We start from the raw sequence: 115,343 nt of genomic DNA, 5'->3' as shown, positions 1-115,343 counted from the left end.
GATTTATAGCAGTGTATTGGGAATTGATGCTGGAACAATCAGTATTCACGATGATTTCTTCAGATTAGGAGGGGATAGTATTATCAGTATTCAGCTGGTAGGAAGAATCAGACAACAGCTTGATGTAAAAGTAAGTGTGAAAGAGATTTTTACATCCAGAACACCGGCTGCATTGTCCTTACTTATTGAAGAAAATAAAAAGAACGAACAAACACAAATTGTAACGGAACAAGGACTCCTTACAGGAGAAGTTTCCTTACTTCCTGTTCAGGAATGGTTCTTTAGCCAGAAAGAACAGGGATATCTTGCAGACTTCAACCATTGGAATCAGGCTTTCCTTGTGAATGTTCCTGAACTTGATAAAGAATTACTGGAAGAATCTATCAGACATTTGATAGAAAGACATGATGCATTCAGATTAAAATTTGAAAAAAGCAATATGGGGTATATTCAATCGTATGGAAATACTCAAATCTTCGCGTCTATCAAACAATTAGATGCTTCCGCTCTGAATAAAGAAGAACTATCAAAAATACTTACAGAATGGCAATCCGGGTTTGATATTGAGCAAGGCCCATTGTATCAGATAGGGTATATCTATGGATATAATGATGGAAGTGCCAGACTTTATTTTGCTTTTCATCATTTGATTATTGATGCAGTAAGCTGGAGGATTATTACAGAAGATATAAAGAATATTTATCAGGCCCTTGAAAAAGGAGATAGAGAAACAATTCTTTCCCACACAAAAGGAAGCAGCTACCGTCAATGGGTGAATGCTGTAAAAAATTATTGTTCTGAGTATGCAGAATCCAGAGCCCAGGAATTATTGTACTGGACTACATGTGCAGATACTACAGAAGTTCAGAATAAAGCTTTGGATCAGTTCATCATAAAAGATTCTTACCGCAGTAGTCTGATTTTAAATAAAGAAATAACTGAAGCTTTAATCCGAAATACTCATCATATTTACCAGACTCAGATTAATGATCTGCTATTGTCTGCTTTGTCAGTTTCTCTTTCAAAGTTAACAGGTGAAGATTCCCATGCTGTTCTTTTAGAAAGTCATGGCCGTGAAGAAGTATTCCAACAGCTTGATATCACGGAAACGATGGGATGGTTTACCACGATGTTCCCTTTACTTCTGAAAAACGGAAAAGGACTGGCAGATACCATCATTTTGACCAAAGAATCTTTAAGAAGAGTTCCTCATAACGGAATTGGTTATGGAAGTTTGGTAGGATATACAGAACGCGATCTTCCAAAAATAAGTTTCAACTATTTAGGACAACTAGATCAGGAAACAGAAGAGAAAAGCTGGTTTATTGCAGCAGAAGATGCCGGATCAGGAATAAGAAAAAACAACCGAAACAGCCAATATATCAGCATGAACGGAGCTGTTGTGGATGGACAATTACGTTTTGAAATTGAAGGATATCTACCCGATGAACAGATTAAACTATTTACAGAAGATTTTAAAACCAGTATTGAAACCATTGTAGAAACTCTTTCTCAGGAAACACAAAGTTATCTTACTCCATCCGATGTAGACTACGTGGTAGACTTTGAGCAGCTTACAGAGATCCAAAAGACAGCAGAAATAGAAGGTGTATACCTTGCGAACAGTTTGCAGGAAGGATTTGTGTACCATGCCTTGAATCAGGGAGAAAAAGACGATGCTTACAGAGTACAGCTATTATGGGATTATCATACAGCTCTTGATATTGAGAGCCTTAAGAAAGGCTGGAGTCTTACCCAAGCTGCTTATCCTTCATTGAGGATGAGGTTCGATTGGAATGGCGAGATTGTTCAGGTCATCAATAAAAATGGAAATGTAGACTGGCGTTATCAGGACATCAGTGAGATACCTGATTCTGCTCAGGAAACATTCATTAAAGAAATTACGACAAAAGACCGTTTTGAAGGATATGATCTTTCTAAAGGCGATCTTTTCAGAGTATACCTGTTTAAACGTTCAAAAGATCATTATACTTGCCTGTTCAGTAACCATCATGCTATTTTGGATGGATGGAGCATCCCAGTAGTTCTTAACAGTATTCATACCCACTATCTGAACCTTACTAAAGGGAAGGATATTACTGTTGTACAGGACCAAGCCTATACAGAAACTCAGAAATATCTTCGGGATCATAAAGAAACAGGCAGAAAGTTCTGGGATACTTATATGAAGTCTCTGGAAGATCAGGAAGATTTAAGTGGATTAATTAAAGAATCTCAGAGATCTATTGATTTGGCTACCTATCGCCATATCCAGGATCATCAACAGGTAAAAATGATGATAACAGGAGATCAATATGATCTGCTTAAAGCCTTTATAAAATCTCATGGATTAACCGTAAATGCCATATTACAATACTTGTGGCATCAACAGCTGAGGATTTATAGCGGGTTGAGTACAACAGTTGTAGGAACAACAGTATCAGGACGAAGCTTGCCGGTAGAGGGAATAGAATCATCAGCAGGACTCTACATCAACACACTACCATTGATTGTTACTCATGAAGAAGAAAGAGTGGTAGATCATATCAAAGAAATTCAGAACAGAATTAGTGATATTAATACGCATAGTGACATTAATCTGGCAGAACTTCACCATGATGGACGCAGGATTTTCAGCAGCTTATTTGTATTTGAAAATTACCCTGTAACGGAAGGACAAGATCAAAATGAACTTGGTTTTGTATTCAAGGATTCAGTGGAGAAACTGGATTATCCACTAGGTATTGTCGCTTTTGAAAGAGGAAACGAGGTCTCATTAACCCTAAACTACGAAGGCTATCTGTTTGATAATGAAATGATGGCTCAAGTGATTGAAGGAATGCAGGTTTCACTTAATCAGGTTCTTGAAAATGAAAACATTACATCATCCGGATTACAGCTACTTGCCCAAGAAAAGTATAAAAAGATAACAGAAGATTGGAATAATACCTGGTATGATTTCCCATCTGAGAAAACCATCCATGAACTTTTTGAAAAACAGGTTGCAAAAACTCCAGATCATATAGCCCTGATATTTCAGGATAGAAAACTCTTATATAGTGAGCTGAATGCGCGCTCAAACCGTCTGGCTCATTATCTTATCAGTACATATAATCTTCAGCCTGACGAATTAGTACCCTTATGTTTAGAACGTTCGGAGAATATGATCATTGCTATTTTGGCAGTATGGAAAGCAGGAGCAGCTTATGTTCCTATGGATCCTTCCTATCCTGCTGATAGAATAAAACATATTCTGACAGATACAGGTGCAAGGGTAGTCCTTGCCCAGGAAAGCACAGAGAATCAGGTGCAAGTGGTTGAAAATGTAAATATTGTATCTCTTGATAATATTCTATTTAAAGATGCTATTGAGGGAATGCCTGCGGTAAATCCTACTATCAATATAAACTCGGGCAATCTTGCCTATGCCATTTATACGAGTGGAACAACAGGGCTTCCAAAAGGGGTAATGGTAGAGCATAAAAATGTAGTGAACCTTGTCTCTGACCTGTATTCCCGTTATGGTCTGGATGATCAGGATGTTATTCTTCAATTTGCCAACTATGTATTTGACCCATCCGTAGAGCAGATGTTATTGGCTCTTCTGAATGGAAATAGTATGCTTCTTAGTGAAGAGAAAAGCTATTTAAATGAAGAAGCATTCATAAAAATGCTTAATGATCATAAAGTTTCCTATATCAATCTTACTCCTTCGGTGTTGCAGAATATTGATATCACACAAGTGAAAACAATGCGTAAACTGGCTTCAGGAGGAGAAGCTTTGACTGTAGATCTTTATAATAAATTAAAAGGGGAACATTTCAACTTTCTTAATTGTTATGGTCCCACTGAAGTTACCGTTACCTCAATTGTTAATAATAATAGAAGAGCAAACAGTATAGGACGCCCTATTGGTAATACAAGCGTTTATGTATTAGATGCTCAGTTCCGTCCTGTACCTGTTGGAGCCGCAGGAGAACTTTATATTGGAGGATCAGGGGTTTCCAGAGGGTATCTGAACAGACCTGATCTTACAGATGAGCGTTTTATTTTCAACCCTTTTCAAACTGCAGCGCAAAATAATAAAAACGGGAAATTATATAAAACCGGAGATCTTGTTCGTTGGCTTCCGGACGGAAATATAGAATATATCGGAAGAAACGATTTCCAGGTAAAAATCCGGGGTTATCGTATTGAACTGGAAGAAATAGAAAACAGGTTGCTTCAACATCCGGAAATCCGTCAGGTGGCCGTTTTAGCTAAAGAAAATAATGCAGGGATGAAATATCTTGCAGGATATTATGTGGCAGACTCAGCCATTGATTCACATCTGCTTTCAGAATTTTTATCAGAGACTTTACCTGAATACATGATTCCCGCAGCATTTGTACATCTTATTGAACTTCCGATTTCTATCAATGGTAAGCTCGATAGAAAGCAGCTGCCTGAACCTACATTTATAGGGATGGAGACCTATACTGCTCCAGTCAATGAACTCCAGCAGAAACTCGCTGAAGTCTATGCAGAAGTTTTAGGATTGGATAGCAGCCGAATCAGTATTCATGACGATTTCTTCAGATTAGGAGGAAATAGTATTATGGCCATCAAACTGATCAGTAAAATTAAGCAAGTATTGGAGGTAAGGGTAGAAGTGGCAACCATTTTCAGTCATAAAACAGTGGCTTCTTTGTCTGAAGTTGTAAGCAACGAAACACACACTGAAGAGCAGACTGTCATTACTCCTGCAAAAGTAAATTCTCCGGAAGAACAAAGATTATCATTTGCCCAGGAAAGACTTTGGTTTATTGAAACCTACGAAGGTGGAAGCAGTGCCTACAATATCCCAATGGCAGCAATTCTGGATGAAAAAACAGATATTTCAGTATTGCAGAAAGCATTTGAAAAAGTAATTAAACGTCATGAAATCCTTCGTTCCGTGATTAAAACAACAGAAGATGGAGTCGGTTATCAGCAGGTTACAGATCATCTGCCTGAATGGAATATGACGGAAGTAAGCACAAGAGAAGATTTAGATGAAGCGCTTAACAAATGTGCTAATAAAATCTTCCGACTTGAGGTAGAAATTCCTATTGCAACTAATATTTTCAAGTTTGAAAACAGACATTATCTGTCAGCAGTAATTCATCACATTGCTTTTGACGGGTGGTCTACCGATATATTCCTGAAAGAAATCCAGACGATCTATAAAGCACTTCTTAATAACGAAAAAGCGGAAGAACTTTCTGACGTACAGATTCAGTACAAAGACTATGCTTTATGGCAGCGTGAATATCTTTCAGGACAACGTCTTGAACAGCAGATCAATTATTGGAAAGATCAGCTTGAGGATTTCCAAAACCTGGATCTTCCGACCGATTTCAGAAGACCTTCTCAAATTTCTTACGAAGGAGAAAATCTATATTTCAGCTTGGATGAAGAACAAAGTGAAAAGCTGAGAGCTTTATCCAAAAATCTTGGAATAAGCCTGTATTCTGTAATGCTGGGCGGATATTATCTGATGCTTTCAGCATATTCAGGGCAGGATGATATTGTGGTAGGAAGCCCTATCGCCAACCGTCATCATGCAGGACTGGAAGATATTATCGGATTTTTTGTCAACACATTGGCATTGAGAGAGAAACTGGATGCTAAGCAAAATCTTAAAGACTTCCTTCTTCAGGTTTCAAAATCAGTGACCGATGCTCAATCTCATCAGGACCTGCCGTTTGAAAAATTAGTAGAAGAACTTGGAGTAGAACAGGATACCTCGAGACATCCGGTTTTCCAGGTGATGTTTGGGCTTCAGAACTTCGGTGGTGATGCTTTATCTCAAAATAACCAGGACAGACTGTTTTATCCTTTTGATGGAGAAATAGATTATCAAGTGGCTAAATTCGATCTGACGACAATGATTGATGATGGCGGAGATGAGATTAAAGGAATGTTCAACTATGCTAAAGCCATTTTCTCTAAAGAAACGGTGGGGAATATGATCCGTTCCTATGAATTTTTACTGGAGCAAATGACAAAAGATGAAGATCAAAGAGAAATTACTCTTTCTGATTTAAACCTTGTTACTCATGATCAGTATAAAAAATTAACAGAAGATTGGAATGCAACCTATACAACATATCCATCAGAAATAACAATACACCATCTTTTTGAAAATCAGGTGAAAAATACTCCTGATCAGACAGCATTGGTATATCAGAATATCATCTTGTCTTATCAGGAATTAAATCAAAAGGCCAATCAGCTGGCTCATTATCTGATCGAAAACTATGGACTTCAACCAGATGATTTGGTTCCGGTATGCCTTGAAAGGTCAGAAAATATATTGATCGCTATTCTTGCTATCTTAAAATCTGGAGCAGCCTATGTTCCGATGGATCCTTCCTATCCTTCAGACAGAATACAGCATATTTTGAATGATACTGAGGCAAAACTGGTGATCGGACAGGAAAGTACAGCAGAAAAACTGGAAAATGCATCTGTTGAGGTTCTTGCTTTAGATGATATCAGTCTTAAAGCAGAACTTGAAATAACATCAACTGAAAATCCTGTTGTACAGGTTAATGCAGATAATCTTGCTTATGTGATCTACACCAGTGGAACCACAGGATTGCCAAAAGGAGTAATGATTGAACATTCAGGAGTGATAAACCTCATTGAATCAATGATAAAAGCTCACCGACTTCAAGAATATCAGGAGGTCGGATGCTACTCAAACTATGTATTTGATGCCTTTGTGTATGAAGCATTTCCGGTACTCTGTAATGGAAATACGTTGTGGCTGTACAGCAATGATCTCAGAACATCCGTAGGAGAACTTAATGATTATATTAAAAATAATAATATTGAAGTTTCATTTATTCCACCTGTTCTGCTAAGAGAAGTTGTAGAACATGGAACGAGTCTGAAACTCATATTTGCCGGCGGAGAAAGCTTCCCTGCTTTAGATAAAAATATTGACGATATTATCTTTGTAAATGAATATGGTCCTACAGAAGGAACAGTCTGTGCAACACTGCATTATTATAAAGAAGATAGAAATCCATTGAACATCGAGTGGCCCGATTGAAAACACCTATGTATATGTTCTTGATGAGCAAAATCGCCTGGCTCCTGTAGGGGCTGTAGGGGAACTGTATATTGGAGGAGCTGGGATCGCAAGAGGATATCTGAACCGTCCTGAATTAACCGAAGAACGATTCGTCTCAAATCCTTTCCAAACAATTATTCAGAAAGAAAGAGGAGAAAACGGACGTTTATACAAAACCGGAGATTTGGTACGCTGGTTACCGAATGGAGAACTGGAATATGCAGGTAGAAATGACTTCCAGGTGAAAATCCGTGGCCATCGTATTGAATTAGGGGAAATTGAAAATACCTTATTAGAATATTCCGATATTCGTCAGGGGGTTGTATTGGCGAAAGAAAATAAATCCGGGCTGAAATACCTGGCCGCTTATTATGTTTCTGATTCAGTTATAGATTCAGAATTGCTTATAGAATATCTATCAGTGTCTCTTCCTGAATACATGGTTCCCGGTGCTTTTGTGCATTTAACAGCTTTACCGGTAACAATCAACGGAAAATTAGACCGAAAAGCTTTGCCCGAACCTGATTTTACAGGCAGCAAAGAATACACAGCTCCGGAAACAGGCCTTCAAAAGCAGCTTTGCCAGATTTATGGGGATGTTCTCGGAGTAGATGCAGACACGATCAGTATTCATGATGACTTCTTCAGGTTGGGCGGAAACAGTATTATGGCCATCAAGCTTATCAGTAAGATTAAACAGGTTTTACAGATACAGGTAGAAGTTTCCAAAATATTCAATTACAAGACCATTGCTTTATTATCAGTGGTGTTATCAGAAGATACCCATGGCAGTGAGCAGGTGATGATTACCCCTGTCAAAGTAAATTCTCCTAAAGAACAGAGTTTATCTTTTGCTCAGGAAAGACTTTGGTTTATTGAAAATTATGAAGGCGGAACCAGTGCTTATAATATTCCAATGGTCTTTCTTCTGGATGAAAAAACAGATATTACGGTCCTTTGTAAATCATTGGATGCCATTGTGATACGTCACGAAGTTCTTCGTTCAGTCATTCGTATTACGGAGGAAGGAAAAGGCTGGCAGTTGGTTATGGATGATATTCCTGCGATTCATCAATATGAGGTGAAAACGATGCAGGAACTGGAAGAAAAAGTAAGCCGTGCCGCCAATAAAATCTTCCGTTTGGAAGAAGAATTGCCAATTGATATCAGCATCTTTACGCTTGAAGAAAATCGTTATTTATCGGTAGTCATTCACCATATTGCATTTGACGGATGGTCCACAGATATCTTCTTAAAAGAATTAATCAGTATTTATGATGCCATTAAAGAGGAACAACCGCATGAGCTACCTGCCTTAAAAATTCAATATAAAGACTTTGCATTGTGGCAGCGTAATTATCTTACCGGAGAAAGACTTGACCAACAAATCGGTTACTGGAAAAATAAGCTTAGCGGATTCCAAAATCTTGACCTGGCAACAGATTTCAAGAGACCGGCTCAGATATCCTATGAAGGTGAAAATATCTATTTCGGCCTTGATGCAGACCAAACCCAAAAACTGAAAAACCTGTCAAAAGACCTTGGAGTAAGTTTGTACAGTATTTTGTTAGGAGGATATTACCTGACTCTTTCCGCCTATTCCGGACAGGACGACATTATTGTGGGAAGCCCGATTGCGAACCGTCATCATGCTGGTCTTGAAGACATGATCGGATTCTTTGTCAATACACTGGCACTCAGAGAAAATATTGATCCAAATCAGCAGATAAAAGACTTTATTTTACAGGTCGCTCAATCAGTAACAGAAGCCCAGTCCTATCAGGATCTTCCTTTTGAAAAATTAGTGGAAGAACTTGGAGTAGAGAAAGATACTTCCCGACATCCGGTATTCCAGGTAATGTTTGGTCTTCAGAGCTTTGGGGAAGAAGTTTCTCAACCGGAAAACAAAACAACATTATTGTATCCTTTCAATGGAAATGTCGATTACCAGGTCGCTAAGTTTGATCTGACGACGATGATTAACGATATTGGTCATAGTCTACAGGGAATGTTCAACTATGCGAAATCTGTTTTCTCAAAAGAAACAGTTCAGAATATGCTGAATACCTATCTTTTTCTGCTTGATCAGATCGCAGAAATTAATGATAAGAAAGGTTTTGCGATATCAGAACTGAATCTTATTCCTGATGAACAGCATGAAACGGTTTCCAAACTGTGGTCTTCGGGAATTCATTATCCAAGTGATACAACTATTCATAAGTTGTTTGAAAATCAGGTTGAAAGAACCCCTGATCATACGGCAATCGTCTATCAGGACGTTAGATTATCTTACCGTGAGCTTAATGAACGCTCCAATCGTTTGGCAAATTATCTTATTGAAACGTATGATATTCAGCCTGATGACCTCATTCCTTTGTGTTTGGAACGTTCCGAAGAAATGCTTGTGGCTATTTTAGCCGTGTTAAAATCCGGTGGAGCTTATGTTCCGATGGACCCATCATATCCTGCTGACAGAATCAAACACATTCTAACCGATACAGGGGCAAAAATTGTGATTACTCAAAAAGGGTCTGAGCTGAATGTCCTTGAAGCTTGCGGAGATACAACTTCGATGCTTCTTTTAAACGATTCAGAACTGGAAAAGGTTCTGGAAAACAGCAGTATTGAAAATCCAATTACTTCCGTTGCTTCTAATCATTTGGCGTATGTAATCTACACCAGTGGAACAACCGGAATGCCGAAAGGAGTACTACAGGAACATCGTAATGTGGCCCGTTTGTTCAGTGCCACCGATCATTGGTATCAGTTCAATGACAAAGATGTCTGGAGTTTATTCCACTCCTATGTATTTGACTTTAGTGTATGGGAAATCTGGGGGGCTTTATTCTATGGCGGAAAGCTCTTAGTTCCATCCTCTGAACAGACCAAAGACACGAATTTATTCTTCAGCCTATGTTTAGAAGAAGGATTAACGGTACTCAACCAAACCCCAACGGCATTCTATCAGTTTATTGATACGGCTCTTCAAAGAGAAGAGGATTTAACAGACCTTCGCTATGTGATCTTCGGAGGAGAAGCCTTAAACCTGGCCTCTTTAAAACCTTGGTATGATCGTTATTCTGAATCACCAACGCTGATTAACATGTATGGAATTACCGAAACAACCGTCCATGTAACCTACAAGAAACTGAGTGCAGAAGATTTGGATAAAGCTTCATTAATCGGGGAGAATATTCCGGATCAGGGTATGTATATATTAGATAAACATCTTCGGGCAGTTCCGGTAGGCGCTGTAGGAGAATTGTATGTAGGTGGAGCGGGAATTGCCAGAGGCTATCTGAATCGTGAAGAACTCACTGCAGAACGTTTTATCAGCAATCCTTTCCAGACCTTGGAAGAAAAGAAGCAAGGAACTAATGATATTTTGTACAAAACCGGAGACTTGGTACGTTACCTTGCTGACGGAGAATTAGAATACATTGGAAGAAATGACTTCCAGGTGAAGATCCGTGGTTACAGAATTGAGCTAGGAGAGATTGAAAACAGACTTCAGGAATATCCTGAAGTAAAACAAGCTGTTGTTTTGGCCAAAGAAAACAAAGCCGGGCTGAAATATCTGGTTGGCTATTATGTATCTGAAAAAGCACATGAAGTAAGTGCTCTTACGGTATTTTTATCAGAAGTATTACCAGAATATATGGTTCCGGCAGCTTTTGTTCATTTAACCTCATTGCCACTGACCATCAATGGTAAATTAGACAGAAGAGCCTTACCAGAACCTGAATTTACAGGAGGCAGAGAATACACCGCCCCGGAAACCGAATTACAGGAGAAATTATGCCAGATTTATGGCGAAGTGTTAGGTTTGGATGCTTCGGGCATCGGTATCCATGATGATTTCTTTAGACTAGGGGGAGACAGTATTATCAGTATTCAGCTTGTCAGCAGAATCAGACAAAGGCTTGACATAAGAGTAAGCGTTAAAGATATTTTTACTTCCAGATCAGTCCTGAAACTTTCTGAATTAATGGAAAGCAAGGCCAAAGAAGAGCAAACTCAGATTCTGACGGAACAAGGTCAGCTTACCGGAAGTTTATCATTCCTTCCTATCCAGGAATGGTTCTTTAATTTGGTGGAAGACGGATATGTAGGAGATCTTAATCATTGGAATCAATCCTTCCTGATTACAGTTCCTGAGCTTAATACAGAACTATTAAAGCAAAGTATAAAGCTGCTTATTCAAAAGCATGATGCTTTCAGAATGTTTTATCCAAAAGAAAATAATACCTATACTCAACAGTACGGAATAGAATATATTCCGGAAATTAAAGATCTTGATATTTCAGGAATGTCATCAGAAGAGCTTTCCCAAGTATTTACAGAATGGCAGTCTCATTTCGATATAGAAAAAGGACCTTTATTCCAGATAGGTTATGTTCATGGATATGAAGATGGTAGTGCCAGAATATTCTTTGCATTACACCACTTAATTATTGATGCTGTAAGCTGGAGAATCATTACAGAGGATCTGAAAAATATATATCAAACACTGGAAAAAGGAAAGCAGCCTGAAGCCTATATAAAAGGAAGCAGCTACCGTCAGTGGACTGAAGCTGTAAAAGGATATCTTCTTGATCAACCGGAAGAGAGAGCCACAGAATTGACATATTGGACTCATACAGCCGAAAACATTACGAAAAGCAATGATATTTTGAGGGAAATATCCTCTCAGGACTACCATTTTGCGAATCTTAGTCTGGAAGAAAGCTATACGGAAAAACTGATCAGAGAGATTCATCATGTATACCATACACAAATCAATGACATTCTGTTATCTGCACTTGCTTCTGCACTTTCGGACCTTACCGGGACATCAGGACATGCCGTTCTTCTGGAAGGTCACGGCCGTGAAGAAGTGTTCAATAATCTGGATATTACAGAAACAGTAGGGTGGTTTACCTCCATGTATCCATTACTGCTGCAAACCGGAAAAGACGTAAAAGACACTGTTGTTGTAACCAAAGAATCGCTGAGAAGCATTCCAAATAACGGAATTGGGTATGGCAGTCTTGTAGGATATACTGAACAGGCCCTTCCGAAAATCAGTTTCAACTATCTTGGGCAGCTTGACCAGGAAGAAAGTACCGGTGAAAAAATCTGGTATATCTCAGGTGAAAATAGTGGGAACTCCATGGGGGATAAAAACCGGGACAGTTATATCATTAGTGTCAACGGAGCCATTGCTGATGGGCAGCTTCGCTTTGGAATCTCAGGATACCTTTCACAGGATCAGGTGAACCTGCTTACTCAAAAATTTGAAGAGTATATAAAACAGACTGTTGATGAATTAACAGCAGAACAGAGAACCTGGTTAACACCTTCAGATACAGAGAATATCGTTGGTAAAGATCAGCTGATGTATATTCAGGAATCTGGAGCGGTAGAAGGTGTATACCTTGCCAACAGCTTACAGGAAGGATTTGTATATCATGCATTGAACCAGGGGGATACAGATGATGCTTATCGTGTACAATTGGTATGGGATTATCGCTCAGAAATGAATCTTGAGCAATTGAAAAAAGCATGGATATATACTCAAAATCAACTTCCTACGCTAAGATTAAGATTTGACTGGAGTGAAGAAATTGTTCAGATTATTGATCAAAAAGGAACCCTTGACTGGCGTTATCACGATTTGAGTGAAATGAACAAGGATCAACAGGAAGAACTGATTTCCGAAATGACTCATAAAGACCGTTTCGAAGTATATGATCTTGCTAAAGGAAGCCTTTTCAGAATATATCTGTTTAAACTTTCAGAGCAGCATTATACCTGTCTTTTCAGTAATCATCATGCCATTCTTGATGGATGGAGTATGCCGATATTCCTGACGCTTATTCATGAGGCTTATTTAAAATTAATTAAAAATCAGGAACTTTCTCCGGCACCGGATGCAGCCTACGCAGAAGCACAAAAGTATTTACAAAACCATAAAGATTCAAATGCCGGCTTCTGGAAAGACTACATGGGACTTCTTGAAGACCGTGAAGACATAAGTGGCTGGATCAAAGAATCTAAGAAAAATATTGACCTTTCCGAATACAAACAGATTGTAGATCACCGCTCGATAAAAATGTCGATCGTTGGAGAACAATACCAGCAGTTGAAGAAATTTACAGCCAAGAATGGATTTACCATTAATGCCGTCCTTCAATATCTGTGGCATAAACAATTGGCGGTTTATAGTGGAACGCAGTCTACGGTAGTGGGAACTACAGTTTCAGGAAGAAGTATTCCGGTAGATGGGATTGAGTCATCAGTTGGTTTGTATATCAATACTTTACCATTAATTGTTAGTCATACAGAGGGTAAAGTAGCAGATATGATCTCAGAAATTCAGAACAGAATCAGTGAGCTCAATACGCACAGTAGTGTAAATCTGGCGAGTCTTCAGCATGACGGACGCAGAATTTTCAGCAGCTTGTTTGTGTATGAAAACTATCCGGCTCCAAAAGGAGATGAAGATAATGAACTGTCATTTGTCTTCAAAGGTTCAGTAGAACGTCTGGATTATCCATTAGGAATTGTGGCGTATGAAGCGGGTGATGAAGTATGGTTAAATATCAGCTATGAAGGCTTTCTGTTTGAGAAAGCGATGATACAGCAGTTAATCAGTGGAATGAACACTGTTTTGAATCAGATTCTCGAAAACTCAGAGATCTCATCCGATCAACTTTCTTATCTGACTCAGCAAGAATATAAAACGGTTTCCAAACTGTGGTCTTCGGGAGTTCATTATCCAAGTGATACAACTATTCATAAGTTGTTTGAAAATCAGGTTGAAAGAACCCCTGATCATACGGCAATCGTCTATCAGGACGTTAGATTATCTTACCGTGAGCTTAATGAACGCTCCAATCGTTTGGCAAATTATCTTATTGAAACGTATGATATTCAGCCTGATGATCTCATTCCTTTGTGTTTGGAACGTTCCGAAGAAATGCTTGTAGCTATTTTAGCTGTGTTAAAATCCGGAGGGGCTTATGTTCCGATGGACCCATCATATCCTGCTGACAGAATCAAACACATTCTAACCGATACAGGGGCAAAAATTGTGATTACACAGAAAGGTTCTGAACAGAACGTTTTCGAAGCTTGCGAAGAGACAACTTCAATGCTTATGTTGAACAGTTCTGAGTTGGAAACAGTTCTGAAAAGCAGCAGTATTGAAAACCCTGTTACGTCTGTGACTTCTAATCATTTGGCGTATGTAATCTACACCAGTGGAACAACCGGAATGCCGAAAGGAGTACTACAGGAACATCGTAATGTCGCCCGTTTGTTCAGTGCCACCGATCATTGGTATCAGTTCAATGACAAAGATGTCTGGAGTTTATTCCATTCCTATGTATTTGACTTTAGTGTCTGGGAAATCTGGGGGGCTTTATTCTATGGTGGAAAGCTATTAGTTCCATCATCTGAACAAACCAAAGACACGAATTTATTCTTCAGCTTATGTTTAGAAGAAGGGTTAACGGTACTCAACCAAACCCCAACGGCGTTCTATCAGTTTATTGATACGGCACTTCAGAGAGAAGAACAGTTAACAGACCTTCGTTATGTGGTCTTCGGAGGAGAAGCCTTAAATCTGGCCTCTTTAAAACCTTGGTATGATCGTTATTCTGAATCACCAACGCTGATTAACATGTATGGAATTACCGAAACAACGGTCCATGTAACCTACAAGAAGTTGAGTGCAGCCGATTTGGATAAAGCTTCATTAATCGGGGAGAATATTCCGGATCAGGGGATGTATATCCTTGATAAACATCTTCGTGCTGTACCTGTAGGAGCTGTAGGAGAATTGTATGTAGGAGGAGCCGGGATTGCCAGAGGCTATCTGAATCGTGAAGAACTCACTGCAGAACGTTTTATCAGCAATCCTTTCCAGACCTTGGAAGAAAAGAACCAGGGAAGTAATGGAATCCTGTACAAAACCGGAGACCTGGTACGTTACCTTGCTGACGGAGAATTAGAATACATTGGAAGAAATGACTTCCAGGTGAAGATCCGTGGTTACAGAATTGAGCTAGGAGAGATTGAAAACAGACTTCAGGAATATCCTGAAGTAAAACAAGCTGTTGTTTTGGCCAAAGAAAACAAAGCTGGGCTGAAATATCTGGTTGGCTATTATGTCTCAGAAAAAGCAAATGAAGTAATTGACCTTACTGCATTCTTATCAGAGGTACTACCAGAATATATGGTTCCTGCAGCATTTGTCCACTTAACCTCATTACCGCTGACCATCAATGGTAAACTAGACAGAAGAGCCTTACCAGAACCTGAATTTACAGGAGGCAGAGAATACACCGCCCCGGAAACCGAATTACAGGAGAAATTATGCCAGATTTATGGTGAAGTGTTAGGATTGGATGCTTCGGGCATCGGTATCCATGATGATTTCTTTAGTCTTGGAGGAAACAGTATTATGGCCATCAAATTAATCAGCTCCATCAAACGAACTCTGGATATGCAGGTTGGGGTAGCTGTGATATTTGGGCATAAAACAGTAGGCTCACTTTCAGAAGCATTAAATGATCAAAATAATATTGATGAAGAGGTTACCATTATACCAATAAAAGTAAACACTCCTGAAGAGCAAAGATTATCCTTTGCTCAGGAAAGACTTTGGTTTATTGAAACCTATGAAGGAGGAAGCAGTGCCTATAACGTCCCTATGACGGTCCGTCTGAATGAAAAAACAGATATTTCAGTAATAGGGAAGGCACTCGAAAAAATCGTAATGCGACATGAAGTATTACGAACCATTATCCGTTCAACAGACGAAGGAAAAGGATATCAGTTGATTCTTGACCAGGTTCCGACAATCCATTTACACGAAGTAAATACAAAAGAGGAGCTGGATAAAGAAATCAATAAAGTATCCAATAAAATCTTCCGTCTGGATGAAGAACTTCCTATAGAAATTAGCATTTTTAGGTTAGGAGACCACCATCATTTGTCAGTTGTGATTCATCACATTGCATTTGATGGTTGGTCAACGGATATTTTCTTAAAAGAAATACAAACAATTTACAATGCCCTTATCAATGGGGAAGAACCTCAACTTCCTGAAGTTAAGGTACAATATAAAGACTTTGCATTGTGGCAGAGAAATTATCTTTCCGGAGAAAGACTTGATCGTCAGGTAGACTATTGGAAAACAAAACTGGATGATTTCCAGACCTTGAACTTACCTGCAGATTACAAGAGACCCAACCAGGTTTCTTATGAAGGGGAAACGATTCATTTTGTATTGTCTCCTAAAGTAGCTCAAGGATTGAGAAAAACATCTAAAGAACTGGGTGTAAGTGTATACAGTGTAATGCTGGGAGGGTATTATCTGATGTTATCAGCATATTCCGGTCAGGATGATATTGTAGTAGGAAGTCCTATTGCCAACAGACATCATGCAGGTCTTGAAGATATGATCGGTTTCTTTGTGAATACATTGGCTCTGAGAGAAACAATAGATGCAGAACAAAACCTTAAAGAATTTATTCTTCAGATATCCCAATCCGTAATGGAAGCACAGTCTCATCAGGATCTTCCGTTTGAAAAATTGGTGGAAGAGCTTGGAGTAGAGCAGGATATGTCCCGCCATCCGGTATTCCAGGTGATGTTTGGGCTTCAGAGTTTCGGAAGAAGCGATGATGATGCAGAAATGCTATTCCACCCTTATGAAGGAGATACAGATTATGATGTGGCTAAATTTGATCTGACCACTATGATCGATGATGGAGGAGAAACCATTCAGGGAATGTTCAATTATGCCAAGGCAATTTTTGCAAGAGAAACAGTGAGTAATATGATTTATTCTTATCTGTATATTCTTGAACAGGCCTTTGGTAAAGAGATCAACCTCGAAACAACCCAACTGAATCATCTTCGTTTGATATCTGAGGACACCGGTAAAAAAATAACAGAAGAATGGAATGCTACAGAAGTATTTTACCCATCTGATACAACCATTCATGGATTATTCGAAAAACAGGTAGCAAAAACACCGAATAATATCGCAGCAGTGTATCAGGACATAAGATTGTCCTACCGTGAGCTTAATGAACGTGCCAACCGTTTGGCAAATCATCTTATTGAAACTTACGGTCTTCAGCCTGATGATATTGTTCCGTTATGCCTGAACCGCTCTGAGCAAATGATTATAGCAATCCTTGCGGTATTAAAATCCGGTGCAGCCTATGTTCCGATGGATCCTTCCTATCCTTCCGACAGAATAGAGCATATTCTTAAGGATACTAAAGCAAAAATTATTCTGGCAGACGAAAATACCGCTGAAAAACTGAATAATGCATCCGCAAAGGTTCTTTCATTGGAAACAGTGATCTTCCAGGCCATTCTGGAAACGATGTCTTCAGCAAATCCTGTAACAGAAGTACAACCGGATAATCTGGCGTATGTCATTTATACCAGTGGTACTACAGGACTTCCAAAAGGAGTAATGATTGAACATAAAAGTGTCACCAACTTAATAGAGCAGGAAGCCAAAGAATTTGGGCTGAAATCAGAATCCGTTCATAAAAACTGCCTGTGGTACGCCAATTATGTATTCGATGCGCATGTTTGGGAATTGTATCCATCTATTACGCATGGCCACAGTATTTACATCCTGGAAAAAGACAAACAGACAGATCTTGCTGCTTTACAACAGTATATCCAGGAAAATAACATCAGTATTGCAACAATACCACCAGTACTTCTTACAAAAGATTATGTTCTTCCGTTAGAAAAAATGGTGGTGGCAGGAGATGTTACCAATCCTCAGGTGATGAAGCTGTATAAAGAACAGGGAGTAGATCTTATCAATGCTTACGGGCCTACAGAAAGTACAGTATGTGCCACTTTACACCATTACAATGAAGATGGTAACCCGGTGAATATCGGAGGTGCAATTGGTAATATGACGGTGTATGTTCTGGATAATCATCAACGTCCTGTTCCTGTAGGAGCTGCAGGTGAACTTTATATTGGGGGTGCTGGTATTGCCAGAGGCTATCTGAACCGTCCTGAGCTTACAGAAGAACGTTTTATATCCAATCCTTTCCAAACCCCTGAGCAAGAAGGAAAAGGAGAGAATGGGAGATTATATAGAACAGGAGATTTAGTGCGTTGGCTGCCTAACGGGCAACTGGAATATATCGGAAGAAACGACTTCCAGGTGAAAATCCGTGGCTATCGTATTGAATTAGGCGAGATTGAAAATGCCTTACTGAGCTATCCTGGCATTCGTCAGGTTGCTGTAGTAGCAAAAGAAAATAAATCAGGAATTAAGTACCTCGCAGGTTATTATGTTTCTGATACACTGGTCGACTCAGCATTGCTTTCAGAGCATTTGTCTGAGACGCTTCCAGAGTATATGGTTCCCGGAGCTTTTGTTCACTTAGAAGCTTTACCGTTAACTATTAATGGAAAATTAGATAAAAGAGGCTTACCGGAACCTGATTTTACAGGGAATAAAGAATATTTTGCACCTGAAACGGTACTTCAGAAAAGTCTCGTAGAAATTTATGGAGAAGTACTGGGGATCAACGCCGAAAATATCAGTATTCATGATGATTTCTTCAGACTAGGAGGGGATAGTATCATCAGTATTCAGCTGGTAGGAAAAATAAAACAACGCCTGGAAGTAAGATTGAGTGTAAAAGAAATATTCTCCTCAAGAACAGCAGCAGCAATTGCTATTCTGATGGAAAATAAAAAATCTGAAACACAAATTGAAATCCTAACAGAGCAAGGAATTCTTACCGGGGAAGTTGCACTTTTACCAGTTCAGGAATGGTTCTTTAGCGAGAAAGAGAAGGGATACCTAGCGGATTCGAACCATTGGAATCAGGCATTCTTGATTAATGTTCCTGAGCTTGATACCTATATTTTAGAAAAAAGTATTGAGCTTTTGATTGAAAAACATGATGTCTTCAGATTGTATTATCCTTTTGAAAACGGAAATTACAGTCAATATTATGGAGATCAGAATACAGGGGTAAAAATCAATTATCTTGATGTTTCCAAAATGAGTCAGAAAGAAATTCCTGAAATATTCACCACATGGCAGGAGCAGTTTGATATTGAAAAAGGACCACTATACAATATCGGTTACATCACAGGATACAAGGATAAAACGGCAAGGGTTTTCTTTGCTTTCCATCACCTTATTATTGATACGGTGAGCTGGAGAATTATTCTTGATGACCTCAGAAACATCTATCAGGCTCTTGAAAAAGGAGAAAATATAGCAACCCCTCAAAAAGGAAGCAGTTACCGTCAATGGGTCCAGGCAATTAAAAACTATAAGTCTGAAAATGCAGAATCCAGAGACAAAGAATTAGCTTACTGGAATGGAATAGCCTCTCAGGTGGATAGAAGCAATAAGGTTCTTGAGGAAATTTCAGGTGCGGAATACCATCATGATATCCTTCTTTTAGACCAAAACATTACAGAAAAACTGATCAGAGGAAGTCATCACGTATATCATACCGAAATCAATGACCTATTATTGGCTGCATTAGCATCTGCGCTTACAGATTTCACTGGCGAATCCAGACATGCAATTGTATTGGAAGGCCATGGCCGTGAAGATGTATTCAACAATCTTGATATTACAGAAACAGTAGGTTGGTTTACTTCCATGTATCCGTTATTGCTGGAAGCAGGAATTAGTGCGAGTGATACTGTAATATTGACTAAAGAAGCCCTAAGAGAAATTCCGGATCACGGTATTGGTTATGGAGGTCTTGTAGGATACACCAATTATGACCTTCCAAAGATTGGATTTAATTATCTTGGACAGCTAGATCAGGAAGACCATTCCGGCGAAAAAAACATGGTTTATAGCCGCCGAAGACACAGGTCTTTCAATAGGGAAAGGGAACAGAGACAGTCATATGATCAGTATTAATGGTGGTGTATTGAATGGGCAACTTCGTTTCAGTATTTCAGCCTATCTTACCCAACAAGAGGTAGAACAGCTTACTCAATTGTTTAAAGAACATATTATCCATTTGGTGGAAGAGCTTTCTCAAAGTAACCACAGCTTCTTGACCCGCTCTGATGTTGATTATATTATTGATGATAAACAACTCTCATCCGTTCAGGAATCCGGAGAAGTGGAAAAAATATATCTGGCAAACAGTCTTCAGGAAGGATTTGTATATCATGCATTGAACCAGGGAGATACAGATGATGCTTATCGAGTACAATTGGTATGGGATTATCTTTCTGACATGAATATTGAGACTCTTAAAGAGGCATGGTCTTATACCCAGCAACAGTTTCCGGCACTACGACTTAGATTTGACTGGAATGGAGAAATCATCCAGATTATTGATAAAAAAGGAAGTTTAGACTGGCGTTATCTGGATCTGAGTGCCATGAATGAGGAGATGCAGGAAGAATTGATCCGGGAAGCTACTCAAAAAGACAGATTTGAAGTATATGATTTATCAAAAGGGGGTTTATTCAGAGTATATCTGTTTAAACGTTCCGAAAAGCATTATACCTGTCTTTTCAGTAACCACCATGCGGTGCTGGATGGCTGGAGTATGCCTATCATATTAACGAGTATTCATGATATTTATCTGAAGCTTATCAAAAAACAGGATCTGAATATTACTACAGATCATGCCTATATCAAAACCCAGGAATACCTTCAGCAGCACAAAGAGGGCAGCCGAAGCTTCTGGAATGCTTATATGAACCTTCTCGAAGACCGTGAAGACCTTAGCAGCCTGATCAAAGAATCCCAAAAACATATCGATTTGGGAACCTATCGTCAGATTAAAGATCATCAGGCTGTAAAAATGACGATTATTGAGGAAGAGTATCAGCAACTGAAAAAATTTACTGCCAAAAACGGATTTACCATTAATGCAGTTCTTCAATATCTATGGCATAGCCAGCTGAGTGTATACGGAGGTGTTGAAACAACGGTGGTAGGAACTACTGTATCCGGACGAAGCCTTCCTGTGGATGATATTGAATCTTCAGCAGGTCTTTTCATCAATACACTTCCATTAATTGTACAGCATACTCAGGGTAAAGTGGTGGATATTATCTCCGATATTCAGCAGAGAATCAGTGAGCTTAATACCCATAGTGATGTAAACCTTGCAGAACTTCATCAGGATGCAAGACGTATTTTCAGCAGTTTATTTGTCTATGAAAACTATCCTGTACCACAAGGAGGAGATGATAACAATGAGCTAGGATTTGTCTTCCGGAATTCTGTTGAAAAACTGGATTATCCATTAGGAATTATGGCGTTTGAACAAGGGGAAAGTGTAACCTTGAAGATTAACTATGAAGGCGTTCTTTTTGAACAGCAGATGATGGAACAGTTGATTGATGGAATGAAAGCCGTTTTAGCTCAGATACTTGAAAATGATCAAATCACTTCCGATAAATTTTTACATGTTTCAGATAATCAATTGAAACAAATGCAGCTATGGAATGCCGTGGAATCTGATTATCCTTCTGATAAAACCATTCATCAGCTGTTTGAAGAACAGGTACAGAAAACTCCGGAAAACATAGCATTAGTCTATCAGGAAAGGGTATTGACATATAAAGAACTGAATGAAAAATCAAACCGTCTAGCCAATTATTTGATAGATACTCATGATCTTCAGCCGGATGAATTAGTTCCATTGTGTTTAGACCGTTCCGAAAATATGCTGATTGCAATGTTAGCTGTATTAAAATCCGGGGCAGCCTATGTGCCGATGGACCCTTCTTATCCTGTGGAAAGAATAGAGCACATCCTTCAGGATACCAGAGCAAGACTGGCTTTAGGTCAGGAAAGTACGGTAGAAAAGCTGGAAAATATAAGTGCAGAGGTGATCTCATTAGATGAGGTAACCTTTAAAGCAATACTTGAAACGTATGATGGTAACAATCCTGTTACTTATACAAAATCAAAGCATTTAGCTTACGTTATTTTCACCAGTGGAACCACCGGATTGCCTAAAGGAGTTATGGTTGAACACAGAAATGTGGCCAACCTAATTCATCAGGAAGCTAAAGAATTCGGACTGCTTGGAACTGATACTCAAAAGAACTGTTTATGGTATGCGAATTATGTATTTGATGCCCATGTTTGGGAATTATATCCATCCATCACTCATGGACATGCAATCTATATTTTAGAAAAAGACCTTCAAACCGATCTGTCTGCTTTAAGTGCTTATATCGAAAAGAATACCATCAGTATTGCAACTATTCCGCCTGTACTTTTAACAAGGGAATATATTTTACCATTGGAAATCCTTGTCGTAGCCGGAGACGTTACCAATCCACAGGTGATGGCCATGTATAAAGAGCATGGAGTAGACCTGATCAATGCTTACGGACCAACAGAAACCACAGTATGTGCTACTCTGCATCATTATAACGAAGATGAAAATCCAGTGAATATAGGAGGTCCAATCGGAAATATGACCGTTTATGTATTGGATAACAATCACCGTATTGTTCCGGCAGGAGCTGTAGGAGAACTATACATAGGCGGAGCAGGAATTGCAAGAGGCTATCTGAACAGAACAGATCTTACAGAAGAACGCTTTATTATTAATCCTTTCCAGACTGAAGATCAGAAAAAGAAAGGTGAAAACGGACGTTTATACAAAACCGGAGATTTGGTTCGCTGGTTATCCAATGGCGAGCTTGAATACATCGGAAGAAATGATTTCCAGGTGAAGATCCGTGGGTACAGAATCGAACTTGGTGAGATTGAAAATAGATTACTTGGATATCCCGGAATTAACCAGGTTGCTGTTTTAGCTAAAGAAAATAATACAGACTTAAAATATCTTGCCGGTTATTATGTTTCTGAAAATGAAATAGAATCATCCTTACTATCAGAATATCTGTCAGAATCACTACCGGAATATATGATTCCCGGAATCTACATTCATTTGACCTCTTTACCGTTGACAATCAATGGTAAGCTGGATAAAAAGCATTACCTGAACCTGAATTTACAGGAAGTAAAAATTATATAGCCCCCGAAAACGAATTACAGGAACAATTATGCAAGGTTTACGGGGAGGTCTTGGGAATCAATCCGGGAAGCATTAGTATTCATGATGATATCTTTAGATTGGGTGGAAACAGTATCATGGCTGTTAAATTAATCAGTAAAATCAGACAGGATCTGGATCTACAGGTTAATGTAGGAATGGTATTTAATCATAAAACCGTGGCCTCTCTTGCCAATGCTTTATCTCTTGCCAATCATGATGAGAAACAAATAGGTATTGCTCCGGTGGAGATCAATTCCCCTGAAGAACAAAGATTGTCTTTTGCTCAGGAAAGACTTTGGTTTATAGAATCTTATGAAGGCGGAAGCAGTGCCTATAACATTCCTGTCGTTACAAGGTTGGATGACAGCATTCAGCTCAGTCTTTTTGAGAAATCTTTGAGAACTGTGGTTATGCGACACGATATACTCCGTTCCATGATCCATACTACTGAAAACGGAATAGTCTATCAGATGGTTACGGATCTTATTCCTGAAATTAAAGTTTCAGAAGTGGGGAATGAAACAGAACTAGAAAATTCAATCAATAAATGTGTAAATAAAATCTTCAGACTGGATGAGGAACTTCCCGTAGAGATCAATATCTTTACACTGAAAGGGCAGGCTTATCTGTCGATTGTGATACATCACATTGCTTTTGACGGATGGTCTACCGATGTTTTCCTAAAAGAAGTAGCTTCTATTTATTATGCTCTTATTGAAGGAAAAGAAGCCGAATTGTCCCCTGTAAAAGTTCAGTACAAAGACTTTGCATTGTGGCAGCGTAATTATCTTTCAGGAGAACGCCTTGATCATCAGATTGGATATTGGAAAAATAAACTGGATGATTTCCAGAATCTTGAATTGCCTTCAGACTTCAAAAGACCGGCGCAAATATCTTATGAAGGAGAAAACCTGTATTTCCACCTGAATGCAGAACAAGGACAAAAGCTTAGAGCGCTTTCCCAAAAGTTAGGTGTAAGTCTTTACAGCCTTATGTTAGGAGGGTATTATCTGATGTTGTCTGCTTATTCAGGCCAGGATGATATTGTGGTGGGAAGCCCGATTGCTAACCGTCACCATGCAGGTCTTGAAGATATCATCGGTTTCTTTGTTAATACCTTGGCATTAAGAGAAAAAATAGATCCTGCACAGACTATCAGTGATTTTATTCTTCAGGTATCACAATCAGTCAATGAAGCCCAATCCCATCAGGATCTTCCGTTTGAAAAACTGGTAGATGAGCTTGGCGTAGAGCAGGATACCTCAAGACACCCTGTTTTCCAGATTATGTTCGGGCTTCAAAGCGTTGATGAAGAGGTGAAAGCAAGCGAAGAAAAGATACTATTCCATCCTTTTGCAGGTGAAGTAGATTATAAGGCGGCTAAATTCGATCTGACCACAATGATTGATGATGATGGAGAAAATATGCGCATCATGTTCAATTATGCGAAAGCTTTGTTTAAAGAAGAAACCATTACCCGAATGGCAGACTCTTATCAACTTCTTTTAGATCAGATGATGGAAGTCAATCCGGATCATACGCCAATCCGTAACCTTTCATTGATATCAGAGAAAGAAACACAGCAGATCATTGCAGATTGGAATAAGACCTATGAAGATTATCCATCAGAAATGACCATTCACAAGTTATTTGAAGATCAGGCTGAAAAAAATCCTGATACTATAGCTTTGGTGTATAATGATGTAAAACTTTCATATTGTGAACTCAATGAACAGTCAAACCGTTTAGCGAATCATCTGATTCATCAGTACCAATTGAAACCGGATGATCTGGTACCGCTATGTCTTGAAAGATCTGAAAACATGTTGATCGCCATCCTGGCCGTATTAAAGGCAGGAGCTGCTTATGTACCAATGGATCCTTCATATCCAGTGGACAGAATAGGACATATTTTAGAAGATACCCAAGCAAAACTGGTCATTGCACAGGAAAGTACAAGAGAGAAATTACAGCATATAGAAGTTATTTCATTGGATGATGTTACCCTTAAAGCAACACTTGAGACGGAAGTGATTAACAACCCTGTTACAGAAGTTCATTCACGAAACCTGGCTTATGTTATTTACACCAGTGGAACTACAGGACTTCCTAAAGGAGTAATGATTGAACATGCAGGAGTTATAAACCTCATCATATCAATGATTAAGGCACACCGACTTGAAGAATATCAGGAGGTAGGATGCTATTCCAATTATGTATTTGATGCCTTTGTGTACGAAGCATTCCCTGTATTGTGTAATGGAAATACTTTATGGCTATACACCAATGAGCTTAGAACTTCAGTGAATGAGCTTAATGATTATATTAAAACAAACGCGATAGAAGTTTCCTTTATTCCACCAGTCTTATTGAGAGAGATTGTGGAGAACGGAACAAGCTTAAAACTGATCTTCGCGGGAGGGGAAAGCTTCCCGGCTTTAGATAAAAATATTGAAAACATTACCCTTGTCAACGAATATGGGCCAACAGAAGGAACCGTCTGTGTTACCCTCCATGAGTACAAAGACGATAAAAACCCATTAAATATTGGGGGAGCCATTGCAAATACAGCCTTATATGTTCTGGATGCTCACTATCGTCCTGTTCCTGTAGGAGGCGTAGGAGAATTGTTCATTGGTGGAGCAGGTATTGCCAGAGGGTATCTGAACAGACCTGAGCTTACAGAAGAACGTTTCATGGTAAACCCGTTCCAGACGAAAGATCAGAAGGATAGAGGTGAAAACAGCCGTTTATACAGAACCGGTGATTTAGTTCGCTGGCTGCCAAACGGAGAGCTTGAATACAGAGGAAGAAATGACTTCCAGGTGAAGATCCGTGGTCATAGAATTGAATTGGGAGAGATTGAAAATACCCTTCTTCAGTTTGAAGGTATTCGTCAGACAGCAGTGTTAGCAAGAGAAAATAAAGCAGGGTTAAAATACCTGGCAGCTTATTATGTCTCTGAGTTGTCAATAGATACCCATCTTCTTTCTGAATTCGTATCAGAATTCCTTCCGGAGTACATGGTTCCCGGTGCTTTTGTTCACTTAACTGAACTTCCACTTACCATTAACGGAAAATTAGACAGAAGAGCATTACCTGAACCTGACTTCACAGCAGGTAAAGATTATGTAGCTGCCGAAACAGAACTTCAGTCTGCACTTTGCCAGATCTATGGCGATGTACTTGGTCTTGATCCGGAGACCATCAGTATTCATGATGATTTCTTCAGATTGGGTGGGGACAGTATTATCAGCATTCAGTTGGTAGGAAAGATCCGCCAACAGTTAGAAGTAAGATTAAGTGTAAAAGAAGTCTTTACAGCGCGAACTGTAGCTTCATTATCTCAGCTTATAGAAGATAAAAAACATGGCAGTGAAGCCACTATCCTTACCGAACAGGGTATTCTTACAGGAGAAGTGCCGCTTCTTCCAGTGCAGGAATGGTTCTTCGAACAAAAAGAATCAGGTTATCTTACAGAATTCAATCATTGGAACCAGGCTTTCTTAATCAATGTTCCTGAACTTGACAAAGTTCTTTTTGAACAAGCTGTAGAGCAATTGTTAACGAAGCATGACGCTTTCAGATTAGGATATACAGGCCATACACAAGAGTATAAAACAGGTCAAAAAACTCCTGAAATTAAATATCTTGATGCTTCTGGCTTGAATCCTGAAGAATTAGCTGATATATTCACAGATTGGCAGTCTAATTTCGATATTGAAAAAGGACCATTATATCAGATCGGATATATCAATGGCTATCAGGATGGAAGTGCAAGAGTATTCTTTGCGTTCCATCACATTATTATTGATGCGGTGAGCTGGAGAATCCTTACCGAAGACCTGAAAAACATCTATCAAACCCTTGAAAAAGGAGAAAACTATCAGATTCAGAAAGGAAGCAGCTACCGTCAATGGGTAGAAGCCATAAGAAATTATAAAAAAGAAGACCCGGAATCCAGAGATCAGGAAACCACCTATTGGAATCATATCGCTGATACAGTTGAGGAAAGCAATTCAACGCTATCTCAACTGATTACTGAAGGTTATCACCATGGTCATCTTCAGTTGGATAAAGAATCTACAGGAAACCTGATTCGTGGAGTACATCACGTATATCACACCCAGATCAATGATTTGTTATTGTCTGCTTTAGCTTCAGCTCTTACTAAAGTTACTGGAGATCAGCGTCATGCTATTTTATTGGAAGGACACGGACGTGAAGAAGTATTCAGCCAGTTAGATATTACCGAAACAATGGGTTGGTTCACCACCATGTATCCGGTACAGCTGGAAACAGGAAAATCAGTAAAAGAGACTATTGTTCTAACCAAAGAATCTTTAAGGAGTATTCCAAATAATGGAATTGGTTATGGTAGCCTGGTAGGATATATAAACCGTGAATTACCAAAAATCAGCTTTAACTATCTGGGACAGCTTGATCAGGATGATGCATCTGGAGATAAAGCATGGTTCATTGCTGCTGAAAACAGTGGTGCCGGAGTTGGAGCATCCAATCGTGACAGCCATTTTGTAAGCATTAATGGAGCAGTGGTTGACGGACAGCTTAGATTTGGAATCTCAGGATACCTTTCTGATGAAAGAATTACGCTTTTAGCCGAAAGCTTCAAACAGAACCTTGAAGCTGTCATTAAGACCCTTTCAGAAGAAACCAGAAGCTATCTTACTGTATCGGATGTAGATGATGTAGTAGAAAAAATTCAGCTTTCAGCCATTCAGGAGAAAGGAGAAATAGAAGGCGTATATCTTGCGAACAGCTTGCAGGAAGGATTCGTATACCATGCCCTGAATCAGGGAGAAACAGATGATGCCTACAGAGTACAGCTGATGTGGGAGTATAGGGCTAAAATAAATCCGGAAAAGCTTAAAAACTCCTGGAAGTTAACCCAAGCACAGTATCCTTCTTTAAGAGTCAGATTCGATTGGAATGGAGAAATTGTACAGGTCATCGATAAAGAAGGACAATTAGACTGGCGATATGAAGATATCAGTGCGATGTCTGAAGAAGCTCAGGAAGAGTGGATTAAAGAGATCACTCATAACGATCGTTTTGAAGCATATGATCTTTCTGCAGGAAATCTGTTCAGAGTCTATCTTTTCAAACGAAGTGAAGAATATTACAGCTGCCTGTTCAGTAATCACCATGCTATTCTCGATGGCTGGAGTATGCCTGTCATTATGAATAGTGTTCATGATGCTTATCTGCACCAGCTTCACGGTCAGGAACCCACCTTATTGGCAGATCACGCGTATGCAGCGAGTCAGAAATATTTACAGGCCAATAAACAAGCAGGACGTAGCTTCTGGAATCAGTATATGACCCTTCTTGAAGATCAGGAAGACCTGAAAAGCCTTGTAAAAGAAAACCAGAGACATATTGATTTAGGAACTTATCGCCACATTCAAGATCATCAGAAAGTAACAATGCTGGTGAGCGGAAATAGATATGACAGCCTGAAAGACTTTACGAAAGCTCACGGATTAACAGTAAATGCCGTAATGCAATACTTATGGCACAGCCAGTTAAAACTGTATAGCGGATTGCAGACAACTGTGGTAGGAACAACTGTTTCGGGAAGAAACTTACCTGTTGATGGGATAGAATCCTCAGCCGGTTTGTATATCAACACTTTGCCATTAATTGTGAGTCATGAAGAAGGACGTGTGATAGATCGCATTATGGAAATCCAGAACAGAATCAGTGAACTAAATTCTCATAGCGATATTAGCCTTGCAGAACTTCATCATGATGGGCGTCGTATTTTCAGCAGTTTATTTGTGTATGAAAACTATCCTGTACCCAAAGGTGGTGGAAATAATGAACTAGGTTTTGCCTTTAGGGATTCCGTTGAAAAACTGGATTATCCGCTCAGCATAATGGCTTCAGAGCAGGGAGATCGTGTGACTCTTAAAATCAACTACGAAGGCTTTATTTTTGAATCGGAAACGATGAAACAGCTGGTAAAAGGAATGGAATTGATGTTAGATCAGATCGTAAAAGATCCTGATATGAATTCAAATAATATTTCATATGTTGCTGATAACCATGTTGATTTGTTGAACTCCTGGAATAATACAGCAGATATAAATACTTCATATTATGCAACTCTTCATCAGCGTTTTGAAGAGCAGGCAGCCAAAACACCGGATCATATTGCATTGGTGTACAAAGATATCCGTCTATCTTATAAAGAACTGAATGAAAGATCCAATCGTTTAGCAAATTATCTAATTCAAACCTTTGATATTCAGCCGGATGATCTTATTCCTTTATGTCTGGAACGTTCAGAAAATATGCTGATTGCTATTTTGGCAGTATTAAAGTCCGGAGCAGCCTATGTTCCGATGGATCCTTCATATCCAATAGAAAGAATAGAACATATTCTTACAGATACAAATGCAAGAATCATGATAAGCCAGAATAGTACAAAAGATAGAGTACAGATACTGGATAAAGCTGAGGTTATTTCTCTGGATGATGTTGATTTACAATTAACTGTCAATGAAATGGTATCAAAAGCACCCGTTACATCAGTAACTCCAGAAAATCTGGCATATGTGATCTACACCAGTGGAACAACGGGACTTCCGAAAGGAGTAATGATTGAGCATAGAAATGCAGTCAATGTGGTTGATCAGGTAAGGGAAGCTTATGGCTTCAGTGAAGGAAGAAAGATAACCGCTTATACCTCATATGTTTTTGACGTTTCCGTATCGGAATTTTTCAACACCCTGTTATTCGGAAACGAACTTCATTTATTGGACGAAGAAACGAAGAAAGATGCAGATTCAATAAGCAGATACCTGTTAACTCATAAAATTGATTATACTTATTTACCGCCTGTAATGCTTTCCGTACTGCCGCGTATAGAATACCCGGACCTTAAAGGATTACTGTATGCAGGAGAACCGTGTGATTATGAAACAGGTAAATACTGGTCAGAATATACCCAGCTTTATAACCTGTATGGTCCAACTGAAGCAACCATTTATGCAACCTATAAAAAAGTAGAGCATGGTGATGTACAGCTTATCGGTCGTCCTGTAGGGAATTCCACAGCTTATATTTTGGATGATTACGCCCGCCTACTTCCTGTAGGGGCTATTGGAGAACTTTATCTAGGGGGTGCGGGTATTGCCAGAGGCTATCTGAACAGAGAAGATCTTACAGAAGAAAGATTTGTTGATAATCCTTATCAGACTGAAGAGCAAAAGAAAACCGGTGAAAACTCACGCTTATACAAAACCGGAGATTTAGTTCGATACTTAGCGGATGGAAATATAGAATACATTGGCCGTAACGACTTCCAGGTGAAAATTCGAGGATATAGAATTGAACTGGGAGAAATAGAAAACAGACTTTCAGAATATTCACAAGTAAGACAATCTGTAGTTTTGGCTAAGGATAATGCAAATGGAATGAAATACCTTGCCGGGTACTATGTTTCAGATACCGCATTAGAGCTGGAAAAGCTTACCGCATTTTTATCAGAAACATTACCGGAATATATGATTCCTTCTGTCTTTATTCATTTAAAATCATTGCCATTAACCATCAATGGTAAGCTTGATAGAAAACAGTTACCTGAACCTGAATTTATAGGAGGAAATGAATATACAGCTCCGATCAATGATCTTCAGCAAAAGCTTTGTACTATTTATGGACAAGTACTGGGAATAAATCCAGAATATATCAGTATTCATGATGACTTCTTCAGATTAGGCGGAAACAGTATCATGGCTATTAAGCTTATTGGTAAAATCAAACAGGAACTAGGGCTACAAGCCAGTGTATCAATGGTATTCAACCATAAGACAGTTGCTTTATTAGAAGGCGCATTAGCAACCGAAGAGACTACTGCTGAAAGCATTGAGATAATTCCTGTTGAGGTTAGCTCACCAGAAGAGCAGCGCTTGTCTTTTGCTCAGGAAAGACTTTGGTTTATAGAGTCATATGAAGGCGGAAGCAGTGCTTATAATATTCCAATGACCGTTACTTTGAGTGCGAAAACTGATATTCCTGCTTTATGTAAGGCTTTAGAAACAGTAATTCAACGTCATGAAGTTCTTCGTACACTCATTCTGACCACAGAAAATGGAGTAGGCTACCAGATAGTGACTGATCTCCTTCCGAAAATCAGAACGATAGAAGCAGGAAATAGAGAAGGGTTAGAAGAATTAGTAAACAAAGCTGCTCATAAAGTATTTCGTTTGGAAGAAGAAACCCCTGTTGAAATCAACATTTTTAGATTAGATAATACCCATTATCTTTCAGTGGTTATTCATCACATTGCTTTTGATGGCTGGTCTACCGATATATTCCTGAAAGAAATAGCTGCTGCTTATTATGCTATTGCAGGAGGACAACAGCCTGAACTTCTTGAATTAACAATCCAATACAAGGATTTTGCATTATGGCAGCGAAATTATCTTACAGGAGAACGTCTTGATCGCCAAATTGACTACTGGAAAACAAAACTGGATGACCACCAGAGCTTAGATCTTCCGGTAGACTTCCACAGGCCGGCGGAAATTTCTTACGAAGGAGATACCATAGGATTCAATATCCTGGAAGAAACAGCACTTGGCTTGAAAGAAGTATCTAAAAAACTTGGAGTAAGCTTGTACAATGTGATGTTGAGTGGTTACTATCTTACCCTTTCTGCCTATTCAGGTAAGGATGATATTATAGTGGGAAGCCCGATTGCCAACCGTCACTATGCAGGCCTTGAAGACCTTATTGGATTCTTTGTCAATACATTGGCATTAAGAGAAAAAATTGATCCTAAACAAGATATCAGAGATTTCATCCTGCAGGTGTCAAAATCCGTAACAGAAGCACAGTCTCATCAGGATCTTCCTTTTGAAAAACTGGTGGAAGAGCTGGGAATAGAACAGGATACTTCAAGGCATCCTGTGTTCCAGGTGATGTTTGGGCTTCAGACCAGCAATGGAGGTGAAGCAGTAGCTCAGGGAGAAGACATTATTTTCCAGCCTTTTGATGGTGAGGTAGACTATCAGGCAGCAAAGTTTGATCTTACAACGATGATTAATGAAAATCCTGACGGGATTCAGATGACCTTCAACTACGCGACATCTTTATTTAAAAAAGAAACGATAAACCGTATAGCTGATACTTATCAATATCTGTTGAGCCAGATTGTACAATCCGGAGTCTCTGATAGTAAGAATTTGAAAATAGGAGAGTTATCCCTTCTGTCAGAAACAGAAAATAGACAGATCATTGAAGTATTGAATGATAACAGAAAAGAATATCAGGATAAAAATACTATTCACCAGCAGTTTGAAGCCCAGGTTATTAAAACCCCTGATGCTCCAGCTTTGGTATATCAGAATGTTAGATTATCTTATAAAGAGCTGAATGACAGAGCTAATCAGTTGGCTAATTACCTTATCAAAGAATACCAGCTTCAGCCGGATGATTTGGTTCCGCTATGCCTTGAACGTTCTGAAGAGATGTTGATAGCCATTCTTGCTGTATTAAAAGCTGGAGCAGGCTACGTTCCGATGGATCCTTCATATCCTGCAGAAAGAATCTCCCATATTTTAAAAGATACAGCAGCTGAGGTTATTCTTATTCATGAAGAAGTAAAGCATAAATTAAGAGAGATTTCTTTGGATATAAATATGGTTTCATTGAACAGCAGAGAAGTAGCTGATCAACTGATGGCAGCAGAGGATCATAATCCTGCGACTCATGTATCTTCAGACCATTTAGCTTATGTGATTTACACCAGTGGAACCACAGGACTTCCAAAAAGGAGTAATGATTGAGCATAAAGGAGTGATCAATCTGATGGATGCCATGACGAAAGTTCATCAGCTTGAAAAATATCAGAATGTAGGCGTGTACTCCAACTATGTATTTGATGCCTTTGTATATGAGATATTCCCGTCTTTATGTAACGGAAATACCCTTTGGCTGTATAGTAATGATTTGAGAACTTCAGTAAATGATCTTAATGCTTATATTAAAGAAAATACTGTAGAAGTTTCCTTTATTCCGCCAGTTCTGCTGAAAGAAATTGTGGATAATGGAACAAGCTTACAACTGATCCATGCCGGCGGAGAAAGCTTCCCTGCTCTGGAGAAAAATATAGAGAACATTACCTTGATCAATGAATATGGTCCAACAGAAGGAACTGTATGTGCCACGCTTCATCATTACAAGGAAGATAAAAATCCGCTGAACATTGGGAAAGCCATTGCGAATACAAGTTTATATATTCTTGATAACCAATATCGCCCTGTTCCAACAGGTGCGGTAGGAGAGCTATATATTGGTGGGGCTGGTATCGCCAGAGGTTACCTGAACAGACCTGAACTTACTGAGGAACGTTTTATGGCAAACCCATTCCAGACAGGAGATCAGAAAGAAAGAGGAGAAAACAGCCGTTTATACAAAACAGGAGATTTAGTACGAAGATTAGCGAGTGGAGATCTTGAATATATGGGAAGAAATGACTTCCAGGTGAAGATCCGGGGCCACCGAATTGAGCTGGGAGAAATAGAAAATACTGTACTCAACTATGAAGGGGTTCGCCAGGCTGCCGTATTGGTAAAAGAAAATAAAGGCGGAATAAAATATCTGGTTGGATATTATGTATCCGATCCTGTAATTGATCCACAGCAGCTTTCAGAATTTCTGATGGAGTCTCTTCCGGATTATATGATCCCGAATATTTTTGTTCATCTTGATAGGCTTCCTTTAACGATCAACGGTAAATTGGATAGAAGACAGCTTCCTGAACCTGAGTTTACAGGCATTTCAGAATATGCAGCTCCTGTGAATGAGCTTCAGAGACAATTGGCAGAGATTTATGCTGAAGTTTTAGAAATTGATTCTGAAAGGATAAGCATTCATGATGATTTCTTCAGATTAGGAGGAAATAGTATTATGGTCATCAAACTGATAAGCAGAATAAGAGCTTTATTGGATGTACAGATCAAAATCATTGATATTTTCAAAGAAAGAACCATTCATAAATTGTCAGTGATTCTTGGCAGCTATGGCAAAGAATATAAAACGGTTTCAACGCTGGGCGGGATTAATAACAAGCCTAATATTTTCCTTATTCATCCAGGAAATGGAGGAAGTGAAGTATATCAGTCTCTGGCAGAACAGCTTAAGTCAGATTATGATTGCTATGGGGTAGATTCTTACAACCTATACCATGAAGAGAAAATTGATAATCTCAGCAGGCTGGCCAATTATTATCTGGAACACATGAATATCATACAGGAGCAAACCCAACAGGAAGAATACATTTTGCTGGGCTGGTCTTTGGGTGGAAATATTGCATTAGAAATCGCTTCTGAACTGGAGAAAAGAGGACATCAGAAAATTAAAGTTTATTTGCTGGATACCATTTTGTATGCATCAGATCAGACATTAATAGACTTTCTTTCATTCCCTACAGATGAAGAATTAAGTAACAGGCTGGAGGTCCCGATTGGTGATGGTCATTTTATAGCCACCAAAAATTTCATGTCAGCAGAATTTATGATTGCTAAAGAACCTATTTCCAATAATCTGAACTTTACCCAGGTGGTATTACTGAAAGCAATGCAGAGTGGGGAGACATTCAATGAATCATTTAATAATCATATTAAAAATTCAATGTACAATAATATAGACTCGATTGTAGACAACAGAGATTTACTTTCTGTGTATCCTATTGAAGCTTCGCATCAGATGATACTTGAGAAAGAAGAGCAGATCCTGGATATCATTAATCAAACAGTTGGAAAATAAAAAAGACATGGGAGATTGCTGTCTCCCATGTTTTCCTGTAAAAACGAAAAAAAACCTATGAACAGAACCACATCATCAAAACCACAGATATTTTTATTACACTATGCAGGCGGAGACGGAAATTCCTTTCGCCCTTTAATAGAAGAATTACGATCGCAATTTCAGATAGAAACACCGGAGCTCCCGGGAAGAGGAAACCGAATGTCAGAACCTCCTTTAAAAGATAAAAAAGAAGCCGTCTCAGACATATTGGATCAAATAAAACGTACCCGACAGAAAGACGTTCCTTACTTGATCTACGGTCACAGCATGGGAGCCATATTAGGATTTGAAATTTGCCATGCAATGGAAAAAGAGGACGATGCCCCCGTACATTTTGTAGCGACAGGATATCCGGGACCAGGAATAAAAGATACTCCGCCTATTGCAGACCTTCCCAAAACAGAATTCTTTGCTGAAGTAAGAAAACTAGGAGGAATTTCTGATGAGGTAATGCAGTATGAAGAATTATTAGATTTCTTTGAACCTTTATTGAGAGGAGATTTCGGACTTTTGGAAAATAAAAATAACCAGACCCCTGATATAAAAATACAGACTCCAATCTATGCGGTAATGGGTAAAAGTGAAAAATATGCACTGAATATAAGAAATTGGGCCAATTATACAGAAGCAGCATGTGAATGTCAGATTGTGAATGGAAATCATTTCTTCATCAATCAGAATTTCAATTATCTGTCACAGGTGATCAAGAATCTAATGAGTGCAACAACGGCTAAATAGCTCTATTCACTACTAACGAACGAAATGTCATGGCTAAAGAAAAAAATTACGCATTAGTTTTTATTTACATTACTATTCTGATTGATATCATCGGAATAGGGATTGTTGCTCCCGTATTACCTACACTCATTTTAAAATTATCTAAAGGAGATTTAAGTGCAACAACACAATATATAGGGTGGTTTATATCCATATATGCTTTCATACAGTTTATATTTGCTCCTATTCTGGGAAGCCTTAGCGATCGATATGGCCGTCGTCCCTTGTTGCTATGGTCTCTGCTGGGACTTGGAATAGATTATATCATTCTTGCGATGGCTCCCAATCTCATTTGGCTTTTTGTAGGAAGAATAATTGCTGGAGTTATGGGCTCCAGTATAACTACAGCAACTGCATATGTAGCAGACGTCAGTACTCCTGAAAAAAAAGAGTCAGAATTTTGGAATGATAAGTGCTGTTGCGGGGCTGGGCTTAATTATTGGTCCTGTAATTGGAGGTGTATTGGGACAATATGGGGAAAGGATTCCTTTCTATGCTGCAGCAGGATTGAGTATTATCAATTTTATGTATGGCGTTTTTGTTTTACCTGAATCATTGAAAAAGAGCAACCGAAGACCATTCTCCTGGAAAACAGCCAATCCTATAGGAGCAATGAGAAGTATTAAAAAAGAAATACTGGCACCATCTCTGATCTTTGCATTTGTATTTATTGCTTTGGCAGGACATGCCATGCAGAGTACATGGAATGTATATGGAATGGAAAAATTTAATTGGAAGGCAGATATGATCGGGTATTCATTAGGTTTTTTTGGCATTTTAATGGTAATATCTCAGGGATTGCTCATTGGATTATTTATTAATAAACTGGGACAGAAGAAATCAATAATGATTTGCCTACTTATTTACTGTGTCAGTTTGTTTTTGTTTAGTCTCATCAATCAGTCATGGATGGCTTTTGTGGTTATGATTCCCTATGCATTGGGAGGAATGGCGACTCCTATACTTCAAAGTCTGATATCATCAAAAGTTCCTGATAACAAACAGGGATTATTACAGGGAGGTTTATCCAGTATTGGAAGCATTACCGCTGTTTTTGGGCCTTTATTGATGACCAATATATTTGCTTATTTTACATCAGGATATGCTCCTTTCATCTTCAGTGGGGCTCCGTTTGTTCTGGCTTCTGTTTTGGGCGTGATAGGGAGTGTGTTTGTATATGCAGCCCTAAAAAATGAGAAGGCCTGAAAATAGCAATATAAGACAACAGAAGTACGCTTAGGATCAATACCTTTGTGATTCTACACCTTTATTTTGGAAGAATACAAAAAACGGATTGTAAAAACCTTACAATATATAGAAACGAACCTTGACGCTGATCTCTCTCTGGAAAAACTGGCAGAGATCAGTGCCTATTCGCCTTTCCATTTTCACAGAATATTCAAACTGATTACAGGAGAAACCCTCCAGAATTATATTATCAGAAAAAAAATAGAAAAAAGTGCTTTTTTCCTGGCAGTAAAGAAGGATGTGGAAATTAAAGAAATCTATCTTGACCTTGGATTTTCAAATCACTCTGTTTTCAGCAAAACCTTTAAAAAATATTACGGATTACCCCCTTCCGAATTTCGCAGAGCAGCCCCAGAAGCATTTCACAAGATTTTACAAACCCAAAGCAAGAACGGACAAGTTGATACAGTTTTCAGCCAATACATTTGCACTATTGAAAACCTATTAAATTGGACAACAATGAATTTAAAAATTGAAGTAAAAGAAATGCCGAAAATGAATCTGGCGGCAGTAATGAGCCTTGGTATTGCTGGGGTAGAACCCTCTTATAATGTGCTCATAGACTGGGCGAAAAAGAAACATCTGTTTCCCCGTGAAAATGTAAAAATGATCTCTGTGTATCATGACAGTTTTAAAGTAACACCTCCGGATAAAGTCAGGATTCATGCCTGTATGGTATTGGATGAAAAGCTGGAAGACCCAGCAGGGGAAGTTTTTTCAGAAACGATAGAACCAGGGAAATTTATCGTAGGAAGCGGTGAAGTTACGCTTAACGATTTTGAGCAATGCTGGGTCTCATTGTTTTTATGGATGAACGAACATCACTATTCTACAAGAAGAACCTTCCCGTTTGAGATTTATCATTCCAACTTTAAAGAACATCCGGAAGGAAAAATGATCGTGGATTTCTGTATCCCGATTCAGTAATTAATTTTAGGCAGAAAGCTCAAAGCTGGAAGCAGGGAGATAGAAGAAGGAAGTCGTGAAGGTCATAATGAATAAGCATCTGCCTTTCAAAGGCAATTGATTTGAAAGTGAACATCAGTGGCTATAACTAAAAGTAACTTCCAGCCTCCTTCCTTCCAGCTTCTCGCTCTTTTTACCATTCAGTAACAAAAGAATGCCTTTCAGTAATAATTTTTTTACAAGAGGACATTTTCATATTACTTTTGATTCAGAAATTAATAATCATGAAAACACAAGGACATAAAATATTTTTTCTGATAGCATTGATTGCTTCCATAATGGGATATTCGCAGGTGAAGATCTCAGGAAAAGTTTCCTTTAAAAATAAAGGAGTAAGTGAAGTAAATGTCACGCTGAAAGATACCTATGACGGGACGACTACAGATGCCCAGGGTAATTTTTCTTTTGAAACTTCAGAAAAAGGAGAGCATACAATAACATTTACCCATCCGAAATATGAAGATATAGAAAGAATAGTTTCAATTGAAAATCAGAATGTTTCTTTGAATGTTGACCTTAAAGAGCAGATCAGCGAGATTGATGCAGTAGTAGTTTCTGCGGGGTCTATTGAAGCAAGTGATAAGAAAAGAGCAACAGCATTGCTTTCTCCTATAGATATTTACACCACAGCAGGAGCTGACGGGCAGATTTCTTCAGCTTTAACCTATCTTCCCGGAGTACAGAAGGTGGGCGGAACTGAAGGCCTTTTTATCAGAGGTGGTACAGGAACAGAGTCTAAAATTTTTATGGATGGAAGTCTTATTAATAATTATTTTTCTAATTCTGTTCCGGGAATTGCAGGAAGAGACCAGTTCAATACCTCACTTTTCAAAGGAAATATATTTTCAAGCGGCGGATATTCTGCATTGTACGGGCAGGCTCTTTCAGGAGTCTTGATGTTAGAAAGTGTGGATCTGCCGGATCAGAGTTCTTACAGTTTAGGCGTTTCACCTATTTTTCTGAGTGCTGGGTTTCAGAAGCTTGGAGATAATAAAAACTATTCCTACGGAGCTACAGCAGGATATTCTATTTTAAGCCTGATGCAGAAAGTTTTTAATTTTAATACAGATTTTGTTGAAGCACCGCAGGGACTTAACGGAGATCTGAATTTCAGATTTAAAACAAAATCAGGAGGTTTTTTCAAATATTATGGGATGTTCAACTCCAATAAAATGGGAGTAAGATCAGAAAGTCTTGAACCCGGATATGATTTCAGCCTGGTAAAGCTTAACGGTAAAAATACTTTTCATAATCTCTCTTTTAAACAGAAATTTGGAAAATATCTTTTGAATGTAGGAGGTTCTTACTCTTACAATACATCAGATCTTCATTTCTCTACAGAAACCAATGATGTTGAATCCAACAGAAGCCAGCTTCTTACAAACGGAAATTATTTGAATTTCAAAGCAGTTCTTGAAAGAAAAATCAATAGAATCAGCGCTCTTAGAGGAGGATTTGAGTTGAATAATACAGATGAAAACCTGAACTTTGAAGCAGTACAGAAACATTATAAAGATTTGATTTCTTCTGCCTTTCTTGAAACAGATCTGGGGTTCAGTAATGCACTGTCAGCAAAAATAGGAGTAAGAGCAGAGCACTCTTCTTTTTTAGGAAAGAATAATATTGCCCCACGTTTTGCCATTGCTTACCGTCTGGCAAAAGACTGGACGACTTCCTTTGCTTATGGTCTTTTTTATCAGAATCCGGAAAGTAAATATATCAATGGGCCTGCAGATCTTGGTTTCCAGAAGTCTCAGCATTATATTTTTCAGGTTCAGAGAGCTTCGGAAGGTAGAACACTGCGCTTTGAGGCATTTTATAAAAAATATGACCAGCTGATTAAAACATTTAATGGTAATCAGGATAAAGAGCAAAATCAGCAGATCCAGACTGCTTTAAACAACAGTGGATATGGATATGCAAAAGGGATAGAGTTTTTCTGGAGAGACAATAAAAAAACATTTGAAAATATTGATTATTGGATCAGCTACTCATACCTGGATTCCAAAAGAGACTTTCTTAATTATCCGGTAAGCCTGCAGCCAGGTTTTGCAGCAGAACACACCCTTTCTGCAGTGGCAAAAAGATTTATCCCGGAATGGAAGCTTGGGGTAAACTTATCGTATACCTACGCCAAAGGACGTCCTTATTATGATATTGCCTCAACATTTGAGAATGGGAACGCAATTAATTATACCAGAAATGAAGGAAGATTAAAAGATTATAATGCTTTGAATTTCAGCATTAATTATCTTCCGAATATAGGTAAAAAAGATGCAAAAGCCTTTCCGGTGTTCGTATTGAGTATCAGTAATATTTTAGGATCAAAGAATGTATACGGCTATAATTTCTCTACAGACGGATCCAGAAGTTCTGCAATCGTTCCGCCAGTCAATACCTTTGTGTTCATTGGAGCATTTATAAGTTTCGGAGTAGATAGAACAGATGATGCCATCAATAATAATTTATAAAAACATACCTTAGGGTAAACAAACATACTAACTTTTAATATTTAATATCATGAAAAAATACCTTTTAAGCTTTGCTTTAGCTTTGGTGAGTTTAACGGCTTTTGCTCAAGCTGATTACGAAAAAATAATGACTGAAAAAATTGCCAAAATAGAATCCTGCAAGACCCCGGAAGATTTTCAGAACTTATCTAATGATTTCCGAGAGAATAGGAAGTAAAGAAAGTACACAATGGCTTCCTCCATATTACGCAGCATTGTCCCAGATTCAAAAAGGAAGGGTGATGATGAGAAATGGAAATACGCAGGATCTGGATGGGGTTGCTGAACAGGCAGAAAAATATTTGGGAACAGCTCAGAGCCTTGCAGGAGCTGATAATGCTGAGATCCGGTTGTTGAAAAAAATGGCATATTCACTTAGAATGATGGTCAACCCGCAGCAACGTTTTATGACAGACGGCGCAAGAGCTTCCGAAGAATTGAGCAGAGCAGAAAAATTAGACCCTGCCAATCCTAGAATTGCTCTCATTAAAGCGGAAGACGTTTATTTTACCCCTGAGCAATACGGAGGAAGTAAAAGCAAAGGAATAGAAATGTTTAAAGATGCACTCGCAAAATTTAATGCTTATAAACCTAAAACAGCTTTAGACCCAAACTGGGGTAGAGGAGAAGCTGAGTATTTTATAAATTTACCGGCAGAAAGTAAAAAATAATCTCATTGAATTGATCTCAAAAGCAAAAAAATAAGTTTTGTCATTCAGGGATCATTCATCATCCTTACAACAAGAACTAACATTTAATCTAAAAAGGAAAAGTACCATCATCGTGGTACTTTTCCTTTTTTATATAAAAACTAAGCTTATTCACACAAATTTCAGTCTTTTAAACTAAAATTAGGGGTAATCGTTCGGGGTTAGCATGCAAAAACGGAGCATCTTCCAAACTGATTTCTGCACATATTCCAGCCACATCCATCATCCTCAAACGGGTCTTTTGGAAGTAAACCACCTCCAACTCTCTTTTGCTCGTCTCTTGTCAGTTTTTTTAACGCTTTGAACTTAATTTGTTTTTTCATTTTAGTTTGTTTTTTGATAGTTCCTACTCTTTAAGCTTTTCGGATAACGCTGTTTGTTATTTCCCTAAATTAGGATAAATATTGTAATTGGCAAAATTATTTTCATTAAAATGTTTGTTTTTTAATGAATAGTTTTTAAAATGTATTGTTTTAATGTTGAATTGTTAATTTTATATTAGCCCGCTAAAGGAAGTTTCATTCAATCTTATATCCCTATACCATTCAGTAATTAAAACTAACCCTTCGGTAAGAAATAATTTTTGATACCTTTAATAAAAACTATTTTTGAATCAAGAAAACCCGTCATGAAGCGTAAGGAAATTATAACCATGTTTTGGATCTCATTCATAGTCTCTATGTTTTTCTTTTTGCCTTTACAGGAGAGAAGAACCTGGAAAACTTTGTATTGACTATATTTATTTCTCTGCTATACACTTTTGTATTAGGAGGTGGAAACGGATTGCTGAACAGCTTTCTCAACAAAAAGTTTCCCTGGTCTGAAGAAACATCCAAAAGAGCAGTGATCAGTATTATCTCCGTTATTATTGTCAATATTATATTAGTCTACTTTTGTAATTATATCAATTTTGTATTGATTCAGAACGCGGCTACTACAGAAGAGTACTTTTCTGGGAAATACAACTTCGCCAACTGGTTTACCATCAATATTGCCCTGCTTGTTTCTGCTTTTCTTCATGCAAAGAATTTTATGCAGGAACTGAAGAAAACTTCCAGGAAAGAAGTGGTGGAGCAAAAGCTTATTGCAAAATCAGCCAATGCACAATTTGAAAGTTTAAAAAACCAGCTGGATCCTCATTTTCTTTTTAATTCTTTAAATGTTTTAAGCTCATTAATTGATGAAAACCCTAATCAGGCACAGAAGTTTACAGCCTCAATGTCAAAGATTTACCGATATGTACTTGAACAGAAAGATAAAGAGCTGGTGACAGTGGAAGATGAAATAGAATTTGCCAAAACCTATTGCGATCTTTTAAAAACAAGATTCGAAGACAGTGTTGATTTTATTTTTGATGTGAAGCAGGAAGACTACCGGAAGTATGTTGTGCCTTTGTCGCTGCAGCTTCTGTTGGAAAACTGTATCAAACACAATTTTGCTACATCATCAAAGCCTTTGGTCATCAGAATTTTTTCAGAAAATGATATCCTTTGCATTGAGAACAATTTACAGGTAAGAGAGCAGATTAAAGAAAGCTCAGGGATCGGATTGGCAAATATTGTACAGCGGTATTCGCTGCTTACAAAAAGGAATGTATTCATTGAAAAATCTGACGATTATTTTAAAGTAAAACTTCCGATGCTTATTAATAAGCCTAATATTGTCAGTGAAAAACCGGATGATGATCTTAAAGCTTATAAGAAAGCCCAGAAAAGGATGAAAGAGATCAAAGATTTCTATATGAATCTGATTTCTTACTGTATTGTAATTCCTTTTTTGATCTTTATTAACCTTTTCACCAAAAGTTCATTTCACTGGTTCTGGTTTCCGGTGTTTGGATGGGGAATTGGGCTGGCTACTCATGCCTTTCAGGTATTTGGAGTGGGGGAATCCTGGCAGGAAAAGAAAATTCGTGAAATTATGAACAATCAAAAAAATAATAACGATGGAAAGATTTGATGAAAATGATATTCAATATCAGAAAGCAAAAAGATATGTTGAGAAGTTGAGAGGCTTTTATGCGCATTTATTTGTGTATATCGCCATTAATGTGATGATTGTCTTTTACAATTATTCTCATCTAAAACCTGGAGAGAGCTATTTTGAATTTAAAAACTTCTTTACACTCACATTCTGGGGCATCGGACTATTAGCTCATGCCGCAACTGTTTTCTTGTCAAAAAGCGGTTATCTGCACAATTGGGAAGAAAAAAAAAATTCAGGAACTGATGAAAAAAGAGAAGAAAGATTTGTAGAAAAAGCATAAGCTCTCCTTATTTTTCCTTGAATTTTGAATTGAAAACCTTTTAAATAGTATCAAAATGAAAGCTTTACAAATTCTCTTCGTAATATCTATGATGGCGTGGTTTCTCAGTGAGTTTCTGTATAAAAATATGCTGAAATCCGGTAAAGATGATAAAAAAGGAAAGGATAGATCTACCCTTAATATTCTTTGGCTGGCCATTCCTTTTTCAATTGCAGCTGCAGTAACGATTTCCAACCTGTCAACACTCCCGATTACAACTGGGAGCTGGATGATGTACGTTGGAGAAGCATTTATTCTTATCGGAATTATTTTCAGATTTGTTATTATCAGGTCCTTGGGAAAATATTTTACGGTAGACGTTACCATTAAAGAAGATCATAAGATCAAGAAAGAAGGCTTTTATAAATATTTAAGACATCCATCATATGCCTTTTCCCTGCTGACCTCTTTGGGCCTTGGATTATACCTGAATAATTGGCTGTCTCTGATCTTAGCCTTTGTACCTCCGTTTTTAGCCTTTGCCTATAGAATCAAAATAGAAGAACAGGCTCTCATAGAACAATTTGGAGAAGAATATATTCGATACAGAAAAGGCACAAAGAAACTCATCCCGTTTATCTATTAACTTTATTAAAAATCCGGTTTACAATACCTATGTGGTTAAAAAAATAAACCACATAGATTTCTATGTTAATAAGCAAATATTCTAAGCATTTTTATTGATAAAAATTCTTCTTTTGGAAAAAAATGGCTGTTTTCGTTTGATTACAGCCACATAGCATATATGGTTCTTAAATAAGTGTTTGCTGATCAACTAATTTTTGATTTTCTGTAACCCATTCAATTTCATAAAATTCATTACTCCTTTATTTTTTACCATTCGGGAAGCATAATCTACCGCTCAGTCATATAAAATTGATTGGAGGGTCTTTTCCGCCATACCTTTGAATCAAGAAAAAGACAAATTAACCTTAAAAAATAAAAATATGGAAACTTTTAGTAAAGACACAACCGCTTATGAAAGAGCATCAAGAAGAGTAAAAGAATTAAAAGAATTCTACGGAAATCTTACCTCCTTTTGTATTGTCATCCCTTTTCTTGCCTTTTTAAATCTTATGACAGCTCCTGGTTATTTATGGTTTTTATGGCCAATGCTGGGATGGGGAATCGGTATCACGTTTCACGCTGTAAATGTATTTGGAATTGGGAAAAGTTGGGAAGAGAAGAAGATTAAAGAATTGATGGAAGAAGAGAAAGGAAAAACTAAAACATTATAATAACTTTAAAAATAATATATCATGGATTACAACAGAGCATACGAGAGAGTTAAGCAATTGAAAAAGTTTTATAAACACCTGATGTGGTTTGGAATTATATCAGTAATAATGATCGGAAATGATTGGTTTAATGATGAAATGCATTACCAAATATTTGGCGGACACCTGTTTTTAGGGGTTTGGGCATTAATTCTGGTGATGAAAGGCGTTTCTTTATTTATTTTTAATGATGAATGGGAAAAGGAAACTATCGAAAAAGAAGTGGGAAAAAATAAAAAAACTATAAATTATTAAATCTGATTATTTTACCTAATTTTATTTTCCAATTTTATAACTAAAACTATTAGCTTAATGATCAAGACCGTTATTATCGAAGACGAAAAGCCTGCTTCAAGGAAATTAGAAAGAATGTTAAGTGTTTTTCCTGATATTGAAGTAGTTGCTAAAATAGAATCTGTAGAGGAAGGTGTTGCCTGGTTTTCTGAAAATGAACATCCGCAGCTGATTTTTTCTGATATTGTTCTTGGAGACGGGCTGTCATTCGATATCTTTGAAAAAGCTCCTACCAAAGGGTTTATCATTTATACAACAGCGTTTGATCAGTATACCTTAAAAGCCTTTAAATTAAATAGTATAGACTACCTGTTGAAACCTATTCTTGAAGAAGATCTTGCAGGAGCTATTGAGAAATTCAAGTCTTTTCTTCCTTCCAATAATGACATTGGATCGCAGGATATTAAGCAGTTGATAAGAAAAGAAAAGTCTATTCTGTCAAGAATTTTAGTGAAAATTGGGTACAATTTGAAAATTGTTCAGACCCATGAAATAACTTGTTTTTTTAGTGAGAATAAGATTGTTTATCTTCAGACAGAAGAGCGTTCTTATCCATCAGATTTTACATTGGATGAACTGGATGATATATTGGATGACAAAAAATTTTTCCGTGTTAACAGGCAGTTTATTATCAATTCAGATTATATCAAAAACATTCATACCTCACCTTATTACAAAGTAGATCTCGAATTTCAGCCCCAGGAAGAAATTACCGTAAGCCGGGACCGTGTCAAAGACTTCAAAGACTGGCTTGTAAGCTAAAGTAATCGGATAGCAACCGAAATTTACCCCTCAAATCACCAAAAAACATAACTATGGATCTCATTCTTTTACTCTTCAGACTTCTCCTCTCCATTTTCTCATCCTGATGACTGAGAATAAAAATCACAGGCAGACTTTGTAAACTGATGAAAAGCTTCCGTTATTTCAGTCTTGTGTTTATGGGTTAATGGAAAAGGAACCATGTGGGAATAATCAAAAGGGAAATCCTTTATTTCTACCTCTACATTGATATTTCTATAGCCGCCTTGCAATGTATTTAAGGCTTCTATAGGAGGAGCTACAGTATCTTTTTCTAAGACATAAGCTTTTAGCTGGGACTGGATCTCTTGAATTCGTTCCTCCCTTTCTTTTTGGAAGTAATTATATCTAAGCATCTTTTTGAACCAGCTTTCTTGCGGATGAAGCTCATCATCCTGATAATGTTTCAGCCTATTGTCAAACTTAAAATCAGAGCTTAATAATTCTGTAAAAACAGACTGCATTTTAACCGTAGCCTGAGAATCCATAATGTATTTGGAGATAGGGAACATCCGGTCAATAGTCATTCCGCCACAAAAACAAAAAACTTTGGACTGGGAAAAAAAATGATGTGGATCAGCCATTTTAATAATCATGGAAAGAAATGAACCTATTGAATATCCAAACAGATCCAGGCTGGCATCCGGAGCAATGCTTTTAATCTTATCATCTTTAATTTCCTTTACTACCTCAATAATATCCGAATAGGTTTGTAATCCTGACCAGAAAACACGTTGCGGATGAGCTTCCAGTCTGGAACTTGTTGCAGCGTTTACATAAGAAAAATGAGTGTTTTCAGGATATCTTTCCTTTCTGAATTTCACGATTTCCGTCATTTCATGGCGGTCACTCCACATGGTTTCTGCACGATCCATGTGGAAAGCAATGGGGAACAATAAAACGGCTTTACGGCTTTTTTGAGCCAATTCATAGGCCCAGGGAAGATATTTATCCCATTTCTTTTCATTCAGTCCATGAAAAAGATAATGCAGCCATTGGCTGTTGTAACATCAGCCCTTTTGAGAATGTGATATTCAAATTTTTTATTGCATTCAATATCAAAATCTTTGCTATCTATGGAAGGGTGATTATAGTGCAGGTAGGCATTTTGATTGATCTTTAGAGGATGATGATGTTTAGGGCAATTCAGATTTTCAGAACCATACAGAAGGTCTGAAACCTTAGATTCAAAAGGAATAGATTCAATAGTTAGATTCAAATCTTTTACCTCCACAATCTCTTTTCTGGAATCAAAATGACTTTTCAAAACTTCATACAATTCATAATATTCCATAACAAGAGCATTGAGGATTCATATTTAGAACTATTAAATTATGGAATTATTGTGGTAAATAGCTGATATTTAAAGGGTAAAAGTATTCCAGGCATAAGGTCTGTAAAAATAAACCCGGAACAAAATTGCTCCGGATATATATGATGACAGATGGAGATGTTTATATTTTATTTTTCTCATCAGTTTTGGTTCCATATTTTTTGAACCATCACTGAAGTAAGGGCTGCCAGAATAATGCAAATAAAAAGATCTGATTTTTCCGGATGATAGATCGCCTGATAAATATTATAGCCTAAAAGCATTGATACGATAAAAATCAAAACACTGTTGGCTGAAGCATACTGATTGTTTGAAGTAGAGGTTTTCATAATCATATTTTTTATTGTTCTTTACTCAGTAAGTATGATAACTTAGCATACGTTACAGAAAAATTTGAAAAAATAAAAAATATCTTTTCTATATTCACTTTGAGCCCTAATTACCTATAATCAATCCTGTTAGACTCTGTATCCTCAAGCTGTTTAAGAATCGATTCCGGAATCTCATCACTGTCAATAGGAAAACTGATAGAGTCCGAAATAAAACTTTTTCGGTCTGCTTTCCGGAATATTTCAAATAAGGCAATAGGCTCCTGATTGAAGCTGATGCAGGTGCTGATGAAGTGAAGTTCATGCAGCTTGTAATCCGGATTTTTGAGTTTTTCCTTACTGTCTTTGATTCTGGATATAAAATGTCTTTGACGGATAAAAGTATTGCTGTTCATGATGATAAAAACGTAATCAGAATAAGCAGTTACCTTTCCGAAATACTTATGGTGATCGCCGCCGCTCCTTTCTATAAAATATTCTCCGGTGGTTTCAGCCTTATAGATTTCCATCGCAGAACGCCAGATTCTGTCTTCCCGGGCCTGTGTAGGATTCTCCGGAAGATTTCTGTTATAAGAATACCAACAGCCCACAAGACGGTCTAAAAGAGCTGTATTCTGGTTTACATTATTCATATCAATCTTAAGATCATTAAAGTTGAAGGCTTCCGTATTAGAATTGATAAAGTCAATATAATTGGAGTACCCTAAAACTTTGACAATCAAACTTAATTTAGCGAGATTGGGACGGCTTAAAACAGCATTTTCATTCTGATTGAATTTTTTCAGTTTGTTGATAATCAGATGCTCATAGAGATAGTTTGTTCCCAGGATTTCAGGATCCTTTTTGATTCCCTTTTCAGAATGTTCACTGAGGATAAGATCATTAAGTTCGGCACAGATATAAGACCATTCGGTTTTAGTAACATCTTCCCAATGATTTTTCTTTAGAAATTGCCTGCTTAGAAAATTCATTAATTTCTCAAGATGTAGAATATCTTCCTTTTTCATAGTATGGTTTTGTAAGACTAATTTAAGATTTTTATCAAACCAAATAAGATTTTTGAAAGACTTTTATATTGTAAAATCCATTGATATTTGAGTAGAAAAACAAAAGATAAAACAATGGAAACAAAAATGATCGTAAAAGACGAAACCCTTTGGGAAAGAATCCAAGGATTTTCATTAGATGCTTCCGATGCAGTTTTTCCTTTTTCGAAAAAACTGGCAAAAGAAGAGAACTGGAGCCTGGAGTTCACCAGAAAAGCCATCGAAGAATATAAAAAGTTTGTCTATCTCTGCTGCATCCTTCCCAAAGGAGCCTCACCAAGTGAAGTGGTAGATAAAGTCTGGCATATGCATTTGATCTATACTCAGAATTATTGGGAAGATTTCTGTCCGAATATTTTAAAAAGAGCCCTGCATCATCATCCTTCAAAAGGAGGTGGAAATGAAAAACTTAAACATCAGAATTGGTTTGCAGATACATTGAAAAGCTATAAAGATGTTTTCCAGTCTGAAGCCCCTCAGGAGATCTGGATCAAAGAGAATATTTTTGAAAATATAAAAAACAAATCACGAATATGGAGATGGATTCCATTTTTGGTATTAATCTTAATGTTAAGTTCCTGCCTTGGAGAAGTAATAACGACTATTGGTTCTATCTTCTTTTCTTTCTTGGGAATTATGATTTTTGGAGGTATCATTGCTGCTATTTCAAGTACTAAAGATAATAAGGGAGGAAAATCCAACTCAAGTAATGAGGGAAGCAGTTGCAGCGGTGGGAGTAGTTGTAGCGGTGGAGGAAGCAGTTGTGGAGGAGGCTGCGGCGGAGGATGTGGCGGTTGCGGAGGTTGTGGTGGATAAAATTTTTAAATAATAATGAACATGAAAAAGCTAATCATTCATTCTATACCGATTGTGATAAGTTTTGTATGGCTTATTGCGGAATGTCAGACATTGAACCCAATATCATTGAAAGGGCCGGACTTTTTAAAATTCTATCTGATCCTGGTTCTTGGATTTTACCTCTCTATTTTTATTTTAAAATCATTAGGAGAAACCATTTCAAATACCACTTTTTATATTTTAATGCTTATTGGAGTCTTGGGAATTTCCAAACTCATCCGGGGAATTATGCTGGGAAAACCTATTGGATTCTTAACTATAATCTTAATCTTAGAGTTGATTGTAATACTCTTGCTAATAACATTTAAGTCAAAGAAGGACATCAGTAAATAATTTCAAAAACAAACCCGAAACAAAAACTGCTTCGGGCTTTATAATATCATTAAGTCTTGCTATTAATTGTGTTCAATTTCCGGTGTAATGAATGGAAATTCCTGAATGCAGGGATTAGTATTCCGATTCTCGAACTCACTACGAAATCACCCCGCTTCCAATCAGTTCTTCATCAATATACCATGAAGCGAACTGTCCTTCGGCAATCGCAGACTGTGGTTCTTCAAATTCAATATAGAAAGCATTCTCAAACTGGTAAAGAGTTGCCTTTTGCAGAGGCTGTCTGTATCTGAATCTGGCCATTACTTCCATAGATTCTCCATTTTGGAGCTTCAGGTCTTCACGAACCCAGTGAAGTTCAGAGTTATCTATTTTTAAAGCTTTTTTATAGAGCCCGGGGAAATGATTTCCTTCTCCTACAAAAAGAATATTGTTTTCCATATCTCTGGAAACAATGAAACAGCTTTCTTTGTGTCCGCCAATTCCTAACCCTTTACTTTGTCCGATTGTGAAAAATTGAGCACCTTGGTGCTTTCCAATCACTTTTCCGTCAGCTTTTTTATAATTGATCTTTCTGGATAAGAAATTAAGTTCCTCTTCCTTCGTAGAAAATTCTGGAGTTTCTTCAGTAAATAAAGGAGAATCTTTGAAAATCTCTACGATTTCCCCTTCATTGGGTTTCAATTGCTGCTGCAAAAACTGAGGAAGGCTTACTTTTCCAATAAAACATAATCCCTGAGAATCCTTTTTATCGGCAGTTACTAATCCGATTTCCTTAGCAATTTCCCTTACCTGCGGTTTGGTAAGTTCACCAATAGGAAATAAAGCTTTTGACAGTTGATCCTGGCTTAGCTGGCAAAGAAAATAAGACTGGTCCTTATTATTATCCTTTCCTGCTAAAAGATGGAAAATTTCCTTTCCGTTTTCATCAATAGTAGAATCTACTCTGGCATAATGTCCTGTAGCTACCTTATCAGCACCTAAAGACATTGCGGTTTTCATAAAAACATCGAATTTTACTTCTCGGTTACACAAAACATCAGGATTGGGAGTTCTTCCTTTCTGATATTCATCGAACATATAATCAACGATGCGCTCCTTATAAAGTTCACTCATATCAATCACCTGGAAAGGTATTCCAAGTTTTTGAGCCACCATAAGGGCATCATTACTGTCCTCAATCCATGGACATTCATCTTCTAATGTTACCGAAGCATCATTCCAGTTTCTCATAAACAAAGCCACTACCTCATGACCCTGCTGTTGTAGCAAATGTGCTGTAACACTTGAATCTACACCTCCTGAGAGGCCTACTACTACTTTCATTGTATTTCAATTTTACGAAACTCTTAACGGGAGTTCTTAGTTTGACCCGGCAAAAATACAACTAAATAAATTCGTAAAAAAACCATAATTTTAAACATTGATAAAAACGATGTTAATATAAAACACCATTAATAAAGTTTTTGAATGATCAGCACAGATGAAAATGTGTTTAATTATACCTTAGAACAAAATAAAATATTTAAATATGAAAAAGTTTATTATTTCCATGATGTTGATGGTTTCAGGACTCTCATTTTCTCAGGTTTCAATAGGTACTCCGATGCAGGAAAGCAATAAATGGACCTTTGGTGGAGGAATAGGCCTTGGGTTTGGAAGCAACAGTTCATTCTATCTGCAGGCTTCTCCAAGAGTAGGATACCGTCTTACTGAAGACCTGGAAGCAGGAGCGGTGGGAAGTGTTTCCTGGCAGACTTCCGATTATTATAGATCTACTATGTTTGGAATAGGTCCCTTTGTCAACTATTATATTGCCCGCTCATTTTATTTAAGTGCCAACTTCCAGCATTATTTCATTAATTATAATGATAAATATTACGATTATAAGTACAATAGAGAAGAAAATGCCTTGTATTTAGGAGGAGGATACATGCAGAGAATCGGCAATAATTCTTTTATGCAGATCGGGTTGATGTACAACGTACTTTGGAAGGAGCGTTCAAGTGTATTCTCCAATGGCTTAGTCCCGAATATTGGATTTGTAGTAGGCCTTTAATATGTCATCCTTTGAAAAATGAAAAAGACTCAGCAGCATTCAATTTTATCGAAGATAAAAATCTTGCGCCTTAAAAACGTATCATATATAAGAACCTTTTGCGCCTTTGAGATTTCCAACAAAATATAATCTCGCAGATTTTTCAGATTGACGCAGATAATTTTAGACATTGCAATAGTAATATTCAATAGGGATGGGCTTTAGCCCATATAATAAGAACATTAAAATCACTTTGGCTTTAGCCAAAACCTATAAAAAGCAAAAAGCACCAGGAAAATTCCCGGTGCTTTTTTATTGAAATTAAATTATTTATTTAAGATTGAGAAGATTTCTCAGCAGCTGAAGACTTCTTAGACTTTGAAGTTTTTCCGCCTACTAAACCGTCTTTTGCTTCATTAAGCTCAAGAACTACAGTTTCACCTTCGTTCAGTTGTTTATTCACAAGCATTTCTGCCAATAAATCCTCAATATACTTCTGGATAGCTCTCTTCAGTGGTCTTGCCCCGAAGTCTTTATCCCATCCTTTTTCAGAAATAAAGTCTTTCGCTTCTTCAGTTAATTCTACTTTATAACCTAATTTTTCAAGTCTGCCATACAATTTGTTCAGTTCAATATCAATGATTTTTTTGATATCATCCTGTACAAGAGAGTTGAAGATCACAATATCATCAATTCTGTTTAAGAATTCTGGAGCAAATGCTTTTTTAAGTGCATTTTCAATCGTGCTTCTAGCTCTGGAGTCTGAAGTTGTTTTCTTAGCTGAAGTTCCAAATCCTACACCATCTCCGAAATCCTTAAGATCTCTTGTTCCGATGTTGGATGTAAGGATGATGATCGTATTTCTAAAGTCAATTTTTCTACCTAAGCTATCTGTAACATGTCCTTCATCAAGGATCTGTAATAGAATATTGAATACATCCGGGTGAGCTTTTTCAATCTCATCCAAAAGAACCACAGCATAAGGTTTTCTTCTTACTGCCTCGGTCAATTGACCTCCTTCTTCATATCCAACGTATCCTGGAGGCGCTCCAACCAATCTCGAAACGGCAAATTTCTCCATGTATTCACTCATATCAATTCGGATAAGAGACTCATCGGATTCAAAAAGTTCTCTAGCCATTACTTTAGCCAGCTCCGTTTTACCAACCCCGGTTGTACCAAGGAAGATAAAGGTCCCGATTGGGCGGTTTGGATCTTTAAGACCTGCTCTGTTTCTTTGAATAGCTTTCACTACCTTCTTCACAGCGTCTTCCTGTCCAATAACTTTTCCGTTCAGTTTCTCATCCATCTGAGCTAATTTATCAAGCTCATTTTTGCCCACTTTCGTTACAGGAACTCCACTCATCATAGAAACCACTTCTGCAACATTCTCTTCAGTTACGGTTTCTTTTTTCTCTTTTACATCCTTATCCCATTTTTCCTGAGCAGCATTCAGTTCCATCTGAAGACGTTCCTCTTCATCCTTAAGCTTTCTGGCTTCAAGATAATCCTGTGCTTTTACGGCTTTTTGTTTCAGTTCTTTAATATCTTCGATTTTCTTTTCAAAATCAATGATTTCAGTCGGAACTTTCATGTTCTTAATGTACACTCTTGATCCTGCTTCGTCCATCGCATCAATAGCTTTGTCTGGTAAGAAACGGTCTGTAATATATCTCGATGTCAGATTGACACACGCAGCAATCGCTTCAGGGGTATAAATTACATTGTGATGCTCTTCATACTTATCCTTAATCTGATTCAAGATCTGAATGGTTTCATCAATAGAAGTAGGTTCCACCATTACTTTCTGGAATCTTCTTTCTAAAGCTCCATCTTTTTCAATATACTGACGGTATTCATCCAGAGTAGTCGCTCCGATGCATTGAATTTCACCTCTTGCCAGCGCCGGTTTGAACATATTGGAGGCATCTAAACTTCCGGTAGAACTTCCTGCACCTACAATCGTATGAAGCTCATCAATAAATAAGATGACATCTCTGTTTTTCTCCAGTTCAGTCATGATGGCTTTCATTCTTTCTTCAAACTGGCCACGGTATTTAGTTCCCGCCACTAAGCTGGCAAGGTCTAATGTGATGACACGTTTTCCGTAAAGAACTCTTGATACTTTTTTCTGTTGAATTCTTAAAGCTAACCCTTCCGCAATTGCAGATTTACCCACACCCGGTTCTCCAATAAGAAGCGGATTGTTTTTCTTTCTGCGGGATAAGATCTGAGATACTCTCTCAATTTCTTTTTCACGTCCGATTACCGGGTCCAGTTTTCCATCTCTGGCCAAAGACGTTAAGTCTCTACCAAAGTTGTCCAATGTAGGGGTTTTGCTTTTTGCTGAGCCTAAGTTTCCTGTAGGCTTTCTCATTTGCTCGAATTCCTCTCTCTCATCATCGTCATCGTAAGCACTCATTTGTGGTGACTGCCCGGAATTTTTAAGCATAGTCTGGTACTCTCTTGAAACACCTTCATAATCGATGTCATAAGCTCCCAAAATATTTGAAGTAGGGTCCTCATATTTATATAGAATACCTAAAAGCAGGTGAACGGTATTAATTTCATTGCTTTTGTATTGTCGGCATTCCAGCTCTGCACGTTTAATAGCATGATCAGCCATTTTGGTGAAAGAAATATTGGTAACCTCCTCAGAAATAGGATTAAGACTTGCTGTATTTAGAGTTTCAATTTTTCTTCTGATTTGTGTTAAATCCGCATTGAGGTTTTGAAGGATTTCTTTAGCAGAGTTTTCCGTTTTTATAATACCTAAAAGTAGATGTTCTGTATTAAGAAATTCACTTTTCAGCCTCTTAGCTTCGCTTTTGCTTTGTTTGAACACTTGGCTCAAACCTTGTGAAAACTTATAATCCATAATATATCTCATTAGAATAAAGGCAACATTACCATTTATCCATTATCTAAATTACAAATATTTTACCAAAAATCAATTAATGACTTTATGTCATGAAAAATTTTATTATCTTATTGAAAATGATTAAGTTTGTTATCTTTAAAATTTCCCAATGAATCCTGAAATTATCACTTACGTCGGATACTCAGCCTCAGTTTTTATCGTATTGAGTTTCATATTGAAAGATGTAAGAAAAATCAGAATTGTTAATATGATCGGTTGTGCCTGTTTTGTCATTTATGGTTTCTTTAGCGGACCATTATGGCCGGTTATTATCCCGAACGGACTTATTTGTTTTATTCAGATCTATCATTTACTGCTTGGAAAAAAAGCGTAATGAAGAAAAAAATAATCACATCAGCCTTCAGTAATTTGTATACGGACCAACGTATTGAGAAAGTATGCCGTACCTTATATGAAAACGGATATGAGATTGAGCTGATAGGCAATGATTGGAACGGAGCAGAAGAAATGCAGCGTCCTTATCCCTTCTCAAGAATCCACTTAGCTTCAAAAAGTCTGAAAACAGCTTACTTTGAATTTAACTGGAAGCTGTACCATGAGCTTAAAAAAAGGCGGATCAAAATACAATTCTTCATGCCAACGATATCGATGCGTTGTACCCCAATTATCTTATTGCCCAAAAATTAAATATTCCATTGGTTTTTGATAGTCATGAAATTTTTTCAGAAATGCCTGCTGTGCAAGGCAAAATGTCACAAAAATTATGGCGTTATGTGGAAAAGACTGTCATTCCGAAGCTGACATGGATGATTACGGCGAGTGGAAGTTATGCCAAATGGTTTCAGAAAAAAATATGGAATAAGTGCTGTAGTAGTACAAAATGCACCCAGAAGGTTAGACTTTAGTGGTGAAATTCCTGAAAATGATCCTAAAATATTGCTGTACCAGGGCGCTATCAATCCATTCAGAGGAATTGATAAAGTGATTCTTGCCATGCATCATATGGATCATGTGAAATTGAAAATTGCTGGAGATGGTCCGAGAAAAAAGAATACGAAGAATTAGTAATGAAAGAAAAACTTCAGCATAAAGTTGAGTTTCTTGGAAAATTAAAGCCGGAAGATTTAAGAAAAATTACCATCGCTGCAGATTGTGGAATGAGTATTGAAGAAAACGGGGGAGACAGTTACCTATATTCCTTACCTAATAAAGTGTTAGACTGTATTCAGGGCCGAGTTCCTTTGATCTTGTCGAACCTTCCTGAACTTGAGAATATTAAAAATCAATTTGATATAGGGGAATTAATCGAAGATCACCAATCGGAAAATATAGCTGCTGCTGTAAAGAAAGTTTTAGCCAAAGGAAGAAAGAATTATCTGCCAGAGCTTGAAAAAGCATCCAAAATGCTTTGTTGGGAAAACGAAGAAATAAAGCTGCTGCAGGTTTTCCAGAACGCTTCTAATACATTAGGGTTTAAGCAATAGGCTATTCCTAATGGCATCATATTTCTACTATTAGCTTATGACTTACCAATTTAGGCCTAAAGCATAATTTACTATCTTTGCACAAAGAAATTGGATTTAAAATGACCATTAAAGAAAAACAGCAGGAAATAATCGACGAATTTGCATTTCTTGACGATTGGGAGCAGAAATATGAGTACATCATTGATCTTGGAAAAGAATTGAAAGGACTCCCGGAAGATAAGAAAACAGAAGACAATCTCATCAAAGGCTGTCAGAGTAAAGTTTGGATAGATGCTGAATTTAAGGAGGGTAAACTATTCTTTAATGCCGATTCTGATGGAATTTTACCCAAAGGTATTGTTTCTCTTTTGGTGAGCATTTACAGTGGCCATAGTACACAGGAAATCTTAGATTCTGATTTTGAATTTATCTCAGAGATCGGATTACAGGAATTTCTTTCACCATCCAGAGCTAATGGGTTGATGGCCATGACGAAACAGATCAAATTTTACGCAGTCGCTTACCAGCTGAAATCATAATTGTGACCAGAATTTTAGCATATCGTTTTTCTGCATTTGGAGATGTTGCGATGACAGTTCCTGTTTTTAAGGAATTTCTAGAGCAAAATCCAGATGTGGAGATTATCATGGTTTCCAGAAAGAATTTTGAAGCATTGTTTGCAGGCATTCCTAATGTTATATTTAAAGGAATAAATGTGGATGATTACAAAGGGTTATTTGGATTGAGAAGGCTGGGGAATGAATTGATTAAAGAATTCAAACCAGATTATATTGCCAACCTTCATGATGTGATCAGAACCAAAATTTTGGACAGAATCTACAGGAGAAAGGGCTTAAAAGTCTTTAAAATAAATAAAGGAAAAGAAGAAAAAGAACATCTTACTGATGTTTGGAATCTGGATAAAGTTCAATTGAAGAAAACAGTGGAACGTTATGCTGATGTTTTCCGGGAAATGGGTTTTAAAGTAGAGCTTTCCCATAAACTGAGACCTGTTTCAGCCCATAAGTCAGGAATTGGTTTTGCGCCTTTTGCCCAGCATAAAGGGAAGATGCTGCCATTGGAAAAGTCATTTGAGCTGGCCAGACTTTTGGCTCAGAAACATACCATATACTTTTTTGGTGGTGGGAAAAAGGAAACAGAAACCCTTGAATCCTGGGAAAGCCAGATTCCAAATACAAAAAGTCTTTCAGGAAAACTAAGCCTGACTGAAGAACTTCAGAAAATTTCTGAACTGGAAGTAATGATCTCTATGGACTCTGCCAACATGCATTTGGCAAGTCTTATGGGAACCCGATGTGTTTCCATATGGTGTGCAACACACCCTTACGCGGGATTTTTAGGATTTGGTCAGAGTGAAGATGATGTAGTACAGGTAAAAGACCTTTCCTGCAGGCCTTGTTCGGTTTTTGGAGATAAAGAGTGTTACAGGGGAGACTGGGCCTGCCTTGAAGAATTTAGTATTCAGAAAGTTGTTGAGAAAATCTGATATCATGAAACTTTCGGTATGCATTCCTGTCTATAATTTTGATGTCCGTGAATTGGTTTTTGATTTAAAAAAAGAAATTGATGACCAACATATTGATGTTGAAATTATATTGATAGATGACGCTTCGAAAGATGAATGTAAGCAGGTCAACAAGGAGATTCAGAATCTTGTACACCAATTTATTTTTCTTGAAAAAAATATCGGCCGTTCACGGATCCGTAATCTGTTTTTACAATATGCAGAGGGAGAGTATCTTTTGTTCCTTGATTGCGATGGGAAAATTGTAGGCAGGGATTTCTTAAAAAAATATATACAATTTATACAGAAGAATCCAGGCTCCCAGATTATGTATGGAGGTCGCAGGGTTTTAGAGGCAGCAGCAGATTCTGATCATTATTTACGATGGAAGTTTTCCGTTGAGAGAGAAAACCTTCCTGTAGAATTACGTAAAGAAAAACCCTATTTAAGTTTTCAGACCAATAATTTTGTAATTTGCAAAGAGGTACTCAATAAAGTCGGCTTCAATCCTGAATTCCAGAAATATGGATATGAAGATCTTCTTTTTGCCATGGATTTAAAAGCTGCAAATATAAAGATAGATCATATTGATAATCCTATTCTTAATAATGATTTGGAAAGCAACATTGTTTATCTGGAGAAAGTAGAAGAGTCTGTGGAAAGTTTGTCTAATATGCTTAAAGATGAGACGCTGAGTTCAAAATTAGCAGAAGTGAAACTCGTTAAATTATATACTGTACTTAAAAATACACCTTTTAAAGCTGTTTTTAACCTTTTATTCAACATAGGGGAGAGAAGTATCAAAAGAAAGCTCTCTGAAGGGAATGTGAATCTTCGTTATCTGGATATCTATAAGCTTGGACTCCTTTCCAGGAAGATGAATTAGAGAGTGATAGAATGTTTATTATTTGATTTATCTCACTGATTTTGTGAATGTATTATAAATAAAAAAATCTCTCAGAAATCTGAGAGATTTTTTGTGGGTCCTGAGGGATTCGAACCCCCGACCCTCTGGGTGTAAACCAGATGCTCTGAACCAACTGAGCTAAGAACCCGAATTTTTTTTAAAGGTTTCGTTTCCTTTCTGTGGGTCCTGAGGGATTCGAACCCCCGACCCTCTGGGTGTAAACCAGATGCTCTGAACCAACTGAGCTAAGAACCCGAATTTTTTTTAAAGGTTTCGTTTCCTTTTCTGTGGGTCCTGAGGGATTCGAACCCCCGACCCTCTGGGTGTAAACCAGATGCTCTGAACCAACTGAGCTAAGAACCCTCTAGACTTTTTTATTGTTTTCTCGTTTAGAGTGGTGCAAATATACAACTTATTCTTTAAACTCTAAATTTTTTTTCTAAAAAATCTCCAACAACAAAGTTGCTTCCACCAATAAAAATCATTTCTTCGTTTGTACATCGTTCTTTTGCAGATAGATACGCTTCCTGTACAGAATTGAAAATTTTATAAAAAATTTTCGCCTCCTTAAGTAAATATTCATAATCTTCGGGATGTCTTCCCCTATTGATGGATGGTTTGGCAAAATAAAACTCAGAATTTTCAGGAAGCAGATTCATTACTTCATCTATCTTTTTATCATTAACGAACCCCAAAATGATATGCTTGTGCTTGTCAATAGAATTTAATTGTGAAAAAACATGCTCCAGACCTGCCTGATTATGCCCGGTATCACAAATGGTAAGCGGCTCCTTAGAGAATTCAAACCAGCGGCCAATGAATCCTGTATTTTGATGAACATTCAATAGACCGTTCTCAAGGTCCTTATCGGGAATAGTAACCTGCAGTTTTCTTAATTCCTCAACAATGGCTAAAACGACACGGAGATTTTTTTGCTGATAATTTCCTTTCAGATCAGAAGTAAGGTCAGTATGGAGTAGAGTAGCATCTATAAATGGAGCTTCTTCTTTAATCGCTTTTTCTCTGATGATTGTTTTTACCATTTCATTCTCATCGCCTGAAATAATTGGAATATTCTTTTTGATAATCCCTGCTTTCTCACCGGCAATTTCTTCAATCGTATCTCCTAATATATTCTGATGATCAAGCTGGACATTGGTAATTGCAGAAACTAATGGCTTAATAATATTAGTAGAATCCAGTCTTCCGCCTAATCCAACTTCAATAATTGCGTAATCTACATGTTGCTGATAGAAATATTCAAAAGCCATAATAGTGGTAAACTCAAAAAATGAAGGCCGGATATCTTCCGGAATATTTCTAAGTTTCTGAATAAAATCAAAGACAAACTCTTTATTACAATTTTGGCCATTTACTTTAATACGTTCTGTAAAATCGATAAGATGGGGGGAATTATATAAACCTACTTTATAACCTGCTTCTTGAAGGATGGAGGCAAGCATATTGCTCGAAGATCCCTTTCCATTGGTTCCGCCAATGTGGATGCACTTTATTCTTTCCTGCGGATTTCCAAAGTAAGCACAAAGTTTGGTAATATTGTCAAGTCCTGGTTTATAAGCCTTTTGTCCATCTATCTGGTAGTTGGGCATTTGTACGAAAAGCCAGTCAATAGCTTCCTGATATTGTTCGTTTGTCATGATACAAAATTCTCAAAAGTTTTATTAAAATGAAACTATTTTTTTCAATCTGTAACTTTTTTATATTTACTTCGTCTAATAGGGAAAAATCTTCATATGAAATCGTCATGATTTGCTGGTACAAATACTGATGAAGATGATACGATTCCATATGACCATTAAAAACAAATAAACATCTACATAATATGAAAAAAGTTTGGATTATCGTTTTGGGATTAGGCTGTCTGAGTTTAAATGCTCAGAAGAAATGGTCCTTAAAAGAATGTGTAAGCTATGCAGTGGAGCATAATCTTCAGGTCATCCAAAATAAATATAACAAACAGTCTCAAGATGCCAATCTTAAAATTGCTAAGAAAGGATATTTACCTTCTGTTTCAGCAAGCATAGGAAATACTGTCAGTTTTGGACAAACCTCTTTTGGAACGGGAAGTTTAAGAAATGACAGATTCAGTAACAATGCAAGTGTTGGAGCAGACATCTTGGTATATAACAACGGCAGGCTAGAAAAAACAGTTAGAAAAACCGAGTTTGATCTGCAGGCAAGTTTGTATGATGTGGAAACCATTAAAAATGATATTTCATTACAAATTGCACAACAATATTTGACTACATTGTTGAACAAAGAAATTGTAAAAATCTCAGAAAGTGCTGTTGAGAATGCTAAGAAACAATATGACAGAGCTAAAATAACAACAACAGTAGGAACAACTGCACAAACTGTTTTAGCAGAAGCAGAAGCCGCATTGGCAAGAGAAAAGCAAAACCTGAAAACAGCGGAAGTCAATGTAGGACGAAGCTTATTTGCTATGGTACAGCTTTTACAACTGTCTGATTATAAAGATTTCGATGTGGAAGATGTTGCTGTTTCGGACCAGCTGTCTCCGGAACTTAAATCTGTAGATGATGTCTTGTCTATTGCCTATGAGTCTCAGCCTCAGATTAAAGCAGCAGAAAGCAGAATACATTCTGCAGAAGCTCAGACAGAGGTTTCTAAAACGGCTTATTGGCCTACTATAACAGCCAATGCTGGAATTGGAACTTTCTATAACAACCTTTTGAATACCGATAATATTGGTAACGCTCTTGTTTATGTTAAAGAAAAAGGTTTTTTCGAACAGTATAGTGATAACTTCGGACAGCAGGCCAGTCTTTCTGTAAATATTCCTATTTTTAATAAAGGGATTACAAAATTACAGGTAGAGCAGTCCAGAATTAATGAAAGTATTGCTAAAAATACCTTAGAACAACAGAAACAAACAGTAAGACAAAATGTACAGAAAGCTCAGTTTGATGCTGATGCCAACTATGAATCATACCTGGCAGCGGTAGAAGCAGCAAAGAGCTCCAAGCTGGCTCTTGATTTTGCAGATAAAAGTTATGCTGCGGGAAAAACAACCATTTACGACGTTAATGTTGCAAGAAATAATTATGCAAATGCACAGGGATCAGTAGCACAGGCGAAATATAATTATCTTTTCAGCCTTAAATTATTGAATTTCTATGCAGGAATTCCACTAAGTTTGTAAAATGTCTATCCAATCATTAGAAAAATATTTACCACAAAACACGCTTAAGTATCTAAGAATTTGGTTTTCGGATTATTATATTCATATAAAAGTCACAAGGAACAGAAATTCTAAACTGGGAGATTATAGAAAACTTCCGGATAATTCTCATGAAATTACGGTAAACTCTACGCTTACCCCACAACTTTTTTCTTTGTACTTACTCACGAGCTGGCACACCTTATCGCTTTTGAAAAATACGGAAGAAGAATCTCGCCTCATGGTAATGAATGGAAGGACACTTTCAAAAATATGCTGCTTGAAAGCCTTGAAATTTACGATGAAGACCTGAAGCCTATTATTGTAAAATTTTCAAAATCACCAAAGGCAAATTTTATGGCAAGCCCTGATCTTGTAAGATATTTTCACACTGAAAAACAGGATGATAGGCTCCACTTTATTGAACAGCTTCAAAAGGGAGAATTTTTTATATATCGTAACGAAAAGTATTTATTAGAAGGTCTGATTAAAAAAAACTATCTTTGTAAGAACCTGGCTACGGGAAGGAAGTATTCTTTCAAACCTTTGGCTAGGGTAGAAAAATGTAGCTAAGAATGTTAAAGTCAGATAGATACTGCGTGATAATGGCGGGAGGAATCGGGAGTAGATTCTGGCCTATGAGTACGCAGAAATTTCCAAAACAGTTTCAGGATATTTTAGGAACAGGGCGTACCATGATTCAGCAAACTTATGACAGAATCAGTAAAGTAATCCCTAAAGAACATATATTCGTTATTACCAATAAAGAATATGTAGCGCTTTCTCATCAGCAGCTTCCGGAAATTCCGGAAGAGAATATCGTAGGAGAACCTCTGATGAAAAATACAGCAGCCTGTAACCTTTACATGGCTAATAAAATTGCTGAAATTAACCCCAATGCGACTATGATCGTTCTTCCGGCAGATCATCTTATCCTGAAAGAAGATGTATTCCTGGAAAAAGTAATGCTGGCATTTGATGTTGCTGCCAAACATGATTATCTGGTGACATTAGGAATAACGCCTACAAGACCTGACACTGGATATGGCTATATACAGTTCGTAGAAAAGAAAAATTCAGAATATTTTAAAGTAAAAACATTTACTGAAAAACCAATTCTCGAGATCGCTCAAAGCTTTTTGGAGAGCGGGGATTTCCTTTGGAATGCTGGAATTTTTATTTGGAATATCAAAAGTATTCATCATGCCTTTGAGTTGTATCTTCCTGAAATGGCGCAGCATTTTATGGCCTGCGAATACAATTCTGAAAAAGAAAATAACTGTATAGAAATCATTTATCCAAAAGTTCAGAAAATTTCTATTGATAACGGGATTTTAGAGAAAGCCAAAAATGTATATGTGATACCGTCAGATCTTGGCTGGAGTGACCTTGGAACCTGGACGTCTGTCTATGAAAATACAGAAAAAGATAAGAATGGAAATGCGGTGAAAATGAAGCATTTACTTACTTATAACTCGAAAGGAAACATCATTCGTTTAAAAAATAATAATAAGGCAGTTATTATTGATGGTCTTGAAAACTATATTGTTGTAGATACAGATAAGGCGCTTCTTATTTGCCCTAGAGATAATGACCAATTAATCAAGGATTATGTCCTGGATCTGAAAAATTTCAAGAAAGGAGATAAATTTATGTAGTAATTGGTATCTTTTATGCTTATTTTTAGGCTATGATTAAATTTGCACTCCGATTTACAACTTTAGTACTTTTATTTTTTACGATTCTTGGCTATGCTCAGGAGAAGAAAAAATTCTCGAGTATTCCTAATGTATTGCAGAGAATTGAACCTGATGATAAGGTAGACTCCTGGATTTTAGTATACAATAGCTATGGAAAAGGTGAGGAAATTAAGGTTTCTGGTGGAAAAATAAATTATACTCCCCAGTTTTCCGGGTTTAATCTGTTTCCCAGCGAAGACAGCTTTTACTATATAATCTATTCTTCAGGAGGGAAAATTAATTATATTCTTGATACTGAAGCTTTAAAGAAATTTGTAGGAAAGATTGATAATGCTCAGGAAGCGGCTATCATATTAGCTTCCGATGGATATATCGTGGATGAGGAATTCAAAGATCTTGCAGGGAATTATCATGAAGATCAAAAGAATTATTATCTGGATCTTGGAAAACTAACCTCACAAGAGTGCCCTTATCAGAAAACACATTATACATTAACGGTAAGTAAATCAACCGGGCTTGTTTCGAATGTAAAAGATAACGGAACTTATATTGAGCTTTACAATAAAAAATGTGCTAATAACCCAAGACTTTTAAAGGTCGAGAAAAAAGAAGAACCCAAAAAAGATGAGCCTAAAAAAACATCCAAGCGCAGATAATACTTATGAAACTGAGCGATTAATACTTCGTCCGATGTCCGGTGAAGACAGAGATTTTATTTTTGAACTTTATAACAGACCTAAATTTGTTCAATACATCGGTAACCGAAATGTAAATAGTGTTGAAGATGCTGAAAACTATATTCTGAACAGATTTGCCCCGCAGATCCAAAGACTGGGATTCGGGAACTATCTTTTAATAACCAAAGAAACCAACGAAAAAATAGGTGCTGTAGGAATTTTTGAAAGAGAGGGACTTGATGTGGTTGATATAGGATATTCTTTACTTGAAGAATTTGAAGGAAAGGGGTATGCGTATGAAGCGGCACAAAAAGTGAAATCAATCGGGATGGACGAGTTTAAATTGTCAAAAATATCGGCAATCATTTCAAAAGACAACCTTTCATCACAAAAACTGATCGAAAAATTAGGACTGAAGTTTAAAAAACATGTTACTCTTCCAGGAGAAACTGAAGAGCTTAATTATTACGAAACAGAATAAGATCAAACATTACAATATAAAAAATCCACAAAAATTTTTGTGGATTTTCCTTTTATCAGTACTTGCGATTATCCTTCTAAGATCTGCTCAGCAGCAGTTTTTGAAGTTACTTTTTCAATAACTCTTGTACAAACTCCGTTTTCATCAAAAATAAATGTAGTTCTTACAATACCCATATACGTTTTCCCAAATGTCTTTTTTTCCTGCCAAACCCCGAATTTTTCAAGAATATCATGGCTTTCATCAGCGATAAGATCATAAGGGAAAGCAAATTTACTATGGAAGTTTTTCTGTTTCTTTACAGAGTCTCCGCTTACGCCCAATAGCTGGTATCCGGCTTTTTCAAGCTGGCTATAGTTATCACTCAGATTGCAGGCTTCAACAGTGCATGTTGGAGTACTCGCTTGTGGATAAAAGAAAACAATTAGCTTTTTTCCAATTAAGTTTGATGAAGATACAGCTTCTCCATCCTGATTTGTTCCTTCAAATTGAGGTAATTTATCTCCAACTTTCAGCATAATGATTTATTTTTGTTCAAATTTAAGGGTAAAATGACAAAAAAGCAAAGAGCTGAGCTCGTTCAGATAGAACTGGATAAATTGTATCCTACAACGCCTATTCCTTTGGATCATACCGATCCTTATACTTTAATGGTTGCTGTGGCGCTTTCTGCACAAACAACAGATAAAAAAGTAAATGAAGTTACCCCAAACCTTTTTGAGGTAGCCGGAACTCCACAGAGAATGGCAAGACTGGAAGAGTTTCAGATTAAGGAGCTAATTAAAGAAATAGGATTATCCAATACCAAAGCCAAGAACTTAAAGAGAATGGCTGAACTTTTACTGGAAAGACATGATGGTATTGTTCCGCAGACTTACGAAGAATTAGAAGCGCTTCCGGGTGTTGGTCATAAAACAGCTTCAGTAGTAATGAGCCAGGGCTTCGGGTTTCCTGCCTTTCCGGTAGATACCCATATTCACCGCCTGATGACACAGTGGAAACTTACTTCCGGTAAAAATGTGGTGGAAACAGAGAAAGATGCAAAAAAACTATTCCCGGAAGAAGTTTGGAATAAGCTTCACCTTCAGATTATTTTCTATGGTAGAGAGTATTCTCCGGCAAGAGGAAAAGGGGAGAAGGACTTTATTACCAAAATGATGTTTGAGAAGTAAAAATCCTGATGTTGTACGAAGCAAAATTCCCCTTCTTTGAAGGGGTGGATTTTTGAGCAGCGAAAAGACGGGGTAGTTTTTGACTACATATCCAATAATCGTCTATGATAATTAATCTGTCCTAAATGATAATCCAGATGCGAGAGAAGGTGAATCAGAAAATAACCGGTTGTCATCTTATCTTCAAAAACAATAAGTGGATATTCTTTTTCTATTTCAGTTTCCGGAAGTTGGCTTAAAACAGAATCAATCATAGCTGCTGTAGCTTCAATTTTCTCAATAAGTTCGGTTCTTGGAATATCTTTTAGCGAGAATTCAAGCTCACGATGTCTTATATAATTTGTATTTCCAAGATGTGTCCCAATGAAATGATTAAGGTTGCCTATCAGATGAAGACATAGATTTCCTGCGGAATTGGAAATATTCTTGTCTATCCTCCAAAGGTTTTCTTCATTTTGGTAAGCTTCAACTTCAGTTTTTAACTTGTTTAAATCTCTTTGATAAAGAGAACGTAAGGGTGTTGTGATCATTGTGGTTAGCTTTAAAATTAAAAAAGGGACAGCTAAGATGTCCCATTTATATTGTATATTATTTCTGCTTTTTAGCCCAAAGCTCCATCTTTCTGTTCAAAACATCCAATGGAAGACATCCCTGACTTAGTACTTCATCATGGAAGCTTGCCAGATTAAACTTATTACCAAGCTCTTTCTGATACTTTTCTCTCAATTCACGGATTCTTAAAGACCCGATTTTATATCCTAAAGCCTGTCCCGGCATAGCCATATATCTTTCCACTTCAGCTACAGCAGAGCCTTCATCATAAGAAATATTGCTCAGAAAATACTTAATAGCATCTTCTCTGCTCATTTTTCCCGTATGCAAACCTGTATCTACCACTAATCTTACCGCTCTCAGCATCTGATCGCTTAAATATCCCATTTTCTGATAAGGATCCGTATACAAGCCAAATTCAGGACCTAGAGTTTCACAATAATGTGCCCATCCTTCACCATAAGCGCCAAACCATCCGAATCTCATGAATTTTGGAAGCTTTGTGTTTTCCTGTTGAAGAGAAACCTGGTAATGGTGCCCCGGGATTGCTTCATGTAAGAATAAAGATTCCATCCCTGAAGTTACATTGAATTTGGTAGGATCAGGAAGCGGAACGTAGAAAATTCCGGCTCTTTTTCCATCAGGAGTTCCCGGAATATATTCAGCACTTGCGCTTGCTTCCCTGAATTTCTCTGTCTGTCTGATTTCAAACTTTGTTTTCGGTGTAACATTAAACATTGTCTTCAGCTTCGGAGTAATCTTTGTCAAAATACTGTTGAATCCGTCTAAAACCTCTTTAGATGTCTTATAAGGCATTGCTTTCGGGTCTGTTTTCACATGAGTAATAAACTCTTCCAGCGTTCCTGCAAAACCAACCTGCTGTTTTACTTTTTCCATTTCTGCACGAAGCATAGCCACTTGCTGCTGTCCGATTTTGTTGATCTCTTCCGGAGATTTCTTTGTTGTTGTCCAGCTTTTTACATAATAACCATAAATTTCATTTCCGTTGGGAAGGCTGTTGTATCCATCTGTATCTCTTCCTTTTGGTAAATATTCTTTTTCAAGGAATGTTCCCATTTTAGTGTATGCGGGAATAATTTTCTTGGTGATAGCCTCTTTGTAAAGTGCTGAAAATTTATCTTTTTGAGCCTGAGTGAAATTTTTCGGGAAGTTTTTAATAGGACCATAGAAAATATTTTTTTCCATATCCTGAGTAGTGATTTCCTCTGCTTTCATTTGAGGAATCATTTTAACAATCAGTTTTTTAGGAAGAACTACTTTATTACTGATCCCGTCACGGAAGTTATCTGCTGCAGCATCCATCCATTCCGGGAATTTTTCCATTCTTTTCAGCCAGTCGTTGTAATCCTTCTCCGTTTTGAAAGGCTGGCTTCCCTGCCCGCTTCCATATAAAGGAAAATTCAAAGGAAGACCCCCAAACTGGGTGAACGGGATATATTCCGGATGATAGGCATAGGCTTCAATTTTATCTTTTAAAGTATAATCCAATACATCGTATACCACCTTATCTTCATCAGAAAGAGACTTGTAATCTACATTTTCTAGCTGCTTCTGTACGGAATTGTAAAAAGCAACCTCTCCTGAAATAAAATCTTTATCAATATTAATAGGAAGCTGGTCATTGTATCTCAGGTCACCTTGAGCTGTCGCATCTAAAGGATAGAGTTTAAGATACTGTTCATAATAATTGGATGCAATAGAATCCAGATTGGTAGGTGTTACCTTCGTAAGGGGAGAATCGGTCTTCTTGCACGATGCAAGGCCAATTATCAATCCCAGTCCCAGAATACTTTTCGATAAAATGTTTTTCATTTTCAGAATCTTTATAAAACAAAAGTAAGTATTATTGGGAGATTCAGACCCATTGTACGAATTGATTTTAAAAAATAATATTCAAAATCCTTTTCACATTAAATCAATTTTTTATCTTTGTCTAAAACGTTTAACAATCATATTATTACAGTTCTTTTTTTAAGAAAAAATGAAAGGGATTTTAAAAATTTACCATCCGGAGGAAACGCTAAAATACAATATCAGAAACACTTATTGTAAAGCAGTTTACAGCAACCAGCAACATTTTCTAGAGGTTGAAATTATCACGGATGACAGTTTGGATCACGTAGATGATGATTCATTACAGTATAACTTTCCGCAGCTTTCACTTGAAGTTTTCGATTTTCCTATCGACTCTGCGGAAATAGAAGGAAAAACAATCAAAATCAATGATTCTGAAGAAGATACCTATACAGAAGTAGATCTTTTTGATGACGAAGATGCTTATATCTATGATAATGAGCTTCTTTTTGAAAAGAACGAAGAAGGTGAACTTCAGGTAATCTGGAAGGGAACCATTGATGATTTCTATACCGGATCAGATACTCCGATTCCTTTTAGATTAAAATGCGAATTCAAGCAGGATGATATTGAAGTAGACGAAGACTAAAAGTCGCTTATCATTCTTTTTAATATCAAATTTCTTTTCAAAAATTCTTTTGGAAAGAAATTTGCTGTTTATAAATCATAACAAAATTTAAGTTGTTTTTAAGCAATTTTTAAGAGAGCAATTCATAATATTCCACTACATTTGTCGTTGAAACTTTAATAAAATTCACATTTAATGCTGTTAACGGAACTTTCTCAGATTTTATTTGCACAAATCACTACCCCTGCAGTTGCCGCAGACAATTTAGAATTTTCATTCTGGAAAATCATGTTCCACGGAGGAGCTTTCGCTAAAATAGTGATGGTAACTGTATTGCTTTTGGGAGTATTTTCTCTGTACCTGTTTTTTGAAAGATTTTTCTTTATTAAAAGACTCACCTCAAAGACAGATTCCAACTTCATGAATAATATTGAAGACTTTATTAAGGAAGGAAAAATAGAAGCTGCTGCTGATTATTGTAAAACACAGAATTCCCCAGAAGGAAGAATCCTTGAAAAGGGAATCTCAAGACTTGGACGTCCAGTTTCTGATATCGTAAGTGCGATGGAAGCTCAGGCTCAGGTAGAAGTGGCCAATATGGAGAAAAATCTGAATCTGTTGGCTGTGGTACCAAGTATTGCACCGATGTTGGGACTTTTAGGAACGGTAATCGGGATGATTATTGCCTTCTTTAATCTATCACATGCCACAGGGTCTTTCTCACCAAAGACATTATCTGAAGGTATTTATACCGCTTTGGGACAAACAGCAGTAGGTCTTGCAGTGGCTATTCCTGCCAATTTCTGTTATAATATCCTTTTAACAAGAATTGACAAGTTTGTATTGAAGGCGCAGAATATGTCTGGAGAATTTTTAGATCTTATCAACAAACCTTTATAAATCTTTCTTAAGATGAAAATTCAAAGAAGAAATAAAGCGAATCCGGAATTCAGTTTAGCAGCGATGACAGACGTTATCCTGTTGATGCTGATTTTCTTTATGATTACCTCTTCTGCAGCCAATCAGAGTGCTATAGAAGTGAATCTGCCGAAAGCCGGGGCTGTTGAAGATAATATTCCTAATCCTGTAGTCGTAAGTATTAAACCGGATGGGGCTTATTTTGTAGATGACAATCCTGTGAACAGAGGTGATTTGGAGAAGATTATTGTAGATAAACTGACAAGTCAGACCAATAAATCTTTTACCATAAGAGCTGATGAAAACACCATGCATAAAGATGTTGTTTTCGTGATGGAAATCGCTGAAAAACATAAGTTTAACATTGCTATTGCAACTGTTAAGGATAAATAAATGCTAAGATTCATTTTTTAAGATGAGAAGCTATACCGCAAACAAAAATGAGGAAAACCGGGACAGGATAAAGAGCGCATTGCTTTCTATTCTGATTTGGTGTGCCATCCTGCTTTTTGTTTTTTATTATAAATTAAAACCAGAGCTGGATAAAGAACCCGAAGTCATTACTACAATGCTGGTCAACTTTGGAGACAACAGAAACGGAAACGGAGCTGAAGAACCTGCGGAACAGCCTGGAAGCTTAGCGGCAGAAACTGAAGTGGTAACACCAGAGCCGGTAGAAGTTCCTGTTCCTGAGACAAAAGCAGAGGTAAAACCAGAACCTGTAGTGAAACCTGAGCCTAAGAAAGCGGAAGTGAAGGATAAAGTCATTACAGGGAATAATTCAAAAAATACAGTTGCTAAAAAAGAGGAATCTAAAAAAGCAGAGAAAAAAGAAGCTACAAGTACCAGTACTGCTAAAAACACTAAAAAATCAGGAGCTGCAAAAGCCAATTCAAAGACTGGAAATGGTGACGGACAGGGAAATGCTGCAATCGGGAAGTTTCTTGGCGGAAAAGGCCAAAAACCAGGTGGACAAGGTGATGGAAATGGTCCCGGAAATGCAGGAGATCCACTAGGCGGAGAAGGAAACGGAGACAGTAAAGTAGGAATTGATAGAAAACTGGTAGGATATATTCCCGGAACAATGGGAAGGGGTGGAGCACAGCCATCTCACAGCTGTACAGCCAGTGGATCTATTACGATAGCTTATACAGTTGATAAAGCAGGAAATGTAGTGTCAGCAAGAAGAGTTGGCGGAGTTTCAGATCCTTGTGTTTCATCTACATCTGTTACCTGGGTAAAGAAATATGTAAAGGCAGAGAAAGCCAACGTATCTTCTACCGGAACTTATAAAATTACATTCTAAAAATACAAAAGCACTTTATTCAAGTGCTTTTTTTAATTCATTTATTCTGTTGATTACAGGAAGGGCAAAGATCCCGCTGGTTTGAAGATACAGCTCATAGAATGTTTTTGCTTTGTCCTGAAAGTCCTTATTTTGTTCTTGCCTGCTTTTAAAATAGAAAAGGTTCCCAAGCATTTCATAATAGTCTTTACGGTCTCTTTCCTGTCTTTCATTCACAAGTGCAATCATTTCTTCCTTGGTCATGGAGGCTACTTCTGTGAAATTCATTTTGAAGATATCTCTCATCAAGGTATCGAAATCCAGTTCTTTTTGCATTAAACTTTCTTCAGGTTTATCCAGAATCAGTTTTTCTAGAGCCTGTGTTAACTGGCGGATGAGTCTTAGGGTAAATTCTTTATCTGTAATCATAGATGATTTAAGTTTTTGAGTTTAATGTTTAAAGTTGTTTGATAAACGGATCTGTTGTCTTCGTTAAGCAAAAAATAAATAAGCTAAGGCAATTGAAGTAATAATCCCCACCAAATCTGCCAAAAGCATAGCAATTACCGTATATCTTGTGTTCTTTATAGCTACGGCACCAAAGTAGACTGCAATCACGTAAAACGTCGTATCTGAGCTTCCCTGAAGAACAGCTGCTAATTTTCCCTGGAAGCTGTCTGCTCCAAATGTCGCCATGGTATCTACCATCATTCCTCTTGCTCCCGAACCGGATAAAGGTTTTATTAATGCCGTAGGAAGTCCGTCAACGAATCTTGGATCCAGGTTGGCTACATTGGCTACCCATTTCATTCCGTCAATAATAACATCAAAAACGCCGGAAGTTCTTAATAGGGAAATCGCAATCAGCATTCCAACCAGGTAAGGAATAATCTTTACGCAGGTAGTAAAACCTTCTTTGGCCCCTTCAATAAAAGCATCAAAAACGTTGATCTTTTTATAAACAGCTCCAAGTACAATCGCAAGGAAAATGAAGAGAATAAGCCCGTTACTCAATACCTTACTGAAGTCATCAAGCTCATCTTTGCTTAACTGAACTAAATAGACAACCAATAAACCTATGATTGCGGAAATTCCTCCTACATAAGCAATCACTACCGGTCGAAGAAGATTGATCTTCTGATAAAGGGAAACAATAATCATGGCTGCTAAAGTTGCTGCAAAAGTAGCAATCATACAGGGCAGGAAGATATCAGTAGGCGTTTTGGATCCCATTGAGGCTCTGATCGCAATGATTGATACTGGAATAAGCGTCATTCCTCCTGCGTGAAGGCACAAGAACATGATCTGTGAGTTGCTGGCAGTGTCTTTATTGGGATTTAAAGTCTGGAGACTTTCCATAGCTTTCAATCCAAATGGAGTAGCCGCATTATCCAATCCCAGAAGATTGGCGCTGAAATTCATCAGCATATGCCCGAATGCCGGGTGGTTTTTGGGAATATCAGGAAATAATTTAGAAAAAAAAGGTTGAATAAACCGACTTAAAAGATTGATTCCGCCTGCTTTTTCTGCAATACTCATGAATCCCATAAAAAGAGTCATAATTCCGATTAGTCCTAAGCATATTTTTACAGCCGTTTCTGAGGTTCCGATAACCCCATCTGCTTCCTGAACGCGATAAATGGTTACATTTTGCTTTAAAGAATCTGTTTTGTAATGAATTCTGCTGTCGGCAAAATCATTTTTTTTCGTCAGGCTGTCCTTCACAACAGGTGAGAGGTTGCTCATAGGTTGAGTGGCGATCTTCACCGTGTCACCACCTTTTCCTACCACCATATCATTAAAAATGGTTTTGTAATGGCTTGACGAAATGTATTTTATACTGGCAATGGCAATGGCAATGATAATGAAAGCCGACCAAATTCTGCTGAGAACCATTCGATTGATTTAATTGTTTAAACTTATCAAAAATACTTTAAACTGCAAAAGTCACAAAAGAATTAAGCATTTAAGTTTTGAAAAGGTAAGAGAATTTTGTTGAACAGAATCTCAAGTTTTTGAAAATCATTTATTTTAACGCTGAGTTCGCAAAGATTTTTTTGGAAATATAAAAGTTTTACGTTCGCAGAGGCATTGCACTTAGCAGAGAATTTTATTGGAGACCCTTGCTGAACGGAGTTCCCTTGCGATCGAAAAATACCTATGATGTTCTATAACATCTTTGTGTATTCCTAGCGTTTAAAATGAAATATGTATAATTAGTCTTCTAAATAAACAAGATGCCCCTCAAAGTTGTCATCTAAGCTCTTTAAGACTTTAGCATCATCCATTTTTTTTACCAATCCGTCTACAAAAAAGCTTTTTTCGAAGAATTGACGGTGGATGCCGGGTAATAACTCCATGAAATAATCCATTCCCAGCTTGTTGTTATGAAGGTCCATTTTGGTTTCCAAAGGTTGGTTAGGAAACAGTTCTTCGTGAAGATCTGTCATTCTTTTACAGAAGTCCAAAGCCTTTTCCGGGGAAGAAATTTTGCAGCAATACATCATGATAAAACAGCACCATAAGGCATGTCTGAATGCATTTCCGATTCCATTATTAGAGGCGGTTTCAGGGAATTTTGCCTGTGCAATGGTAAATGCTTTAACCGTAGCATGAAAGCTCAATATGGCAAAAAGAGGATGGGGGAGAACAAGGGATAAGAGACGCATAATCTTCTTAAAACTCATACTCCGGATGGTGTTGAAAAATATCTTAAAAGTCCTCATAAATAAAAATCTCTCCCTAATTAGAGAGAGATTGTATTGTTTTTGTTACAGAAACTATGCTTTTGCGGCTAATAAATTAACGGTTTTAGCAACAGTATCCTGAATTTCAGTTCTTTTTACAATGAAGTCTACAAATCCTTTTTCCTGTAGGAATTCAGAAGTCTGGAATCCTTCCGGTAAATCTCTACCGATGGTTTCACGGATTACTCTTGGTCCTGCAAAACCGATTAGTGCTCCCGGTTCAGCCATGATGATATCAGCAGTCATCGCAAAAGATGCTGTAATTCCACCAAAAGTAGGGTCACAAAGGTAAGCGATGTATAAAAGACCCGCTTCTGAAAGCTGAGCCAATTTAGCTTGTACCTTAGCCAGCTGCATCAAAGAATAAGTAGCTTCCTGCATTCTTGCACCTCCGGACTGACAGATAATCATATACGGAAGTTTGTGCTCGATACAGTAATCTACAGCTCTTCTGATCTTTTCACCCATTACAGAACCTAAAGATCCTCCAATAAAAGCGAAGTCCATACAAGAAACTACCATTTCAGTTCCTTTTACAGTTCCTACAGCGTTTCTGATAGAGTCAGTAAGCTTAGTTTTTGCTTTTACTTCTTTTAAACGGTCTTTATAAGGTTTTGTATCCTTGAAGTTTAAGATATCAATACTTTCAACATTGGCATCCAGTTCGGTAAATTTACCACCGTCAAAAAGGATGTCAAAAAATTCCGCACTTCCTATTCTCACATGAAATCCATCTTCAGGAGAAACATAGTTATTTCTCTTTAATTCATCATGTTCCACAACTTTTCCCGGATGGAGTCTGATGCCAAAGACCTTTGGGAACGTCCTTTTTCTCATCAGTAGAGGTGGTAATGTTTTTTGCTTTTCTTTTAAACCAGTCGAATGCCATTTTTAATTGTATTAATGTATAAATGTAAAATGTACCAATGTAAATGCACTCTCCGGGAGCCCTTTTTACATTGGTACAAATTTACAGTTCTTATTTTAAAGTATTTACGTTATTTAAATCTTCAAATGCCTGTACTAATCTTGTAGAGAAAGTATCTTCACCTTTTCTTACCCAAACTCTTGGGTCATAGAATTTCTTGTTAGGCTTTTCTTCTCCTTCAGGGTTTCCGATTTGAGCTCTTAAATAATCAATATTGTTAACCATATAATCTCTTACTCCTTCTGTATAGGCAAACTGAAGGTCAGTGTCGATATTCATTTTGATTACTCCGTAGTCAATTGCCTCTCTGATTTCTTCCAAAGTAGATCCTGAACCTCCGTGGAATACAAAGTTAATTGGCTTATCAGCAGTTCCGAATTTCTCCTGAACATATTTCTGAGAGTTGTCTAGGATTTTTGGGGTAAGAACCACATTTCCTGGCTTGTAAACTCCGTGTACGTTACCGAATGCAGCAGCAATCGTAAAGTTATCCGAAATAGCTTTTAATTTTTCATAGGTATAAGCTACATCTTCTGGCTGAGTATATAATTTAGAGTTATCAACGTCTGAGTTGTCAACACCGTCTTCTTCACCACCAGTTACTCCGATTTCTACTTCAAGAGTCATTTGAAGTTTAGCCATTCTTTCGAAATATTTAGCTGAAATTTCAAGGTTTTCTTCTAAAGATTCTTCAGAAAGATCTAACATGTGAGAAGAGTAAAGAGATTTTCCTGTCTGCTTGAAGAATTCTTCGTTAGCATCCATTAATCCATCGATCCAAGGTAATAATTTCTTTGCACAGTGGTCTGTGTGAAGAATTACTGTAGCTCCGTAAGCTTCTGCAAGAGTGTGAATGTGTTTTGCTCCAGCAATAGCTCCTAAAATTGCAGACTTTTGTCCGTCATTGCTTAATCCTTTCCCTGCATTGAAAGCAGCACCTCCGTTTGAAAACTGAATAATTACAGGAGAGTTTAATTTCGCTGCAGTTTCCATCGTAGCGTTTACGTTGCTTGATCCAATTACGTTTACTGCAGGCAATGCAAATTTGTTTTCTTTAGCATACTGAAAGATATCAGTAACTAACTGACCTGTGGCAACTCCTGCCGGAAAAATTCTGCTCATGTTTTACTTTTTATTATAAATTTATTAGGTGTTTATTTTCGTGTAAAGGTAATCATTTTTAAGAAATCACTAATTTCTTTTGTCACGCCCCCAAAGCAGCTTCTGACGGATGGTTTCGTAAAAGCTCAGATTATTAGGCTGCACCAGAAGAAGCTGGAAATCGGCTTTTCTGATGATAATTTCCTTATCGGTTTCAATATGAATCAGTCTGGAGTCTAAAGACAATGAGTATTGGGGTACTCTGCTTTCCACTCTGAATTTAATTTCTACTTTATCGTTAACTACTAAAGGTCTCACATTCAGATTGTGAGGGGCGATAGGAGTGATGACGAAGTTTTCGTTATTCGGGGAAATGATGGGTCCGCCACAACTTAAAGAGTAAGCCGTAGATCCGGTTGGAGTGGAGATAATCACTCCATCACCCCAGAATACATTCAAAAACTCATTATTAATATAAGAGTCTACCGTAATCATAGAAGTTGTTTCCTTTCTTGAAATCGTTACATCATTTAAAGCATAAGGAAAAGATCCTTCCAGATTTGGAGAAACCACTTCGATTACTGATCGGCGGCTTGTTTTTACATCTCCTTTTAAGATAGAATCCAGTTCTTTAAAAGCTTCTTCCTTTGTAAAAAAGGCAAGAAATCCTAATCTTCCGGTATTTACACCTACCACAGGAATTTCAAGATCCTCAATGAAAGTAAGGGAGTTTACAATGGTTCCGTCTCCACCAAAGGTGAAGAAAAGATCCACTTCTTTATCCAAAAGGTCCTGTTTGTTGTTGAATGTTTCGAAAATCTTCGAAAACTGAAGTGCTTCAGCCATTTCATCATACAGAACAGATTTTACACCTCTGGTTTCAAGTTCAGAGATAAACTTGCTTAAATATAAAAAAGTATCAAGATCTTTTTTCTGAGAATATATGGCTGCCTTCATGTTATATTTCTATAAATTTTTGGAAAAAACCGAATCGGTCCTTAAACAGATCGGATTTCTCATCAGAATAGTATTTTTCAACAATTCTGTAGTCGTACCGGTCAAATGTTGAGTCTATCGAGGCTAGGTTTTCATTGCTGATCTTGATAGTAACGTGAATTACTTCATCAGACATAAAGCTGATGAATCCACCATAAAATTTCGAGTTATTGCTTTCCACAATATTGGCAATTTCCGTCATGGAGTATTTTCTGGAAGGAGTTTCTACGGTAAGAATAGCTCCTGATTCCGAAAATAATGGATAACGGGAAAGGTCCTGGAAAATATCATCACAGGTAATATAGCCCAAATATTTTTCATTCTTGTTAATCACTGGGATTACATTGGTATTGAATGTATAAAACAGGCGGATACTGTCCATGACATTATTATCATCCAGAATAGCAAATCGCTCGATCTGATGCTCAAGATCCTTCAAAGTTCCTCCATCTTCTTCGTATAAAAAGTCCTTGGCAAGGGCTCCGTAAAAGTGATGGGATTTTTTGATGAAAATATGAGAATATCCGAAGTCATCCAATGTATTTCTTGCCGACTCTATAGAGTCCGAAAGGCTAAAACATGGGAAATCTTTTGAGATATAGTCCTTGATAAACATTGTGCTAATTTATAAAAAATTAAACGAAACTGTTTCTGAAAACACGACTTTTTTTATGTAAAAACAAAAAAAGTGCCGTTAAAATTTGTTTGTAAATAAAAAAAAAGTACCTTTGTCGCCTTTCATTTTTACTTTTTATTAGATTTATTTCAAACTGCACTGTCTACTAACGACATATGCAGTTTTTTTATTTTAGGGCTTTAGCAAACTCCCACATCACAATTCCACCACATACACTTACATTTAGCGAATGCTTGGTTCCCAGTTGTGGAATTTCTAAGAATACATCAATATTAGGGAGTACCTCATCACTGATTCCCTCTACTTCATTACCTAAAATTAAAGCATATTTTTTAGACTTGTCAATAGAAAAATCTGTAATCATTTGGCTTCCGGTGGTCTGTTCTATACCTATGATTTCATATCCTCTGCTTTTCAAATCTGAAATAGCATTGTTGGTGTCATCTTCATGAGACCAGTCTACACTTTCTGTAGCCCCTAATGCGGCTTTGTGAATCTCACGGTGGGGTGGTTGCGGGGTAATTCCGCAAAGGATTATTTTTTCAATTAAAAAGGCGTCTGCCGTTCTGAAAGCAGCACCTACATTGTGCATACTTCTGATATTATCTAAAATGATGACCAACGGAATTTTTTCAACTTTCTTAAATGTTTCTACATCTATTCTGTTAAGTTCCTCCAGTTTTAGTTTCTGTACCAATTGTTTTATTTTGTTGAGATTAATTTTCCGTCTTTATAGACCTCTGTTTTTTCAATGCTTCCGTCTTCACGGTAATGGATTCTGTTACCATTCCACTTGTCATTTACAAATTCTGTTTCGCGCTGTAACTTTCCAGATGGGTAGAATACTTTCCATTTTCCAGTGGCGAGGCCGTTATCATAAGTTCCGGTTTGCTTTACTGATTTTCCATCTTCATGAAAAAGTTTGGTTTCTCCGTGCAGTTTTGCAAATTTATAGTTGGAAACTTCCTCTGCGACTCCTTTGGGAGAATAGAAAGTGGCCGTAAAGCTATTGTCATAAACATTTTTGTCGCCATTTCTATACATTTCTTTAGCGGTTAGAGTACCATTCTTATCATAGTAAACCCATTCCTTTACTTTAAAGTCTTTTTTGAATTCACCTTTTGCATTGACTTTTCCGTTTTCGTGATAAAAAACAGCATCACCTTCTTTTTTCCCTTCTTCCATTCAATCTCATTCTTCACTTGTCCGTTATCATAAAATTCTTTGCAGTTTCCTTCCTGCAATCCGTCTTTATATCCACAAGGTTTCTGTGCGAGGCCCATGATGGAAAAAGAAAAAAACAATAGAAAAATGTATTTCATAGCTATTTTTATTTCAAAAATAGTAAAATACTTATATTTGATTCAAAAATATACTATGAAAAAATTATTGACTTTATTTATACTGATGTTTGCCTTTTTGCATACACAGGCACAAAATACGTATTATCCACAAGCTTTTTTCGATAAAAAATTAGCCCGCGATATGCTTGCTTTCGGAAATTCAACCATTGAAGGGGTGGCTTCTACCAAACAAAAAAATAACTGGGGCATCAAGCCGCTGCTTGGGCAGAAACATTATGCTCCAAAAGGAACTGTTATTATGCTTTTTCCGGTAACTCCTTATTTTGAAGAGTTTTATAGCATGAGAAAGAAGTACGAAAACAAGAAAACGACGGTGTATATGTCTGAAGAGGCTTTTAAATATAGAGTAGAAGCTTTAACGGATGACCACGGAAGATTTAAATTTGAAAAGTTGAAACCTGGTAAGTACTATCTTGAAACAATTGTAAACTTTACCGCAACAGGAAGTTATCAGCAGCAGACCGGAACAACAGATACTTATAATGGATTGGGTAACTATTTGTACTCATCACCCATTTATTCCACTTTTTCTATGGTTATGATGCCGCGAATAGGGAAAGTAAGTTTGTAGAGATCAAACAGGATGGAGAACTTAAAGAAATCAACCTTTAAAGGGTTGATTTCTTATTTTTTGTTCATGATCTGATGAACATTTTTTTCAATATTCTGGGCTATTGTTTCCATTGGAATATCATTCTCATCATTGTTGAAAGGATCTTCAATTTCTTCAGCAATCATTTCAAGACTCATCAGTACATAATACACAAAAACCGTAAGCGGAATCATGAAAAGCCCAATGGTAATAACATAGGCAATAGGAAGGGCAAGTACATATAAGATGATGAATTTTTTAATAAAAGAGGAATAAGAATAGGGAATAGGAGTATTTTTAATTCTTTCACATCCGCCGCATACTTCCAGAAATCCTGAAAGCTGAGTATCTAAATAGAGCATTTCAATTTCTGAAATTTTCCCTTCTTTCTTTAATTGATTCAGCTTATGGCTTAGAAGAATAATAATTTCACTTGGACCATGGTTTTTCAACGTTTTTTCAATTTCTGTATAATCTTCATCTAATGCCAGACGGGTTGATTCTTTAGAGAGATGTTTGGCTAAAAAGTGAGGAAAATATTTTAAATATCTTGAAATCTGTTCTGCATCCTGACGATTATCTCCAAGAATGGTATTGATTTTTATCGCAAAGTTTCGGGAGTCATTCACCAGTTTTCCCCAGAGTTTTCTTCCTTCCCACCATCTGTCATACGCAGTATTGGTTCTGAAAACCAATAAAAGGGAGAGTACAAATCCAAGAAGAGAATGAATCATTCCTACATTACTGATTCCTGATTTTGCCGTAAGATGAAAATATCCTACTTCCAGGTACTGAATTCCCCAGGAATATAATCCCACCATAATCATGCTAGGGAAAAGGATCTTCAGCGTATCACTTTTATGTAAACTGAATAGGATTTTAAGGAAATGTTTCGTGTTGTAGACTCTCATAAATTCGCTTAATACTACAAATATAAATTTTTCAGAATAAAGTAGGAAGTCTGAAGAGGGAGGCTGGAAGAGAGAAGTTATTGATCCCGAAGAGGAGATTTAGGGTTTCTATAAAAATTTTTTATAAAATAACATATAGAAGTTTGTAGACAAATAGTAACTTCCAGCATCTCTCTTCCAGCTTCCCTCCTTTTCACCTTAATTTTTACAGTTTTCAAAAAAACACTATTTTTATTTCGCATTAAATACAAAATACATGATCCTCGAAAACGTAGATATAGTCAATGATATCAGTAAAGAAGATTTTCAGAAGAATTATTTTAAAAAGCAAAAGCCCCTTTTAATCAAGAATTTTGCAAGCCGCTGGGATGCTTTTGAGAAATGGAATCTTGCCTATATCCGTGAAAAGGCTGGTGATCAGGATGTTCCTTTGTATGACAATAAACCCGCTGATGCGGCTAAAAGTTCTGATGCTCCGGTAGCCAATATGAAGATGAAAGATTATATTGATACTATAAAAAGTAAACCCTCAGATCTTAGAATTTTCTTCTACATTATTACAGATAGACTTCCGGAACTTCTTAAAAATTTTACATATCCTGACCTGGGTATGAAATTTTTCAAAAGGCTTCCTACTTTGTTCTTTGGGGGAAGTGAAGCTCATGTACTGATGCATTATGATGTAGATTTGGGTGACTTCATGCATATTCATTTCGAGGGAAAAAAGAGAATTTTGTTATTCGATCAAAAACAATCTCCGTTTTTATATAAAGTTCCATTATCTGTTCATACGATCTATGATGTAGATTATGAGAGTCCTGATTATGAAAAATTTCCTGCGTTGAAGTATGCAAAAGGATATGAAATCTTTATGGAGCATGGTGATGCCCTTTTTATTCCCGGAGCATTCTGGCATTTTAACCGATATCTTGAACCTGGATTTTCGCTGTCATTGAGAGCGCTTCCCAATAAACCCAATGTTTTTGCCAATATGCTGTACCATGTCTTTATCATGAGGTATACAGATAAGCTTATGCGTAAACTGTTTAAAGCAAAATGGGTGGAGTATAAGCAGAAGTGGGCTTATAAGAAAAGTTCAGAAGCGCTGGAAAAGTATTTGCAGAAAGGGAATTAGTTTGATAAGATGGAAGATGGAGGTGTGAAGCTGGAAGTTATTTTTGCCGGAAATTCAATGTAAGTCTTTCATAAAAATATTCTGTTCTTATATCTAATGTTGTGTTATTGTCATTGGTTACACCGAATCTTCGATTTCTGACGAAGGAAGAATCTCCTATATCCTTACGGATGTATAGAATGATAAGTAGATGTTTATAGCCAAATAGTAACTTCCAGCTTCCCGCCTCTGACTTCCAGCTTTATTTATTAATCAAGCCGAAAATTTTAGCATCCACAAATTTCCCTTTTTCAAAGAAGTAATCTCTAAGAGTTCCTTCTTCCTGAAAGTTGATTGAGGTTAAAAGTTTTTCGGAAGAAATATTGGCCGGATCAATAAAAGCATCCACACGATGCAATCTCATGCTTTCAAATCCAAATGTAAGAATAGGAAGGATGGCTTCTTTCATATAACCTTGTCTCCAGAAAAGAGGATTAAGTTCGTAGCCAATTTCAGCCTTGAAATGTTCTCTGTACCAGTTATGATAACCGCAGGTACCAATCACTTTACCGTCAGATTTCAATTGTAGAGCCCATCGGAACCCTTTTTCTTTCTCAAATTCACTGTTGAAATGCTGAATGATTTTCTGTGCATCTTCGATAGATTTGAACGCTTCAAGATCATAATATTCCATGACCTCATCTTGGGAAAAATATTCGAATAGATCTTCACTGTCATCAAGGGTGAGTTGTCGCAGAATAAGTCTTTCAGTTTCTAGAACAGGAAATTTCATGGATTTGATTTTATGGTGAAAATACAATTAATTCCTGATAGGGAAAAGTTATTCAGGGATAACGATGAAACAATTCTGCAACCCTGGATTTATTTTTTTAAATTTGGGGTTCATTTTTTACTATGGCAAAAACGAAGAAGGAAACCCCGTTAATGACTCAATATAATACCATCAAGGGCAAATACCCTGATGCACTTTTACTTTTCAGAGTAGGGGACTTTTATGAAACTTTTGGGCAGGATGCCGTGAAAACCTCTCAGATTTTGGGAATTGTTCTTACGAAAAGAAATAATGGAGAAGGAAGTGTAGAATTAGCCGGATTTCCACATCACTCTATAGATTCTTATCTACCAAAATTGGTAAGAGCTGGAATGAGAGTTGCGATCTGTGATCAGTTGGAAGATCCTAAAATGGTCAAAGGAATTGTGAAAAGGGGGGTTACAGAACTGGTAACTCCAGGAGTGACTTTTAATGATCAGGTTTTAAATTCTAAGAAAAATAACTTCCTGCTTTCTCTTCATAAGGAAAAAGAAAAATATGGAATTGCTTTGGTGGATATTTCTACCGGAGAGTTTTTGGTAAGCGAGGGCAACCTTGAAAAATTGCTGCATATTATTAATACTTTTGATCCGAGTGAAATTATTTTCCAGAGAAGTGCACAGATACCGGAGCAAATTAAGAATAAGAATGCTTTTAAACTGGAAGACTGGGCTTTTCAATACAATTTTGCCTACGAGAAATTAACCAGCCATTTTAAAACGAATTCATTAAAAGGGTTTGGAGTAGAAACCCTTCCATTAGCCATTACAGCAGCCGGAGCTATTTTTGCGTATCTGGTAGAAGATACCCATCATAACCTGCTTTCTCATATTACCAAACTTCAGATTATTCCTCAGGAAGATTATCTGATGATGGATAATTTCACCTTAAGAAATCTGGAAATCGTTTATCCAAGCAATCCGCAAGGAAAGTCATTGCTGGATATTATTGATAAAACCTCAACTCCGATGGGAGGAAGATTGCTGAGAAGAAGAATTATTCTTCCTTTAAAATCTGTAGATGAAATTGCAAGAAGACTTTCACTGATTGATTTTTTAAACGAGAACGATCACCTTAAATATGAAATAGGACAACTGTTAAAATCAATTTCTGATCTGGATCGATTGATGGGGAAACTGGCCGCAGAAAAAATCTCACCAAGGGAATTTGGACACCTGCGTCAGAGTTTAATCAATATCCATACAATCAAAGCATTATTGCATCCTCATGCGGATGTACTGGCATGGTTGGAACCTTTATTTGATCTTGAAGAACTTATTAAATTCCTGCAGAATCATCTGAATGAGGAGCTTCCGGTAAGTCTGGCCAAAGGGAATGTAGTAAAAGACGGGGTTTCTGAGGAACTTGACAGATTGAGAAATCTTCAAAACAAAGGCCGTGGGTTTCTTGATGAAATGTGTCAGAGAGAGATTGAAAGAACAGGTATTACAAGCCTTAAAATTGATTTCAACAACGTTTTCGGATACTATATTGAAGTCCGAAATACCCATAAAGATAAAGTTCCAGACGATTGGGTAAGAAAACAAACTCTAGTAAATGCTGAACGATACATAACCGAAGAATTAAAGGAATATGAAAGCCAGATTCTGGGGGCTGAAGAGAAGATAAGCATTCTGGAAAACCAGTTGTACAGGAATGTGTGCTCTGAAACGATGGTTTATATCGATCAGATCCAAGGGAACTCTAATATTATTGCACAGATTGATGTTGCTGCGGGACTGTCTGAATTAGCAGTTTCAGAAAGCTATACCAAACCTATTTTGAATGACGGTTATGCAATTGATCTGAAGGAAGCAAGACACCCGATTATTGAAAATGCACTTCCACTAGGAGAAAAATATATTCCGAACGACATCTTCCTGGATAAAGATTCTCAGCAGATCATCATGGTGACAGGTCCGAACATGGCCGGTAAATCGGCAATCCTGCGTCAGACGGCTATCGTTTGTCTTCTGGCTCAGATAGGAAGCTTTGTCCCTGCTAAACATGCTGAAATCGGACTATTGGACAAGATCTTTACAAGGGTAGGGGCTACGGATAATATTTCTGCCGGTGAATCTACATTCATGGTAGAAATGAATGAAGCAGCCAATATCCTGAATAATATATCAGAACGAAGCCTTATCCTTTTAGATGAAATTGGGCGTGGAACTTCTACTTATGATGGGGTCTCCATTGCATGGGCTATTGCAGAATATCTTCATCAGCACTCTACACAGGCGAAGACTTTATTTGCCACCCATTATCATGAATTGAATGAAATGACCGTGAATTTCGAAAGAGTAAAAAACTTCCACGTTTCTATTCAGGAAAATAAAGGGAATATTATCTTCATGAGAAAACTGGTTCCGGGTGGTAGTGAGCATAGTTTCGGAATTCATGTAGCTAAACTGGCAGGAATGCCTGCAAAAGTAGTCAACAGAGCCAATGAGATTCTTAAAACGCTTGAAGCAAGCCGAACTCAGGAAGGAGGAGCCTCAGAAAATATCAAACGGGTAACTGAAGAAAATATGCAGCTTTCTTTCTTCCAACTTGATGATCCGGTTTTGGAAAATATTCGAGAAGAGCTTACCAAAATAGATATCAATACTTTAACACCGATTGAAGCTTTAATGAAGCTCAACGCCATAAAAAAAATGATTGGAGGATAATCCAATCATTTTTCTTTTATAAGAGTTGAAAATACTTAGCAGCAGTATCCATCTTTACCTCTAGGGCCTATGATCATAAAATGACTGCTTACTCCTCTCAGCTTGCATAGATCTTCTGCACAGTTCGCTTTAGCTCCACCGCTGATTTCTTTAAGCTCAGCTTTGGTAAGCTTCTTTTTGTGAGTGGTTGATTTTTTCATATTTCTTAATTTGGTAATTTAATCTATAACTAACAACAAGGGCCATCCTGAATTCCGTAAACGCCATATTGTTCCTCTCCGGTATTTCGGTCAAAACAACTAAATACCAGCGGGCAGATTGGGCCTGCTCCGTTAATCGTTTTCATTTCTCTTTTGGTAAGTTTCTTTTTTTGAATGTTTGATTTTTTCATAATATTTTAGTTTGATTGTACTCAAATATACAAAATTATTCAAATAATTCTATTGATTGTGAAAAAAAATAACTATGGGTAAGGTAATAAAAAAGAGAGCCTTACGCTCTCTTCTGTATTTTATAAATGATTGTACTCGTAAGTACGAACCTCGCTATTTGTTATATTGTTACCCGTTTTATCATAATATGTTCTGACATTTTTGGTAGGGTAGTTGCTTGTATTATATTCGTAAGCGGACTTAAATATTCCCCACATAGCTCCTCCGGACCCATTGTTAAGATCTAGTTTATCACTATAGCTTACAATATTGTGAGAAGATCCATTTTCATCTTCAGTATCAATAATTTTTAAATACCCTGTTATATTTTTATAAGGAGAGTTTTTGGTATCATATACTATAGGCTGCAAAATACCAGTAGCAGGACTAAAACCAGAAGTACCAGGAATAGGAACTTTTGCCGTTTCTGTCCAGCTGTTTAGAGAACCATCAGAGTTTAATACCGCGTTTTTGGTTCCGGTTGTTACTGACGGTGATCCTGTAAAGCTTCCTGCCAAAGTTCTTGTATAAGTTATTTTTACGGTAGTGTTAGAAGTATAAGCATAATTAGTTTCGTCTGTTGCGGTATCTCCTGAGGAAAGCATGTGCTGAACAGTTACTTTTTTAATCAACTTTCCGCTTCCGTCGTAAGTATAATTTATTTTAAAAGTTGAGCTTCCTCCTGTGGCTAATTCTTCCGTAATTAAATCTCCGGTATAAGTATAAGTAGAAACTTCATTTGTATTAATGTTTTTAACCTGAGAGATTTTTGAGCCATTATAGCTAAATACCGATATTTCTCCATCCAGCGTTAGTTTGGAGATTAAAACTGGTGTGTTAGGATTATTGTTCCCATTGTTATTCCCATTATTAGGGGATGTAGTGTCATCATTGCTGCTTGAGCAGGAAGCCAAAAATAGAATTGGCAGTAGCAAATAAGCTTTTTTCATGGTTTTTATTATAAGTCCGTAAAAATATCAAAAATATCAATTAGAACTGAAAAAAAAATAACAGATCATAAATAACAATGAAAATATTCCATTTTAGAATGATCTTGTTTTGCAGATTATTGAATTACATTATTTTACTAAATTTGAATATGAAGAAAGTATTAAAAATTCTAGCTGTCTTTCTGCTCTGTACAATTTACAAAGCGCAGCAGACCGAAGTTTCTGTTTTGAAATATGAAGAGCTGGAAAAGAAAATTCAGTCAGAGAAGGATAAGTTTCTGGTTGTTAATTTTTGGGCAACTACCTGTGCACCCTGTGTAAAAGAGCTTCCTCATTTTATGGAACTCAATCATCAATATGCAGGTAATCCTAAGTTTAAGATGATTCTTGTTTCTTTAGATAGGCTGGTGGATAAAGAAAGGGTTTTAAAATTCATTAAAAATAAAAATCTGACCGCTGAGGTTATTCTTTTAGATGATATTAAAAGAATGAATACCTGGATTCCAAGATTTGAAAAAGAATGGGACGGAAATATTCCGGTCACGATTTTTTATAAAAACGGAGAGAAAGTACATTTCAATGATGGTGAAATGAGTAAAGAAGATCTGAAAAAAACAATTACTGAAAATCTATAATAAATAATTGATTATGAAAAATCTGAAAATTGTAATGGCTGCCATTATCACCGGATTAAGCTTGCTAAGCTTTACAGCAATAGACCGCGATAAAAATGAGCCTCAAAAAGAAAACATCTCAGCTGTAAAAGGCTATGAAGTGGGAGATGAAGCTGCTGACTTTAAACTTAAAAATATTGATGGGAAAATGGTCTCCCTGAGCGATTTTAAAACGGCTAAGGGTTTCATTGTTATCTTTACATGCAATCATTGCCCTTATGCTAAAAAATATGAAGACAGAATCATTGAACTTGATAAGAAATATAAAAGCCAGGGATATCCAGTAATTGCTATTAATCCCAATGATCCAAATGTACAGCCGGAAGATGGTTATAAACAGATGATCAACAGAGCAAAAGAGAAAGGGTTTACTTTTCCGTATCTGGTAGATGAAGGGCAGAAGGTTTATCCGCAGTATGGAGCCACAAAGACTCCGCATGTTTTTGTACTGCAAAAGGAAAACGGGAAGAATATTGTAAAATATATAGGCGCTATTGATAATAATTATGATAATCCAAATGATGTTTCAGAATACTATGCTCAGGATGCTGTAAATGCTTTGATAAAGGGTGACGCAGTGAAAATGACGAAAACAGTTGCCATTGGATGTACAATCAAAGTAAAGAAATAATATATTTGCCAAAATAAAAATCGGTATTCATTAAAATACCGATTTTTTATGCCTAAACTTTTAAAAACATAAACATGAAATTCCAATTTAGCCTGAAATATCTTCTCATTTCCATTTTTATTTTCCTGATTGAAGTGCTGATTGCTACGAAATTGAAGGATATTTTCTTTGTGAGGGCTTATCTTGGTGATGTTATTGTGGTCATACTTCTCTATACCCTAGTAAAGAGCTTCTTCACGGTAAACAATGAAAAACTTATTCTTGGAATTTTAGTCTTCTCCTGCTTTATAGAAGTTGCGCAGTATTTCAATATTGCAGAAAAATTAGGCTTCCGTCCTGGAAGCCTGATGTATATTGTGATTGGAAACTCTTTCTCGTGGATTGATATTCTGTGTTATGCCGTAGGTTGTCTGTTGATCTATCTATTCGTTATAATGACAAAAGGTCAGAGCTTAACTTCAACACCTGATCTCTAATACCTGCTACCTATAATCTAATAATCTATCTTCCAAAGCTGTCATACTTGTCTTCAGCATATTTAATGAATCGGTTCAATAAGGCTACATTATCCTTTTCCATAGGGGACAGTTCATTGTCTACATTATTAGAAACCGGAATATACCAATTCGTTTGCTCAAAGAAATCCCTGTAAGTTTCTTTTTTAAAGGAATAACCATGTCTTGCAAATACTGAGTTTTTAATAATCTCCATATCCAGTTTTCTCAGGTTCTTAAGGTCTTTTTCACTGAGTTTTTGTTTAGAGGCGTTCAGTTTAAAAATCGCTTCTGAAGCAACCCGATTCTTTGATGTTGTGTAGCTTTCGGTTTTTCCATCACTGTCGGTATATTTCTCTACAAAATCTTTGGGATTGTTCCAGTCAACCAGATTAGAATCCGGATCTAGCATAAAGTTAGGATTGTAAACAAAGTCTTTTTTGATAAGTTTGAGAGATTTCTGAGGGGCTTTTACTGCTTTTTTATTAAATGCATTCCACTTTCCGGTTAAGCTGTCTCCGCTTAGTTTTACCTCAAATCTGCCATCTGTTTTATCGTTTCCGGGTTCATCCAGGACAAAAGATTTTGAAGCCTCATTGAAAATCCCTTTTACAGGACGTTGATTTCCATTTACGATGCTTTGTCCGTAAACACTGTCTTTGGTAATCCTGTTGATCTTTATGGAAATTTTTTTGTAGACATTCTCATCATATTCAGAGCCATCTACATCATCAACGACTTTTTCCATTCCCGCAAAATCACCTGTATACACTCCGTAATATTCTTTATGAACTTCAGGAATTACAACAGAGTCTTTTTTGCTGTCAGGGAATCTTTATTTGATTCGTTTATTTTTCCGTCTTTTTTACAGCTAATCAGAGAAACTGCAAGCAGGGAAATCAAGGTGTAATGTAAAGTTTTCATATCTGTTTTTTTGTAATTAGGTATTCAATAAAAAGGATATTGGGAATCCAGCCCAGCCATGCAATGATTTGGTAAACATCCATGGGATTAGGTTGGAATAAATATACGATAATAACCTTCCACATTCGCAATGTGATGGCTGATAAGGTAAAAGCAAAGCTCCGCCACATCCACTGCTTGTGCTCTTTAAATCTTTTTTGTCTTGCTAGCTGATAAGCTTTGAAGGTAGAAAACCACCATAAAAAGCCCAGTATAACAAATGAAATTTTTGAAAAAAAGACCTCCATTGGCAAAAAAGCCCATATAAATTCCCGAAGGAGCGGCTAAAATCAGAATGAGAAAAATATACACCTTTCCTGTATTCCGGTGAGAACTTTTCCATCCGAAATCTTTACGCAGTATGGCTAAAAACCCTGAAAGAAGTACAAAAATACTGGTGTACACATGCGTGTAGAAAAAGTAAAGATATTCCGGTCTCTGTTCCACCTCAGTCTGCTTAATCATCAGGAAGCTGACATTGGGATCCAAAGGGATATATTCCAGCGTAATGCTAAGCATCAGCCAAAAGAAATACACAAATCCTATAATGAGAAGGATTTTGAAAAATGGGATATTTCTTTTGGCTGAAAGCATTCTTTTTAATTAAAATTCATGATGAAAGGGAGATTATACCAGCTTAATACGGGGGTTCCTTTGTATTCTTCCGGTTTCCATTTCTTACGCGTTAAGGTAAGAGCTCTTTCGATCTCTTTATTAAAATCTTCATTATCTCCTGTTACAGAAATTTTTTCTATTTCTCCATCAATATTCACCGCAAACTTTGCATTGGCTTTTATCTTTCCTTTTACGTCCTTTATTTTATTTGTCTTTATTTTACCTGCAACTTCCTGCATAAATGCATTTATTCCACCGGGGTATTCTGCTGGTTTACGAGCTTCGGGGATAAAACGATCTCTGGAATGATCGTGTGTTGGAGGAATTTCCGTTTTATTTTCTTGGGAAAAGCATACGGAGAACCAGAGTGAACATAATAGAAATAGTATTTTTTTCATCTTTACAAAGTATTTAAGTCTTGTGCAATCAGCCAGCCTTCACTCCAGCATGCCTGAAAATTGAAGCCTCCTGTCACTGCATCTATATTTAAAACCTCACCGGCAATATAAAAATTAGGAAGCAATTTTGAAGACATGTTTTTGAAGTTAATTTCCTTTAAGTCAATACCTCCTGCGGTAACGAACTCATCTTTAAAAGTTGATTTTCCAGTAACCTGAAATTTCTTTTTACATAGGTTTTCAAGGATCTTCTGCATTTCCTTTCCTGAAATATTGGCCACCTGTTTATTAAGGTCAACCTTCGAAATATCTAATATTTTTTGCCAGAATCTGTTCGTAATATCAAAGATTTTAGATTGCCCAACGGACTTTTTAGGGTTATTTTGCTTGAAGTTCTGGAAAATCTCTTCCGCATCATCAAGATCTATTGAAATAAAATTAACCTCAATTTCAAAGTTGTATTTAAGCTTGGCAAGACTTATTGCTTCCCAGGCAGAAATTTTAAGTACTGCAGGCCCGGAAAGTCCCCAATGGGTAATCAAAAGCGGTCCGCTTTCTTCTGTTTTCAGCCTAGGAATTGAAATCCCTGCATTTTCAAAACTTGTTCCAGGCAGCTCTTTTAAAAGTTCATCTTTAATATTAAAAGTAAATAGCGATGGAACAAGGTCTACGATCTTATGCCCCAAATTTTCAATGATTTTCAATGATTTTGGAGAACTGCCGGTAGTATACACAATATAATCTGCCTCAAAATCCCCTGAATTGGTTTTTACAAGGTATTTTTCATCTTGCTTTTCAATTTCCTTTACACTGCATTTTGTCTGTACTATCACATTTTTTTTTCTGAGTTTCATTCAGGAAAGTATTGATGATCGTTTGTGAAGAATTGCTTTCAGGAAAAGTTCTGTTGTCATTCTCTATTTTCAGAGGAACATTGCGCTGATCGAACCATTCCATAGTGTCTCCAGGTTGAAATTTAGTGAAGACACTTAATAATTCTTTGTTTCCACGGGGATAGAACTGTACCAATTCTCTTGGGTCAAAGCAGGCGTGGGTAACATTACAGCGTCCGCCTCCAGAAATCTTAACTTTCTGAAGAACATCCGAGTTCTGCTCTAAAATGGTAATCTTATATTTCTTTTCGTCTAGATTGGATGCGCAGAAAAAGCCTGCAGCACCGCCTCCGATAATAATGATCTGTTTCATGTATGTGCAATCCTATGCTGAAGATTATTTTTTCAAAAGTACAATTTTTATAAACCATCTTATTTGAGTATTTTTGAAGATTATAATTTTTAATTATACCAAAAACGATTTCAGTATGATTTTCTACCATAAATTTGAAGTACGTTGGAGCGATCTTGATGCCAACAAACACTTAGCCAATTCATCATATGTACAATACTGTGCGCAAGCCAGAATGGCCTTTATGACCAAGGAGAAAATGGGGGTTACCCAATTAAGCAGATGGGGAATCGGCCCTGTAATCCTGCATGAAAAATATTCTTTCTTCAAGGAGATCTATGCCGATCAGACCGTTATTGTAAGTGTAGAAATTGATGGATGTTCAGATGATTCTTCTATCTACCGTTTCGTACATAAATTCTATACTCCGGATGGAGTACACTGTGCAACTGCGGAGGCAACAGGAGTATGGATTGATATGATGTTGAGAAAAATGACCACTCCGCCAGATGATGTAGTGGAAGCAATGAATAAATACAAAAGCCCGGAAACAGTGGTATTATCAAAAGAAGACTTTAAAAAGTTTCCTTTCCACCCACACAATATTGATCCGGCAGAATTTACAAAATAATTCAAAGTTTAAAATTCAAGGTTCAAGGTTTAAAGTTTGGAAAGCAATTTTTAAATCATTCATCCTTTTTACATTGGACATTAATACAAAAAATTATGTTTGAAGATAAATCACAGGAGCTTACGCCCATTTCAAAATTAGGAGAATTCGGTCTGATTAAGCATTTGACAGAGTATTTCCCTCTATCCAACGAATCTTCGGATCTTGGAGTAGGAGATGATGCGGCAGTGATTAACCCTAATAATAAAAAAGTGGTTCTTACCACGGATGTTTTAGCAGAAGGCGTACACTTTAACTTAGGTTATGTTCCATTAAAGCATCTAGGTTATAAAGCCGTAGTGGTAAACCTAAGTGATATTGCAGCAATGAATGCCGTTCCTACACAGATTTTGGTTTCTTTAGCTGTTTCCAATCGTTTTCCGGTAGAAGCTTTGGAAGAACTTTATGCGGGAATTCAGGCAGCATGTACCAGGTACAAAGTTGACCTGATTGGTGGAGATACTACAAGTTCTAATTCCGGATTAGTAATGAGCATTACAGCAGTAGGTATTGAATCTGGCGAAAATATTGTAAAGAGAAGTGGAGCAAAACCTAATGACCTTCTTGTAGTGACTGGAGATTTGGGTGGAGCTTATATGGGACTTCAGATTTTAGAAAGAGAACATGCCGTATATCTTGCTGATCCAAATATGCAGCCGGAGATGGAAGGATACGACTATATCCTGGAGAGACAGTTGAAGCCTGAAGCAAGAACCGATGTCAAAACAATTCTGGAAGAACTGGATATTAAACCAACTTCCATGATCGATATTTCTGATGGCTTGGCTTCGGAAATTCTTCATCTTTCCGACCAGTCTAAAGTAGGATTCAGACTGTATGAGGAAAAGATTCCATTGGATAACCTTACGATCTCTACAGCAGACGAAATGAACTTAAATCCTGTTATGACAGCATTAAGTGGTGGTGAAGATTATGAATTACTGTTCACCATTTCACCAAACGATTTTGATAAGATTAAAAACCATCCTGATTTTACCATCATAGGACATGCAGTGGAAAAAGAAGAAGGAAACTTTATGGTGGCAAGAGGATCTAACCAGTTGGTAGCTCTTACTGCTCAGGGATGGGATGCCTTTTTAGGAAACCAATAAATCAGGATGTATACCTTTACAGTATTACCAACGCTGATTATTATTGCATTTATAATAGTAACTCTTTATAAGCATTATATTAAAAAGAAAAACCAGAACCTTCGGGAATCTTTATTTTTTGTTTTATTTTTTGTTACTGTTTGGAGTGTTATTTATTATTTTGTGTTTGGCTAAAAGCTATTCTAAAACTGAAAAATTATATTTAATTTTAAATATTGTAGAAAACCGCAGCACTTTTTTGCTGTGGTTTTTGTTTATAGCTTACTTATTTTAAAACTCCAGTGATGAATATACCAGAAAAAGAAATACCGATGCATCATCTTACCTCTGAAGAATTTCAGATGAGTACCCTAAGTGCAGCAGGCCCGGAGAATTTTCATGATGTACACCGGCATAATTTTTTTGAAATTATCTGGTTCAGAGAAGTCTATGAAAAAAGCTGCCTGGAACTGGATTTTGAGAGCTATAAACTAGAGAATAATCAAATCTGCATTATTGCACCGGGACAGGCGTTTAATATGAAAGTAGAAGGTGAGGAGGGATATGCTATGGCGATAAGCCGGGAAATTTTCAATGAAGCCTGTGATATTGAATCTGTACTTACCGGAGGTGTGCTTCCGTTTTTTTTAGATCCTAAAAACGAGAAAACCTGCAGTACACTCATCTCATTGATTGAACAGGAATATAAAACCACCTCAAGAACTGAGCTTTTGAAGGCCTATCTGAAAGCATTTTGTATCATCATTGGAGAACAGATTAACCCACAGGAAACTTTACTGAATGACCGGCAGCGTGTTCAGGACTTGGTAGCTCTTATTGAGAAACATTATATTGTACATAAAGAAACGGCTTTCTATGCCGAAAAATTAAAAATAAGTACCCACCACCTCAATGATATTGTACGTCTTCTGAGAGGAACAACAGTAAAAAAAATGATCAATCAGCGTCTTATCCTGGAAGCTAAAAGAGAACTTAGTTTTGGAGCACTCACTGTGAAGGAGATTGCTTTTAAACTCGGTTTTAACGATGCTTCATATTTTTCAAGATTTTTTAAGAAACATGCAGGGAGAAGTCCTGAAAATTTTAAGAATAATGAAAAATGACAATCTTCAATATTTACAATTATGATGGTTTAAAATTGATGGTTTTAATCAAATATTGTGTTTTAATCTTCAATTTGTCCTATACTTCCTTCAGTTCCTTTATTGTATTCACTTCCTTTTTAAGGCAATTTTGCACCCTGGAAAAAAATCGCCTGTGAAGGCTTACAATTTATGAAGAAGTTAGGTATTGTAGTGTTTATTTTAGCATTACTCAACACGTTAGAATCCTTAAGTATAGATCTTTATCTTCCTGCTTTTCCAAGCATGGCTAAAATTTTTAATACGGATATCGGGCATATTCAAATCTCTATTTCGGTTTTCTTTGCCGGATTTGCCATCGGACAGTTATTATGGGGACCTTTATCAGACAAAACAGGCCGTAAACCAATGTTGTATTGTGGTCTTCTCCTTTTTATTATAGGAGCAACAGCCATTTATTTTACCTCGGATATTTACGTTTTATGGGCCATGCGTTTCTTACAGGCATTTGGAGGAAGTGCAGGAATTGTAATCGGAAGAGCTATTATTATTGATCTTTATGATAAGCAGAAATCCGTAACCATTTTTGCACAACAATCTCAAATCAGCGGAATTGCTCCCATTGTAGCACCTTTAATGGGAAGTGTATTCTTAAAATACTGGGGTTGGAACAGTTCATTCGCTTTTCTATGTGTTATGGGATTGATTACATTTTTTATGGTATATAAATATGTTCCGGAAACCAATACCAGAATCAGCCAGCAGGATAATATGGCAACAGATGAAAAGAGTTTAAAGGAACAATTAAAGATGATTATTTCCAACAAAGAATTTATCAACAGTACGATGGTAGGAAGTATTGCATTTGCTTCTCTGATTATCTATATTTCAAATGCTCCGTTCTTATTTATGGAAATTCATGGATTTTCCAGTGAGACTTTCAGTTTTATCTTTGCATTCAATTCATTAGCTTTAATTACAGCGGCTTATCTTACACCTAAATTAATCAAAAGAATAAGTAATTCAACCCTTTTATTTGGCGCTACTTTAATGTTGTTGGTGGTATGTACTCTTCATATTTTTATAGCAGCAGGAAATCTTTCTATGGTATTGGAAATAGGCATGTTGTATCTATCATTGTTAGCTATTGGAATTCTGTTTCCTCTTACCTCAGCGCACGCTTTATCTCCATTTAAAGAAGGGAGAGGTACGGCTGCAGCATTGTTAGGATTCATGCAATTGATGGTAACCTTTTTAATGTCGGGATTACTAGGGTTCTTAGAAGCAGATTCTATTTTGCCGATGGTAGTTACCCGTTCCGGAATGGCTTTGGTAGCTGTATGGTTTGGGTATCAGATTTTCAAAGGTAAGAAGGCCGTAATGCGGGAATCTGTAGCTTAAATAGTAAGGAAGTGGAAAGCCTGGAGGAGGAAAGTTATTGAAAGCCGAGGAACAAAATAAAGCCCAGAATTGCTGATTTTTCTGGGTTTTAGTGCTTTATTTATAGTAATTTTCAGTAATTCAGCAGACTAATGGTAACTTCCAGCTTCCCTCTTCTGGCTCCCAGCCCATTTAGCTTTATCCTTCCATTGTTTCTATTGGTCATACCATTCAGGCACTTAATCAAGTAATTTTTGAAAAAATAATCAAAAGGTTCTCTTTGCATAAAATTTAAAATATGAAAAGGAACCTTTTGACGGCTTTATGCTGTCTGTTGCCGTTAGGATATTGGGTAAGTGCCCAATCGGGAATCTCCGCTGAACTTAAAACAGAATACATTCCATCCTCTAATTATATCCGCCCGGAAGACAGTGTAAAGACGAATTCTAAAAGTGATTTTAAAAGGGTAAATCTAAATCTGAGTATTCCATTATCAGTAAAAAAAGATAAAGAAGGTAAGGTAAAAGCATGGTCTATGCTATTGAGCGGATCCTATGCAAAAATGTCCCACAAAGATTATGAAACTCCGTTATTTCCGGACCAGATGCTGAACGCTCAGGTAGGATTGCAGCATGTAAGACCTTTAGGAAAGAAGTGGAGCATGATGATGATGGCTTCCGTTGGAGTATACACAGATATGGAAAGGATAAGCTTTGATGATGTACTGGGACAGGGAGGAATTGTCTTTATCAGACATTTTAATCCTAATCTTGCTTTGGGAGTAGGGCCAGTGCTTACGACAGCGTTTGGGGTTCCAATGGTTCTGCCATGGATCTATTTCGACTGGAAAACCAACGGAAAGGTTAAATTTAGAGTTAACTTCCCGGAAGGGGCAGAAGTAGGATATCAATTCTCTGATGCTTTTACCTTAAAAGCTGTAGTTAATCTTAGCGGAATGACTGTAGAAAGGAATAAAAACGGAGAATCTATCATGTTTGGTTATCAGCAGATCACAGCAGGTCTCCGCCCGGAAATAAAGATCAGTGATAAACTGAGCATAGGGATTACGGGAGGATCAACCCTGGTGAGAAGTTTCACAGAAAGTGAGCGAAAGATCAAAAGCATTTTTAAAGAGAAAAAAGTTGCAGATCCTAAGTTTTCCAGTACATTCTATGCGGCGGTCTCCTTACGCTGGAATTTACCTTAAGATATAAAAAAGAGGCCGGAATGTATGTATTTGATCTATTTTTAACTTGAATAATTCCCCCAACAGCTTCCGGCTTCCTCTTTTATTTACTAATCAGCTTCTTATAAACCACCTGATTGAGCAATTCTTCCTTTCGGGTACGGGAAATAGGAAGCTCTGTTTTATTGATAAAAAGACGGCCTCCGGAAATCATATCAATATGAATAATGTTGATTAAGAATGATTTATGAATTCTGAAAAAATGTTCCGAAGGCAACGATTCTTCAATGGCTTTCATGGTCTGATGAATTACAATGAACTTATCTTTAAAATGCAGTTTGGTATAGTTCTGCATACTTTCAATATATAAAATATCTACCCAGGAAACTTTAATAAAAGTATCAGATTGCCTTACATACAGAAAAGGGTCATCCAGTGGTGTATTTTTCTTTAATTTTTCATTGATGATAAACTGTTGCTGAGCTTTATTAACAGCCTGATAAAAACGGTTAAAGGCAATAGGTTTTAATAGATAATCCACTACCTGAAGCCGGAATCCTTCCAAAGCATATTCCGAATAAGCCGTTGTAAAAATACATAAAGGCGGATTTTCAAGCTGTTCTAGAAAATCAATACCATTCAGATAGGGCATATTGATATCCAGGAAAAGAAGATCTATTTCGCTTTCTTTGACCTTGGCATCTGCTTCTAATGCAGTGGCATAAGTTCCTTCTACGGATAAGAAATCAATTTTATCTGCCATATCCTTAAGGTGGAATCTGGCCAGAGGTTCATCATCGATGATCAGACATTTAATTTTGGGAATATTATTGCTCATTTTCAGACAGTTTTAAGGTTAAAGTTACTTTAAATACAAGATTATCAGATTCAATGTTGAGATCATAGGCATCAGGATACTGCAGTTTCAGACGTTTTTTTACATTTTGCAGTCCAATACCACCGTCTTTCTTCTTATGAACAGCCATTTCCGAGTAAGAATTTTCAACATAAAAGAAAAGATTATTGTTTTCTTCTTTGCAGAAGATCTTTACATAACCAACTTGCCCCGGAAGTCTGCAAACGTATTTAAAGGCGTTTTCAATAAAAGAAACAAGTAATAGAGGTGCAATAAAAGCCCTTTTATTATTGATTTTCAGAGTGGCATCTACATTGAGCTCATTTCCCCATCTCAATTTCTCAACCTCTACCAGATTTTGGAGGTATTCAATTTCCTTATCAAGTGGAACCAGATTTTGATTGCAATGATAAAGCTGATATCGTAGAATGTCTGAAAATTTCATTAATAAAAAATCAGCAAGTTGAGTATCCGTTTTAATGAGAATATGAATGTGGTTCAGAATATTAAATACCAAATGTGGATTCATCTGATCTTGAAGAAGCTTAAGCTGATTCTCCAGGTGTGCTTGCTGAAGGAGGATGTGATCCCGTTCAATTTTTTCATGTTCAAGATAAAATTTAATACCACAGGTAGCTACACTTATCATAAAAGCAGCAGGAATAGCCATATAAAATCCTTGCCATAAAATAGGTAAATGATCGTAGAAGCTGGGAGGTAAATCAACTGTAGGAGCAACCTGAAGGTAGGTGAAAATGAAGGAATAAACAACACTCATTATTAAAATATTCAACACAGCCTGTACCAGGAAAATCTTCATTTTTTTTGTCCTTAAGGCTTTGGGAAGAAGCTTTTGAGCAAGATGATAGGTGAAAATAAAAGAGGTTATTACAATAGCAATAGTTTGAAGCACAGCAATCAGCCGATCCGTATTGACCTGAAAGTTGATCCATATTACAACGGCAAAAATACACCAGAAGCTGAGGTAGAATATATATTCTTTGAAAATAGGAGGTTTTGTCATGGGTGGTCTGAAGAGAGGTTACAAAAAATTAGAAACTGCAGGTTCACAGTTTCTAATTGGTCAAAGATAATTGAAGTTTTTAGAATAAGAAATAACCTATTCCAAGGCTAAAGCTGTGGGGTTTGGATTTAAACTCCTTACTGATGTTGGATAATCCATGTTCATACCTGAGGTCTACTGTGAAATTTTTATAATCTACACCTATTCCTCCTGTAATTCCGATATTGGACTTATCAAACTTGTTAAAACCTTCCTGAAGTGATTCAGAAACCGATAACTTGTTGTTAAAAGCAAAACTGTACACGCCACCAGCAAATGCTCTTACATTAAAATCATCAGTTTTAACAAATTTATATCCTAACACTACAGGAATATCAATGGAGTTCCATGTTAGCTTTGCAGATCCTTTGTCTTTTGCTTCGTAAGATGTTTTTCTTTTGTTGAATAAAGCTTCTCCTTGTACATACAGGCTTCCAATATCGAATCTTGCCATTGCCCCTGCCTGATAGCCGAAACCGTATTTCCCTTCCAAGGAAGAAGACTCCGTTGAGGTTTTTGTAAAATTTGCTCCACCCTTAATTCCGAGGTGAAGAGCCGGTGTTTGTTGAGCCTGGGTGTCCATAGAGCACGTGATGCATAATAACAAAGAGCTGAATGCTAAAAACTGTTGTTTCATAATTTTAATTATTGTTAGAAATTTGATGCAAAACAACAAATCCGGCAGGCTGAATGAAAGTTTATTTGATGAATGGTAACCGGATAGTGACGAGCTGTAGATATTGCCATTTGATCCTATTAAAAGAAAAATCCCACTTCAATTGAAGCAGGATGTAACCAAGATGAAGAAAAGAGTTAGTTCTTGATAAACTTGGAGTTTTGATCTCCTATTTTATACAAGTAAACTCCTGCCTTAAGAGATTCTACATCAATGGAAATGTTTTTCTCTCCTGAAGTGAAACTTTTCTGGAGTACCAATTTTCCGGAAGCATCATAGACCTGAATATTGTTTCCTCCGTTTCCGGGATTCATAATATTCAGAAGTTTGTTTGCAGGAATGGGAAAGGCCGAAAGCTTATTTTTATTTTGTGTCTGAGTCTCCAATGTGGCTAGAGTAGACGTAGGAAGCGCATATACTTCTGTAATGGTATTCGTTCCAGAGCTTTTTGAAATCACAAATTTGTTCTGATTAGATGCAGCATCATGGAAAATCTGATAGAGCGTATGATAATCATTTCCAAATTGCTTGATGATGTTTCCATCTTCATTAATAATAAGCATTAAGCGTTGCCCATTCTGATTATTGATAAACGTTAGGATGAATTCTAATTGATCATCTGTATTAAAAATACGTTTGGAAATGGGGTAGTTTTCTTTGAGCAGCTCGGGAATATAAAGGTAGTTATTCGGAATATTGGGTGTTAGTGTTTTATACAATGTATGATTAGCATTATAAATATCAAAAGTATTATTCCCTTTACCAATCAGATAATGAGACGTGTTGTTGTCTGAATAAACATCCCAATGGCTGCTGTCAGAAGTATAAGAGTGTTCAAGGTTCATTTGGCCAAATACAAAATTTGTTGCGATAATGGCTAGTGAAAAAATAGTTTTTTTCATAAGTGATTGTTGTTTAATGAATTTGGTACAAAACAACATCTCTGAAAGATGAACCTGAATTTTATTTGATGAATGGTAGAGATCCTATGACAAAAATCTATTTTCAGATGAAAAGAAAATCGGAAGTATCATTACTTCCGATTGTATGTATTATTAATAAGGTTCTTCCACACAAATTGTAGGCGGTGTGCATCCGCCAGTGCCGCCGCCAGTACCGCCGCCGCCAACGGCAATACACTGCCCTGGGCTTCCGTCTTCATATGTTTCACAGGCTTTTCCCCAGGCACACTGGCAGTCGTTCTGGCAATTATAAGAATCTCCTCCCATATGGCAACTGTCTATTCCGTTACCAAGAATTGTTGAAAGGTCTTTTCTCAAAAGTTTTTTCATTGTTTTCATAGTTTAATCTGGTATTTAATGTTATAGTTTAGGATTGTACATCCTTTGTAAATATAATAAAAATGTTCTAAATAATTGTAAATGAGCAGTGTGTAGGGCTTTTTGTTAAACAAAGAAAGCCGCTCATAGAGCAGCTTTCTTACTAATATCATTTTTCTTTAAAAAGTAAAGTCCTTCTGATACAGCAAATATTCTTTTTTAAATAGTGGAACAGTGCCTTCATATCTGAATGGAGCAATTCCAAAACCATAAAACATATCTGCCTGTATTCTGCCTTTTACAGAAAAAATACCTTTTCTTTCAGGGATAAGAGTTAAATCTAATGAAGATAGAGCAGATGCTCTTCCTCTTAATCCTGAATTGGCAATAGGTATAGTAACAAACATGAGTCCTACAGCTCCTTTGGCTTCCAGGCCAACCTCTGCAGACAGGTTTCCTTCCAATCCGGTGATGGCAGGGTCTGATTTCTTTTGGAGACTGATATTCAGAGCCGGAGCTTTGCTTACGAGGAAGTTGGCATTACCTTCAAGATCCAGAAGCTGTCCTTGTACTTTTCCTGTAGCTTGTACTCCCAGAAATGGTCCTGCAGATATAGTTGGGCTTAAGATCAATCCGGTAGGACCTAAAACAATAGGAACAATAGGGATATTCAGATAATCTGTTGTGCTAGCTGTGTAACCAAGACTTCCTAAAATGCTTGCTGAGCTCTGAAGTTTGATATCATCCATGATGAGGTTCACATAATAATCGGATAAATGGCCCCATGAGAAAGAAATATTATAATCAATTTTAGGGGTAAAACCTCCTTTTACATTTACACTGGATGTTCCGGCTGAAGATAATGGAAATGAGAATGTTTTATCAAAATTAAATCGGTTAAATTCAACTATTTTTTGATTTTGAAAGTTTTTGGATTCAATAGATAAAATTTTATTGTTGATTTCCCTGAAACCAATCCTTCTACAGGAATATAATTAACCATTTTTCCATTGATGCTAACCGGTGCTTTATCTGAAGGATCATAGACTCCGCTTAGGGTTCCGCTATAAATGAATTCTTCAAGTTTGGCACTGGAAGTTTGTAAGATAAATCCATTATTAGACTTAGAAATGGAAGTTACTTTTGATAGGATGGTATTCACCTGATCGCCGTCTATTTTTGTACCTACAACAACAGTTCCTGTCGAAATACTGTCTGTTTGTGGAGTCATACGGCTAAATGTAATTGCTCCTTCATGATGAGAAGAAATTGCATTCACAGATTCATCATTCAGAATAATCACATTTTTTTGTAAGGTTAGATTTCCTAAGGTTTTCAGTGCAACGGATTCTGTTGCTTTTTCAGCAGGAGGATCTACCGGATCATCCTGAGAACAAGACGTTAAAAGAAACACGCAGAAAATAGCAAAAAGAATAGAGAAATGAAATTTTCTGCTGATTTTGAAGGAGTTAGATTTCATTTTCATACACAGTAATTTGAAGTTTTCATCTAAATTAGGTGAATTATTTAAAGCCTACAAAACAATTAGGTTAAATTATTGTTTCTAACATAGTGATTTTCAATACTATTTGTGTTTTTGCTTTATGATATTAATGAAACTGAAAAAAGAAAACCCGCTATTAAAGCGGGTTGTTTGTATTATTTTTTAAAACTTAATGCTAATGGGAGAGAAACTGTAGAAGATACCGGTTTTCCGTTGACTTCAGCAGGTTTCCATTTGCCTTTATCTTTAATGCGATAAAAAGCAGCCTCAATAAATGCATTTACATCATCATTATTTCCTTTGGCCTGAGCATCCAGAGGATTTCCCTTGGAATCTACTACAAAATTTAATGTAGCTTTATAAGAATCCGAAGCATAGTTTAAGAAAGCAAGATCAACGGCATCATACAATGATTTTTGAAAAGCTGTTTTCCCAGTCTCATATTCCGCCTCTTTAGTCAGTTTAGTTTTGACAGGTGGGTCATTGGCTAAGGCTTTCTTATCGTCTTCAGAAATTTTCTCAAGAGCATTTTTATAAGATGTTATTTTATCTTCCGTAAGAAGCCACTCTAGCTTAGTTCTCAGATCATTGGGCTTAGGGTATTTATTATACAATGATGCCTTTTTTCTTTCATATTTGGAATCAGCCTTCTGGAATGCGGATACCTGAGCATTTCCGAAAGCAAAAGATACGATGAATGCTAATGCTAAGAGTTTTTTCATCTTATTAAGCTTTTACAATATTAATAATCACTTCTGTAGCCTTCTCCATGCTTTCCAAGGCTACATATTCGTAAGGACCATGGAAGTTGATTCCTCCGGCGAAGATGTTTGGACAAGGAAGTCCCATATAAGAAAGCTGAGCACCGTCTGTACCTCCTCTGATCGCTTTAATCTTAGGTTCAATGCCCGCTTCAGTCATTGCTTTTGCGGCAAGATCTACAATGTGCATTTTACCTTCAAATTGCTGCTTCATGTTTCTGTATTGCTCCTTGATTTCTACTTCAGCAGTTCCTTCACCATGTTTTTGGTTGAATTCAGCCACTTTTCCTTCCATGAATTTCTTTCTTGCTTCAAATTTATCAGCATCGTGATCACGGATGATGTATTGAAGTTTCGCTTCAGAAATATCAGCAGTAATGTCCATTAAGTGATAGAATCCATCAAACCCTTTCGTGGTTGCAGGAGTTTCGTTAGCAGGCAATGTTTGAGCGAACTCAGCAGCTAATAAAGCGGCATTAATCATTTTACCATACGCATATCCTGGGTGTACGCTTAATCCGTGGATTTTTACAACCGCTCCGGCAGCGTTAAAGTTTTCGTATTCAAGTTCTCCAACTTCTCCACCATCCATTGTGTAAGCCCATTCAGCACCGAATTTAGCAACATCAAACTTGTGTGCACCTCTTCCGATTTCCTCATCAGGAGTAAATCCTACAGCAATTCTTCCATGTTTAATTTCAGGGTGAGCGATAAGATATTCAGCAGCGGTTACAATTTCTGCACAACCTGCTTTATCATCAGCACCAAGAAGGGTAGTTCCGTCAGTAGTAATTAACGTCTGACCGATATATTTTTTAAGCTTTCAAATCTTGAAGGAGATAAAGTGAATCCTGTAGCCTGGTTCAAAAGAAGGTCATTTCCATCATAATTTTCCCAAACCTGAGGCTTTACATTTTCCCCGCTGAAATCCGGTGATGTATCATAGTGTGAAATGAACCCAATCGTAGGCCTGTCATCATTTTCAAGGTTAGAAGGAACATAGCCCATAATATAACCGTGCTCATCAATTGAAACATTTTCTAAACCGATAGTCTTCAATTCTTCAGTAATGTAATTGGCAATATCCCACTGGCGCTCGGTAGAAGGAGTAGCTTCGCTCTCAGCATCACTGGTTGAATATATTTTTACATAACTAAGAAAACGGTTCAGTAATTTCTCTTTCCATAAAGGATTGAATTCTATTGTACTCATCAGATTTATTCTAAATTTTAACAAAGTTAGCAAATTTGATGCTCAGAATACATTATTTGCAGGTGAATATCAGTTATCGAAATTATAAATCATATATAAAACTTTGAAAATCAAAATAATGTTAGATTTGTATGTACAGTATACTAAGTAGTTTAGTTTTATTATATTTGAGAAAATCAAAAAGTAAAAATGTTTCTTACCGAATGTCCTAGAGATGCAATGCAGGGATGGGGAGAATTTATCCCTACTGATAAAAAGATCGATTATATCAACTCCTTAATGGATGTTGGTTTTGATGTATTGGACTGTCTGAGTTTTGTTTCTCCAAAAGCAATTCCCCAGATGGCTGATTCCAATGAAGTCGCTGAAAATATTGATAAATCCCGATCAAAGACTAAGGTTTCTGCGATTATCGGAAACTATAGAGGTGCTGAAAAAGCATTAAAACATGGGTCTGTGGATATTATTGGCTTTCCTTTTTCTATTTCTGAAACATTTCAGCACAGGAATACCAATAAAAGCCAGGAAGAAGCTTTTGATGAAATCATTAAAATGCTTGAACTGGTTAAGGGTGAAGGAAAGCAGTTAAATATCTATTTTTCAATGGCTTTTGGAAATCCGTATGGTGAAATGTGGAAGTGGGAAGATGTAGATCAGTGGGCTCAGAGGTTTTCAGATATCGGAGTAAAAGACATCCTGCTTTCTGATACAACAGGAGTGGCAACACCTGAAACCATTGCGCTTTTATTTGAGAAAATTCCGTCAAAATATCCTGAAATTAATTTCGGAGGGCATTTTCATAACCGTTATGAAGAATCCTATTCAAAGCTGAAAGCGGCTTATGACCAAGGTTGCAGAAGGTTCGACAGTGCTATCAAAGGAATTGGCGGATGCCCTATGGCTAAAGATGACCTGGTAGGAAATATGCCTACGGAGCAGGTAATCAACTTTATGAGCGTTGAAAAAGTAGATCACAAGTTGAACCTTTTAAACTTTGAAAGCTCTTACAATAAAGCGAAGGATATTTTTCATTTTTAAAATGATTTAAAACCTCTCGCAGATTTAGCTAATTACGCATATAAAAACTAGAAAATTAGGATCTGCGAAATATGTGTGATCTGCGTGAAATCAGAAAAATATAAATAGGAGCGGGCTAAAGTCCGCTTTACTATATCCATCAATCCATTGGCTTTAGCCAAAACCTAATTAGAATAACCTAAAATTCAACAATATGTCTCCAATAATTTCATCTTCCGAATTAAAAAACCTCTCTAAGAGCAACCTTACTATTCTTGATGCAAGAGTAGGAAAAGATGCAAAGCAAAGCTATCTGGAAAAACACATTACAGGAGCAAGATTTATTGATCTGGATAAAGATTTAGCTGAGATTGGAGAAAATGCAGCCTTTGGAGGAAGACATCCGCTTCCGACTGCGGAAAAATTTGCAGAAACACTGTCCAATCTTGGGATTGCTGAAAATTCCCGTATTGTTGTCTATGATGATAAAAATGGGTCAAATGCTGCTGCCAGAGCCTGGTGGATGCTAAGATCTTTTGGATTTGAAAACGTACAGGTTTTGGATGGCGGAATACAGGCTGCAGAAAATAATACTATGGAATTTTCGTCAGGAGAAGAAGCGTTTGAGAAGGCTCCACTAATTAAAAAGGAACATTGGTCTCTTCCGCTTTCAAATCTGGAAGTTGTTGAAAATGAGTTAAAAAACAATGCGTCTACTGTAATTGATGTAAGAGATGCTTATCGATACAGAGGAGAATCTGAACCTATTGATCTGGTTGCCGGGCATATTCCGGGAGCTATAAATATTCCTTTTTCTGAAAATCTGGATGAAAATGGGCTCTTCCTGAGTCCTGAAGTGCTGAAAGAAAAATATACTCAGTTATTGAAAGATAAACCTGAAAATCTGATTATTCATTGTGGTTCAGGAGTTACGGCATGTCATACGATTTTAGCACTAGCTCATGCCGGTTTCAGAATCCCGAATCTTTATGTGGGATCATGGAGTGAATGGAGCAGGAGAGAGGGGAAAACAATAGCGAAAGAAGTGTAAAAATATTCTGAATTTAGGATTCAACAATACAAAAAAGGATGTCAGAGTATGACATCCTTTTTATATTTTCAATTCTATATTACTTTTTATCCAGTAGCGGCAGCGAAATAATGATAAACCCTATTCCTGTTATAAAAGGAGGCTGAGCCTGCATTTTAGATCCTAAATAAAGCCTATATACTCCTAAGAAAGCAAGAAACACTGCTTGTTGCTTTCTTTTGGCTGTGATCACTCAATAATAATGGATAATATTAATTTTATCTGCAAAGCAATGCATAAGGTTTATAGCATTCCCAGCTCAAATTTTGCTTCTTCACTCATCATATCCTTATTCCAGCTCGGCTCAAAAGTAAGTTCTAAGTCAACACTTTTTACGTTTTCTACTTCTCCTACTTTATCTTTTACTTCCTGAGGAAGGGTTTCTGCTACGGGGCAGTTTGGAGTGGTAAGGGTCATTATAATTTTTACGTCAGCATCATCGGAGATCTGTACATCATAAATTAACCCTAATTCGTAAATATCTACCGGAATTTCGGGGTCATATACGGTTTTTAGCACGCTGATGATTTCTTCACCAATGTCTGCAATTTGATCGTCTGTAAATTTCATTTTTTAATCTAAATTGATATTCCTTTTCAACAAATCTTCCTGGCGCATACGCCGGAAAATATTTGCCAAAGTTAAGACATCTTTTTCACAATAATCAACAATTCGCTGCAAGTCTTTCTCTATGTAGTAAATTGATGAAACCATTGAGCCGTCGATATCATCCTTTGGAGTGGGAATACCAAAGACATGAGCCAATAATTCTAATGATACAAAACTTTTATAATCCCCGAATTTCCAAAGTTCCATGGTGTCTATATGAGGAATCTCCCAAGGCTTTTTTCCAAACATCTGGAAAGGAGCAGGAGGCTGCATCCCGTTGATGAGATATCTTCGTGCAATCCATGGAAAATCAAACTCTTTTCCGTTGTGGGCACAGAGAATCACATTATACAACCTTGGACTGTTGAAAATTTCTCCAAACTCCTGAAGCATTTTTTTTCATCATGCCCGGAGAAGCTTTTGATCTTTAAAGTTTCATTCTTTTCCACCATTCCGATGGTAATGCAGATGATCTTTCCAAACTCTGCCATAATTCCGGCTCTGTCATAAAATTCAGCGGCAGAAATATCGTCTTTTCTTTGAAATTTTGTCTTTTTATCCCAAAGATGCTGATCCGTTTCAGATAAATCGTCCCAGGAGCTGGCCTGTGGAACGGTTTCAATATCAAGGAATAAGACCTTTTCTAATGGTATGTTCTGTATCATTGTGTTTTTTATTTGCTATCCTACCTGCATTCCGTTTTTAGTAGGTAATGAAGGTGCTAAAAGAGTGACATCGCTTTTATCTTCTCCATATAATCCTAAGACCAGGCATTCACTGAAGAAGTTGGCAATCTGTTTTTTAGGGAAATTAACGACTGCTAAAATCTGTTTTCCCACCAATTCTTCTTTTTGATACAGTGAAGTAATTTGTGCAGATGATTTTCTGATTCCCAGATCACCAAAGTCTATTTCCAACTGATAGGAAGGGTTTCTGGCCTTTTCAAAATCATGTACTGAAAGAATCGTTCCACATCTGATGTCTATTTTTTCAAAATCTGCCCAAGTGATGTCTGGTTTTACGTTCATGGTAATGTATTAATTAAATGTTCTACTTCTGTTTTCTGTTCTGCATATTTTTGTTGTAATTCTGAACCTTCACCCATCCTTTTATAATATTCCAGGGCTTTTCCGCCAAAGAATTTTTTATGAAAGTCCGAAACTTCAGGAACCTGTGGGAAAACTTTGTGAAAAAGCATTTCATAGTAAGCCTGAAACTCTCTTTCATTTTTGTCTTCAACTACCTGTCCCGGAGCCTTTTGTCTTACATGGAGCATTTCATGGGCTACCATATTTAAGACAAGGTTCAGGTCAAAATCAAATAAATTTCTGGGAATCATCACTGTTTGAGGTCCACCCAATTCTCCTTCTGCCGTAAGAAGCATCGAAGTAGGGGAAAGTTCTTCCCTGAATCCAAAGCCTGCAAAATTATCATGTTCCAGATCAAAAGAGTGGATCAGATATTGTGCGGCATCCAGAATCTGGTTATGTTCTTTATAGGCTTCAAGGTGTAGATTAACCTGCTCGAAATTCATTTGAAGTATGTTTTATAACAAATGTATTAAAATATTGAGAAATGCAAGACTGTTTATATCAAAGGTTTAGGATATAGAATCAAAATTCTTTTTTATACGTCAACTTCTGTCGCTTTCGGGTAGCATCTTTGTATTAGAAAAACACAGAAAATGAAGCTGGACTTAAAGCCAAAGGGTGGATATCTTTTTGCCGGAAACCACCTAAAAAATAAGGCTAAAACCTGAAATCACTCTAATAAAAAGAGCTTCAGATCTTAACCTATTTAACCTACACAAAATTACAAAAAATGAATAATATGGAAAACAAAGCTACAGGAGTGTCTGTAGAAAATACTCCATCACAGACTCTTTTCAGGTTTGTAAGCCTAAGAAGTCCGCAATTGTCTGATGATACTAAAAATGATAACAGATTTATTACAATTCCGAATGAATTAAAGAGTGATGATGCTTTTTATATGCCAGTTGTTAATGGAACTGGTTCTAAGCAGAGACTATTGCAGGCTTGTGCAGCAAATTATGCCAATAATCCAAAATGTATTTCTTCTGATCTGAATAATGCCAACAACTTAAATGCTTTTAAAATAGCTTATAGAGCGTTCTATACATTTGGAGCCTGGTTGGCAAAAAATAAAAATAAATGCACATTTCAGGAGTTTATTACTAAAAGGAATGAGCTTTTTGTAGCAGAAATACAGCCTACCCCAAGTCGTGTTGATCTATGGAATAACCTTATTTACCAGGTTGTGACTCAAAAAGATTTTTATATTAAGGAGACTGTTATGCAAATGGTATTGGCTCAATATGTGTTGCCTATATCCAATGAGGAGACAATGAAAAAAATGTTAGGGGCAAGAATTGTTCTCCCTAAAGAATTGATGATGGATGAAAAATCCCTCCCTGCTTCCAATGCTGCTTCAAGAATGGCTGCAGAAGGACCACAACAAACACCTCCATCAGAAGAAATGAAAAAGCAGCAGCTTATTTCTACTGCTAAAGTAAAACTTGCAAAATTTGAAGCTTTAAAAAAGAGCCTTTCAGGATTAGAAAGAAAGTATAGAGCAGAGTATCAGGATGCCTATAAAATGAGAGAGCAGGAATATCAGCGAGAAATTGCTCCTATTATTGAAAGATATAATGCTGAGGTGGCTGCCAATAGGGAACGATATTGTGAGATTAGAAAACCTGAGGTAAAGTATGATCCAACAGATCCATGTCAGCAATTACCTATGGTTCCGGAACCAGTATTACCACCATTTGATTTTAATTTCAGGCAGGAAATAGAACCTGAATTATTACTAAGGGCCCTAAATTCTGATGATTTGGATGCTTTATTGGATATTCTTGGCTTTGATTTTTCTAAGGAATCTGGTAAAGAACGCTTAGCTGCAACCGGAGCATCCAGCCTTGATTCTTTGCTAGACGGAAGAAATACTTTTTCAGAGATTACTTCTTTAATGAATGATGCTTTTGAAAAGTCTCATAATAGTATTATTCAAAATACTGAAGCAGATGAAGAAGTTTATACAAGTATTGGCGGAGTTGTTGTTCCTATGGCAAGAACTATTTCTATTCCATTTACTTATCAGATCTGTCCGAAGTGGATTTATAAAGGATATACTTTTGATATGTCTCTTACTGTTCCAGATTCTTCATGGGATGTACAATATATTTCTTATACACTTACTCCTAAAAATGGGTTACCAAGTATTACGAGTGATTATTATATGAAATCCAGATCGGGGAATACCATTTTTTTAAATGATCTCTGTATGCCTGGATTAGATCTTAATACAGTACAGGATGCTTCTTTAGATATTAATATTCAATTTACTAATGGTAAAAAGAGTGGCCCTTATATTCCTAAATTACAGGCGAGGGCCTGTTTATCAGATAAATTTTGGCTGGAAACGGAAGAGGAAGAACCTGTGGTCATTGATGAGGATAATACATTTATTCCTTCCGGATTTGGATTTAAACAAATTGGTATTGCAGACTATTTAAAAGTAGAACAGACTACCCATGCTTATGTAGAAGGTGAGGTTGCCCACATTGAAAATATCATGGCTAGGGAATATCGTGAAAAATCTACAAGAAAATTAAGGAGAAGCGAAAATACCACTACTAAATCTACTGATAAAGAAAGAGAACAACTTTCAGATACAACTACTGCCAATCGTTTTGAGATGCAGAGTGAGGTTGCCAAAATGATGCAAGAGTCTTCAGATAACAATACACAATTTGGTATAAATGCAAATTATGATGGTGGAGCTTATAATATTAATACTAGTCTAGGATTGGGTAATGCTCACCATAGCTCTAAAGATGAGAGCACAAGACAGGCTGTATCACAGGCTCAGGATGTTACCTCAAGAGCAATGGACAGAATTGTCACTAAAGTTCATGAAGAAAGAATTGAGAAGATTATTGATGAGTTTGAGGAGAATAACAAACATGGATTTGATAACACCAAAGGAGATAAGCATGTAGTAGGTGTTTACAGATGGGTAGATAAACTGATGAAAAACCAAATCTACAACTATGGTAAACGAATGATGTTTGAATTCATGATCCCAGAGCCAGCAAGGCTTCATATTTTAGGGAAAGGACAAAGTAAACTGGTAAAGCCTGAAGACCCACGAACTTCTTTAACGATGACCATGGCCAATTATACGGCATTGGCCAACGATACGGTATTTAATTTTTGGGCTGGAAAGTATAATATTACAGCTATTAAAAAATTAGATCCTGTTATTTATATTTCACATGCTTTTTCGGAGAAAAATATTGCAACAGATGATGCGTATGGAAATGGTAGATGGGCCGGTTTGTACCATAATAATGAGTTTAAAATTCCTGAGAATTATGAAGCTATTTCTGTAAAAGGATCGTTAGCCGGCGGAGGTGGAGTCCTATTTAACGGAGGAACTTTGTATAATAAGGCTACTACTTATATTTGTGGCGTCAAACAAATTACAGATGCCGTAAGTATGTCCTTGGATGCTATTAGAGATAAAATTACCATTTCTTATAATTCCTGGGATATGAAAGGGGTTACCGGTTCTTTGGTTGCGACATGTAGATTAACCCAGGAAGCACAAACACAATGGCAGCAGGAGGCATTTAATGCTATTATTCAGGCGTATGAACAAGCTTTGGCAGAATATAATAATAAGCTATCAGAGGAGCTAAACAAGGCTGTTGAAATTAAAGGCTCAAACCCTAATTTTTATAGAAAAATTGAAAATACGATTCTTCGGAAAAACTGTATTTCCTATATGGCAGACAGAGCATCTGGCTCTACTCATGGCTACGGTTTATCAGGATTAACTGAAGGAAGCTCATTCCTTGATTATGAAACCAAACTTGATAAAAAGCTGGACAGATATACTGCTTTTGTGAAGTTCATGGAACAGGCCTTTGAATGGGAAAACCTTTCGTATTATTTATATCCTTACTACTGGGGAAATAAGCAAAACTGGGAAACTATGTACCAGGCAGAAGATACAGATCCTCTTTTTGGTGCTTTCCTGCAAAGTGGTATGGCAAGAGTAATTGCTACAGTACGTCCCGGGTTTGAGGATGCGGTGCAGTTCTATCTGGCAACCGGTAAAATCTGGAATGGAGGAGAAGTTCCTGTCATTGGGGATGAGCTTTATTTATCTATTGTAGATGAAATGAAGGAACCAAAAGGAATAAAACAGGGTAAAGCCTGGATTACCAGACTTCCAACAACATTAAATATTCTTCAGGCAGAAAGTATTGGTTTAAAAGTGGGGCATGCTTTACCATTTACAGCTGAAAATCCCGATGATTTTGAAGTGCCGGGAGAGGTTATTACTGAGGATAAATTTAATTTTGAAAAGAATGATAGTGTTTTAGGAGGAAATACTTCTGGGGAAAAATGGATTCAGTTTACTGCTAAAAGCTTTGATAGGGTAGGTGAATTTGAATTCATTGAAAATCTTGATGAAAAGAGAGAATTTCCAAGAAAATATTATTGTATGGGTAAAGAGATTGTAATTGATAGAGATGCAAGTTGGAAACCATCTTCGAGTACTTCTGTTCTTTATTATGCATTGGCAGAGGAGGTTTCAAAAATTGATGGTATTCAGGCTTTTCCAAATGTAGAAGATGGTTTTGGATTAACCTTTCGTATAGATATCAATAAAATTAAACATTTTAAGTTTGTAAAACCCCCATATTCGGAATTATTAGATTCTGTGGAAGTAATAGTTACAGATGAGTCTTTAAAATTTGTAAATAGTTTTATTATTTCAACAAGTAGATTGGCTGATAAAAATGGAACTAACATAACTCAAGAAGAATATTCACAGAATATTTCACTTTCACGATTTCTAATTTGATCTTTTAATTTTTAATAATGAGCCGAGTAAAACTCGAGGCTATTTGGCAGCACGAAAAAGTGCTGCCAAATAGCCTCACGACCTTAAAGGATAAGATTAGTGAGATTACTGCTGTAGAAAAGATTTTTCTTTTCGGAAGCAGAGGCCGGGTTCCTTTTGAAGATTGGGATACCCTGGAAGGAAAAGACTGGGATGTTTTGGTGCAGGCTAAATGTAAACTGAAAAACGCTCATGTTTTGTTAGATAAAGAATACTATATAGATCTTCTTGTGCTGGATGAGGAGAGTATACAGAAATACTATCCTGAGAAGAAACTTAAGATTGTTTTTCCTGAGAATGAATTAATAAGCTCTAGCAAATAATAATCTAAGGCAGAGGTTAAAAGCTTTGCCTTTATTCAATTTAAAAATCACAAAATGAGTTTAGAAATATTAAATAATAAAGGAAGTGGTAATTTATCTGATTCTAAGTTTCTATTAGAAAAGAATATTCAAAATGATTTACTCAAACAAAGTATTTTTAATGATAAAAAATATACTTTTGATGAAATCAGTTTATTCAAAAATAGCCCTTTTGGACAATATTGGGATAAATTACTACCATCTTGGGCATTAGCCGCTTATGGATCTGCAAGAATATTAAATGAATCTAATTTTAGTATTGTAGATCTTTCTCAAAAGTTCAATTATTCACAAACATTGCTTTATAATAGTCTTATTAATGAAAGTTGGGATGATATACAGTTTAAAGTATATGCTCATCCGGATGGGAGAGAAATACTACAACAGTATGCTAGTACTGATTTTAAACCTAAAGATAATGAGGTCTTATTTTTTATTGAAACAGATGATGGAAAATTTGATTTTGGAAAGATTATCAGAGTAAAATTAGGAAAAGAAGCAATTAAAAAACTTCAGCTTCAATTTCCATTTTTAGGACAAACAGACGAGGAAGAACTTGCTGAAGAGTTTTTAAAGCGACCTTTTGAACTGAAAAATGATCCAAGTTTAGATTTTGTTCAGGCTAATAAAGAAGTAAAACTTGATACAAAAGAATTAAAAGCTCTCTTAGCAAAAGCAATTAAATATGATTTCAAGCAGAAAAAGTTTGATGATATGTCTATGTTTCTGCTCATTCTACAAGGAAGTGAATATTTAGGATTAAATATTCCTAAAAAAATCTTGGAAATTTCTCATTGGGTGAGAACAAAAAAATATGAAGAAGAAAAGTTTTGGAATGCTCTTTTGAAAAAAGGATTTACTCCCGCATTTCTTCCCAATGTTATAGTTCCTCAAAATAGGAAAGAGATAAAAGAATCTATAAAAAATAAAATTAAACAGCAGATTGATAATATTTCAAAGCTTAATCATGATGACGCTATTATAGAAAAAATATTTAAAGAAATTCTGAACAATGTTTTATTATATTTGTTTGAAAGATTTTCTTCTTTATTAGATGAAGGTCTTAAACAATTGGATGAGATTTTACCAGAAGGAGAAGTGCTTAATGAGATTTATAACCTCAATGCTTTTTTAGTCGGTCTTTGGAATGGGTGTTTAGAGTTTGTTGCTGGGCTAGTCGATTTAGTTTCTTTAACAATGATTATTGCGAGAGATGGTATTGGCTTTGTGTTTACTGACGTATTAGGGGAAGCTTTTGAAAATCTTTTAAATGAGCTTATTTTCAATTTTGAAAGCTTTATTAAAAAGCTTTGGGAAAAGTTTATTACAGCTTTAAATGAGTTTCCTGATTGGTATTTACGATATGGGAATAATCAATATTTTTGGTATAAAAAGTTAGGGGAGTTTACTCCTGATATACTTCTTATTCTTGTCCCTGCGGCGAGAGCCGGTAGGGCCGTGAAAGTAGCAGAAGAAGCTTCAATATTAAAAAGAGTATCCACTGCAACGGAAAAAAAATTAATAACAGAACGAGAATATCAGAAATATTTGGATGATTATTATGAATCATTAAGAAAGCAATCTGATGACTTTTCTAAAAAATTGGAAGAAAAAACTGCCGAAAAAGAAACTAAAGAGATTTTTGATAATGCAGAGAAGGAATTAGATGAAATAGTAAAAGCAGAGAATAAGACTAATCCTAGTAAAAATGAATCACCTAATGCAAAACCCAAAGGTCATAAAACAAAAATTCCTGATAATTTGGATGATGCAACAAAAACATCATTGATTTTAGAAAATGAAGCTGCTGAAATTTTAGCAAAAAAAGGCTTTGAAATAGAGCAGAATCCCTCTATTTCAACGACACTCAAAAATCCAGATTATATTATTGAAGGAAGTATTTTTGATTGTTATTCCCCATATAATAGTAATAAGGCTGTTAGAGGTATATGGACAGAAGTGTCTGATAAAATTAGAAAAGATCAAACGAATAGAATCGTTCTAAACTTGAAAAATTGGAATGGAGATATTCAAAAACTACAAAAACAATTTTTAGATTGGGAAATAGAGGGGTTGAAAGAAATTATTTATATAACTAAGCAAGGAAACGTTAACTACTTAAAACTAAAAAAATAAACTAAAATTATGTCAATTACATATCACTTAAAGTTCCGAAACAAATTAGAACAAAAACCAGAACTTACTCAGCTTATTAATGAGTATAAAAATACTGTATTATTGATCTCTAATTTATATTCAACAGAGCACGGTTATGAAGG

92 protein-coding genes, 3 tRNA genes and 5 pseudogenes (2 of these 100 cut by a window edge) are annotated in these 115,343 nt (G+C 36.8%); 55 read left to right on the top strand and 45 right to left on the bottom strand.

Annotated features, from left to right (window positions below; genetic code table 11):
* The 12 genes from H5J24_RS23385 to H5J24_RS23330 all read left to right on the top strand — a co-directional run.
* A protein-coding gene (locus tag H5J24_RS23385; protein ID WP_283250748.1) for a non-ribosomal peptide synthetase crosses the window boundary here: on the top strand, positions 1-7,081 show its 3' portion. 9,281 nt of this gene lie to the left of the window's left edge; only the last 7,081 of its 16,362 coding nucleotides appear in the window; its start codon lies beyond the left edge, outside the window; it ends in the stop codon at positions 7,079-7,081.
* Positions 7,077-20,036 carry a non-ribosomal peptide synthetase gene (locus H5J24_RS23375; RefSeq protein WP_283250803.1) on the top strand — a complete coding sequence of 4,320 codons (12,960 nt, stop codon included), beginning with the start codon at positions 7,077-7,079 and terminating at the stop codon, positions 20,034-20,036. Before H5J24_RS23385 ends, H5J24_RS23375 begins: the two co-directional genes overlap by 5 nt.
* Positions 20,023-23,136, top strand: a complete 3,114-nt coding sequence (locus tag H5J24_RS23370) for an amino acid adenylation domain-containing protein (RefSeq protein ID WP_232815912.1) — start codon at positions 20,023-20,025, stop codon at positions 23,134-23,136. The genes H5J24_RS23375 and H5J24_RS23370 overlap by 14 nt, the downstream gene beginning before the upstream one ends.
* Entirely contained in the window at positions 23,133-32,975 is a 9,843-nt protein-coding gene (locus H5J24_RS23365; RefSeq protein ID WP_283250802.1) for a non-ribosomal peptide synthetase, read from the top strand. The genes H5J24_RS23370 and H5J24_RS23365 overlap by 4 nt, the downstream gene beginning before the upstream one ends.
* The gene (locus tag H5J24_RS23360; protein WP_232815910.1) at positions 32,968-34,956 is read left to right on the top strand and encodes a non-ribosomal peptide synthetase family protein; all 1,989 of its coding nucleotides are present in this window, start codon (positions 32,968-32,970) and stop codon (positions 34,954-34,956) included. The genes H5J24_RS23365 and H5J24_RS23360 overlap by 8 nt, the downstream gene beginning before the upstream one ends.
* A gap of 57 nt (positions 34,957-35,013) precedes the next feature.
* A complete protein-coding gene (locus H5J24_RS23355) occupies positions 35,014-35,736 on the top strand; it encodes a thioesterase II family protein (RefSeq protein ID WP_068941493.1) in 723 nt (240 codons plus the stop codon).
* A 29-nt stretch (positions 35,737-35,765) separates the two neighbouring features.
* Complete coding sequence (locus H5J24_RS26055; RefSeq protein ID WP_346729934.1) at positions 35,766-36,326, top strand: MFS transporter; 561 nt, start codon at positions 35,766-35,768, stop codon at positions 36,324-36,326.
* On the top strand, positions 36,211-36,981 hold the full coding sequence (locus H5J24_RS26050) for an MFS transporter (protein WP_346730009.1): 771 nt from the start codon (positions 36,211-36,213) through the stop codon (positions 36,979-36,981). Before H5J24_RS26055 ends, H5J24_RS26050 begins: the two co-directional genes overlap by 116 nt.
* 66 nt (positions 36,982-37,047) lie before the next feature.
* Entirely contained in the window at positions 37,048-37,950 is a 903-nt protein-coding gene (locus tag H5J24_RS23345) for an AraC family transcriptional regulator (RefSeq protein WP_082811054.1), read from the top strand.
* 263 nt (positions 37,951-38,213) lie between these two features.
* The gene (locus H5J24_RS23340; protein ID WP_068941145.1) at positions 38,214-40,460 is read left to right on the top strand and encodes a TonB-dependent receptor; all 2,247 of its coding nucleotides are present in this window, start codon (positions 38,214-38,216) and stop codon (positions 40,458-40,460) included.
* A 49-nt stretch (positions 40,461-40,509) separates the two neighbouring features.
* Positions 40,510-40,677 (top strand): hypothetical protein, encoded by a 168-nt coding sequence (locus H5J24_RS23335; RefSeq protein WP_232815909.1) that lies wholly within the window; start codon positions 40,510-40,512, stop codon positions 40,675-40,677.
* Entirely contained in the window at positions 40,652-41,170 is a 519-nt protein-coding gene (locus H5J24_RS23330; RefSeq protein ID WP_232815908.1) for a hypothetical protein, read from the top strand. Before H5J24_RS23335 ends, H5J24_RS23330 begins: the two co-directional genes overlap by 26 nt.
* Before the next feature lie 200 nt (positions 41,171-41,370).
* On the opposite strand, the gene H5J24_RS23325 is transcribed toward H5J24_RS23330, so the two are convergent.
* Positions 41,371-41,532 (bottom strand): hypothetical protein, encoded by a 162-nt coding sequence (locus H5J24_RS23325; RefSeq protein WP_167386963.1) that lies wholly within the window; start codon positions 41,530-41,532, stop codon positions 41,371-41,373.
* 334 nt (positions 41,533-41,866) lie between these two features.
* Between H5J24_RS23325 and H5J24_RS23320 the strand changes: the two genes are divergently transcribed.
* The 6 genes from H5J24_RS23320 to H5J24_RS23295 all read left to right on the top strand — a co-directional run bounded on the left by H5J24_RS23320 (position 41,867) and on the right by H5J24_RS23295 (position 45,847).
* The gene (locus H5J24_RS23320; RefSeq protein WP_232815907.1) at positions 41,867-43,168 is read left to right on the top strand and encodes a 2TM domain-containing protein; all 1,302 of its coding nucleotides are present in this window, start codon (positions 41,867-41,869) and stop codon (positions 43,166-43,168) included.
* The gene (locus tag H5J24_RS23315; RefSeq protein ID WP_232815906.1) at positions 43,155-43,475 is read left to right on the top strand and encodes a 2TM domain-containing protein; all 321 of its coding nucleotides are present in this window, start codon (positions 43,155-43,157) and stop codon (positions 43,473-43,475) included. The genes H5J24_RS23320 and H5J24_RS23315 overlap by 14 nt, the downstream gene beginning before the upstream one ends.
* Positions 43,476-43,530: 55 nt before the next feature.
* Positions 43,531-44,100, top strand: coding sequence for a methyltransferase family protein (locus tag H5J24_RS23310; protein WP_068941137.1), 570 nt, complete (start codon positions 43,531-43,533; stop codon positions 44,098-44,100).
* Between the two features lie 361 nt (positions 44,101-44,461).
* Complete coding sequence (locus tag H5J24_RS23305; RefSeq protein WP_068941491.1) at positions 44,462-44,752, top strand: 2TM domain-containing protein; 291 nt, start codon at positions 44,462-44,464, stop codon at positions 44,750-44,752.
* A 21-nt stretch (positions 44,753-44,773) separates the two neighbouring features.
* Positions 44,774-45,046 (top strand): 2TM domain-containing protein, encoded by a 273-nt coding sequence (locus H5J24_RS23300; protein WP_068941134.1) that lies wholly within the window; start codon positions 44,774-44,776, stop codon positions 45,044-45,046.
* A gap of 57 nt (positions 45,047-45,103) precedes the next feature.
* The gene (locus H5J24_RS23295; RefSeq protein ID WP_082811052.1) at positions 45,104-45,847 is read left to right on the top strand and encodes a LytR/AlgR family response regulator transcription factor; all 744 of its coding nucleotides are present in this window, start codon (positions 45,104-45,106) and stop codon (positions 45,845-45,847) included.
* A gap of 98 nt (positions 45,848-45,945) precedes the next feature.
* On the opposite strand, the pseudogene H5J24_RS23290 reads toward H5J24_RS23295, so the two are convergent.
* From H5J24_RS23290 to H5J24_RS23280, 3 genes and pseudogenes are all read right to left on the bottom strand, one after another.
* A pseudogene (locus H5J24_RS23290) lies at positions 45,946-47,180 on the bottom strand (DUF6051 family protein).
* A 179-nt stretch (positions 47,181-47,359) separates the two neighbouring features.
* Complete coding sequence (locus tag H5J24_RS23285; RefSeq protein ID WP_232815905.1) at positions 47,360-47,548, bottom strand: hypothetical protein; 189 nt, start codon at positions 47,546-47,548, stop codon at positions 47,360-47,362.
* 110 nt (positions 47,549-47,658) lie between these two features.
* Positions 47,659-48,555, bottom strand: coding sequence for a hypothetical protein (locus H5J24_RS23280; protein WP_068941131.1), 897 nt, complete (start codon positions 48,553-48,555; stop codon positions 47,659-47,661).
* Positions 48,556-48,642: 87 nt separating this feature from the next.
* Between H5J24_RS23280 and H5J24_RS23275 the strand changes: the two genes are divergently transcribed.
* Both H5J24_RS23275 and H5J24_RS23270 read left to right on the top strand, forming a co-directional pair.
* On the top strand, positions 48,643-49,410 hold the full coding sequence (locus tag H5J24_RS23275) for a glycine-rich domain-containing protein (protein ID WP_232815904.1): 768 nt from the start codon (positions 48,643-48,645) through the stop codon (positions 49,408-49,410).
* A gap of 21 nt (positions 49,411-49,431) precedes the next feature.
* Positions 49,432-49,785: a hypothetical protein gene (locus tag H5J24_RS23270; RefSeq protein WP_068941127.1), complete on the top strand. Its 354-nt coding sequence runs from the start codon at positions 49,432-49,434 to the stop codon at positions 49,783-49,785.
* A gap of 138 nt (positions 49,786-49,923) precedes the next feature.
* On the opposite strand, the gene mnmA is transcribed toward H5J24_RS23270, so the two are convergent.
* On the bottom strand, positions 49,924-51,111 hold the full coding sequence (mnmA, locus tag H5J24_RS23265; protein ID WP_068941125.1) for a tRNA 2-thiouridine(34) synthase MnmA: 1,188 nt from the start codon (positions 51,109-51,111) through the stop codon (positions 49,924-49,926).
* Between the two features lie 205 nt (positions 51,112-51,316).
* Here mnmA and H5J24_RS23260 point away from each other — a divergent pair, with 205 nt between their 5' ends.
* A complete protein-coding gene (locus tag H5J24_RS23260) occupies positions 51,317-51,844 on the top strand; it encodes a transporter (RefSeq protein ID WP_068941123.1) in 528 nt (175 codons plus the stop codon).
* A 313-nt stretch (positions 51,845-52,157) separates the two neighbouring features.
* Here the strand turns inward: H5J24_RS23260 and H5J24_RS23255 are convergent, their stop codons facing one another.
* The gene (locus tag H5J24_RS23255) at positions 52,158-54,701 is read right to left on the bottom strand and encodes an ATP-dependent Clp protease ATP-binding subunit (RefSeq protein ID WP_068941121.1); all 2,544 of its coding nucleotides are present in this window, start codon (positions 54,699-54,701) and stop codon (positions 52,158-52,160) included.
* Positions 54,702-54,852: 151 nt separating this feature from the next.
* On the opposite strand from H5J24_RS23255, the gene H5J24_RS23250 reads away from it, so the two are divergent.
* The 7 genes from H5J24_RS23250 (at position 54,853) to H5J24_RS23230 (ending at position 58,581) form a co-directional block, all read left to right on the top strand.
* On the top strand, positions 54,853-55,077 hold the full coding sequence (locus H5J24_RS23250; protein WP_068941119.1) for a uroporphyrinogen decarboxylase: 225 nt from the start codon (positions 54,853-54,855) through the stop codon (positions 55,075-55,077).
* Positions 55,077-55,391 (top strand): hypothetical protein, encoded by a 315-nt coding sequence (locus H5J24_RS26045; RefSeq protein ID WP_346729933.1) that lies wholly within the window; start codon positions 55,077-55,079, stop codon positions 55,389-55,391. Before H5J24_RS23250 ends, H5J24_RS26045 begins: the two co-directional genes overlap by 1 nt.
* Positions 55,392-55,532: 141 nt before the next feature.
* Positions 55,533-55,769 (top strand): hypothetical protein, encoded by a 237-nt coding sequence (locus tag H5J24_RS26040; protein WP_346729932.1) that lies wholly within the window; start codon positions 55,533-55,535, stop codon positions 55,767-55,769.
* 2 nt (positions 55,770-55,771) lie between these two features.
* Complete coding sequence (locus H5J24_RS26035; RefSeq protein ID WP_346729931.1) at positions 55,772-56,188, top strand: glycosyltransferase family protein; 417 nt, start codon at positions 55,772-55,774, stop codon at positions 56,186-56,188.
* A gap of 101 nt (positions 56,189-56,289) precedes the next feature.
* Complete coding sequence (locus H5J24_RS23240; RefSeq protein WP_068941115.1) at positions 56,290-56,709, top strand: SufE family protein; 420 nt, start codon at positions 56,290-56,292, stop codon at positions 56,707-56,709.
* A 2-nt stretch (positions 56,710-56,711) separates the two neighbouring features.
* Positions 56,712-57,677, top strand: a complete 966-nt coding sequence (locus tag H5J24_RS23235; protein WP_228407586.1) for a glycosyltransferase family 9 protein — start codon at positions 56,712-56,714, stop codon at positions 57,675-57,677.
* A gap of 4 nt (positions 57,678-57,681) precedes the next feature.
* Entirely contained in the window at positions 57,682-58,581 is a 900-nt protein-coding gene (locus H5J24_RS23230; protein WP_068941483.1) for a glycosyltransferase family 2 protein, read from the top strand.
* A gap of 94 nt (positions 58,582-58,675) precedes the next feature.
* Here H5J24_RS23230 and H5J24_RS23225 read toward each other — a convergent pair.
* The 4 genes from H5J24_RS23225 to H5J24_RS23210 form a co-directional block, all read right to left on the bottom strand.
* Positions 58,676-58,750 (bottom strand) — tRNA-Val (locus tag H5J24_RS23225).
* Positions 58,751-58,782: 32 nt separating this feature from the next.
* Positions 58,783-58,857: transfer RNA gene (locus H5J24_RS23220), tRNA-Val, on the bottom strand.
* 33 nt (positions 58,858-58,890) lie between these two features.
* Positions 58,891-58,965 (bottom strand) — tRNA-Val (locus tag H5J24_RS23215).
* Positions 58,966-59,021: 56 nt separating this feature from the next.
* The gene (locus tag H5J24_RS23210; protein ID WP_232815903.1) at positions 59,022-60,260 is read right to left on the bottom strand and encodes a bifunctional folylpolyglutamate synthase/dihydrofolate synthase; all 1,239 of its coding nucleotides are present in this window, start codon (positions 60,258-60,260) and stop codon (positions 59,022-59,024) included.
* Positions 60,261-60,445: 185 nt separating this feature from the next.
* Here H5J24_RS23210 and H5J24_RS23205 point away from each other — a divergent pair, with 185 nt between their 5' ends.
* The 5 genes from H5J24_RS23205 (at position 60,446) to H5J24_RS23185 (ending at position 64,662) form a co-directional block, all read left to right on the top strand.
* Complete coding sequence (locus H5J24_RS23205) at positions 60,446-61,786, top strand: TolC family protein (RefSeq protein ID WP_068941111.1); 1,341 nt, start codon at positions 60,446-60,448, stop codon at positions 61,784-61,786.
* 291 nt (positions 61,787-62,077) lie between these two features.
* Positions 62,078-62,377: a hypothetical protein gene (locus tag H5J24_RS23200; protein WP_232815902.1), complete on the top strand. Its 300-nt coding sequence runs from the start codon at positions 62,078-62,080 to the stop codon at positions 62,375-62,377.
* A 2-nt stretch (positions 62,378-62,379) separates the two neighbouring features.
* Entirely contained in the window at positions 62,380-63,462 is a 1,083-nt protein-coding gene (locus H5J24_RS23195; protein ID WP_228407585.1) for a mannose-1-phosphate guanylyltransferase, read from the top strand.
* Between the two features lie 32 nt (positions 63,463-63,494).
* On the top strand, positions 63,495-64,160 hold the full coding sequence (locus tag H5J24_RS23190; protein ID WP_068941107.1) for a hypothetical protein: 666 nt from the start codon (positions 63,495-63,497) through the stop codon (positions 64,158-64,160).
* A complete protein-coding gene (locus H5J24_RS23185; protein ID WP_068941106.1) occupies positions 64,129-64,662 on the top strand; it encodes a GNAT family N-acetyltransferase in 534 nt (177 codons plus the stop codon). Before H5J24_RS23190 ends, H5J24_RS23185 begins: the two co-directional genes overlap by 32 nt.
* A gap of 68 nt (positions 64,663-64,730) precedes the next feature.
* Here H5J24_RS23185 and bcp read toward each other — a convergent pair whose 3' ends face one another.
* Entirely contained in the window at positions 64,731-65,180 is a 450-nt protein-coding gene (bcp, locus tag H5J24_RS23180; RefSeq protein ID WP_068941104.1) for a thioredoxin-dependent thiol peroxidase, read from the bottom strand.
* 33 nt (positions 65,181-65,213) lie between these two features.
* On the opposite strand from bcp, the gene H5J24_RS23175 reads away from it, so the two are divergent.
* On the top strand, positions 65,214-65,834 hold the full coding sequence (locus H5J24_RS23175) for an endonuclease III domain-containing protein (protein ID WP_068941102.1): 621 nt from the start codon (positions 65,214-65,216) through the stop codon (positions 65,832-65,834).
* A gap of 83 nt (positions 65,835-65,917) precedes the next feature.
* Here the strand turns inward: H5J24_RS23175 and H5J24_RS23170 are convergent, their stop codons facing one another.
* Entirely contained in the window at positions 65,918-66,364 is a 447-nt protein-coding gene (locus H5J24_RS23170) for a DUF1572 family protein (RefSeq protein WP_068941100.1), read from the bottom strand.
* 58 nt (positions 66,365-66,422) lie between these two features.
* The gene (locus H5J24_RS23165) at positions 66,423-68,219 is read right to left on the bottom strand and encodes a DUF885 domain-containing protein (RefSeq protein WP_068941098.1); all 1,797 of its coding nucleotides are present in this window, start codon (positions 68,217-68,219) and stop codon (positions 66,423-66,425) included.
* A 169-nt stretch (positions 68,220-68,388) separates the two neighbouring features.
* On the opposite strand from H5J24_RS23165, the gene H5J24_RS23160 reads away from it, so the two are divergent.
* The 4 genes from H5J24_RS23160 (at position 68,389) to H5J24_RS23145 (ending at position 71,053) form a co-directional block, all read left to right on the top strand.
* A complete protein-coding gene (locus H5J24_RS23160) occupies positions 68,389-68,850 on the top strand; it encodes a hypothetical protein (protein WP_068941096.1) in 462 nt (153 codons plus the stop codon).
* 174 nt (positions 68,851-69,024) lie between these two features.
* Entirely contained in the window at positions 69,025-69,729 is a 705-nt protein-coding gene (locus tag H5J24_RS23155; protein WP_068941094.1) for a MotA/TolQ/ExbB proton channel family protein, read from the top strand.
* Between the two features lie 12 nt (positions 69,730-69,741).
* Positions 69,742-70,140, top strand: a complete 399-nt coding sequence (locus tag H5J24_RS23150; RefSeq protein ID WP_068941092.1) for an ExbD/TolR family protein — start codon at positions 69,742-69,744, stop codon at positions 70,138-70,140.
* A 22-nt stretch (positions 70,141-70,162) separates the two neighbouring features.
* Positions 70,163-71,053, top strand: coding sequence for a ferric siderophore ABC transporter substrate-binding protein (locus H5J24_RS23145; RefSeq protein ID WP_068941090.1), 891 nt, complete (start codon positions 70,163-70,165; stop codon positions 71,051-71,053).
* A 15-nt stretch (positions 71,054-71,068) separates the two neighbouring features.
* Here the strand turns inward: H5J24_RS23145 and H5J24_RS23140 are convergent, their stop codons facing one another.
* From H5J24_RS23140 to H5J24_RS23100, 9 genes and pseudogenes are all read right to left on the bottom strand, one after another.
* Positions 71,069-71,461, bottom strand: a complete 393-nt coding sequence (locus H5J24_RS23140) for a hypothetical protein (RefSeq protein ID WP_068941088.1) — start codon at positions 71,459-71,461, stop codon at positions 71,069-71,071.
* Between the two features lie 63 nt (positions 71,462-71,524).
* Positions 71,525-72,928, bottom strand: coding sequence for a nucleoside recognition domain-containing protein (locus H5J24_RS23135; RefSeq protein ID WP_068941085.1), 1,404 nt, complete (start codon positions 72,926-72,928; stop codon positions 71,525-71,527).
* A gap of 320 nt (positions 72,929-73,248) precedes the next feature.
* Positions 73,249-73,758, bottom strand: a complete 510-nt coding sequence (locus tag H5J24_RS23130) for a DUF6973 domain-containing protein (protein ID WP_068941083.1) — start codon at positions 73,756-73,758, stop codon at positions 73,249-73,251.
* 54 nt (positions 73,759-73,812) lie between these two features.
* A pseudogene (gene accD, locus H5J24_RS23125) lies at positions 73,813-74,668 on the bottom strand (acetyl-CoA carboxylase, carboxyltransferase subunit beta).
* Between the two features lie 90 nt (positions 74,669-74,758).
* The gene (gene fbaA, locus H5J24_RS23120) at positions 74,759-75,829 is read right to left on the bottom strand and encodes a class II fructose-bisphosphate aldolase (protein ID WP_068941080.1); all 1,071 of its coding nucleotides are present in this window, start codon (positions 75,827-75,829) and stop codon (positions 74,759-74,761) included.
* Between the two features lie 69 nt (positions 75,830-75,898).
* Positions 75,899-76,765, bottom strand: a complete 867-nt coding sequence (locus H5J24_RS23115) for an NAD kinase (RefSeq protein ID WP_068941078.1) — start codon at positions 76,763-76,765, stop codon at positions 75,899-75,901.
* 1 nt (position 76,766) lies between these two features.
* Positions 76,767-77,420 carry a CBS domain-containing protein gene (locus H5J24_RS23110; RefSeq protein WP_068941076.1) on the bottom strand — a complete coding sequence of 218 codons (654 nt, stop codon included), beginning with the start codon at positions 77,418-77,420 and terminating at the stop codon, positions 76,767-76,769.
* Positions 77,421-77,607: 187 nt separating this feature from the next.
* Positions 77,608-78,138 carry an RNA methyltransferase gene (locus tag H5J24_RS23105; RefSeq protein ID WP_068941074.1) on the bottom strand — a complete coding sequence of 177 codons (531 nt, stop codon included), beginning with the start codon at positions 78,136-78,138 and terminating at the stop codon, positions 77,608-77,610.
* Positions 78,139-78,143: 5 nt separating this feature from the next.
* Entirely contained in the window at positions 78,144-78,626 is a 483-nt protein-coding gene (locus H5J24_RS23100; protein ID WP_232815901.1) for a toxin-antitoxin system YwqK family antitoxin, read from the bottom strand.
* A 192-nt stretch (positions 78,627-78,818) separates the two neighbouring features.
* Between H5J24_RS23100 and H5J24_RS23095 the strand changes: the two genes are divergently transcribed.
* Positions 78,819-79,376, top strand: coding sequence for a hypothetical protein (locus tag H5J24_RS23095; protein WP_232815900.1), 558 nt, complete (start codon positions 78,819-78,821; stop codon positions 79,374-79,376).
* A gap of 53 nt (positions 79,377-79,429) precedes the next feature.
* On the opposite strand, the gene H5J24_RS23090 is transcribed toward H5J24_RS23095, so the two are convergent.
* On the bottom strand, positions 79,430-80,308 hold the full coding sequence (locus tag H5J24_RS23090; protein WP_068941070.1) for a bestrophin family protein: 879 nt from the start codon (positions 80,306-80,308) through the stop codon (positions 79,430-79,432).
* A gap of 256 nt (positions 80,309-80,564) precedes the next feature.
* Here H5J24_RS23090 and H5J24_RS23085 point away from each other — a divergent pair, with 256 nt between their 5' ends.
* Complete coding sequence (locus H5J24_RS23085; RefSeq protein WP_068941068.1) at positions 80,565-81,443, top strand: cupin-like domain-containing protein; 879 nt, start codon at positions 80,565-80,567, stop codon at positions 81,441-81,443.
* Positions 81,444-81,684: 241 nt separating this feature from the next.
* Here the strand turns inward: H5J24_RS23085 and H5J24_RS23080 are convergent, their stop codons facing one another.
* Positions 81,685-82,215 carry a GNAT family N-acetyltransferase gene (locus tag H5J24_RS23080; protein WP_068941066.1) on the bottom strand — a complete coding sequence of 177 codons (531 nt, stop codon included), beginning with the start codon at positions 82,213-82,215 and terminating at the stop codon, positions 81,685-81,687.
* A gap of 122 nt (positions 82,216-82,337) precedes the next feature.
* Here H5J24_RS23080 and mutS point away from each other — a divergent pair, with 122 nt between their 5' ends.
* On the top strand, positions 82,338-84,926 hold the full coding sequence (gene mutS / locus H5J24_RS23075) for a DNA mismatch repair protein MutS (RefSeq protein WP_068941064.1): 2,589 nt from the start codon (positions 82,338-82,340) through the stop codon (positions 84,924-84,926).
* Positions 84,927-84,961: 35 nt separating this feature from the next.
* Here mutS and H5J24_RS23070 read toward each other — a convergent pair whose 3' ends face one another.
* The 3 genes from H5J24_RS23070 to H5J24_RS23060 all read right to left on the bottom strand — a co-directional run bounded on the left by H5J24_RS23070 (position 84,962) and on the right by H5J24_RS23060 (position 86,307).
* Complete coding sequence (locus H5J24_RS23070; protein ID WP_141395628.1) at positions 84,962-85,126, bottom strand: bacteriocin; 165 nt, start codon at positions 85,124-85,126, stop codon at positions 84,962-84,964.
* 29 nt (positions 85,127-85,155) lie between these two features.
* Complete coding sequence (locus H5J24_RS23065) at positions 85,156-85,317, bottom strand: hypothetical protein (RefSeq protein WP_167386962.1); 162 nt, start codon at positions 85,315-85,317, stop codon at positions 85,156-85,158.
* A 120-nt stretch (positions 85,318-85,437) separates the two neighbouring features.
* Positions 85,438-86,307 carry a hypothetical protein gene (locus H5J24_RS23060; RefSeq protein ID WP_068941062.1) on the bottom strand — a complete coding sequence of 290 codons (870 nt, stop codon included), beginning with the start codon at positions 86,305-86,307 and terminating at the stop codon, positions 85,438-85,440.
* Positions 86,308-86,456: 149 nt separating this feature from the next.
* Between H5J24_RS23060 and H5J24_RS23055 the strand changes: the two genes are divergently transcribed.
* The 3 genes from H5J24_RS23055 (at position 86,457) to H5J24_RS23045 (ending at position 88,088) form a co-directional block, all read left to right on the top strand.
* Positions 86,457-86,942, top strand: a complete 486-nt coding sequence (locus H5J24_RS23055) for a TlpA family protein disulfide reductase (RefSeq protein ID WP_068941059.1) — start codon at positions 86,457-86,459, stop codon at positions 86,940-86,942.
* A 13-nt stretch (positions 86,943-86,955) separates the two neighbouring features.
* On the top strand, positions 86,956-87,612 hold the full coding sequence (locus H5J24_RS23050) for a thioredoxin family protein (protein WP_068941058.1): 657 nt from the start codon (positions 86,956-86,958) through the stop codon (positions 87,610-87,612).
* Positions 87,613-87,686: 74 nt separating this feature from the next.
* Entirely contained in the window at positions 87,687-88,088 is a 402-nt protein-coding gene (locus H5J24_RS23045) for a ribosomal maturation YjgA family protein (protein ID WP_068941056.1), read from the top strand.
* 25 nt (positions 88,089-88,113) lie between these two features.
* Here the strand turns inward: H5J24_RS23045 and H5J24_RS23040 are convergent, their stop codons facing one another.
* The 5 genes and pseudogenes from H5J24_RS23040 to H5J24_RS23025 form a co-directional block, all read right to left on the bottom strand.
* A complete protein-coding gene (locus H5J24_RS23040) occupies positions 88,114-88,878 on the bottom strand; it encodes a YARHG domain-containing protein (protein ID WP_232815899.1) in 765 nt (254 codons plus the stop codon).
* A 148-nt stretch (positions 88,879-89,026) separates the two neighbouring features.
* A complete protein-coding gene (locus H5J24_RS25765) occupies positions 89,027-89,317 on the bottom strand; it encodes a DUF2306 domain-containing protein (RefSeq protein ID WP_283250747.1) in 291 nt (96 codons plus the stop codon).
* Complete coding sequence (locus tag H5J24_RS25760; protein ID WP_283250745.1) at positions 89,217-89,663, bottom strand: DUF2306 domain-containing protein; 447 nt, start codon at positions 89,661-89,663, stop codon at positions 89,217-89,219. The genes H5J24_RS25765 and H5J24_RS25760 overlap by 101 nt, the downstream gene beginning before the upstream one ends.
* Positions 89,664-89,668: 5 nt before the next feature.
* On the bottom strand, positions 89,669-90,082 hold the full coding sequence (locus H5J24_RS23030; RefSeq protein ID WP_068941050.1) for an energy transducer TonB: 414 nt from the start codon (positions 90,080-90,082) through the stop codon (positions 89,669-89,671).
* Between the two features lie 2 nt (positions 90,083-90,084).
* A pseudogene (locus tag H5J24_RS23025) lies at positions 90,085-91,288 on the bottom strand (BaiN/RdsA family NAD(P)/FAD-dependent oxidoreductase).
* Positions 91,289-91,403: 115 nt separating this feature from the next.
* Between H5J24_RS23025 and H5J24_RS23020 the strand changes: the two are divergent.
* The 5 genes from H5J24_RS23020 to H5J24_RS23000 all read left to right on the top strand — a co-directional run bounded on the left by H5J24_RS23020 (position 91,404) and on the right by H5J24_RS23000 (position 96,718).
* Positions 91,404-91,898 (top strand): acyl-CoA thioesterase, encoded by a 495-nt coding sequence (locus tag H5J24_RS23020; RefSeq protein WP_068941045.1) that lies wholly within the window; start codon positions 91,404-91,406, stop codon positions 91,896-91,898.
* 95 nt (positions 91,899-91,993) lie between these two features.
* Entirely contained in the window at positions 91,994-93,049 is a 1,056-nt protein-coding gene (gene thiL, locus H5J24_RS23015; protein ID WP_068941043.1) for a thiamine-phosphate kinase, read from the top strand.
* Between the two features lie 284 nt (positions 93,050-93,333).
* On the top strand, positions 93,334-94,152 hold the full coding sequence (locus tag H5J24_RS23010; protein WP_068941041.1) for a helix-turn-helix domain-containing protein: 819 nt from the start codon (positions 93,334-93,336) through the stop codon (positions 94,150-94,152).
* 171 nt (positions 94,153-94,323) lie between these two features.
* The gene (locus tag H5J24_RS23005; protein ID WP_082811050.1) at positions 94,324-95,532 is read left to right on the top strand and encodes a multidrug effflux MFS transporter; all 1,209 of its coding nucleotides are present in this window, start codon (positions 94,324-94,326) and stop codon (positions 95,530-95,532) included.
* A gap of 277 nt (positions 95,533-95,809) precedes the next feature.
* Positions 95,810-96,718 carry a DUF6268 family outer membrane beta-barrel protein gene (locus H5J24_RS23000; protein WP_068941037.1) on the top strand — a complete coding sequence of 303 codons (909 nt, stop codon included), beginning with the start codon at positions 95,810-95,812 and terminating at the stop codon, positions 96,716-96,718.
* Positions 96,719-96,800: 82 nt separating this feature from the next.
* Here the strand turns inward: H5J24_RS23000 and H5J24_RS22995 are convergent, their stop codons facing one another.
* The 9 genes and pseudogenes from H5J24_RS22995 to pepT form a co-directional block, all read right to left on the bottom strand.
* The gene (locus tag H5J24_RS22995; protein WP_068941035.1) at positions 96,801-97,535 is read right to left on the bottom strand and encodes a LytR/AlgR family response regulator transcription factor; all 735 of its coding nucleotides are present in this window, start codon (positions 97,533-97,535) and stop codon (positions 96,801-96,803) included.
* Positions 97,525-98,577: a sensor histidine kinase gene (locus H5J24_RS22990; RefSeq protein WP_068941033.1), complete on the bottom strand. Its 1,053-nt coding sequence runs from the start codon at positions 98,575-98,577 to the stop codon at positions 97,525-97,527. The genes H5J24_RS22995 and H5J24_RS22990 overlap by 11 nt, the downstream gene beginning before the upstream one ends.
* 79 nt (positions 98,578-98,656) lie before the next feature.
* The gene (locus H5J24_RS22985) at positions 98,657-99,253 is read right to left on the bottom strand and encodes a porin family protein (protein ID WP_068941031.1); all 597 of its coding nucleotides are present in this window, start codon (positions 99,251-99,253) and stop codon (positions 98,657-98,659) included.
* A 176-nt stretch (positions 99,254-99,429) separates the two neighbouring features.
* Complete coding sequence (locus H5J24_RS22980) at positions 99,430-100,194, bottom strand: T9SS type A sorting domain-containing protein (RefSeq protein WP_068941029.1); 765 nt, start codon at positions 100,192-100,194, stop codon at positions 99,430-99,432.
* Between the two features lie 153 nt (positions 100,195-100,347).
* Positions 100,348-100,584: a hypothetical protein gene (locus tag H5J24_RS22975; protein WP_141395627.1), complete on the bottom strand. Its 237-nt coding sequence runs from the start codon at positions 100,582-100,584 to the stop codon at positions 100,348-100,350.
* Positions 100,585-100,751: 167 nt separating this feature from the next.
* Positions 100,752-101,321, bottom strand: coding sequence for a hypothetical protein (locus H5J24_RS22970; protein ID WP_232815898.1), 570 nt, complete (start codon positions 101,319-101,321; stop codon positions 100,752-100,754).
* Positions 101,322-101,479: 158 nt separating this feature from the next.
* Positions 101,480-102,058, bottom strand: coding sequence for a hypothetical protein (locus H5J24_RS22965; RefSeq protein WP_232815897.1), 579 nt, complete (start codon positions 102,056-102,058; stop codon positions 101,480-101,482).
* Positions 102,059-102,231: 173 nt separating this feature from the next.
* The gene (locus H5J24_RS22960; RefSeq protein ID WP_068941023.1) at positions 102,232-102,798 is read right to left on the bottom strand and encodes an energy transducer TonB; all 567 of its coding nucleotides are present in this window, start codon (positions 102,796-102,798) and stop codon (positions 102,232-102,234) included.
* Between the two features lie 4 nt (positions 102,799-102,802).
* Positions 102,803-104,049, bottom strand: a pseudogene (pepT, locus tag H5J24_RS22955) (peptidase T).
* A gap of 189 nt (positions 104,050-104,238) precedes the next feature.
* Here pepT and H5J24_RS22950 point away from each other — a divergent pair.
* Both H5J24_RS22950 and H5J24_RS22945 read left to right on the top strand, forming a co-directional pair.
* Entirely contained in the window at positions 104,239-105,087 is an 849-nt protein-coding gene (locus tag H5J24_RS22950; protein ID WP_068941019.1) for a hydroxymethylglutaryl-CoA lyase, read from the top strand.
* A gap of 193 nt (positions 105,088-105,280) precedes the next feature.
* Entirely contained in the window at positions 105,281-106,117 is an 837-nt protein-coding gene (locus tag H5J24_RS22945; RefSeq protein WP_068941017.1) for a sulfurtransferase, read from the top strand.
* A 282-nt stretch (positions 106,118-106,399) separates the two neighbouring features.
* Here the strand turns inward: H5J24_RS22945 and H5J24_RS22940 are convergent, their stop codons facing one another.
* The 4 genes and pseudogenes from H5J24_RS22940 to H5J24_RS22925 all read right to left on the bottom strand — a co-directional run bounded on the left by H5J24_RS22940 (position 106,400) and on the right by H5J24_RS22925 (position 108,299).
* Complete coding sequence (locus H5J24_RS22940; protein ID WP_068941015.1) at positions 106,400-106,726, bottom strand: SUF system Fe-S cluster assembly protein; 327 nt, start codon at positions 106,724-106,726, stop codon at positions 106,400-106,402.
* A 3-nt stretch (positions 106,727-106,729) separates the two neighbouring features.
* Positions 106,730-107,430 (bottom strand): annotated as a pseudogene (locus tag H5J24_RS22935) (3'-5' exonuclease).
* A gap of 15 nt (positions 107,431-107,445) precedes the next feature.
* Positions 107,446-107,793 carry a tRNA-binding protein gene (locus H5J24_RS22930; RefSeq protein ID WP_068941012.1) on the bottom strand — a complete coding sequence of 116 codons (348 nt, stop codon included), beginning with the start codon at positions 107,791-107,793 and terminating at the stop codon, positions 107,446-107,448.
* The gene (locus tag H5J24_RS22925; protein WP_068941010.1) at positions 107,790-108,299 is read right to left on the bottom strand and encodes a hypothetical protein; all 510 of its coding nucleotides are present in this window, start codon (positions 108,297-108,299) and stop codon (positions 107,790-107,792) included. The genes H5J24_RS22930 and H5J24_RS22925 overlap by 4 nt, the downstream gene beginning before the upstream one ends.
* Positions 108,300-108,595: 296 nt before the next feature.
* Here H5J24_RS22925 and H5J24_RS22920 point away from each other — a divergent pair, with 296 nt between their 5' ends.
* The 4 genes in view from H5J24_RS22920 to H5J24_RS22905 are tightly spaced (at most 54 nt apart) and all read left to right on the top strand, a layout consistent with a single transcriptional unit that may run on beyond the window.
* A complete protein-coding gene (locus tag H5J24_RS22920) occupies positions 108,596-112,663 on the top strand; it encodes a hypothetical protein (RefSeq protein ID WP_185124651.1) in 4,068 nt (1,355 codons plus the stop codon).
* Between the two features lie 17 nt (positions 112,664-112,680).
* Positions 112,681-113,025 carry a hypothetical protein gene (locus H5J24_RS22915; RefSeq protein ID WP_068941006.1) on the top strand — a complete coding sequence of 115 codons (345 nt, stop codon included), beginning with the start codon at positions 112,681-112,683 and terminating at the stop codon, positions 113,023-113,025.
* A gap of 54 nt (positions 113,026-113,079) precedes the next feature.
* On the top strand, positions 113,080-115,200 hold the full coding sequence (locus H5J24_RS22910; RefSeq protein WP_228407584.1) for a CdiA C-terminal domain-containing protein: 2,121 nt from the start codon (positions 113,080-113,082) through the stop codon (positions 115,198-115,200).
* A gap of 9 nt (positions 115,201-115,209) precedes the next feature.
* Positions 115,210-115,343 carry the beginning of a hypothetical protein gene (locus H5J24_RS22905; protein ID WP_068941004.1) on the top strand. It continues 253 nt past the right edge of the window, so 134 of the gene's 387 nt are visible here — the first part of the coding sequence; it begins with the start codon at positions 115,210-115,212; its stop codon lies beyond the right edge, outside the window.

Origin of the sequence: Chryseobacterium capnotolerans (genome assembly GCF_021278965.1) — a bacterium.
Classification (GTDB): Bacteria; Bacteroidota; Bacteroidia; order Flavobacteriales; family Weeksellaceae; genus Chryseobacterium; species Chryseobacterium capnotolerans.
This window is presented reverse-complemented; position numbering and strand designations above follow the sequence as displayed.

Coding starts and splice junctions, on each gene's coding strand:
- H5J24_RS23160 (WP_068941096.1), top strand. CDS start 68,389: ATGAAAGGGATTTTAAAAATTTACCATCCGGAGGAAACGCTAAAATAC.
- H5J24_RS26045 (WP_346729933.1), top strand. CDS start 55,077: ATGAAGAAAAAAATAATCACATCAGCCTTCAGTAATTTGTATACGGAC.
- H5J24_RS23135 (WP_068941085.1), bottom strand. CDS start 72,928: ATGGTTCTCAGCAGAATTTGGTCGGCTTTCATTATCATTGCCATTGCC.
- H5J24_RS23330 (WP_232815908.1), top strand. CDS start 40,652: ATGATTTCCGAGAGAATAGGAAGTAAAGAAAGTACACAATGGCTTCCT.
- H5J24_RS23095 (WP_232815900.1), top strand. CDS start 78,819: ATGAAAAAATTATTGACTTTATTTATACTGATGTTTGCCTTTTTGCAT.
- H5J24_RS22965 (WP_232815897.1), bottom strand. CDS start 102,058: ATGAAAATGAAATCTAACTCCTTCAAAATCAGCAGAAAATTTCATTTC.
- H5J24_RS23145 (WP_068941090.1), top strand. CDS start 70,163: ATGAGAAGCTATACCGCAAACAAAAATGAGGAAAACCGGGACAGGATA.
- H5J24_RS22985 (WP_068941031.1), bottom strand. CDS start 99,253: ATGAAACAACAGTTTTTAGCATTCAGCTCTTTGTTATTATGCATCACG.
- H5J24_RS23170 (WP_068941100.1), bottom strand. CDS start 66,364: ATGATCACAACACCCTTACGTTCTCTTTATCAAAGAGATTTAAACAAG.
- H5J24_RS22990 (WP_068941033.1), bottom strand. CDS start 98,577: ATGACAAAACCTCCTATTTTCAAAGAATATATATTCTACCTCAGCTTC.
- H5J24_RS22995 (WP_068941035.1), bottom strand. CDS start 97,535: ATGAGCAATAATATTCCCAAAATTAAATGTCTGATCATCGATGATGAA.
- H5J24_RS23340 (WP_068941145.1), top strand. CDS start 38,214: ATGAAAACACAAGGACATAAAATATTTTTTCTGATAGCATTGATTGCT.
- bcp (WP_068941104.1), bottom strand. CDS start 65,180: ATGCTGAAAGTTGGAGATAAATTACCTCAATTTGAAGGAACAAATCAG.
- H5J24_RS22920 (WP_185124651.1), top strand. CDS start 108,596: ATGGAAAACAAAGCTACAGGAGTGTCTGTAGAAAATACTCCATCACAG.
- H5J24_RS22950 (WP_068941019.1), top strand. CDS start 104,239: ATGTTTCTTACCGAATGTCCTAGAGATGCAATGCAGGGATGGGGAGAA.
- H5J24_RS23295 (WP_082811052.1), top strand. CDS start 45,104: ATGATCAAGACCGTTATTATCGAAGACGAAAAGCCTGCTTCAAGGAAA.
- H5J24_RS23240 (WP_068941115.1), top strand. CDS start 56,290: ATGACCATTAAAGAAAAACAGCAGGAAATAATCGACGAATTTGCATTT.
- H5J24_RS22970 (WP_232815898.1), bottom strand. CDS start 101,321: ATGGATGATATCAAACTTCAGAGCTCAGCAAGCATTTTAGGAAGTCTT.
- mnmA (WP_068941125.1), bottom strand. CDS start 51,111: ATGAAAGTAGTAGTAGGCCTCTCAGGAGGTGTAGATTCAAGTGTTACA.
- H5J24_RS22915 (WP_068941006.1), top strand. CDS start 112,681: ATGAGCCGAGTAAAACTCGAGGCTATTTGGCAGCACGAAAAAGTGCTG.
- H5J24_RS23285 (WP_232815905.1), bottom strand. CDS start 47,548: ATGAAAACCTCTACTTCAAACAATCAGTATGCTTCAGCCAACAGTGTT.
- H5J24_RS23315 (WP_232815906.1), top strand. CDS start 43,155: ATGGAAAGATTTGATGAAAATGATATTCAATATCAGAAAGCAAAAAGA.
- H5J24_RS26035 (WP_346729931.1), top strand. CDS start 55,772: ATGAAAGAAAAACTTCAGCATAAAGTTGAGTTTCTTGGAAAATTAAAG.
- fbaA (WP_068941080.1), bottom strand. CDS start 75,829: ATGAGCAGAATTTTTCCGGCAGGAGTTGCCACAGGTCAGTTAGTTACT.
- H5J24_RS23085 (WP_068941068.1), top strand. CDS start 80,565: ATGATCCTCGAAAACGTAGATATAGTCAATGATATCAGTAAAGAAGAT.
- H5J24_RS23305 (WP_068941491.1), top strand. CDS start 44,462: ATGGAAACTTTTAGTAAAGACACAACCGCTTATGAAAGAGCATCAAGA.
- H5J24_RS26055 (WP_346729934.1), top strand. CDS start 35,766: ATGGCTAAAGAAAAAAATTACGCATTAGTTTTTATTTACATTACTATT.
- H5J24_RS23250 (WP_068941119.1), top strand. CDS start 54,853: ATGAATCCTGAAATTATCACTTACGTCGGATACTCAGCCTCAGTTTTT.
- H5J24_RS22925 (WP_068941010.1), bottom strand. CDS start 108,299: ATGAATTTCGAGCAGGTTAATCTACACCTTGAAGCCTATAAAGAACAT.
- H5J24_RS23165 (WP_068941098.1), bottom strand. CDS start 68,219: ATGAAAAACATTTTATCGAAAAGTATTCTGGGACTGGGATTGATAATT.
- H5J24_RS23255 (WP_068941121.1), bottom strand. CDS start 54,701: ATGGATTATAAGTTTTCACAAGGTTTGAGCCAAGTGTTCAAACAAAGC.
- H5J24_RS23205 (WP_068941111.1), top strand. CDS start 60,446: ATGAAAAAAGTTTGGATTATCGTTTTGGGATTAGGCTGTCTGAGTTTA.
- H5J24_RS23005 (WP_082811050.1), top strand. CDS start 94,324: ATGAAGAAGTTAGGTATTGTAGTGTTTATTTTAGCATTACTCAACACG.
- H5J24_RS23150 (WP_068941092.1), top strand. CDS start 69,742: ATGAAAATTCAAAGAAGAAATAAAGCGAATCCGGAATTCAGTTTAGCA.
- H5J24_RS23325 (WP_167386963.1), bottom strand. CDS start 41,532: ATGAAAAAACAAATTAAGTTCAAAGCGTTAAAAAAACTGACAAGAGAC.
- H5J24_RS23155 (WP_068941094.1), top strand. CDS start 69,025: ATGCTGTTAACGGAACTTTCTCAGATTTTATTTGCACAAATCACTACC.
- H5J24_RS23020 (WP_068941045.1), top strand. CDS start 91,404: ATGATTTTCTACCATAAATTTGAAGTACGTTGGAGCGATCTTGATGCC.
- mutS (WP_068941064.1), top strand. CDS start 82,338: ATGGCAAAAACGAAGAAGGAAACCCCGTTAATGACTCAATATAATACC.
- H5J24_RS23110 (WP_068941076.1), bottom strand. CDS start 77,420: ATGTTTATCAAGGACTATATCTCAAAAGATTTCCCATGTTTTAGCCTT.
- H5J24_RS23200 (WP_232815902.1), top strand. CDS start 62,078: ATGCTGCTTGAAAGCCTTGAAATTTACGATGAAGACCTGAAGCCTATT.
- H5J24_RS22940 (WP_068941015.1), bottom strand. CDS start 106,726: ATGAAATTTACAGACGATCAAATTGCAGACATTGGTGAAGAAATCATC.
- H5J24_RS23195 (WP_228407585.1), top strand. CDS start 62,380: ATGTTAAAGTCAGATAGATACTGCGTGATAATGGCGGGAGGAATCGGG.
- H5J24_RS22980 (WP_068941029.1), bottom strand. CDS start 100,194: ATGAAAAAAACTATTTTTTCACTAGCCATTATCGCAACAAATTTTGTA.
- H5J24_RS23130 (WP_068941083.1), bottom strand. CDS start 73,758: ATGAGGACTTTTAAGATATTTTTCAACACCATCCGGAGTATGAGTTTT.
- H5J24_RS23185 (WP_068941106.1), top strand. CDS start 64,129: ATGAGCCTAAAAAAACATCCAAGCGCAGATAATACTTATGAAACTGAG.
- H5J24_RS23030 (WP_068941050.1), bottom strand. CDS start 90,082: ATGAAAAAAATACTATTTCTATTATGTTCACTCTGGTTCTCCGTATGC.
- H5J24_RS22910 (WP_228407584.1), top strand. CDS start 113,080: ATGAGTTTAGAAATATTAAATAATAAAGGAAGTGGTAATTTATCTGAT.
- H5J24_RS23270 (WP_068941127.1), top strand. CDS start 49,432: ATGAAAAAGCTAATCATTCATTCTATACCGATTGTGATAAGTTTTGTA.
- H5J24_RS23175 (WP_068941102.1), top strand. CDS start 65,214: ATGACAAAAAAGCAAAGAGCTGAGCTCGTTCAGATAGAACTGGATAAA.
- H5J24_RS23280 (WP_068941131.1), bottom strand. CDS start 48,555: ATGAAAAAGGAAGATATTCTACATCTTGAGAAATTAATGAATTTTCTA.
- H5J24_RS23070 (WP_141395628.1), bottom strand. CDS start 85,126: ATGAAAAAATCAACCACTCACAAAAAGAAGCTTACCAAAGCTGAGCTT.
- H5J24_RS23010 (WP_068941041.1), top strand. CDS start 93,334: ATGAATATACCAGAAAAAGAAATACCGATGCATCATCTTACCTCTGAA.
- H5J24_RS22930 (WP_068941012.1), bottom strand. CDS start 107,793: ATGAACGTAAAACCAGACATCACTTGGGCAGATTTTGAAAAAATAGAC.
- H5J24_RS25765 (WP_283250747.1), bottom strand. CDS start 89,317: ATGGAGGTCTTTTTTTCAAAAATTTCATTTGTTATACTGGGCTTTTTA.
- H5J24_RS23360 (WP_232815910.1), top strand. CDS start 32,968: ATGATTGAGCATAAAGGAGTGATCAATCTGATGGATGCCATGACGAAA.
- H5J24_RS23065 (WP_167386962.1), bottom strand. CDS start 85,317: ATGAAAAAATCAAACATTCAAAAAAAGAAACTTACCAAAAGAGAAATG.
- H5J24_RS23370 (WP_232815912.1), top strand. CDS start 20,023: ATGATCAGTATTAATGGTGGTGTATTGAATGGGCAACTTCGTTTCAGT.
- H5J24_RS23210 (WP_232815903.1), bottom strand. CDS start 60,260: ATGACAAACGAACAATATCAGGAAGCTATTGACTGGCTTTTCGTACAA.
- H5J24_RS26040 (WP_346729932.1), top strand. CDS start 55,533: ATGCCAAATGGTTTCAGAAAAAAATATGGAATAAGTGCTGTAGTAGTA.
- H5J24_RS23100 (WP_232815901.1), bottom strand. CDS start 78,626: ATGGAAGAAGGGAAAAAAGAAGGTGATGCTGTTTTTTATCACGAAAAC.
- H5J24_RS23050 (WP_068941058.1), top strand. CDS start 86,956: ATGAAAAATCTGAAAATTGTAATGGCTGCCATTATCACCGGATTAAGC.
- H5J24_RS23115 (WP_068941078.1), bottom strand. CDS start 76,765: ATGAAGGCAGCCATATATTCTCAGAAAAAAGATCTTGATACTTTTTTA.
- H5J24_RS23300 (WP_068941134.1), top strand. CDS start 44,774: ATGGATTACAACAGAGCATACGAGAGAGTTAAGCAATTGAAAAAGTTT.
- H5J24_RS23055 (WP_068941059.1), top strand. CDS start 86,457: ATGAAGAAAGTATTAAAAATTCTAGCTGTCTTTCTGCTCTGTACAATT.
- H5J24_RS23060 (WP_068941062.1), bottom strand. CDS start 86,307: ATGAAAAAAGCTTATTTGCTACTGCCAATTCTATTTTTGGCTTCCTGC.
- H5J24_RS23000 (WP_068941037.1), top strand. CDS start 95,810: ATGAAAAGGAACCTTTTGACGGCTTTATGCTGTCTGTTGCCGTTAGGA.
- H5J24_RS25760 (WP_283250745.1), bottom strand. CDS start 89,663: ATGCTTTCAGCCAAAAGAAATATCCCATTTTTCAAAATCCTTCTCATT.
- H5J24_RS23260 (WP_068941123.1), top strand. CDS start 51,317: ATGAAAAAGTTTATTATTTCCATGATGTTGATGGTTTCAGGACTCTCA.
- H5J24_RS23355 (WP_068941493.1), top strand. CDS start 35,014: ATGAACAGAACCACATCATCAAAACCACAGATATTTTTATTACACTAT.
- H5J24_RS23045 (WP_068941056.1), top strand. CDS start 87,687: ATGAAATTCCAATTTAGCCTGAAATATCTTCTCATTTCCATTTTTATT.
- H5J24_RS22975 (WP_141395627.1), bottom strand. CDS start 100,584: ATGAAAAAACTTTTGAGAAAAGACCTTTCAACAATTCTTGGTAACGGA.
- H5J24_RS23090 (WP_068941070.1), bottom strand. CDS start 80,308: ATGAGAGTCTACAACACGAAACATTTCCTTAAAATCCTATTCAGTTTA.
- H5J24_RS23140 (WP_068941088.1), bottom strand. CDS start 71,461: ATGATTACAGATAAAGAATTTACCCTAAGACTCATCCGCCAGTTAACA.
- H5J24_RS22960 (WP_068941023.1), bottom strand. CDS start 102,798: ATGAAAAAACTCTTAGCATTAGCATTCATCGTATCTTTTGCTTTCGGA.
- H5J24_RS23190 (WP_068941107.1), top strand. CDS start 63,495: ATGATTAAATTTGCACTCCGATTTACAACTTTAGTACTTTTATTTTTT.
- H5J24_RS23310 (WP_068941137.1), top strand. CDS start 43,531: ATGAAAGCTTTACAAATTCTCTTCGTAATATCTATGATGGCGTGGTTT.
- thiL (WP_068941043.1), top strand. CDS start 91,994: ATGTTTGAAGATAAATCACAGGAGCTTACGCCCATTTCAAAATTAGGA.
- H5J24_RS23080 (WP_068941066.1), bottom strand. CDS start 82,215: ATGAAATTTCCTGTTCTAGAAACTGAAAGACTTATTCTGCGACAACTC.
- H5J24_RS23230 (WP_068941483.1), top strand. CDS start 57,682: ATGAAACTTTCGGTATGCATTCCTGTCTATAATTTTGATGTCCGTGAA.
- H5J24_RS22945 (WP_068941017.1), top strand. CDS start 105,281: ATGTCTCCAATAATTTCATCTTCCGAATTAAAAAACCTCTCTAAGAGC.
- H5J24_RS23335 (WP_232815909.1), top strand. CDS start 40,510: ATGAAAAAATACCTTTTAAGCTTTGCTTTAGCTTTGGTGAGTTTAACG.